We start from the raw sequence: 115343 nt of genomic DNA, 5'->3' as shown, positions 1-115343 counted from the left end.
CGCTTTTTATTGCGTAATCAGGAAATTGCTAAGCAACAAACTGCGGCTACTGTTTAAATTGAAGAGATTGTAAGGAAAGGATTTATGCAATTCACTGAGGAACACGTCCTGAGTCAGGACAAGGCGAAAAGTTTTGCCCAAGAACAGATGAAACCGAATACCAGTGAGTGGGATCGACAAGGTATGTTTTTTGAAGAACAAGTCCTGATTCAGGACATGGCAAAAAGTTTTGCCCAAGAACAAATTAAACCCTATGCCAGTGAGTGGGATCGACAGGGCACTTTCCCTGCGCAAGCTTTACAGCAAATGGGGCAATTAGGTTTTATGGGCATGTTGGTGCCTGAAGAATGGGGTGGTTCAGCAACAGGCAACTTGGCTTATGTACTAGCACTGGAAGAAATTGCCGCTGCGGATGGTGCAACTTCAGCCATTATGAGTGTGCATAATTCAGTGGGCTGCGTGCCGATTTTGAAATTTGGTACTGAGGAGCAAAAGCAGCAATTCCTTGTGCCTTTAGCCAAAGGGGAAATGATTGGCGCTTTTGCACTGACTGAACCACACACAGGTTCCGATGCCGCAGCCATTAAAACCCGCGCCGTGAAAGATGGGGACCATTACATTATCAATGGTGCCAAGCAATTTATTACTTCAGGGCATAACGCAGGCGTGATTATCGTGTTTGCCGTGACTGATCCGAGCGCAGGGAAAAAAGGCATGAGTGCTTTTTTAGTCCCGCGTAATACGCCGGGTTATGAAGTGATTCGGGTCGAAGAAAAGTTGGGTTTACATGCCTCTGACACCTGCCAAATTGCCTTGACCGATGTGCGTGTCCACAAAAGCCTGTTGTTAGGCAAAGAAGGCGAAGGCTTAAAAATTGCCTTGTCTAATTTGGAAGGTGGGCGTATTGGCATTGCCGCTCAGGCTGTTGGATTGGCGCGCGCTGCTTTGGAGGAAGCGACGCGTTATGCCAAGGAGCGCGTAGCTTTTGGGAAGCCTATTTTTGAGCAGCAAGCGGTGTCATTCCGATTGGCCAGTATGGCAACAGAAATTGCCGCGGCACGTCAGTTGGTACATCAGGCGGCGCGTTTAAAAGAAGCGGGTCAACCCTGTTTAACTGAAGCATCGATGGCGAAGCTGTTTGCCTCTGAAATGACCGAGCGCGTTTGTTCCAATGCTCTACAAATCTTTGGGGGTTATGGCTATCTGAAAGATTTTCCAATTGAGCGGATTTATCGTGATGCCCGAATTTGTCAGATTTACGAAGGCACCAGTGATATTCAACGCTTAGTCATTGCTCGTAGTTTATAAACCCAATATCGAAAAAATTGACCCTTGCACATATTAAGGATCACGAGATTTTAAAGGGATATGTGCATTGGTCTATACAGAAAGGATTGCAACATGCAGTGGGAAAAAACCTTCATCGAAGATTTACAGTGGGACACCATTTTAGTAGAAAAGCGCAAAGGCGTCGGGGTGATTACCCTGAACCGTCCTCAAGCATTAAATGCTTTGAATAGTCAACTGATTGCTGAAATTAACCAAGCTTTAGACCAGTTTGAACGAGATGCTGAGATTGGCTGTATGGTGTTGGCGGGTTCTGAAAAAGCCTTTGCCGCAGGTGCTGATATTAAAGAAATGGCCGAGCTAAATTTCCCGAATATCTATTTTGACGATTTTTTCCATTTGGCAGATCGAATTGCGCAGCGTCGTAAACCGTTGATCGCTGCGGTAAGCGGTTATGCACTGGGTGGCGGCTGCGAGTTGGCTCTGATGTGCGATTTTATCTACTGTGCGGATAATGCCAAATTTGGTTTGCCTGAGGTGACACTGGGTGTGATTCCTGGCATTGGGGGAACGCAACGTTTAACTTTGGCATTGGGTAAAGCTAAAGCCATGGAAATGTGTTTAACGGCACGACAAATGGGCGCGGTTGAGGCAGAGCAAAGTGGTTTAGTGGCGCGTGTTCTACCGAAAGAAGAATTATTGGCCTATACCCTAGAGGCTGCGGAAAAAATTGCGGAAAGATCCCTCACTGCAACCATGATGATTAAAGAAAGCATTAATCGTGCCTTTGAAGTGAGTTTGAGTGAGGGATTACGCTTTGAGCGCCGTACTTTCCATTCCATCTTTGCAACAGTTGACCAGAAAGAAGGCATGAAAGCCTTTGTGGAAAAGCGTCCAGCACAGTTTAAAAATCAATAAAGGAGTCTGCGCATGGAAAATAATTTACAGATCAGCCTCCAAGGACATTTGGGTGTCATTACGCTAGATCGCGCGAGTCATCTGAATGCACTATCCTTAAGCATGATTCATGGCATTAGCCAGCAGTTAGAACTGTGGCGCGAGGACGATCAAGTTCAAGCCGTCTTGATTAACTCCAATAGCCCAAAAGCCTTTTGTGCAGGTGGTGATATTCGCTTCCTCTATGATAGCTATCAAAATGGAACTGCCAATTATCAGCGCTATTTTGCAGATGAATATCACATGCTGAAGAGCCTGCGCCAATATGCTAAACCTGTGCTGGTGTTTTTAGATGGCTATGTTTTGGGCGGCGGTTTTGGTTTGGCACAAGCTTGCCAGATTATTGTCAGCAGTGAAAAATCACGTTTTGCCATGCCAGAAACCGCGATTGGCTTTTTCCCAGATGTCGGTGCAACCCATTTCCTGTCTCGTTTAGACGATATCGGTGTGTATATGGCAGTGACGGGTGAACAGATCAGCAGTAGCGATGCTTTATACTTAGACTTAATTGATTATCTGGTGCCGAGTGAACAGTTACAGCAGTTGCAAACTGAGCTAGCGCAAGCGACTCAATTAACCCAACAGTCGATTGAACAGACCATTGCACGTTATATAAAAGAACCTGCGCCTAGTGAATTAAAACAGTATGAAGATGCGATTCGGCAGCATTTTTCTCATGCTGAGTTGGCTCAAATTGAAGACAGCCTAGCCAATACAATAGATAGTGACTATATGGATTGGGCTGAAAAAATCTTAGCAAATTTGCAACAACGTTCCGTGTTGGCCAAGCAAATCAGTCTAAAGCTACAGCATGTGGGACGTGGGCTATCTTTAGAACAGTGCATGCAGTTAGAACGGGACTTACAAGATATCTGGTTTGAGCAAGGCGACATGATTGAAGGCGTCCGTGCCTTGCTGATTGATAAAAACAAGCAACCGAAATGGCAAACTGAGAACCCTGAACTGATGCAGAGGTTCGAAGAACTTTTGCCAGCGTCACGACAGCAACGTCAGGCGAGTGTGCAAGTATAAGTTCGCTTTCAATCAGCACCGAAAATCCTCCAATGCTTTGGAGGATTTTTTATGATGAGAACATTAGTGTGAGAAATGCATCGAACATTGAAGCCTCTTAAACGTTCATCGTGATTACAGCTCTGATGAGATTTACCAGTTTCATTCTGTAATGAAAATAAGCCACTAGAAAAAACTTATCCCTTCACCAAAGAAGCGAAAGAGTACAGTTCAAGTCCGAATAAAGAATCTAAACCGACACGTGAGCTTTCTTTAAAATCGATTAATGACGTTGGATACAGAAATTAAGCGAAGAATCTATCGACTAACTATAAGAAAAACGTGAAGTTTCTTGTTTTATTGATTGGAAAAAATATTTCAAATATATCTTTTGATCTGCGTTGTAGATTGAATTCTGCTTGGTAAAAAATACCAATCACTACCTAACTGAGTATGATTCTTATTATTTAATTAAAATAACAAGAAAAGACAAATACTTAAGTTAATTTAAATAGTATACGCATGTATAAAAATGCTTAAAAGGTATACAAAAAGTAGGGAAATATGTAAGTGAGTTTTACTGAATGGTTTAAAATTTAATGTTTTTTGTCAATAAAATTAAATATAATGTGATCTATTAGGCATTTTATTGTTCTTGGGACTTCTTGATGATACTACAGCAGTACAAAATTGTTTTCGGGGGAACCATGGGGGCAGGAAAATCTGCTGCCATTCAAGCATTGTCTGATATTCCTGTCGTAACGACAGAAGCAGTAAACACTGATACTGAAGCACACCATAAATTTTTGACCACTGTAGGTATTGATTACGGTGAAATTAGCCTTGATGACGGTACACAGATCGGCCTGTACGGTACTCCAGGTCAAGATCGTTTTGATTTTATGTGGTCTATTGTCTGCAAGGGTGCAATGGGAATCGTGATCTTGATTGATCATAGCCAAGCGGATCGTTTAAAGGATTTAGAGTTTTATTTAAAAGCATTCGAGCAGTATGGATCAAATGTGGTGGTTGGCATTACGCATATAGATCAAGAAGATGAGCAGAAGCTCAAAATTTATCGTGATTGGATGCAGATCCATCAAAAATATTTTCCATTGTTTGCCGTCGATGCGCGTGAACAAGATGATGTTTTACTGATGATTGAAACACTAATTACAACAATAGAAACGCAAGCTGAATCTGCAGTTGCATAGGTAGGATAAATGAATAGTTCACGTGAAATTCCACAAGCACTGATTGAATCTGCCCATATCGAGTTACAACGTTTTTTAAATACCGTTACAGGCATCGACTTTGTGATGTTGTGCTCATCGGATGGTTTTGAGCTTGCTTTGGCTTCAAAGAAAAATATCGACAATACAGGAAAAATCGCAGCAGTCAGCAGCTCCATCTTGGCGATGGTGAATGCATTTATTACAGAAATTCAATTGATGGGCTGCCAAACAATTACCCTTGATGCAGACAATGGCAAAGTCTTTTTAACGGCTGTCAACCATCCACTGCATCCTATGGTCATGGTGGCTGTCACTAACACAGATATTTTGATGGGGCAGATGCTGTATTACTACAAAGAGTTAAGTGCGCGATTAAGCAATGCACCGCTCAGCATTGCATCATAAGAAATTCGACATTTATTAATTTTTAATTATATCAATCGGCGTGATGCCGTGATTTGAAGGGTGAGGTTGTTGTGGGTTTGGGCATGAAAAACGTATTAAATATTGCAGTATTTGGTTTAAGTTTAAACTCGTTAGAGCAAATAAAAGAACAAATTTTGCTGTCTTTACCTGAAAATTTAAATGTGAGATGGGTCAATCTTGCCGAGCAAAAAATTGATTTATTGTTGGTCAATGATGTGTTTTTTAATTCACCCGGCATTCAAAAGCTGCTGTCTATTCAAAACATTGCGTATTTGCGACTGGTCAAAAAGGTTGAAAATGCAGGACGCATTGTCGGAGATCAATTGTTCTATCCATTTTCGAACATAGAGCATTTGCATGATTGGTTATCTAGAAAAATACTGTCACAACATAAGCTTACCGTGCCTGTGAAGTTAACGCTTGAAGTCATTCCACCTGTTCAAGCTGTTCTGCCTACAGTGTTGAACCCAGTGATGACCACGGAACAGGTTTTTAGCGAAATTTTTACGCCACGTAATGGCTATATTCAGTTGTTCGATGCCCATGGTTTTCTAGCTTTAGTTGATACGCGGACCGAACGTGTTTGGGTCGAGCCGAATAAAGCGATTCAGTTTAATGAGACCTTGAACCAAACGTATGCAACTGCGCAGTTGGCCCAAGATACGATCAAAGATAAAGGCGTTTATGACTTAAGAGTTTGGCTGTGGAAAGTGGTGAATGCTTCACCTACGATTCAGTTACCGCAGGTCGGCTTAAATCAGAGCTTTAAGCTTGAAATATGGCCTCAGTTTGAAAAAGATTTACAACGTCGTGACTTTTTGAAGATGGCAACCTGCTTCTCACAAGGCGCACAAATTGATCAAGTCAAACAGGCCTTAAATTTAAGTAATGAAAGGGTATTGAATTTTGTAGCATGTGCTGTTCTACTGCAATTAGGTCGGTTTATCGATCAAAATGAAGTGAAGTATCAGGCAGATACACAACAAGTAGAAACAGGGCAAATGAATAAATTACGCGGTTTTATTGGAAAGTTGCGTAAGAAACTAGGTCTTTAAATTTTTTGGGGTAACCCTATAACTAGAGGTAAGAATAAGATGGCACGTGTTAGTTTAGATGCGTTAACAGGGATTGACGGTTTTGTTGCTGCTGCACTGGTAGACAGTGATAGTGGCTTAGCACTAGCGACTCAGGGGAGTGGTGTAGACTTAGAATTAGCAGCAGCAGGTAACACTGAAGTTGTACGTTCTAAGCGTAAAGTTGCGAAAGCATTACAATTAAACGATAACATTGAAGATATTTTGATTACTTTGGGTAAGCAATATCATTTGATTCGTCCACTTGATAGCAATGAAACATTGTTTTTATATTTGGTACTTGACCGTACCAAGTCTAACTTAGCGATGGCGCGTTATGAGTTAAAAGGCTTTGAAAAAGAGCTTGATTTTGCTTAATTAAATAGCCGAGTTATCGATGCCAGTGTATGTCAATATACTGGCATTTTTTATTCTGCATAGTAAGTTTTATAGGCGGTTTGAAACGTTCCCACATGAAGCTTGACCAATTCTGGCAGGGCTTGATAGCCGCCCGCTAAAACAAACATCAAAGGCAGTTGGTGCTTTTTGGCCAAGCGAAACACAATTTCATCGCGTTTTTCAATCAGTTCTGTGCTAAACCATGATGAGCCGCAAGGATCATCTTGATGGCAGTCCATCCCCGCCTGAAAAATAATTAAATCAGCGTTCCAGTCCAAGGCACGTTGAAAGGCTTGATGGATCGCTAAAATGTATTGGCTAAAATTTCCTTGATGTTTATGCACATGATAGGTTTCTGAACGTTCGTAGGTCGGACAGCCAAAGGCCAGCCCATAAATACTATAATTAAAAAAGTTGTCAAAGCGGCGGGTGAATTCTGCCGTACCATTACCGCCATGTTGATCACAGTCCAGCACGAAAATACGTTTATCTGGAAACTGTTGTGCGACCAAAGCCAGCCCGTTAAAGGTACAAAAAGACCCACCATGTTCATAAACTGCATGATGGAAGCCTTGTGCAATATTGGCCGAAATTTGATGTTTCCATGCCAATTCTGCTGCGAGAACTTGCCCCGCATTAATCTGGTACACCGCATCACGCAGTTGAGTATTCCAAGGCTTAAAACCTTGGAAAGTGGCTAACTTTTCAGGGAAACCTGTGTCAAAAGCATCGACATATTTCGGATCATGTAGTTGTTTTAAAATATCTACAGAGAGCTTTTCAGGGCGATGGAACTGCGCGATACCGAGTGGATCTAAAGCATCGGCGACTGCGCTCAGTTTTTCCATACTATTGGTATGGGTCTGAGCATAATAATCTGGTGAGTAGCAAACCTGTAGCATGCGTTTAGTTCCGTATTTGTGCGGTCGCAACATCAACCAATTGCTGTAGGCGTGTGGTTCCCGGACTAAATAAACCATTTTCAACTTGCTGCTGATAATGCGTTGTAAAAGCACGTGCACGATTTTCAGGAGAAATGGCTAAAGTCGTGAGTCTTAAAAACCAAAAGCCGTTGATCTCAAAATAGGGGATGACATAGCCTTTATATTGCTGGTTTTGAGTTTTGTTTTGAATGGCTGTGCGATCATAGTTGACCGAGAACAATGAACCTGCAGGCAAACATACCCCATTCATCAGGATCGGTTTTAGGCTAATACAGGAATGATCATCTCCCATATTGAGTTTTTCCAGCAATAAGGGCTGCTGTTGTTCATCCACAAAAATATTGAGTTCGCCCTGTCTTAAGACGCGGCCATGGGCAATTTTGAGGAAGAAGTTTTCAGCCATGGGGCAAGAACCGACTTTTGGTTTCTCAGCCAAGGCTTCGAGCTCAACCAAACCTGTTTTCGCTGTGCTTTGCGGGAGAACAATATCGGCAATCAGTTGGCACAGAATCTGAGTTTCTTCCAGTTGCGCTTGTGCGGTGATACTGCGTAATTGTTGTTGTAACTGTCGCTGACGTTGCACTTGCTGAGCAAATTCAGAGCTGTTTTCGGTTGCGAGCAGCGGTTGAATTTGTTCATTCAAATCTAAATTATGCCAATCTGAAATCATGTACTGCGATTGCTCAAGCAATACTTTTAAGGTCTTGGTTTCGTATTGGTCAAACAGTTTTAAGTCGGCAAAATCTTGGCTGAGTCTGGGGCTGTTAATATAGTCCGCTAAAACACGTGTCGCCTGCGTATAGCCGCAACCACGACGTTCCGTTTGGTGGGAGAAATGTTCATTTAACATTTCAGTGAGTTTGTTTGAAAGGGGGTGAACGTGTTGTTTAAAAAGTTGAATAATTTCGTGATCAGTTTCGCGCATCCGTGCCCCAAAAAATAAATTTAAAATCTGTTTTATTATACAGTTATATATCAAATTACTATTGATATTGAAATAAAAACCAGCAGGGACTACGACATTTATTTTAGCAGGATGATCATTGTTTTATTTGGTATGAACTCTTTTTAAAGCATCCTTTATTGAGGCTAAAAAGTTCAGCTTATCTTCGGCATGGAATTTAGCCGATACATCTGTGGTGTGGTGCCTAATTCAGCTTTAAATGTTCTACAGAAATTCGCTGCCGTGGAGTAGCCCAGCTCAAAACTAATTTCGGTAATATTTTTATTGGTGTGCATCAGCAGATGCTTCGCGCGGCTCAGAATAACTTGCTTACGAATGGTATTAAAATTGGCATCCTGCTTTTTTAAGTAGCGCTGCAGGGTTTTACTTGAGACATTCAACATTTGTGCACAGTCTTCAAAACTTGGCGGGGGAGATGCTTCGCGGAGCATCATGCTGATCCAGTCAATAATCTCTCCATCTAAACTGATTTGTTTCAGTTGTTCGCGGCACTGTTGTTCCAAAATGTTCAATGAAAATGCATCTGCTTTGAGGAGCTTCGTGTCTAAATTATCCGCTTGAATAAAGATTTTAATGCTAGGACGAATGAGTGTACCAAAGTGAAATTGAGCAGGTTTGAGTTGCTGTAAGGCCTGCACATAAGTCGGTTGAAACACAGATAAATGAATGTCATAGGGTTTAACGTTTTGATTTAGCAATTCAGCAAAACTTCTGCAGAAACCCACGGCAATGGCTTCTAAATGAAAATTCAATGTGAGCGTGCTCATGGCTTGCAGCGGGTGAATGTCCAAAACCACGACGTTTGTTAACTCAGTCACTTTTAGTCGAAAGTTTGGCATGATTAAGCTGAAATATTGCGACATCACGCCTAAGGCTTGCATGACATTTTCACAGCTGAGTAAGGCATAGCCAACCAAATGATGGGCGCTCAATTTTAAGGAGCGACCGAGTTCAAAGGCCAAATCACGGTTTTCTGGAAATTTAAGTAAATAGCTGACCAAGGTTTCAATTTGTGTCAGAGAAAGCTTGGCATCCTCCAGTTGTACATAGCTGCTCAAATCCGTTCCTAACAGCTGAAAAAGCTCAGTTAAATCCATCTGACGTTCCAGCAATAAAGGCAGCAAACGCAAATAATATCGGGCTGGAATAGATGGAATGTGAGGATTCATATTTTTAAAGTGATGTCCTATTTTGAATATATAGTGTCTGAAAATGAATAATGATAACAACTGATTTTACCAATAATAAGCAAGCGTTCTATCTAAAATAAAAAGGAGTTCCGCATGAATGCACTGACCTTGCTTGAGCAGAAGCACAGTGAACATCAGTTTAAGGATAAAAAACGGCATTTATGGTTATTTGGTTTGGCGTACCCGTGTATTGCTATGGGCGCTTTGGCGGGCTATCAGTTTGGCCCCAAAAAACTACGTTCGGTGTTTGCCTCGACAGGCCCGATTTTTATGCACGTGGTCATGCCAGCTTTGGACAAATTGATTGGTGAAGATAGCGAAAACCCACCTGATGCCGCAATCGCAGCCTTAGAGGCCGATCCCTACTATGCTCGTATTGTGAAGTTGTTTATTCCACTGCAATACAGTGCCAACTTTTATGCCTTATACCTCGCTGGTCGCGATAGCACTCCAACGCATGATCGTGTGCTTATTGGCACACTATTGGGCGTACTGAATGGTGTTGCGATTAATACTGCGCATGAACTGAGCCATAAACCGAATAAATTAGAACAAATGTTGTCGCATTTGGCCTTGGCACCGACGGCGTATAATCATTTTCGGATTGAGCATCCTTATGGGCACCATCGTCGTGTGGCCACACCTGAGGACCCCGCTTCTTCGCAAATGGGCGAGTCTTTTTGGCAGTTTTGGCCGAGAACAGTGGTGGGTAGTTTTAAGTCGGCAGTTGAAATTGAAACCCGACGTTTAGAGCGCCAAGGTCTTGGTTTCTGGTCACTCAAGAATGAGTTGTTGCAAGGTTGGGCGATGTCAGGGCTTTATCATGCGGCGATGTTAAAATGTTTTGGGAAAAATATTGCGGTCACCCAAGCCACTCAAGCTTTGTATGGCATTACGTTATTTGAAGTCGTAAATTATATTGAGCATTACGGTTTAAAGCGGGAACAGCTTGAAAATGGCCAATATGCACGCACCCAGCCAGAACATAGTTGGAACAATAACAACTTGGTGACGAATCTGTTCTTATATCAGTTGCAGCGCCACTCTGACCATCACGCTTATCCAACGCGAAGTTTCCAAACCCTGAGAAACTATGAAGACGTACCGCAGCTTCCAGCAGGTTATGGGGCCATGATATTACCGGCACTGATTCCGAAGTGGTGGTTTAAATTGATGGATCAACGGGTGGTGGAGCATTATGCAGGCGATTTCAGCAAAATGAATATTTACCCTAAAGCCAAACATAAAATTCTGCAGAAGTTTGCGGGATTGTTCTCTCAGTCACCTCTTATAGGTGAGGATGTAACATGAAGCGCTATCAATGTTTGGTTTGTGGATGGATTTATGATGAACAGCTCGGATGGCCACAGGAAGGAATTGCGGCGGGTACACCATGGCAAGATGTTTCTGAAAACTGGACCTGTCCTGACTGCGGTGTCTGTAAAGCTGATTTTGATATGGTCGAGATTTAAACAATAGATTTGAACGCATTCTGTAATAGGGTGCTGCTACAGACTGTGGCTGTACCCAAAACCTTTCTATTTGATGATTTATTCTGCTAAACCATTCTTTCGCATGGTTGCTCTGCGCTTTAAGACTGTTAATCTTCTCAAGCAGATTTAATGCTCCGTCTCAGAGTGAAAATCGTAAGTCATGTTTTAAAGAAACCCTCGATTAAGGATGATTGTGGGTTTCTTTAAAATCCAAAGCATATTTCAAAAAGATCGATGTGAAATCGAATGATTGTAACGAGATAGAAAATTCAAAAATAACAGAGATAGAGAAGTCTTGTAGCGGATTACAAGACAACAAAGCTTAAAAGGATGAAGAGCTATGATGAATCAGAAGAACAGAACCGCCGTTATTAATTTTCAAATTCAATTCACACTGAAATGTGTATATCTAAGCATACGTTATTTATCCCTCTCAAATACGCCATAAAAGTTATCAGGTTTTATACGCCTTAATACATGTTTGAGGCCAACAAAAGGGACTAAATCACCCTCGCTTTAATCAAATATAGTGAGTGCTTTTCATAGGAATGGTTGGCATTTGCTGTTTTAAAACGCAACTAAAGGAATAGAAATGAAATCAGAAGTATCTCATTGGAGCGATACTGTCCGTATGTGCAGGCCAGACTTATGCCGCAGCTCTTGAGCGTTCGCGACAACAAATTGATGCTTTATTTGAATCGGGTACCTATGCAGAAGTCGGTTACAGCCATATTTCACCCGATGCGACTGGGACAGATATCAGTGGAAATAAAATTTCTGACACTGCTGAAGACTTTCAGGCGCTGAGTTATGCAATAAAAACAGATTTAAGCCCGAAGTTACGTCTTGCGGTGATTTATGATGAACCTTTTGGTGCCAAAGTAAAGTTTGAGGGTGATAATAATTTCATTGCAACAAACCGTCCAGCAGCAGATGCCAATACGCGTGTAGATGTGAAATCGAAAAATATCACAGCACTTTTAGGCTATAACCTAAATAAAAATGTCATGATTTATGCTGGCCCAGCACTTCAACAGCTTCAAGCCGATGTTCATTTACGTGGTTTAACTTATGGACCAAATAGTGGTTATAACAACCATTTTGATGATATAGCTGTCGGTTGGGTTGCAGGTCTAAGCTATGCTAAACCTGAAATGGGGATTTTGGCCTCATTAACCTATCGCTCTGAAGTAGAGCATAACGCAACGATTAATGAAGATGTGCCTTTAGCAGATATTGTATTTGAAGGGGATTATTCGCACAGCAACTTAGGTACGATCACGACCCCTGAGCCGTTGAATTTAAACTTGCAAACAGGTTTAAATGCAACGACAGCAGTTTATGCAAAAGTTCGCTATGTGCCATGGAGTGATTTTGCTTTTTATCCTCCAGTACTAAAAGCATCTACTACAGCTGCATTGGGCAAAGGTTTACCTTTAGTTGACTATTCAGAAGATCAAACCTCAGTTGAACTGGGTGTTGGTAAACGTTTGACACCAAAGCTAGCGATTTCTGTATCAGGTTTATGGGACTCAGGTGCGGGTGACCCAGCTCCAACGTTAGGACCTGTGAATGGTTACTGGGGTGCAGGCTTGGCAGCGAAATATAACTTCAACCAAAAGTTGGCGTTCAGTCTAGGCGGTCGCTACATGTGGTTTGGTGATGCAAAAGGTGAACTATCTAGCCGTCAAGTTGTTGGCGAGTTTGAGGACAATACAGGCTATATCGTGGGGATGAAACTCTCTTATAAATCTAAATAATTCATCTAGTTTATTTACTCGCTTGAGGTTTTGCCTTCTCTCTGAAATGGTGGGGAGAAGGTTTTTTTTGTAGTATTGAATTATTTGTCTACTGATTTGTACGGTCATCAGATTGACTGCGTTGGCTTCATATTTTTCAGCCTTTTGAATGTAGTCAAACTAGATTAAACCAGTCTTTAAAGGATTCGATTTTCACCATTCAGATGAAACATTGTGACTGTTTATTCAGATGTATTGCAGAGCAACATAGTGTTGAGCTTGTGCAACGGTTATCATAGAGCCAACAAAGCGTTGGAAAACATTATGAAAATCGTGGCAGATGAAAATCTCGCATTTACCGATTATTTTTTTGCCGAATTTGGTGAAGTTGAACACAAAGCAGGGCGTACTTTAACCCATGCCGATGTTGTAGATGCCAAAGCACTGTTGGTGCGTTCTGTAACTCAAGTCAATCCAGCATTAATCAATAACACCACACTTCAATATGTAGGGAGTGCAACCATTGGTACAGACCATTTAGATATTGACGCTATTGAAAAACAGAATATTCAATGGGCGAATGCCGCAGGTTGTAATGCGCAGGCGGTGGCTGAATATGTGATTACGGCTTTGCTCCATCTCAAGCCAGCATTGCTGAACCCTGAGGATGATTTTACTTTGGGGATCATTGGTCTAGGAAATGTCGGTTCTCGCTTAGCTTATATGGCCAAACTATTGGGCTGGAATGTGATCGGCCATGATCCTTTTGTACAGCAAGATGAGATTCAGCAAGTCGATTTTAATACCTTATTAAGTACTGCCGATGCAATTTCATTGCATGTACCTTTAACCAAAACAGGACCACATCCAACCTATCATTTGTTCAATGCCGAAGCTTTGGCTGCGATGAAAGCGACAGCAATATTGATTAATTCTGCACGTGGGCCTGTGATTGAAGAGCAAGCTTTATTAGCCGACATCGAAAGAACACAGCGTAAAGTGGTACTAGATGTCTTTGAGCATGAGCCTGTGATTTCTGAACAAGTGTTGAATGCTGTGAGTCTGGTGACACCACATATCGCAGGTTATAGTTTAGAAGGCAAAGCACGTGGTACACAAATGATCTATGAAGCCTTTTGTAAAACCTTTCAGTTTGAAGCACATAAAAGTTTCGAGTCGCAGTTGCCTGTGTGCGCGCAGTATTTTGAAGGGCCAGATTTGAAATCTGCACTTCAAAAGCATTTAAATGAAATTTACCCGATTGCACGGGATGACCAAGCCTTACGTGCTTGCTTAAAAGAGGGGATGATCGATCAAAAAGCCTTTGATCATTTAAGAAAAACTTATCCATTACGCCGTGAATGGGCTGCACACGGAGGACCGAAGGCATGAGTCAGGACGTGATCCATTATCAGCCAACCTGTGATTTAAAAGCCATGCGTGCTCGCGCGCAAATGTATAGCCAAATTCGCCAGTTTTTTGCTGAACGTGAAGTGCTTGAGGTTGAAACCCCGATTTTATCTCAAGCTGGTGTGACTGATGTGCATTTGGCTTCAGTTCAAGCGCAGCGCCATGTACAAGGCAAACAACAAACGCATTATTTGCAGACCTCACCTGAGTTTGCCATGAAGCGTTTATTGGCCAGTGGTAGTGGGCCGATTTATCAAATCTGTAAAGTTTTCCGTGATGATGAACATGGTCGTAAACACAATAGTGAATTTACCATGCTGGAATGGTATAGACCGAATTTCAGTTTGAAGGATTTGATGTTTGAAGTGACAGATTTATTAAATGTCACATTAAAGCAGCGTTTTGGTGAGGTTCGCCCTACAATTTTGAGCTATAAACATGCGTTTATGGATCGTTTAGATTTGAACCCTCTGCAAGCCAGTTTGAAAGAATTAAAAGGCTGCTGTAACCGCGTGGGCTTAAATTTGGACTTGGGCGATGACCGACTGGGTTATATTGATTTGCTCTTTTCACATTTTGTAGAACCAAGTCTAGGTTTTGATACGCCTGTATTTCTAACCGATTTTCCACCAGAGCTGGCCTCGCTTGCCAAAACTAAAACGGATGAAGACGGTGAATGGGTTGCAGCACGTTTTGAGCTGTATATTGAAGGTTTGGAACTCGCCAATGCTTATGATGAGTTGATCGACGCGGAGGTGTTGCGTTCACGTTTTGAAGCCGATAATACTGAACGTGAAAAGTTAGGCTTACATGTGATGCCAATCGATGAGTTTTTATTGGCTGCTTTGCCTCAAATGACCGCATGTGCAGGTATTGCTTTAGGCGTAGATCGTTTGTTAATGATTGCAACTAAACACATGCAGTTGGAAAAAGTAATTACCTTTCCCGCATCCATTTCTTAAGTGAAATTAAATAAAGCGCCGATTGTGGCGCTTTATTTGAGTTTATGAAGGTTTAGCTGTATTGAGCCTTCAGCTCTCCAATTGCGTGTATTCGACGTTCAATCAGCATTTCACCAATATCCGGACCTTTGATATCCGCAGGTAGGTTTTGTGCTTTGATATTTCGCACCACATCCATCACCTTTAAAATATATGCAGACTGTGGGTATTCTCGATCTTCAAGTCCTAAACGACCACGTGAGTCGCATTCACAGGCCTGCACAAAGGCTTCGACCCGTTCTGGGCGGCGTAGTACATCTAAGCGTTGCAGTAAGCGCCATAAAGTGCCTGGTTTTAAGGTCAGGGCTTGATGACATTTCAAATGTTCTTTACAAACCGTAATAGCGAGCTGTTTCATCTGCGTTGGAACTTTGAGACGCTCACACACTTCAGTCACAGGTTTGACCCCACGTTCTTCATGCATGATATGACGTGGTAGCTCGTCTACAGGTGTTAAAGCTTTGCCTAAGTCATGCACCAAAACAGCAAAACGAACATCCAGCGCGTAGTTGGCACGGCAGGCTTGTTGTAAGGACATCATGGTATGAATACCACAGTCAATTTCTGGGTGATACTCAGGGCGCTGTGGAATACCGTAAAGTGCCTCGATTTCAGGAAAAAGCACTTTTAAAGCACCACAGCGACGTAGCACTTCAAAGTATTCATCGGCATGATCTTCCATCAGAGCACGAGAGGTTTCTTTCCAAACACGTTCAGGAGTCAGTGCTTCCAGTTCACCCGAGTCTGCGAGTTGCTGCATCAGTGCCAACGTTTCGTCGGCCACTGTAAATCCTAGGGTTTTATAACGTGCAGCAAATCGTGCAACACGGAGGACGCGTAGTGGGTCTTCTACAAAAGCATCAGAAACATGCCGTAAAACACGGAGCTCTAAATCGCGTTGGCCGCCATAGGGGTCATACAGTGTGCCTTCATCATCCATGGCGATGGCATTGATGGTGAGGTCACGTCGAATTAAATCTTGTTCTAAGGTAACGGTAGTGTCGGTATAAAACTCAAAGCCATGATATCCCTGTCCTGACTTACGTTCTGTGCGGGCAAGTGCATATTCATCTTTGGTTTCAGGATGTAAAAAAACAGGAAAATCTTTACCTACAGGTTGGAAACCTTGGGTAAGCAGTTGTTCAGGCGTTGCACCGACAACGACATAATCTTTTTCGTGATAGGGGTGACCCAGAAGCTGATCTCGGACCGCACCGCCTACTAAATAAACTTGCATGAAAAAACCTCTATTCTTGCAGTCATCATGCTACAGAATAGAGGTTTTCTCAAGTCACAAGATACGAGTATAACGACAAACAATTATTCGCCGTTTTTCTCCGCTTCTTGAATTTCCGCTACAGTCAGCGCAGTCATATTCACTAAACGACGTGTTGTTGCTGTCGGTGTAAGAATATGAACTGGTTTCGCTGCGCCAAGTAGAATAGGGCCAATGGTGACATTATTACCTGAAGTTGATTTCAACAAGTTAAATGAAATGTTGGCTGCATCCAAGTTTGGCATGATCAATAGGTTCGCAGAACCTTTGAAACGCGAGTTTGAGTATGCAAAGTTACGGATGTTTTCATCCAATGCCGCGTCTGCATGCATTTCACCTTCAACTTCAAGTTCTGGCGCGATTTTCGTCAAAATTTCAAACACTTTTCGCATTTTTTGCGCGCTTGGATCAGTTTGATCTGAACCAAAGCTTGAGTGAGAAAGTAATGCAACACGTGGTGTCATACCAAAACGACGTACTTCTTCAGCGGCTAAAATTGTCATTTCAGCCAGCTGTTCAGCTGTTGGGTTGGTGTTGACATAAGTGTCAGCAATGAACAGGTTACGGTCTTCAAGCATTAAAGCATTCAATGTAAAGAAAGAGTTGTGACCTTCTTTTTTACCAATGATGTTTTTCACGAAGTCTAAGTGAATGTCGTAACTTGAATACGTACCACATAGCATACCGTCTGCTTTACCATGTTTCACCAACATCGATGCGATCAAGGTTGAACGACGACGTGCTTCACGTTGCGCATATTCAGGTGTTACACCTTTACGCTGCATAAGTGTGTAGTAGTCATCTGCAAACAATTCGTAGTCAGGGTTTTTTTCTTGATCCACAATCGTGATATTCACACCATGTTCAAGACGTAAGCCTAACTTTTTAATGTTCGCTTCAATAACCGCAGTACGACCAACTAAGATTGGTTTTGCAAGATCTTCATCGACTGCAATTTGTACTGCACGAAGTACACGTAGGTCTTCACCTTCAGCATAAGCGATACGTTTCGGATCAGATTTTGCTTGTGCAAAAATAGGTTTCATCATCAGTGCTGAGTTATAAACAAACTCAGAAAGACGTTGACGGTATGCAGAGAAGTCTTGAATTGGACGACTTGCAACACCTGAATCCATAGCCGCTTGTGCAACAGCAGGAGCAATTTCTAAAATCAGACGCTGATCAAGTGGGCGTGGAATTAAGTAATCACGACCAAAAGATGCAGATTTTTCACCATAAGATGCTGCATCTGCTTCAATGTGTGCCATACGTGCAATCGCATAGACACATGCAATTTTCATCTCTTCATTGATGGTGGTTGCACCAACGTCCAAAGCACCACGGAAAATGTAAGGGAAGCACAGTGCGTTGTTCACTTGGTTTGGATAATCTGAACGACCTGTTGCCATGATCACGTCATCACGAACTTCGTGTGCATGTTCAGGCAGAATTTCAGGATCTGGGTTGGCAAGTGCGAAGATAATCGGATCTTTCGCCATCAGCTTAACCATTTCTTTGGTTAAGATACCCGCAGCAGATAAACCGAGGAACATGTCTGCGCCTGCAATCACGTCAGCCAGTTGAGTGCCTTCAACATCTTGTACATAACGTTTTTTAGAGTCGTCTAGACCTTCACGTTTTGTTGTAAGTAGACCTCGTGAGTCTGCAACAATAATATTTTCTTTTTTTGCACCAATGGCACAAAGTAAATCTAGGCAAGACAGAGCTGCAGCCCCTGCGCCTGAAGCGACGATTTTAATTTCGTCAATTTTTTTGCCATTCAATTGCAAAGCATTCAGTAAAGCAGATCCAACGATAATGGATGTACCATGCTGATCATCGTGGAACACAGGGATATTCATACGTTCACGAAGTTTTTGTTCAATATAGAAGCATTCTGGTGCCTTGATGTCTTCAAGGTTAATACCACCAAAAGTTGGTTCTAATGCAGCAACAATATCGACAATTTTGTCAGGATCATTTTCTGCAATTTCGATGTCAAATACATCAACACCTGCGAATTTTTTAAATAAAACGCCTTTACCTTCCATGACAGGTTTAGAAGCAAGCGGACCAATATTACCTAGACCCAAAACGGCAGTACCATTTGTGATCACGGCAACAAGGTTCCCTCGTGCAGTATAAAGTGCTGCTTTTGAAGGATCTTTTTCAATTTCAAGACATGGTGCTGCGACACCCGGTGAATACGCCAAGGCTAAATCGTGTTGGTTGACCAGCTGCTTGCTAGGTGTAACGCTAATTTTCCCTGGGGTTGGGAATTCGTGATAATACAAAGCTTGCTGTTTTAATGATTGATCGTCCATCTGAATCTCTTTGTAGCGTGGGTTAGCCAGCGGAGCTGGTAGTTTTTGGTAGACAAGACCGAATATACCATTAGTTGCTGGCATATCCCAGTGATAGCTGGTGCTTTTTAAGGCAAACTTAGAGCTAAAACAGTCTGATTTATATTAAGTATGTATACGAGGGTGTGTCGAGATGATCTCTTAAATATTGGGTAGCATCGAGCTGCGGAAGAGGTTTGGAAAATAAATAACCTTGCGCGATATCACATTCTAAGTTTTGTAGGTAACTCAGTTGTTGTTCGGTCTCAATTCCTTCCGCCACCACGGTCATACCCATGGCTTTCCCCATGGCAATCATGGCACTCACAATGGCTTCTTGTTTGCAGTGCCCAATCTTTGAAATGAAGCTTCGATCAATTTTTAAGGTATCGATAGGGAAGTCAGTTAGATAAGACAGCGATGAATAGCCTGTGCCAAAGTCATCTAAAGAAATATGAATGCCACGCGATTTGATGGTTTCAAGGAGGTTTTTCACTGCTTCTGAGTTTTCAACCAAAGTGGATTCTGTAATTTCTAATTCGAGGCTACTACCACTAATTTTATATCGATCAAGGGCTTCATCTAAGTCCTTTAAAAGCTGTCCACGTTGTAATTGTTGGGCAACCACATTGACCGAAACGCAGATATTATCAAAACCCAATTTATTCCATTCTTTGATTTGCTTAGCGGTTTGTAAAATTACAATGCGGCCAATATCTGAAATTAAGCTGGTTTTTTCTGCCATCGGAATGAATAGACCTGGTGGCACGATGCCTTTGCTCGGATGATTCCAACGTACCAACGCCTCAAAACCATAAATTTTCTGATCGTGAAAGTTGATTTTAGGTTGGTAGTAAACCACCAACTCGTTGTTTTGTATTGCCAGTCTTAAATCGCGTTCTAAATAAATCCCTTCTTCTAATGCAACAGTATTGCTCAGGCTGTAGAACTTGGTGGCATTTCCACCTAAGCGTTTTGCTTCACTCAGTGCTTGTTCTGCACAATTGTTTAAGTAATCCAGTTGACGACCATGTTCAGGGTACTGCGAAATCCCCATTGAAAGCGTAATAATATGCTCTTGACCAAAAATATCAAAAGGCAGACTAAAGGCTTTGTTAATGCGATCAATATGTTCCTGAACAGAGGGGCGAATATGAGAGACCTCATATACAATTGCAAAATCGTCACCATTTAAGTGAGCCACCATCAAGGCTTCAGCATTGGTCAAACGAAGGCGCTGAGCAACTTGGCGCAGCAGTTCATCGCCGCCATTATTGCTTAAGAATTCATTCAGTGGACGGAAACGGTCAATATTGAGTCGAATAATCGCCAGTTGTTTAATACTGTCTTGCTGAGAAACCAAATACTGATGAAGCTGATAGTTATAGTAAAAACGGTTGGGTAAGTCGGTCAGCGTATCGTAGTTTTCTAAATAAGACAGACGCTGTTCTTGCAGTTTGCGCTCGGTTAAATCGGACACGATACCAATATAATGCGTGACACGATCTTGCTCATCGGTAATGGCATTCAGATGCATCCAAATACACAGCTCTTTGCCTGATAGGAACTTTTCATTAAGTTCACCGTCGTATTCGCCTTTTTTTAGGAGCTGTCCAATGATTTGGTTATGTGTGGTGCGTTGATGCGACTTATAGTTCGCAACAATATCAAACAGATGCTTGCCATTAATTTGTGCAGCTTCAAAGCCAGCCAAACGTTCAAAGAACGGATTTACGTCGATATAACGCAGGTCTTCATCTAAGATGAAAATCCCTTGTTCAGCTTGTTCAAGTACACTCGCTGCTAGTCGTAGGCGTTCTTGGTTGCTTTTTTCATGTTGAATATCGCGTCGAATACCGACCATTTGTAACGGTTTTTGACTGATTGGATCGCGAGCAATGACGCGTCCGGTGTCATGTACCCAGTACCATTTCCCGTTATTGTGTTGCACACGATAAGTGGCTTCATAGCGGTCTGAATGACCCCGTAAATGACTTTTCATTGCAGATTTAAACGGGGCAATATCATTTGGATGAATTAGATACTGAAGCTGAAGTTGATGCTCTGTGGAATTTTTAAGTACTTTTTCTTGTCTGTGATTAGTCAGGGAAATGAGCCGATCTTTAATATTCCAATCCCAAGGGCGAATACCTGAAATTTCATGGGCAAGCGATAGATTTTCTTGTTTGTTCTTTAAATCTTTATTGATTTGATTTACGTCAAAGGTCCGCTCACGTACTTTTTGCTCAAGCAATTGATTGTTCAGTTGTAACTGTTGTTCAATTTCTTTGGATTTATTCACTTCGTTTTGTAGCTGTTTGCATAAATCATCGGTCCACGCGACTTGTTTTTCAGCTTCTTTTTTCAGCTCTCGATTTTTAATTGAGAGACGGGATAAATGCTGATTAATACGGTTGGTGGCATTGGCACAGAGCAAAATCACAATCAGAATAAAGTTTACAGCAAGGTGAAAAAGAGCGTGATTGGCATCGAAGTTGATAAATTGCGAGAGGACATAAGGGGTGATGGATGGAATAAAAACCAAACAAAAATAACTGATGCGCTGCGTTAAATAGGTGAGGCAAACGGTCTGTGTGACAATCACTAAGAGTGCAGATAAGAGTAAGGCATTTGTATAGTTAAAATTGCCAGATAGGCTGGGTAAGTAGTAGTAAATACAGACGACGCCTGCTGCAACCAAAAGACCAATACTTAAACAGATACCTTGAATCCAGCGGTGCGCATGTTTGGCAGAGCGATTTCGCGGGTTGAAATACACGGTGTTCACGAGCCAAAAAATGCTGAGGATAAACTCAGAAACAAAAAACCACAGGTTAAAATAAAAGGAATCTTGAGAAAAATTATAGTGATATGCACAGAAAATATAAAAATTAAGAATCAGTAAACTACTGATGAGGAAACGAAGATGGCTAATGGAATGCGATATTTGCGCAGTCTGCAAGTGCCGATCAAGATTTTCTGTAGAAATATCTGGCATGAATCGCGAAACCTTATTTTTTTTATGACCCAATGGCGTTGTGTTGTGTCTTTTTCAAATTTAAATACATTGTGTAAAACACAATCAATTTATGTTTTGATATAAGTCAAGGGTAATATTGTTGTACATAATAATCAATATATTAACAGAACAAAAGGGTGACTCGGCTGTTTATGTGATTTAAATCACTAAATTGTAGTTGAGGATCGACAAAGCGACGACCGGTGCTGTCTCAGTACGTAATACACGTTCACCAATACACCAACTGATAAAACCGTGCTCATTGGCTGTTGTAATTTCAGCCTCACTTAAACCGCCTTCAGGCCCAATAAGGAGTGCAATGTTTGGTGTTGCATTCGCCAATACATCGAGTTTTTCTTTATTCGGGGCAAGTACAAGTCGCGTCGCAGGTAATTCAGATGCGAGCCATTTGTCTAAGCTGACTGGAGCATGGATAGTGGGAACAATGTTCATGCCACATTGTTCGCAGGCAGCAATCGCAATGCCTTGCCAATGATCAATCTTCTTTTGGTCGCGGTCATATTTCAAACGCATTTCACAACGTTCAGACGTTAATAGTTGAATTTCGGAAACGCCTAATTCAACTGCCTTTTGAATGACATAGTCCATACGATCACCTTTACTCATCACTTGACCGAGTAAAGTTTTAAACGCAGGCGTACGATTGGTTGGGTTAAAAGCAGTGACCTGAACTGATGCTGACTTTTTAGCAACGTCACTTAAGGTCACTTCATATTCGCCGCCTTGTCCATTAAACAAGGTAGCCGTTTCACCGACTTGAGCGCGCAAAACTTTTACCCAGTGGTGAAACACAGTTTCAGTCAATTCGACAGTGTGATCAACGTTGAGTTCTGCTTCCATAAAAAAACGAGGCATTCGGTTTTACTCTCAAATAGGGTGAATCTAGTTTAAATGCTTATGCTAAACCGAGGTCTAGTACAAGCTGACGGGTGGGATCAGTCGTATTCATGGTGTAGAAGTGCAAACTCGGTGCACCACCTGCAATCAGGCGTTCGCAAAGTTTCACAATCACTTCATGACCAAAAGCTTTGATGCTGGCAGTGTCATCACCATAGGTTGCCAGTTGCTTACGAATCCAACGTGGAATCTCAGCGCCTGTACCATCTGCAAAGCGAATCAAGTTGCTGGCATTGGTAATCGGCATAATGCCTGGTGCAACTGGAATGTTCACGCCTTCTTTTTGAATGCTATCGACAAAGTAGAAGTAGGCATCTGGATTAAAGAAGAACTGAGTCAGTGCAGCATTCGCACCTGCATTGGCTTTGTCGCAAAAACGTTGAATGTCTAAGTCAAAGCTTTCTGCTTGAGGGTGCATTTCTGGATATGCAGCAACTTCAATATGAAAATGATCACCAGAATGTTCACGAATAAAGCGAACCAAATCCGTTGCATAAGGTAATTCGCCTAGGCCGACTTGACCTGAAGGTAAGTCTCCACGCAGCGCCACAATACGGTCAATGCCTTGATCTTTATAAATGTCGAGTAACTCAGCAATACGTGCTTTGTCATCACCAATACAAGACAGGTGAGGGGCAACAGGTGTGCCTTTACCATTAAATTCTGCAATCGCTGCTAAGGTACGTTCACGGGTTGAACCGCCTGCACCATAGGTAATTGAGAAAAACTCTGGGTTTAGCAGCTGTAATTCTTGGTGTACGACTTTTAGCTTTTCTGCGCCCGCATCCGTTTTGGTCGGGAAAAACTCAAAAGAAATAGGAATGTGTTTCGACATGTTCAAATCCTTTTTTATAAATGCTTTTTATTTAGACCTCTTCCTAGCCCCTCACTTGCGCGTAGCTTTAAAGCAGTGCTTAAAACCCGCTTTACAGGAGAGGGGACTTTTCACTATAAATTGCATTAATAATGAAAAGTCACTTCTCCCACTAGGAGAAGGCTAGGATGAGGGGAAATATAAAACTTAGTATTTATAAGCATCTGACTTGAATGGGCCTTCAACTTGAACACCTAAGTAATCTGCTTGTACTTGAGTCAAAGTTGTTAACACACCGCCAAAACCAGCAACCATTGCCGCAGCCACTTCTTCATCTAATTTCTTAGGAAGTAGTTCTACGCGAATAGCCGCTTGTTTTTGATCTTCAGCAAGATCCGCAAATTTTTCAGCGAATAAGTGCATTTGACCTAAGACTTGGTTAGCAAAAGAACCATCCATAACACGTGATGGGTGACCTGTTGCATTACCCAAGTTCACTAGGCGGCCTTCAGAAAGAAGGATTAAGTAGTCGCTGTCATTTTCAGAACGATACACTTGGTGTACTTGTGGCTTCACTTCAACCCACTTGTAACCACGTAAGTAGTTCGTGTCGATTTCAGTGTCAAAGTGACCAATGTTACACACCACTGCACCTGCTTTTAATGTATCTAACATTGCAGCGTCACATACGTGGTAGTTACCCGTTGTAGTTACGATCAAGTCCGTGTTTTGAAGAAGGTCAAGGTTAATGTCTTCTTTTTTACCTGTTTGAACGCCGTTTTTGTACGGAGCAACAACTTCGTAACCGTCCATACATGCTTGCATGGCACAGATTGGGTCAACTTCGGTTACACGTACAATCATGCCTTCTTGACGAAGAGATTGAGCAGAACCTTTACCTACGTCACCGTAACCGATTACAAGTGCACGACGGCCAGATAAAAGCATATCTGTACCACGTTTAATCGCATCGTTTAGTGAATGGCGGCAACCGTATTTGTTGTCATTTTTAGATTTAGTTACTGAATCGTTTACGTTGATAGCAGGCACTTTAAGAGAACCGTCTTTCCACATTTCAAGTAGACGTTGAACACCTGTGGTGGTTTCTTCAGTAATACCGTGAATTTTAGCCAATACCGCAGGATATTTTTCATGAACAAGAGCAGTTAAGTCACCGCCATCATCCAAAATCATGTTGGCATCCCAAGGCGTACCATTCACATTGATTTGTTGCTCTAAACACCATACATACTCTTCTTCTGTTTCGCCTTTCCAAGCAAATACAGGTACACCAGAAGCCGCAATTGCCGCAGCAGCATGGTCTTGAGTAGAGAAGATGTTACAAGATGTCCAACGAACTTCTGCGCCTAATTCAACTAGGGTTTCAATAAGAACCGCAGTTTGAATGGTCATGTGGATACAACCAAGGATTTTTGCACCAGCAAGTGGTTTTGCAGTAGCATAACGCTTACGTAGGCCCATAAGTGCTGGCATTTCTGCTTCAGCAAGTTTGATTTCTTTACGGCCGTAGTCAGCGAGTGAAATATCAGCAACTTTGTAATCTGTAAATGAAGCAGTAACCGCGTTCATCACGATCTCCTAATATAAAAAATTGATCATTCAGTTCGCGGATGCCGTTGTTGATTCAAAAGGGATTTGAACCGGATCGTCGAGCCTAGCGATTTCACATTTATGTACCTGTGAAAAAGTCGCAGCATCCCTCGACTAGCGAAGTATTGTACTTGGAAATTGATTTAGTTCCAACGATGTTTTGTTTATTATCAACACAATCATTTTTTTTGAATTGTGTTATGGCCGTGAATATCCCTGAATCCTTAATGAACCTTGAAGCCAATGGCGGTATCTATGCAGTATGGATGATGCTGCAACATTTGGGTATAGATGCGGATATTGAACAGTTGATAGAGGTTTGTGGTTATGATGCAGAAAACGGAACCACAACCATTGGCTTGGCAGTCGGATTAAAGAAATTTGGCTTTGATGTTCAATTTTATACTGATGAAGACCCAGAGCTTCAAGAACAAGAAAAATTGAGTTATGCAGAAGCTGAGCAACTAAAACTGCCAGTTTTAGCGGCCATCAATTACCAACAAATGCAACAGGAATTTGAGCAAAATAAATTTGTCATTGTCTATTACGATACTTTAGACGGCATAGGGAATCATTCGCTCGTATATGATGTGAATGAAACGGAAATCTGTTTCTTTGACAGTTTTGATGCGATGCCTGCATCTGTATTTGAACAACAGCAAAAAGCCGAAGGCATTTGTCGTCAGGTGATCATTATTGATAATGCAAACTTTGAGACTCATGCAGAACATTAAACATTGAAGAAGAATATTAAAATGAAAAAGATCCTCGGGCTATGCGTGTTCATTTCTATGCAGATCAGTGCTAATGACAGCACGGGGTTTGTGGCAACAGGCGGTGTGCAATATCTGAAAAATCCAAAAATCAGTATGCAAAGTGAAGATTTGTTTATCAGTAAAAACATCATTCGGGTGAATTACCAATTTAAAAATCTTACAGCTCAAGATATTACGGAAACTGTTTTGTTTCCTTTGCCGCGTGTGGGTAGTTCGCGTGAAAGTGATTTTGCGCATACCGAACAATTGATTGAAAGCTTTAAAGTACAAGCCAATGCACAAAAGATTCAGCCAGAAACCCATGTGCGCGCATTTCTACCCGCTTTAACAGCTGGTGGTGACTTCAATGCCAATGGCGAAGTCGTCGATGTGACTGCAGGTTTGAAAAAATGTGGTTTTTCAGATCGAGATTTGATGTATCCGTGGTTATTGCAACAAGACTCTACGCTTAATCAGCGTTTGTATCGTTGTCAGGACAAAACGGTGCAGCAGCTTTTAAAACCTTATCAGGCGGATGATGAAATTTATTGGGAATCGCAAATCATTTATAGTTGGCAGCAGAAGTTTAAGGCCAATGCGTTGACCCATGTACAACATGAATACATGCCATTGGTCGGTGGTTCGGTCTCTTTATATCCTGAAGAGGATGAAAAAACCTATTGTATGGATCAAAACTTCAAAGCGGGTTTGAAAAAGGCCAAGTCGCAATATGCACCTTATCAAGCTTTGGGCTATATCTTAAAAACGGGTGCAAATTGGGCGAAACCTATTCAAAGTTTTAAACTAACCATTGAGCGTGATCCGAATGAGTTGGTTTCATTTTGTTGGAAGGGTCAGGTGAAAAAGATCAGTTCGACACAATTTCAAATGACAGAAAAGAATTTTGTGCCGAAGCAGGATTTAGATATTATTTTTGTGCATAAGTTTTAAGTAGTAAAAAGCCCATCAAAGGATGGGCTTTTGCTTATTCTTGCTCTGCGGCATCTGCCTTGTCGTGCCAGTATTTGGCTTTTGCTTCATCTGCATCGATACCTAATGCATTTTCATAAATGAATGCCAAATCACGCATGGCTTGAGCCTCACCCAGTTCCGCTGCTTGTTGTACCAGTTCAATTGACTTAGCGACATCTTTTTCAACCACATCACCACGACGGTAAAAACCAGCCAACTCTAATATTGCACTAGGGTGTTTCAGCTCAGCGGCCTGTTTTAACCAGTGATGTGCATGTCCAAAGTAGGTTTCAGCTTCATTTGGATCTTCTTCACGAAGTTCTTTGGCATAAAAAGCATAACCTTCACCCAGCCAATACATGGCTTCCACATGACCCAATGCTGCTGCTTTGAGCGCCCATTCTTCTGCAAGCGTAATGTCATCTTCATTTTCACTTTGCATATACAGTTCAGCAAGTTCAAATTGAGCGTCACTATTACCCGTTGTTGCGAGGTTGACCAATTCAGCAGGAATTTTAGGAGATTTAGGCATACAAATAACCAAAGATTTAAACTGTGGATAGCCTAATGCTTTCAAGTGAAAAAGCCAATCCGAAGATTGGCTTTTAGGTTCAGATCAGGTGCAAAGTTAGACTGAATATAAATAAGAGTAAAACTGAAACAGCGATATTCTTAATTTTTTGCTCAAAATAACTTAAGCAAAGTCCAACAAACAGTGCCGCGAAGCTAATCACGCCGACCCAATAACTGATTTCGGTACTCCAATGTCCTTGTGTTAAGCAAATGAACAAAGAAACAATTAGGAGTAACCAACCCACAGTGGTTGCTAAGCGTGTTTGCTGAAGCGTCAGTTCTTTAGCAAAGATTTGCTTTTGGTGCTTAGACATACTGCTAGCAAGTGCAAAAAAACCTAAGGTCGCTAAAGTCCAAATGATCAGAAACCAAATCATGCTTCGGCCTCCTGAACAAGTGTTTTCACTTTTTTATTCGGCAAACCTTGATGTTTTTTAACTTTGTCATAAGCGAAATAGAAAATCACTGCCATTACCCACATGGCTAAATCAACCGATGCAATCATCCATTGGCCTTGCGGAATGCTGTTCCACAAAGCTTGACCGCCTGTCATCAAGTTGACCACTGGCAGCAGGCCGAAAGCGAGTGTTGCCAATAAAAGTAAGTCTAACCATGCTTGGCGGTGGGTACGGAAAATGGCATAAATCAGCGTGAGTAACCATACGGTAAAGAAGCTACGAATTTCCCAGTTCAGGCGCATTTCTACATCTGCTGGAATGAAACGGTTGGCATAAAAATATGCCGCGCAGGCCAAAGGCAAACCAATAATGGCTGCAATATTCAGGACTTCAACCAGTCGGAAACCAAAAGATTTATAGCCTTGTTTCTGCTGTTGGGGTGCACGTTTTACACACCAAAGGATCAGGCCTGTCGCCACCATGAGCGTGCCTAAAATACCCGAGCAGAATAATAACCAACGCAGTGCTAAGTCGAGGCCACGCGCTTCGTGTAAGACAGTGGCCACGTTATAAATGCCACTTGGAATCGATGGATTTTTGATTCGTATATTTTTATCCGTTTCGTCTTGACCCGTGACCCCATTATAGTTGAGTGTTGCATACACATTGCGATGCGCGACACTTTCAGCACGTAAAGCACGCAACTCAATTTTGGCTTGGTCTGTATTGGGTGAAATAATGTTAATTGAAGAAATTGGATTGTCTTTCCACTGTTGTTGTACCGCTGCCATAATTGGCGCTAAGTCTGTCAGTGGGGCAGGGCGGAGTTCGGGTTTTGGACGTTCCTCACCACGACCTTGAGCATGTTCACCGCGTTGCTGTCCCCGTTCTCCACGAGCCGCTGTTTCGCCTTCGCGTTGACCTCGACCTTCGCGCTGCACATCTTCAGCTTTTTGGGGCTGCTCAATCATGCTGGCCTGTTGGTCACGTAAAAACTGTTGTCGATTTTCATATGCTTGGTTAATACCCCAAGGCATGAACATAAACATGAGTAGTAGTAAGCCACTAAAGGTAATCATTAGATGAAAAGGCAATGCAAAAACAGCGGTTGCGTTGTGTGCATCTAGCCATGAACGCTGACCTTTACCAGAGCGAAAGGTAAAGAAATCTTTAAAGATTTTTTTATGGGTAATGATGCCGCTAACAATTGCGACCAACATGAACATGGTGGCAATCCCGACCAACCAACGCGTCCATAGGCGGGGTAAACCGTACAATTCAAAATGGAAACGGTATAGGAAACCACCACCACGCGTATCCCGTGGTTCAATTACTTCACCAGTCGCACTGTCTAAGGTGATGCGTGTTCCACCACGACGTGCTTTCGGGTCTTCACCAACGGCACGAATAGTCACTTCAGTTGTGGTTTGGCGTGAGTTGGGTAGTTGAATATTCCAACTGCCTGCATCAGGGTGGTTTTTCTGTAAATAGTTGAGCACGACCTGCATTTGTTGCACTTGAGACTGTGCGGGGACAGATTGATGTGTTTCTGGTTTCATCCAAGTAGAAATTTCATTTTGGAAAAAACTGAGTGTTCCAGTCACAAAAATTGCATACAGCAGCCACCCTAAAATGAGACTGGCCCATGTATGCAACCATGACATGGATTGGCGCGGTCCTTCCGCTTTTTTATCAACACGCATTGAAAAACTATCCTAAAAATTTGAGTAGGGCATACAGTGCAATACATGGCACAGCAATGCCGAGCGTTGCTTTTAAGGTTTTTTGAACCATAAAGACCCAAATAAAGGCAGCACAGTTAAGACAAAATGCAATGAGTGTGGCGCTCATGGCCGCATTCACAGGATTTGCAATAAAGAGTTTGGCAATGGTTAATGCAGAGAGTGCAGCAAGGAGATAACCTCCAAGCAAGGCAAGTGCAAATCGATACAACACCATCAGACGGTAGCTAAGTGGTGTGTCGACTTTCTTCTTTTTGGCAGGCTTCGGACGGACTTTTTCCGAATGAACCAAGGCATCAATTTGAGTGGTGCTATTCATGGAAGAGAGTTGGTGCATTAGTAAACAATGTTGTAAATGATAACAATTATTATTTAAATAAAATAGATGGTAACTTTATTTATTTTTTCTGTAACGGTAAGTGAGTTTGGTGAATAGAAAAATTTGGATTGTAGTCGCTGCCATTTTAAATCGATTTGATTCTTATTGTTATTTCTCTAAGGAATGGCTACACAGTGTTACCAAATCACGTTATACACTGTTTTGATCTGCGTTAGTTTCATAGTCAATACTTGGGCGAATTTGGAGGAAAAGATGGCTGCTTTTATTAATGCCGAACAGGCAAAAATTATGTCCAACCAAGCGTATTTAGATATTGAAATCTATAAATTACGTTTAGCATCACTAATAGAGGAGAGTGCGAAACAGGGAAATACTGCGGTATTTACCGTATTGCCAAAACATTTACCCTTAGAAGATATTCGTCATCTTTCAGCAGAACTTACCCAACTGGGATATCAAGTCCGTTTGGAAGTTGAAGAGTTCTATTACCGTTTAAACGTGTATTGGATTTAAAACTTCGCTTCGATGCCATGGTTTATAGTGTGTGGATAAAATAAAAGCCCGTGAATGGACTTTTATCTTTTAGGTATTTCAAAAAACTATGAGGTGCCTATGCTTGAATATCGGAAGCCTTTTTATGGTAGGGATTCTTTAAATCTAGTGTCTGTTCAAGCTTATGGTCGAAAATGTCGGTGAGCATACTATCGAAGCGTTGAGCATTGTAATGAATCAACTGATCCACTTCCTCAGGGCTGATGAATCCTGTTTCAAGTGCATGTTGAATATGTGATTCAAAATCTAAGCCTTCAAATTGTCCTTTAGACTCCGCTTTTTTAAACTTCGTCCACAGCGGATCAATCTTTAATGCTGCTTGGAACGCATTTTCCATACGCCCAAAGACGTCATCTGGATCGGTATTGTAAAAAACATGCTGCTTCAGTTGTTCACGGAAAGGATTATTTTCCATGATCGAAAGTCCTAATTGCGTTTTTAGCTGATCACTTGGTTGCTGGGCAACACGACCAAAAGGGAAACAGATGAACTTGACTACACAAGCTGCCGCTCGCATAGGAAAGTTTGCAAATAGCCCATCAAATGCATCCTGAATTTGGACAAATGCTTTTTCTAAAGCCAGTTGAGCATGTTGTTGTTCCACCTCACTACGTTGTCCTTTTTCATAAAACTTCAAAATAGCGGTCGCGATAAATAGATGGGCATGAATGTCGGCTAAACGCCCTGAAAGCATTTCTTTGCGTTTAATATCGCCTGCAAGTAAGCCTAAACACAGGTCTGCGGTTAAGGCGAAGTTGGCACTGAAACGGTTAATGGTTTTGTAAAAAGGACGTGAGAAAGCATCTGTCTGTGCGGAAGCATCTGAAGGGCCACCGAATATGCCATAACTGAATGAACGAGCTGTTCGGTTAAAGGTATAAGCCAAATGTTTAAAAAGTAGCGTATCGAAAGGCGCTAAAGCTGCCTTTGTATCTTCTGCTTGAAGGAGTTGAAGTTCTTCATATAAATAAGGATGACAGCGCATTGAGCCTTGACCAAAGATCATTAAAGAACGGCTTAAAATATTGGCCCCTTCAACGGTAATCGAAATAGGGATGGCTTGATAATTCAGTGCTAAAAAATTGCGCGGCCCCATTTGTACCGCCCGTCCACCAACGACATCCATCCCATGATTGACAATTTTACGCATGGTTTCGGTGGCATAGTATTTGGCCATAGCTGTCATCACAGCAGGTTTTCCACCTTCATTTAAACCACAGGTCACCATATAGCGAAAAGCTTCTAACATATAGGCACCGCTGGCAATATCACTGGTGGCTTCTTGCACGCCTTCAAAATGTCCTATAGAAATTTTAAATTGTTGGCGGACTTTGGCAAAAGCACCGACGCTTAAATAGGCCATTTCAGCTGAGGCCGTGGAGAGTGCTGGCAGGGAAATCCCACGACCTACGGCTAAGCATTCCATCAGCATGCGCCAACCTTTACCTGCATTTTCCACCCCACCAATAATCCAATCGAGTGGGATAAAAACATCTTGTCCATCGACCGTGCCATTCATAAAGGGTGAACCAGGATTATGTCGTGCACCGACTTGGACGCCGTCATGACTGGCCGGTAATAAGGCACAGGTAATGCCATATTCAGTTTTGCTTGCATCGCCTAATAGTCCATCAGGATCATAGAGTTTAAAAGCAAGACCAATCACAGTCGCAATAGGCGCGAGTGTAATCCAGCGTTTTGAAAAATTCATACGTAAACCGAGTACTTCTTGGCCTTTAAACACACCATAGCAGACCACGCCTGTATCAGGGATTGCACCCGCATCTGAACCCGCCTCAGGACTGGTTAAACCAAAGCAGGGGATTTCTTCACCCTTAGCGAGTCCTGGTAGGTAGCGCTGTTTTTGTTCCTCAGTTCCATAATGTAAAAGCAATTCACCTGGGCCTAGAGAGTTGGGCACCATACAACTGACCGCAGTGGTCAGTGAACGTGAAGAAATTTTGCTCATGATTCGGCTTTGTGCAAAGGAGCTAAACGCACGACCGCCGTATTCTTTGGGAATAATTAAACCTAAAAAGCCTTGTTCTTTGATGTATTGCCATGCTTCAACAGGAAGATCTTTTAAGTGATGATGAATTTCCCATTCATTGAGTAAACCACAAAGGTGTTCAACTTCATGATCTAAGAAGGATTGCTCTTCAGCAGACAATGTTGGGTAGACATAACCATCAAATTTTTTCCAGTCAGGCACACCCATAAATAATTCTTTTTCCCACCAACTGGTGCCTGCATCCAATGCTTCGCGCTCAGTATTGCTCATACTCGGCATGGCTTTGGCTAAAGCTTTATAGGCAGGTTGAGTGATTAAGGACTTTCGTAATGGATCAATAACTACAATCAGGCTGAGAATAATTAAGGGAAGACCTAGAAGTAATGACCACGGACTGATAAAAATAGCAGCGAAGAGGGATGCAAAAATAATTATTACAGTCGCCATTAAGCGACTAAGTTCAAAATAAAAAATAGCCCAGAGGATACAGATTAAAAACAGAATGGCGAAAATGAAACCCATTGAAACCTCCCGCTGTTTACACCGTGAGGTCAGTCATACGTTTTATAGAATTCCACGGAAAATAAGGCAAAACGTAGACTAAAAAGGTGTAATAAAATGAATTTGATGTGATGTGTAGCATCACGATTATTTTAGACTTTGAATTAGATTAGGGTGTTTATTGAACAATGACTGTGTTAGAAATGTATGAATACGTAATTGAAAAATATAAAGAACGAAGATCGTAATAAAAAAAGCCCTCATATGAGAGCTTTTAATTTTTGCATTTTAACTGTTTAACACCACAGCAAATTAAGCTTCAATCGTTTGAACCGCAATCTTTTTCGCAGGATCTGCTTTGCGACGTACTGCTGGTACAGGTTCGCCATAGTATTGACGGTCAGCGAAGTAGCTTGAACGAACCATCGGCGCTGCCCAAATATTTCTAAAGCCCAGCTTTTGACCATGTGCAGTGTAGCGTTCAAATTCTTCTGGTGTAACGAAGCGGTCAATCGGCGCATGCTCTTTTGAAGGCTGTAAATACTGGCCAATTGTTACATAGTCAACGCCGTGTGCATGCAAATCATCTAAAAGTGAAATGACTTCTTCTTCAGTTTCACCAATACCGACCATCAAACCACATTTGGTTGGAACGTCAGGGCAATATTCTTTAAACATTTTCAACAGATTTAAAGAGTGTTGGTAGTCTGAACCTGGACGCATCGCTTTGTATAAACGCGGCACAGTTTCAATGTTATGGTTAAACACATCAGGTGGACACTCAGTCATAATGCGAAGAGCAATGTCCATACGACCACGGAAGTCAGGTACTAAAATCTCAAGTAAAGTATTCGGGCTTAATGCACGTGCTTCTTTAATACAGTCAACAAAGTGTTGTGCGCCACCGTCAAGTAAGTCATCACGGTCTACGGACGTGATTACGGCATATTTTAAACCTAAGTTTGAAATCGTTTCGGCCATGTGACGTGGTTCGTCTGCGTCAAGTGCATTTGGACGGCCATGTGCCACGTCGCAGAAAGGACAACGACGTGTACAAATGTCACCCATAATCATAAAGGTTGCAGTACCGCCACCAAAACATTCAGGTAGGTTTGGACACGCAGCTTCTTCACAAACGGTATGTAGTTTTTGTTCACGTAGGGTTGATTTAATGCGTTGCACTTCTTCGGGTGCTGCCATTTTCACGCGAATCCAATCCGGCTTGCGTGGCGTTTCAACCGTAGGAATAACTTTTACAGGTATACGCGCGACCTTTTCTGCGCCACGAAGTTTGATACCCTGCTCAGGTTTACGGTTTTCAGACATATTCAACTATTCCACTGTTTTTGACGGGGGAGATGCTAAAAATAGCAGTATTAGTATAGCGGAAATGCGAATTGATAGGGCGGAAATACTATTCATTTACTAAATGTGGTTATCACTTAATATATGTAAGCTAAATACAGCAAATTGCCTGCAATTACGTCATAATATGCCCAAGATAAGTAATAAGTTTTTGAAGAAGGAGCGTTGAATGCCACGTAAAAAAGAGGTCGTTGGTGGAACTTTCGTTAAGTACGATGCGGTCGTTCTAGGTTCAGGCCCTGCGGGTGAAGGCGCGGCAATGAAACTTGCCAAATCTGGAAAGCGTGTTGCGATTGTGGATGTACGTGAGCAGCTCGGTGGTAACTGTACCCATGTGGGGACTATTCCAAGTAAAGCTTTACGTCAAACGGTATCGAGTATTATCCGTTATCGCCGTGACCCAATGTTTAAAAAAATGGGTGACTGGCGTCAGTTTACAATGAAGCAAGTACTTCAAAATGCACATAAAGTGATTCAACAACAGGTTGATACACACTCACGTTTTTATGACCGCAATAAAATTGATATTTACCATGGTCGTGCTTATGTTCAAGACCAAAATACGGTTTTAGTCTTTAGCCCTGAAGGCATCAAAGAAACGATCATGTGCAAACAAATCGTGATCGCAACGGGTAGCCGTCCATATCGTCCTGCGGCGCTTGATTTTAATCATCCACGTGTATTCGATTCAGACAAAATTTTAGACCTTGATTATTCGATCCAAAAAATCATCATTTATGGTGCGGGTGTCATTGGCTGTGAATACGCGTCTATTTTTATTGGACTAGATCATAAAGTTGACCTGATTAATACACAGCATAAATTGCTAAGCTATCTAGACGATGAAATTTCTGATGCTTTGTCTTATCACTTACGTCAACAAGGTGTCTTGATTCGCCATAATGAGCAAATTGATCATCTTGAAACGTATGATGATCACGTGGTGTTGCATTTACAAAGTGGTAAGAAAATTAAAGCAGATGCTATTTTGTGGTGTAACGGTCGCTCTGGAAATACGGATGGCTTAGGCTTAGAAAATGTGGGCATTACGCCAAACAGCCGTGGTCAAATTACAGTCAATGATCAATACCAAACCGAAGTGGAAAACATTTACGCTGCAGGTGATGTGATTGGTTGGCCTTCACTGGCTTCTGCTGCATATGACCAAGGTCGTTGCGCAGGTGCAAACATGAGCGGTGAAGTGGGTGTAGAACCTGTGGTTGATATTCCGACAGGCATTTATACCATTCCAGAAATTTCTTCGATTGGTAAGACAGAACAAGAGTTAACCGAAGAAAAAATTCCGTATGAAGTCGGTCAGGCTTCTTTCCGTCATTTGGCGCGTGCGCAAATTACAGGTGACACAGTGGGGGAATTGAAAATTTTATTCCACCGCGAGACTTTGGAAGTGCTGGGTGTGCATTGCTTCGGTAATAACGCTTCGGAAATTATTCATATTGGTCAAGCGGTGATGAATAGTCCAAACAATACCATCAATTATTTCGTAGAAACGACATTTAACTATCCTACGATGGCTGAAGCGTACCGTGTAGCGACCTTAAATGGTATGAACCGTTTGTTCTAATTTTTATAGTATTTTCAGAGACCTGTAAGTTTAGACTTGCAGGTTTTTTTATATCTAAAATTGCTATTTTTTATTGTAGGTATGTCTCAATGTCTAAAACTTTTCACCAATTTGTGCGGTGGTAGGTGAGTGCGACGAGTAAGGGGGAGGGAGCAATTTTGCTTATGAGATGCAAGTAATTTTGTGGGTGTCATGTGTTTTAGCGTAGAACATGGAAAGAATGATCCAGTGATACGGCGTAGCAGATATTTTTAGACATAAAAAAACCAACAAAGTTGGCTTTTTTGAATTGGGCTGCGACGTGAAATCAGTTACAGGATGAACTGATGTAAGAAGTAGGCAGAAATCATCATGCCTAACACAAAAAACATGCATGAATAGGCGTCAAGCTGATAACGCTTTTCTAATTGATGCTCTACATGCTGTATATTTTCTTCTTGCATAATTTTCATGGAAGTTTTTATTCCGATTTAATTATCGTTAAAATCCTATTGCATGTTTCTATTTTTAACATAAAAAAATGCTTAAATAAAGTACTAATTAAAAATAATCAGATCACCACTATACTTAATCACTTAAATATTCAAGTTTATGCTGAATTAACCTAGAAGCCAGCAACTACCAATAACTAACTATCTGAAAGTCATAGAACTTAGGATTTTATTATTCATCGTTAAAATAAGATAATTGAATTTAAAACTGTGGGTAAATGTACTTTTAAATGAATTTAAAATACCAAGAGATAATAAAATATGTGGATAAGTTTTATACAAATGAATTCAAATTAAAATAAAACGTATTGATATAAATAAAGAAGCCAACGCAAACTATACATCGATCTTGCATAGTTTACGTTGGCTTGTTTTTATAAATTATTGATTTAATGCATAAATATTGGCTTGAATCCAAATATTGCCGCGAATGTATTGTCCAATATTAAAGTTGGTGTACTCTGGATTTTTAGTGGCAATACGAATCAGTGTTGCAGCTTGGTTGTCTTCATGAATCAAGGCAACATCAAGCAGAGTGTAGTCTTGTTCCATAAATTGCATGCTGGTTTTGCCAACAATATTCCCTTGGAACCATGCTTCATCTTCCTGACCGATCTTTTCACCATACAAATAAGCAACCATTTTTGAAAAATCGACAGTCACAGGTTCTTTGTCATCATCCGACTTTGGTTCCCATGCATCAATCTGTTCTTGTAGGTTTGCAGGAGCAATGCCATTGTTTGCTGCCAAAATATCGTTCAAGGCACGATGATGTTTAATCGATGCCGGGTCATCAACCACCAGTTGTTCGTGCTCTGCGACTGCTTCTAGTTCATATGCCCATGCATTGAGATGTGCGATATAGGTTTGGTCTTTTTGGTATTGAGCATGATTCACGCTATACAGGCTGTCATAAGCATACACGATACTGTTATTGCCTAGGTTCAAGCGTAAAACGGCTTGCGTGTTGGATTGACCGCGAATGATGCGTTCAACCACAGCAGACACTTTATAAGGACTATTAAAACTTGGAAATGCCGTTTTAACGGCCTTAGGTTTATTGTCTTCAACCGCGATGACTTGAGTCAGCTGAACAGCTGCTTGACTTGGGCCTTGAATGAGCCAGCAACCCGCATCCATATCTTGTTCAGTTTGGCATAAACCCATCGGCATGATTGGTGCATTTAAAGCTAAACCTAACCATTTAGGGACATCTTGTGCAGGGTTATCTGTGAGTAAATTCCAATGCTCGACGTGGCTACCAAAGTTTTGGTCATCAATGGTGATTATTTCTGGACTATTTTGATTGTTCATATGCACGATTGAATGAGGTTATATATCCCTATTAAATCGAGGGTTATTTCTATATTTCAAGTGCTATATTTTATTTTTACTGGAAAATCATCAAAAAAGAGTAAAGCCTTACTTTATTTGACAGATAAAAGAGCAAAGTATTTTCACATGATACTTAAAAAGTATGAAGCAAGCTTTGTATAAGTGATTTTGAGCGGTTTTATCTATTATGCTAAAGCACTGAGTTTGTTAGACTAAGGTAGTTTCTTTTGTTTATGGATGTGCAGTGCTGCCATTTAAACTCTGGGTCGATGCAGATGCATTGCCTAAAATTTTACGTGAAGTGATTTTACGTGCTTCTGATCGTTATCAGCTTGAAGTGACCTTTGTGGCCAATCAAAATGTCGGGATTACGCCTTCCGTTCGAATAAATTCGATTCAAGTAATGAGTGGGGCGGATGCCGCGGATAAAGAAATCATCGAACGCATGAAAGAGAATGATATTGTGATGACACAAGACATTCCGCTGGCGGCACAGGTGATTGAAAAGGGTGGAATCGCAATTCACCCACGTGGTGAAATCTATACTACCGCTAATGTCAAAGCCCGCCTACATTTACGTGATTTTATGGATTCATTACGTGGAGCAGGTGTAAACACGGGTGGGCCACCACCTATTTCTGAGCGTGATAAACGCGAATTTTCTAGTTCTTTAGACCAAACCATTCAAAAGCAAAAACGCAAAACTGCCATTTAGCATCGAGCTGATTATGTCTTCTAAAGCCAATCTGATGGCAACCTATGGATTATTGGTTTTTATTTGGTCCACAACGCCTTTAGCGATTGTGTGGAGTGTGACCGATTTACATATGCTGTGGGCGTTGGTATTACGTTTTTTCATCGCGTTGCCTTTGGCTATTTGTTTGTTATTGGTCTTAAAGCGACAATTCCCCACCGATAAAGTCGCTTGGCATAGTTATTTGGCTGGTTCTTTTAGCTTGATTGGTTCCCAGTTTTTTACCTATGTTGCCACTAACTATATTAGTTCAGGCATGATTGCATTGATGTTTGGCTTAGCACCGATTATGGCAGGGCTGATCGGACGTTTTTACTTTAAGACCTATTTGAGTGCGATGCAGTGGCTTGGAATGTGTATTGCACTGCTGGGACTTGCGATAATTTGCCTTGCAGGTACAGCACAGCATGTCCATCCGTTTGGGATTGGGCTGATGTTACTGAGTGTATTTTCTTATGCAGCCTCTATTTTCTGGGTGAAAAAAGTCAATGCGAATATTGAACCCGTTGCACAAGCGACAGGTTCAATTTTGGTGTCGACATTGGCGGCTATATGTATTGTGCCATTTATTTGGCAGCATGCACCGCAGCAAATGCCTGATTTAAAAACTTGCTTGGCTCTGCTATATACGGTCATCATGGCGTCATTGATTGCGATGTTCTGTTATTTTAAATTGGTGCAGAAAATTCAACCCACGACTTTATCGCTGACTACCGTCATGACGCCGATGATTGCTCTATTTATAGGTGCTGTACTGAATCAGGAAAAACTTTCGATGATGGTGATTTTGGGTGCAGTGGTTTTATTGTCAGGTTTGTTCGTTTACTTTTATAAAGATCTTCAGGCAAGTCGTAAACTTGCCCAAAAGTTAAAAAGCCAAAACTAGTCCAAGGTTCTGGCTTTAATGATCTTCGACTGTCAAAGAAATACAGTCGGCCAATTTGACACGATCTTGCGGATGCAAGGTAATAAAGTATGCTCCCGTACGGCACTTGCCATTTTCCTCTTCATTGCTGTACACCACTTGTGCAATCGCTGCAATATGGAAGAAGTTTTCAGGGTGGCTCAAGGTTAAGTGGATATAGGTACCATCTTGAATTTGCTTTTCGCTATAGAAACTCAAACCACTTTCAGAAAAATTCACATGTTCAGGCGTAGGTAACATGGTTTGTACAATTGTGTCGTACAAAGACCCCGTGATCAGGTTTAATTTCTGGTTAAATAGGGATAAGATTCGAGCAATTTGTTGATCTTTTTCAGATAATTGTTCTAATTCGTAGTTTAGTGCATGATCAAATTGATCTAATTCTGCGAGTAGTAGAAAATAGCGCGGTAAAACAAAATTAGGATCGTAAGGGTCATTCAGGGCAACATCATCAGAAATGATCTGATAGTTAATTCTCAAGGCCGCATCGATTCGTGACATCACACGACGTTCTGTTTGAACGTTTTGATGCTGTAAATTTTCCATAATTATGACCTCGGACTAGATGGTATGTTTAAACCAATCTCGCTGTATATAGGGTTGAGATATACTCGCGCACGGCGTAGCAACCACTTTATTTCTTTTATTGCACTGGTTTCGATGATCGGTCTAACACTGGGTGTGGCTGTACTTATTACAGTCTTATCTGTAATGAATGGTTTCGACCGAGAGCTGAAAACACGTGTACTTGGAATGATACCTCAAGCCACTGTTTCTTCAACACAAATTTTAACAGATTGGCCTGAACTTGCAAAAAAAATTGAGACAAAGGAACACGTCACAGGCGTAGCACCGTTTACTCAATTGCAGGGGATGCTTACGGCACAAGGCCAAGTGGCTGGAATTATGGTCACGGGGATCGAACCTCAATATGAAAAAAAGGTTTCGATTATCCAAGACCACATGGTTGAAGGCGGTATTGATAACTTAAAAAAAGGTGAGTTTGGTATTGTTCTAGGCAAACAAATGACCGATGCCTTAGGTTTAGGTTTAAATGATAGTGTGACTTTGGTTTTACCAGAGGCAACACCTTCACCTGCGGGTGTAGTGCCGCGTTTTAAACGATTCAAAATTGTGGGCATTTTCAGCATTGGTGCTGAGGTCGATTCGATGATGGGCTATATTGCCTTGAATGATGCATCAACGTTGTTACGCCTACCTGATGGCGCGCAAGGCATTCGCTTGAAATTGGATGATATTTTTGCAGCACCTAAAGTGGCTGATGAAATTGTGATGGATTTGCCAAGCGGTTTTTATGCCTCGAATTGGACCTATACTCACGGCAATTTGTTTAGTGCGATCCAAATGGAAAAAGCCATGGTGAGCTTATTGCTTTTCCTGATTGTATTAGTGGCTGCATTTAATATTGTGTCCTCCTTGGTGATGGTCGTGACCGATAAAAAATCGGATATTGCCATATTACGTACCCTTGGCGCCTCACCTGCAACTATTACCCGTATTTTTATGGTTCAGGGCACGATTATTGGTGTGATTGGTACGGTATCGGGTGCGATTCTCGGCATTGTTTTCGCCTCTGGAATTAGTGGTTTTGTGGGTTGGTTAAACAATGTGATGGGACTTCATCTGTTTGATGCCTACTTTATCAATTACTTACCATCGTATTTAAGATGGCAAGATGTATTAACCATTGTGTCCCTGTCTTTAATTTTAAGTTTTCTTGCAACAATTTATCCTGCAATGCGTGCTGCAAAAATCCAACCTGCGGAGGCATTACGTTATGAGTAAAATTGTTTTAGAAGCGCAAAATATTGAAAAGCATTTTACCGATGGTAAGTCGACTGTTGAGGTGATTAAAGGTCTCTCTCTACAAGTTAAAGCAGGTGAATTTGTCTCGATTGTGGGGTCGAGTGGTTCGGGTAAAAGTACTTTATTGCATGTCTTGGGGGGGTTAGACCGTCCGAGTTCAGGCCAAGTGTTTTTGCAGGGTAGTCGTTTTGACAGTTTGAATGAAGCTGAGCGTGGTTATTTACGTAACCAACACTTAGGTTTTGTTTACCAGTTCCATCATCTATTGCCTGAGTTTACGGCTTTGGAAAATGTGGCAATGCCACTGATGTTACGTCAAGGCACCAACTTTAAAGATGTACAAAAGCAAGCCGAATATTTACTAGAACGTGTAGGATTGACGCATCGTTTAACCCATAAACCTGGTGAGCTTTCAGGTGGGGAACGGCAACGTGTTGCATTAGCGCGTGCATTGGTGGCCAAGCCAGCATTAATGATGGCCGATGAACCGACAGGCAACTTAGATCGGAAAACAGCAAGCAAAATTTTTGAGCTGCTGATGGATTTACGTCAGGAATTCAATATGGCGATGTTGATCGTGACGCATGATGAACAACTGGCTCAGTCCGCCGATTCGATTTTGCATATGCAAGATGGTCTTTGGGTCAATGACTAGGCTGAGTGCCGATAAAAATATGAGATAAAGCCACTATCTATTGAAGCCCACTTCGGTGGGCTTTATTATGGCGCCAATAAAAAAAATAACTGAATAGAATAATGAAGCTTTTATATGCTACTGCTTGGATTGTTGGAATTGCATTGATGGGGCAGACCGTCTCCATTCTAAATCACCTTTTTTATCCAGCGCTGATTTTAGTCATCGTACTTTTGCCGTTACAGCTTTTTCTCTTTAAGCACAAACACGCCCTTATTTTGCAGTTTTTATGTGGACTGATTTATTGCATGTTGTTTTTAACTGCGGGATATCATTATGCACAATCAGCTTTGCAACAGAGTCTAGCCTATAAAGAAACAAAAGTTGAAGATGCTGAAGTCATTGTTTATATCGCAAAAATTAACCAACTGGGTGCTGAGAGCATTCAGCAAGAAATACAGGTCTTGAACCGACATGTGCAACCAGTGCAGTGGTTGGGTTTTCAAAAACGAATATCGGATGAGCAAGCGGTCTTGGAACTTGGGAAATACTACCGACTGACAGGGGAAATTCGTCCTGCACATAGTTATGCCGTGCAAGGTGTATTCGATGTTGAGCAGTGGTATCTGCAACGTAATCTCATGTCTGGTTTTAAACTCAAGCACATACACCCCTTGTCTGAGTCAGAAATTTCTGCATTAGGCTATACCAATTATTTAAGAAAACAGCAGGGCGTACTCAATAAAATTCAACTGGGTATAGAACAGCAGCGATTAAACATTCGTTATTTTATTTATAACCAGCCCTTAAGCCATAAGGGCCTAATTCTAGCGCTCCTGACAGGGGATGAAAGTTTCTTAGATAAGGAGACGACAGCCTTTTTTCAACGCTTTGGCATTAGCCATTTATTAGCGATTTCTGGGCCACATGTGCTTATCTTTGCCGTGATGCTGTGTTGGCTGTTTCAAAAGGCGCTAAATCGTTATTGGCCACAGATTTTTCTAAAAATCCCACGACCTTATGCATTGTTACTGCCATTTTGTTGCTGCGTATTGCTGTATTGTGCCTTTGTTGGTTTTGAAATTCCTGCGCTTCGTACTTTACTCAGTTGTTTCTGTTTAAGTGTGTTGATTTGGTTCAGACAGAAAATTTCAGCTTTGACGTTACTCTTATTGAGTGCATCACTCCTTTTACTGTTTGATCCTTTTTCAATTCTATCAGCTGCCTTTTGGTTGTCCTATGGTGCGTGCTTTGTGCTTTTACGCATTTATCAAACCACGATTCGGCTTGATTTGACTCGCCCGCAGTCTTGGCAGAAAAAACTCGTTTTTAGCCTAAAACTTTTGGTTGAGTCGCAGTGGAAAATATTTGTGGCTTTGATGCCTTTGGTGATTATTTTCTTTAAGCGAGTCTCATGGGTGAGCCCGATCAGTAACCTTGTTGCTATTCCACTGATCAGTTTACTGGTTGTACCACTGGAGGTTTTGGCAGCATTTACTTTTTATCTTTTTGAACCGCTGAGCAGCCTTTTGTTTCAGTTGGCAGATTGGGTGCTGGTATTTTTATTGGGTATACTCAATGTGCTGGATGCGCTACTACCGATTAAGTTGTACCCGATTGCGCTCAATACTTGGCAAGTCATTTTACTGATTGTGCTTTTAATCATTGTTTTTATGCCCAAACCCAGTCTCCCTAAATCATGGCTGGTGCTAGGTTTGATTCCTTTGTTGGGTTTCAATAGCCAAAACCGTCCTTTTGAATTGGTCGTATTGGATGTCGGTCAGGGACAAGCCGTGTATATGCAGCATGGTCAACAGCATGCCATGATTGATGTTGGTGGCTCTTATGATGAATCGAAGTTTAGCGTTGCTAAGCAGATTATTCAGCCATTTTTATCGAAGCAAGGTGTGAGCCAATTAGATCAGCTGATACTTACACATTTGGATCAAGATCATAGTGGAAGTTATGCCACATTAAAAAATGAGTTGTCGATCAATCAAATCTTTTCCAATCAGCAATTGGATGTGGCAAATACGTCAAACTTTAACTATTGTCAACAAGGTCAGATCTGGCACTGGTCTGAACAAGTGGAAATCAAAATTTTGTCACCGAAAGCCAATCAATTGGCACAAGTGCCCTATCAGCAAAATGAGTTATCTTGTGTGGTCTATATACAGGTGAAGGATGTACAGCCTTATCAGTATTTTCTGATTATGGGCGATGCTGGCTGGCAAACCGAGTTTCAATTATTACAGGATTATCCGGACTTAAAAGTTGATGTATTGGTCTTGGGTCATCATGGCAGTCGACATAGTTCAGCCTATGCATTTTTAAAACACTATCAACCGAAATTAGCAATTGCCTCAGTAGGCTTCCATAACCGTTATGGACATCCAAGTACATTAACGCAAGCCCGTTTGAAATCTTTAAACATCCCACTCTTAACAACAGCAGAGCAAGGCAGTATCGGTTTTATTGCGCAGCCGACACAACGTCAGACTCGACAGTGGTTGCAGTCGACTGAATCTGTTGTTCCATACGCAGTTGCTCTAAACGCGTCACAGCCTCATTAAAAGGGAGGTTATACAGCGTTCGAAGCTCAGGATTGGCTTTAAAGCGCTTATAGGTCCAATGATAATGCTCTGGGTGACGATGAATCAGGTCCTCAATGGCTTGGTGAATGACGAAGGTGCCATCGTTGGCTGTACCGTGATAAATACTTTCACTGATTTCTTCAATGTATATGTCAAAGCCATCGTCATTACGAATAGCATAGAGCAGTAAAGCCTTGGCTTTGGTTTTTTGAATGAGTTTGGCGCTCAGGTTGCTTGAAGCCAAAGGAAAGCCAAAATAAGGAATCATTTCCCCACCTTGTTTTGGGGTGTGATCGGGTAAAATTACGGTTGTCCCCCCTTGTTTGAGCGCCTTAAAAATCTGGCGTACCCCAGATTCATCGGTAGGGACAAGATGAGCACCTTCACGGCTGCGCGCCTCTCGAACAAATAAGTCAGCACCAGGGTCTTTGACCGGTTTGTACATAATGGTCATTTCAGTAAATTGGGCGATATAACTATTCATAATTTCCCAAGTTCCAAAATGCGGCACGATTAAGACCAAGCCTTTCTGACCGGCAAGTGCCTCATGTAGTAAATGTTCACCATGTACTTTTTGGACGCGTTCAATGTTTTTCTGATTACTTGAACCCCAAATACTAAAAAACTCAAAATAGGTGGTTAGTTCATTACGCACTGCTTGCTTCGCAATTACTTCACGTCGCTCGTCACTCAGCTCAGGCAGTGCAATTTTTAAGTTGAGTCTGAGGGCATCATTGTTTTTACTGATTTTTAAAAGATTGACTAAACCTGCTAACCCCTTAGCAAAAAAACGTGCAAGTTTAATAGGTTGTTTGCTTACAAAACGCAGTAAACGATAGGTCGAGTTTTGCTCATGTGCTTTAGTCATTCTTTAGAGTCAATGGTACATGTGGATAAAAACATAAAATATTATAGGCCAAAATAAACTGTTTCGACAGTTTTCTATAAATCAGTGTATATAATGAGGGCAATTTTATTCAAGTTTGGATTGTTATATGTCCGATTGGCCACCAAAACCAGAAAATGAAACGCCGAAACAACAGCCTGTACATGAACAACCGACAGGAAACGAATGGAAACTTTTAGAAAAAGCAGTTTTAGCTTCCGTTGAAGAACAACGTCGTGCACGTCGCTGGGGCATCTTTTTCAAATGTCTAACTTTTGCCTATCTCTTGTTTATTCTATTTGCCATGACCAAGAGTTGTTCGACTAGTGGTACGGAAGCAAACGCATCTAAGCATATAGCTGTGGTTGATATTGTTGGTACCATTGCCGCTGATGAGCAAAGCGTGAACAGTGATGATACGATTAAGTCATTAAAGAAAGCTTTTGAAAATAAACAAAGCCAAGCGGTGGTGCTCAATATTAATTCACCGGGTGGTTCACCGGTTCAGTCGGATGAAATCTGGCAAGAAATTCAATATTTGAAAAAAGCGCATAGCGATAAAAAATTGTATGCAGTGATTGGTGATACAGGTGCATCAGGCGCTTACTATATCGCATCTGCTGCGGACGAAATCTTGGTGAACCCATCAAGTTTAGTCGGTTCAATCGGTGTGATAATGCCGAACTATGGTGTGAATGGCCTCATGCAAAAACTAGGTGTTGAAGACCGCACTATGACCTCTGGTCAAAACAAAGCTTTATTGTCAATGACACAACCCGTTAACCCTGCGCAACGCGCACACGTTCAAGGTGTACTTGATAATGTGCATGAGCATTTTATTAATGCTGTGAAACAAGGTCGTGGCAAAAAGTTAAAGTCGAACGATCCTGCACTTTTCTCAGGTCTTTTCTGGACAGGGGATCAGGCGGTTAAATTGGGTATTGCTGATCGTATTGGTAATTTACATACTTTAAAACGTGAACTAAATACCGATAAAGCGATGGATTATACTGTAGTACATAGCCCACTGGATGCTGTATTAGGCCGTTTAGGTGCATCGATGGGAGCTGGTTTCGCATCTTCACTTTCAAATCAAATGCAAACTGAACAGACCACGAAACTGCAATGAAACCTTTAATTCATTTTGCGCACGCCAATGGCGTGCCTTCTAAAGTCTATCAGAAATTATTTGATTTATTGTCAGATCAGTATGATGTGATCTATGTACCTTTATTAGGGCCAGATAGAAGCTACCCGATTGATAACCATTGGAAAAGCTTAACTCAGCAAGTGATAGACAGTATTGTCCGTCAGGCGCAGGGTCGTAAAGTGATTGGTTTGGGACATTCATTAGGCTCAGTGTTGACGTTTCAGGCGGCATTACAGCGTCCTGAGCTATTTCAACAAGTTATCATGATGGACCCGCCTTTGATTATGGGCAAAGCCTCGTTTGCATTACACTTCGCGAAGATGCTGAAGTTAAAAATGGTCGATACTATGTCTCCAGCAGCGCTATCTTTACGGCGTCGTGACCATTGGGAAAGCCGTGAGCAAGCAGCTGAACTTTTACGTCCAAAAGGCTTTTATAAGGACTTTGATCCAGACTGCTTTCAAGCTTATATTGACTATGCTTTAACGGAAGATCGCGTCCGTGGTGGTGTTGAACTTACGATTGCAAAAATGGATGAAGTTCATATTTTTAGGACTAATCCTTCTTTATGGTGGCTACCTCAGGGCAAACCACAAGTGCCGATGCATTTGCTGATTGCTGAAAAGGGTCCTTTTATTGGTCCAGGGTTTCCACAAATAGTGAAAAAGAAATTTGGCATTCCTTATCAAATCGTTGAGGGAAGCCATATGTTTCCTTTAGAGCGACCAGAAAAAACGGTTACTCTGATTAAGACACTGATTCAAGAAAATGTTTAATAGTACTTTTTAGCAGCCATAAAAAAACGCCTCCTTGGAGGCGTTTTTTTATTTTTAAAATTTGCAAAACTGAATCGGCTCGTGCATCAGGGTATCTCGGTAGAGAACGCCTTGGTCTGTATGCTGAATCGTTTGTGTGCAAATCCATTCTACCACTTGCGGGTAGATGATATGCTCAAGCGTATGTACACGCTGGGCCAAACTGTTCACACCATCATGTGAACCAACTTTCAGTACACCTTGCGCCAAAGCTTGACCTGCATCCAGTTCAGCCGTCACATAGTGCACGGTACAGCCATGCAGTTGATCGCCAGTATTCAAGACGCGCTGATGAGTATGCATACCTTTGTAATGCGGTAGAAGAGAAGGGTGAATGTTGATCATTTTTCCTTCCCAAGCACTGACAAATTTCTCACTTAAAATACGCATAAAGCCAGCAAGAACCACCAAATCCACATCCCAATCGAGTAATTGCTGATGCATGACATCATCAAAAGCTTCACGATGAGGATACTGTTTGTGTTCAATGACTGCTGTTGCAATACCTGAATTTTCAGCACGCTGTAGCGCATAGGCTTCAGGTTTGTTGGAAATCACACCCACAATTTGCCCTGACAGATTGGCATCAATCAAGGCTTGAAGGTTTGATCCACTTCCTGAAACCAGAACAGCAATTTTAATCATATGACTTAAGCGAATACCACACGGATTTTTTCGTCTGCGCCTTCAACTGACTCAGCATTGTCTACGATATGCCCCATAGTGAAAGCTTTTTCACCTAGGGTATTGAGTCGTTCAACTGTTTTGTCAGCATCAGCAGCATCGACAACTAAGACCATGCCTATGCCACAGTTGAATGTGCGATACATTTCGAACTGTTCAACACCACCTTCACGTTGAAGAAGTTTAAACAATTCTGGCCATTCCCAAGAAGACTCATTCACAACAGCCTGAGCACCATTCGGCAATACGCGTGGTAAGTTACCTGGTAAACCACCACCAGTAATGTGCGCCATTGCGTGTACATCAACTTCTTTTAAAAGTTGAAGAATCGGCTTCACATAAATACGTGTTGGTTCCATTGCAACATCAGCAAGTGGACGACCATCAACGATTTGCGTCAAGTCAACGTTTTTTACGTCTAAAATTTTACGAAGTAGAGAGTAACCGTTTGAGTGAGCACCACTTGATGCAACACCAATTAAAACGTCACCCGCTTTGACTTTAGAGCCATCAATAATTTTGCTTTGCTCAACTACGCCTACACAGAAACCTGCCAAGTCGTAATCTTCGCCTTCATACATGCCAGGCATTTCGGCAGTTTCACCACCAACCAATGCACAACCAGCAAGTTCACAGCCTGTACCAATACCAGTAACTACGTTTGCAGCCACATCTACATTAAGATGGCCAGTTGCATAGTAGTCAAGGAAGAATAATGGCTCAGCGCCACATACAAGAAGATCGTTTACACACATTGCAACCAAGTCTTGACCAATCGTGTCATGACGGTTCAAATTCAATGCTAAACGTAATTTTGTACCAACACCGTCTGTGCCAGATACGAGAACAGGTTCTTCATAACCTTTAGGGATTTTACAAAGTGCACCGAAGCCACCTAATCCGCCCATTACTTCAGGACGAGTAGTACGCTTCGCGACAGATTTGATACGATCGACTAACGCGTCGCCCGCTTCAATGTCGACACCTGCATCTTTGTAGCTTAAACCAGTGTTTGGGGTAGAAGTTGAGTTGCTCATAATGAAGTCTCCGCATTCGCGGGGCGATTATACCTGAATATACGAAACACATATGTTATTTCTGCGCTAAAATGTTATCTTTACTAAAATATTTTTCTCAATAACGATTAAATCTGACAAAGGCGAGATTGCATGCAAGATCGTACACTTAAACGTATTTTTATTTTGGCAGGAATCGCGCTCATATTCTGGGTGTTGTATCTACTCAAGCCTGTTGTTTTACCTTTTATTGGTGCATTTTTAGTCGCGTATCTATTTAGTCCACTGGTCGATAAACTGCATAAAATTGGCTTACCACGTTGGTTATCTATTAGTGCTGTTTTTATCGGTATTGGCGTTGTCATTACATTAGCATTTTGGTATTTGGTTCCACTGGTGTGGGAACAGCTGATGTATGCGAAGAACAGTATTCCTTCAGGTATACATTGGGCGAATTATAAATTTCTGCCTTGGTTATCTGACAGTTTTAATCTGGTCCCAATGGAATTGGATGTTGACCAGATTTCAGCCGCGATTATGGAATATGTACAGACCAACTATAGTGCTGACAGTATTCAGGCCATGATTGCTAAATTGGCTCAATCTGGACTGAACTTTATTCAGATTGGTGGAACGGTTGTGCTGATCCCAATTATTGCATTCTATTTTTTATTAGATTGGGATCGCATGCTGGACAGTTTCCGTCGTCTTATTCCACGGAGATATGAAGAACAGACCTTAGTCATTGTTAAAGAATGTCATAGTGTACTTGGTGCTTTTGTCAAAGGTCAGTTCTTGGTCATGGTGCTCTTGGGCGTGGTCTATGCAATGGGCTTACAGTTGATTGGACTTGAAGTAGGTTTGATTATTGGAATGGTAGCCGGGCTGTGCAGTATCATTCCGTACTTAGGTTTTGCTGTCGGGATTATTGCTGCAGTGATTGCAAGTTTGTTCCAGTTTGGGATTGATTGGATGCAATTACTTTTGGTTGGAGTGGTCTTTATGATTGGTCAGGCAGTGGAAGGCTATATCTTACAACCGTTCTTGTTGGGCGATAAAATTGGCTTATCTCCAGTTGCTGTGGTATTTGCGGTACTCGCTGGTGCGCAATTGGGCGGCATTTTAGGGATGTTAATTGCATTGCCTGTGGCTGCCGTGATTGTGGTCTTATTAAGACATGCACGTGAGTTCTATGAAAATAGCCCAATGTACAGCACACCTACTTTTGTTGTGCAAGATTCATCCGCGGGCTCAATTACGATTGAAACCGATCAAGTTGATGTTGATATTGAACTAAAAAATCAAGCGGTAAAAGCTCAGCAAGCATCTGAAAATTCAAGTAAGATTGATCAGATAGACCATAAAGAACTTTAGGATACACAAACCAGCATGCGTCAATTGCAACTAGATATTGAACCCCAACTCGATGCTCGAATCAGTGATTTTTCTGGGCCGGGATGGGGGCCTGTTATCGATGCGATTCGTCAGTTACATGCAGGTTTAATGAATCGTTTTTATGTGTATGGTGGTGCGGGTTCTGGGAAAAGTCATTTACTTTCAGCAATTTGTGATTCTTATTTGGATGTGGGGAAAACAGCGATTCAAGTTTCTCTACTTGAGTTGTTGGATGCGCCAACAGAAGCAATTACTTCTTTAGAGCGTTTTGACCTTGTCGCTTTAGATGACATTGAAGCCATCAGCGGTGTGCCGCATTGGCAGAAAGCTGTTTTTCACCTGATCAACTACAACAATGAAGAAGGCGGGCAGTTGGTGTTCTCTTCTCGTGTTGCGCCGATTGAATTAAAACTTGAACTACCCGATTTACAATCTCGCCTGACGCAAGCTGTAAGTGTGAAAGTACCAAGCGGAAGTTTGTATGCTGATCGTTCTACATTGGTGATGTCGGTTTTATCTCGCCGTGGGATTCATATCGATCAACAGATTATTGATTATTTACTCGCGCATGGGCCACATCAAACCTCGGTGTTATTGCAAAGTTTAGAACAACTGATTCAACTGTTAAAAGGTGAGAAAACCAAACTGAGTAACGCAAACCTCAGACAAATTTATGCGTTAATTGACGAATATCGGTAAATCATAATATTACTTGAGAAATTGTCCGAGCTGTGACAGAGTACGAAAAATTGTTAGATATTGCAGGGATTTTGCAATCTAAGAATAAAAAGAAAAGATAAAATAAAAGCAAGGAGATCGTTATGCTCAAGAAGAGCATAGGTGTAGCTACGCTATTAGTGGCGAGTCATGCCTATTCGGACAATATTAAAGTGACTATCACTGATGATATTGTCAAAAATGACACGGAATGTTCACTTCGCGAAGCTATCGACTACATTAATCAAGGTATGCCTGAGGCGGGTTATTATGGCTGTGGGGGAAAAGATGCGATTGCCACAGTCATGCTTGAGAAAAATAAAACCTATTTGCTGAATACTCATCTTGCGATTAAAAAAGATTTAACACTCAGAACAAGCTATGACAGTTCTGTGGGGGAAGAAACGGTTCAGGGTTTAAGTAATGCCATCTTAAAAATGAATGGTTCTGACAACTTATTAAGGGTTGATAATGCTGAGAATGCTTTAATTCGTGTGTTAGTAAAAGAGGTTACTCTACAGGGCTGTGCGAAAGACTGCGGTGTGAATCAAGGTGGTTTAATTTATAACAATGAATATTTAGGTCTTGAGTACGTCAAATTAACAGGTGGATTTGCAGGGCAAGGGGGGGCGATTTATAATGTCGCAACCTTGCTCGAAGATGGTACTAGTCGTAGTCTAGTCGAAATTCGCTCTACTCTGGTTGAACAAAACCAAGCACTACAAGGGGCAATATTGTATGGGGACGCCCCTTCTTTTCGGATTTATAATTCAGTTTTCAAAGAAAATAAAACGACAGATGCAAGCAGTGCCAATATTTACTCTGTCAATAATGCAGTGGTTAAAGAAGACACGACCTTATCGAGTTTAGCATCACGTCTGGTCAGTAGTACCTTTGTGAAAAATACAGGTTATGTCGTCAATGTTCGAGATGGCATGGCTTTGAATAACTTAACGGTGGTGGGGAACAGTAAAGGGATTTATTTCAATCCATCTACGAACTTGGCTTATCTAGCTAATAGTATTGTTTTAGGGAATGCTGAAAATACCATCATACAAAACTGTGCTGGGGATTTAAGTAAAGCAGTTCTTCAGAACAACTTAGTCACACAAAGTGACTGTGGCAGTGGTGCAAGCTATTATCCGAATGAGTTTTGGTCTGGCGCCTTGATTGCAGGCAGCGATGTGGTGGGTGAGTGTAAAACCATGTCTGCAGATGCTGACAGTTTATTGTGTCCTTATATTGTTCCCAACCAAAAATTTTTAGGCTATATCCGTCCACGCATTTTAATGAGTCAGACACATTGGTTGGATTCTCCAATTGTGAACAAGGGTAAAGTGGTTGTAAACACAACGGATTCTTTAATTGGCTGTGAAAATTCAGATCAACGTGGTGTGAATCGAAATACGAATAATACCTTTTGTGACCGTGGTGCTATCGAGATTGAAGTTCCAACGACCATTAGCTTAATTGGTGAAGATCTGATAGCGGGGCAAGTAGCTAAACTTTCTGTTGCAGATCTGCTTGGAGATAGTGATCTACTGTCCAAAAATGAATGTGCAAGCTTGTTCAAATCGGCTAAAGCGCCAAATGGTGAAGAATGGCAACCCGGTTGCATGCGGGTGCAGCAGACTCAAACGGTATCCAAAGGTAAAGTAGTGATTGATGAGCTAGGAAATATTACTTACACGCCAAATGGAGCATGGCATGGTGCTGATATTTTCAGGTTACAGCTGGTCACAACCACGACACGTTTTGATGAACATATTCCGTTCGTTGAAGTGAATGTACAAATTGTACAAGAACCACAAAATCATATGGAAAGTGACAAAATTAAAACCTCTGGAGGAAGCACAGGTATTCTGAGCTTACTGGGGTTATTTGCTTTAATTTTGCTGCGTCGAAAATAAAAAGAAAAGGGCAAACATGAAACACTTTAAAAAAGGACTATTGGGTGTCATGGTGGTAGCTGCTATGACATTAATGGCTGCAGAAGATAGAACAATTCATGTCAACACATTTGAGGATGAAGATAATGTAAACATGAATCAATGTTCACTCCGTGAGGCAATCAAAACAGCCAGCTTAAATAAGGCTTATGGTGGTTGTAGTGCGGGGAATACGGGTTCAGGTCAAACCGATTATATTCAGTTAGCAGCGGGGACGTATAAACTGAGTAAGGAAATTGTTCCCGAGTCTAAAGTGGTGGTTTTTGGGAAAAGCCCTTATTTAGATCGTGAGAAAAATCCCATCACTTTTAAGTATCCAGCCCTAGGTGAGTTGACTTCACGGATTGATGCAGGTGGAAAGTCACGTTTATTCAATACCATTACCAAGACCAGTTTGACGCTAGAGAATGTCATTTTAGAAAATGGTTATTCGGCAGATGAAGGCGGTGCTTTATTGGTCGGTGGAGCATTAACCTTAAATAATGCACAAATTCTAAACTCAAAGTCAGACAAAAAAGGTGGAGCACTCTATCTTGTTGGTCCTGGTGAGCATCAGGTGACTGTAAATAACAGTGTATTACAAGGCAACCAAGCGACTGTGGGTAGTATTCTTGCAATGCAATGTTATGCAGGGCTGTTGGATGTAAAAACCAATATAGAATTTAGAGCGAATAGTATTATTTCAAATGGGCAGATATCGAATCTGAATACATTCGATTTTTGTGGTAACCCAAAAGTTGCTATGGCGAATAATACCATCGCAAAAAATACGGTAAATGCAACAAATGGAAGCATTATTTATGCCGTCAATACCCGAGAGCATAATCTAAGTCTTGAGAGTAGTTTCTTATTTTCAAACAACACTATTGTAGAAAACAGTGCAGCAACTGTTTTAGATTATGACGATTTCGGTATGAAGTCGTTGTATTACAATGTGCTTGCATATAATGGAAACACATCATGCCGCTATGTCGGTTCTCAGACACTATCCGATAAATATGATGCAGGTGTGACGGCAGGTTACAATGCGTTTGATACGGAGACCAGTCAGTGTGAACTGGCAGCAAGTGCACGAATACTCGATGGTACGACAGATACGAATATTGATGTGAAAAATGTGGCTATAGGAAGTTTACTCAGTTCTTTAACTTCGCCATCGAAATATAATTTATTCCGCCCAATGTATTTCCCGAAAGTGAATAGTGGTGGAGTTGATTTACTCGATACCAACAGTAAGTTGAGCTGTAATGATAGTGATCAGCGTGGTCTAGACCGTATCGTCGATGGAACATTGATGTTAGCACCTGCGGAAGCCAACAGTTGCGATATTGGGTCGGTTGAGTTACGTCGTTTAGCTGCAGCGGATATTGCTGATTTGAAAAATACTTCGCAGGCAGAGCGTTTACAAGTGTATGAAAATAGCATTAAGGAATTAGAGGAATTAATTGCCAATAAAAATACCAATCCAGACTTTTTGGTCGAGTTTAATGAAGAGTTAAAGCATTATAAAGAGCTTTTAGCGGCAACCAAACTACATCAAAAATATCGGGCGATTTATGTCGATCCCTTCCAGTTTGTCTTGCAAGATGAGGCTGTGGTCAACACTGCTGATGGAACGTCGGCTTTAAAAGAAATGAACACTGATAATTATACCATTACGGAAACTCAGGTATTGGGTATAGGTGTGCTCAGCGCCAAAGATGGTGTGCTAGATACCTCAAAACTCAGAGCGGATCCAACTTTACGCTGTGAGTGGAAGGATGATTTAAAACAAATCATGATTTATCGCACCGATGGCAAGCCTACAACCAGTACGGAATATGTGTATTGCCAATATAGTGTGAAGAGTAAGGCTACGCAGGCAATCTCTTCGGGGATTTTAAAAGCTGAGTTTAGCAATATACAACCAATTGCTAAAACGGATGAATACACGCTGAATTATGGTGGCACTTTAAAACTCAATGTAAATCCACTTGCAAATGATAGTGATGATGGCGATGGTCCGATTAGTACAGTCGCGGCAGAACATCAGCGCCCAGCATTTCACCGTGATGCGAATGGAAAGGATCTTGCTATTCGTATCGTACGTCAGGATGCAGGCATTAATATTAAGCCAGAACGTACAGGTTCTTGTCCGGGAGAATATGAAAAATATGTATGTTATGGCGGGAATATTGAAGTCGAAGTCCGCAATAATTTCAGTCCATTCCCTTATGAAATTGAATATGTGATCTATGATGCAGAGGCTGAAGAGTCTAAATCTGCGATGATGTATTTTACGAACACCGCTAAAAATACCAATACGGAAGCGAGTGGCGGTGGTGGTGGCTCAATGGGTGGCCTTGGGCTGCTTGGATTGTTGTCATTAGCGTGGTTTAGACAACGGCGAAAAATATAAATGTAAGCATAAAAAATGCCTCACATGAGGCATTTTTTTATGGATGTTTCTAAGGTATTTATATTTAACTAGGCATCTTAATGTGTAGCAGTGTTGCTATGGATGTATTTATTGATATATTCATTTCGAATATTCACACGTTCATCTGCATCTGCTTTTTGCATGCGTACACGTAAATCACGTCGTTCTTGGGTGCTCATCTGTTGCCAAGTGTCACGCATTTTTTGCTTTTCTTGCTCAGGTAACTGAGTAAACCAGTCCATACGTTGTTGCAGGGCTGCACTTTGCGCATCGGGCAGTTCTTTTAGTGACTGGTAACGTTGAATCAACGCACGCTGTTCTTCTTCAGACAACGATTCCCATGTTTCAGATACTTGGGTATCTGCATCTTTGGAAAAAATCCAAAAACGGTCAAAACCTGCAAAACTGGTTTGTAAAAAACCTAGCGTGCAAAGTGCAAAAGCGACACGTTTAGCTGCCATGTGGAACAGTGTCCTCACCTAAAACCAATAACATTTCTAAATCTTCAACCATTTGAGGTGAAAGTTTAGGAGTAGAAACCACTTGGTTATGTGGCTTTTCATCAAGGGTTACAGAGTTTGGAAGTACGACAAAGCCAGCAATAGCAGCAGCTAAAGCAAAACCAGACATTTTCCAAAGGCCATAACGTGAGGACTTTTGATCTTGAATGTCATCAAGAACGTGTTGCATCACCACGGGTTTGTTTTTGTGGTGTTGCGCGAGCCCATCAAGTTTGGAGGTTACTTGCTTTAAGAAATCATCTTTCATTCGGATGATCCTCCTAGATGTGGATTCAAATGTGCGAGAGCATTGCGTAAGCCTTGAATCGCACGGTGGTAATGAGTTTTAACGCTGCCTTCAGAACAATTCATGATTTGCGCAGTGGTTGCAGTATCAAAACCTTCCCATGCACGTAACATAAATGCTTGTTGTTGACGAACTGGAAGACCAGCAATGGCTTCTTGAATTTCATCCGCAGTGACAGCTTGACTTAAAAAGTCAGAAGGATTCAGCGCTCTTTCATCGACCACCTCATTCACTTCAAAATCGTCATTATCAAGACTGACTTTTTTGAAGAAAGAAAAGGGTTGTGCTCGACGTGCTTCTTTACGACGCCAATCCTGTAATTTATTGGTTAAAATGGTATAGAACAGGGGATACCATTCTTCCGTAGATCGATCAGAATAAGATTTATGTAATGAAATAAAGGCTTCTTGCACCAAATCCATGGCGATGCCCTGCTGGTTTTGTGTGGCACTTTCCATCATCACTAAAGCACGACCAGTCACTTCCTGCATGAAGTTTTTTAGGCGAGACTCGGCTGTACTCTTAAGAGTACTTGAATCCTGCATTTTAGACTGTTTGGGTACTAAATCCATAGAGATGGAAAATCCTGTCATCGGATACCCACCATTATTTCCTTGATCATGTGCCTATAACGTTGGAAATAATGGTTTGGTTGACAACACAAGTAATTATTTTTCTAGTGTAATCTATTTTTTCTGCTGAACCGACTTTAGTTAATATAACTTAACGATTTTAAAGTCGTTGTCGTACCATTTCAAAAAAGCAGATTGAACCCGCAATAGCGACATTGAGAGATTCTTGGCCACCGGGTTGTGGAATGCTCAATGCTTGCGCATGTGCCAAAGCAAAGTCAGAAACCCCTTGGCCTTCATTACCTAAGATCCAGACACAAGCTAGTGTTAAATCTTTTTGATATAAACTTTCGGCCTGATGCGAGCTGGTCACATACACTGGGATTTCAAAACGTTCGAGTACATCTTCAATGGCAACGTTTTCATAGGTGTTGACTGAGAAGTGTGCACCCATGCCAGCACGTAATACACGTGGTGACCAGAGTGCTGCAGAACCTTTGGTACAAATAACTTGCTTGATACCAGCTGCCGCAGCAGAGCGGAGTAATGTGCCTACATTGCCTGGATCTTGAATGTTTTCCAAAATCAAGGTATCTAAGCTAAAGTCTACACTTTGGCTTGAACTTGGTAAGTCTACAACTGCCAAGAAGGGCAAAGTGGTTCCTAATGTGCTTAAGTCCCGATATAGGCTTTCAGCAATGACAAAAACAGCACCTTCATATTCATCTAAAATATCGCAAATATCGGGGTGTTCGAGTGCATTTTCAGTAGTGAAAATAGAATTGAGCTTCTTCTTTTTTTCAACCCAAGCTAAGCCTAAGTGTGTTCCTTCAAGCACGGTTTGACCTTGCTTTTTACGGTAGCTACTTTGCTCTATTAAACCGCGGAGATGTTTAATCTTTGGGTTGTCTTTTGATTCAAGGAAAATAATCGACATGGAGGAGACTCATGCGCATAACGCGTCAGATGGTTATACGCATTTTAAAAAATTAGTTATGGTAGCCAGTCACTAAATCGACTTCGTTTTTAGAACCAATAATCACCGGGACACGTTGGTGTAGGTCAGTTGGTTGGATGTCTAAAATACGAACGCGACCCGTTGTAGATGCACCGCCAGCTTGTTCAATTAGCATACTCATAGGGTTTGCTTCATACATTAAACGCAGGCGACCTGCTTTTTTGGGATCTTTGAGGTCGTATGGATACATGAAAATCCCGCTACGGCAAAGAATACGGTGAATGTCGCCCACCATACATGCAACCCAACGCATATTGAAGTCTTTCTCACGTGGACCTGTTTTACCTGCGAGAAGTTCTTCAATATAACGTTTTACTGGGTTTTCCCAGTGGCGTTGGTTTGAAGAGTTAATGGCATATTCTTTGGTATCTGCTGCCACTTGAATATTTTCAGAAGTGAGCAAGAATTGTTGAGTTTCTGGGTCGAAGGTAAAGAATACTGTGCCTGCACCGACTGTTAATGCCAACATGGTTGATGGGCCATAAAGCACATAACCCGCAGCAACTTGCTGGTTGCCTGCTTGCATAAAGTCTTCAGCTTGTGTCACTGCATTTTTTGCAGGTAAGATTGAGAAAATAGTACCCACACACATATTGATGTCGATGTTGCTTGAACCATCAAGAGGGTCAAATAAAACCAAATATTTGCCATTTTCTTGAGCTGGTGTGAATTCATCCAATTCTTCAGACGCTAAACCACCAACTTGTGGGTGGATTTTTAGAGCATCAATCAAATAATCATTTGAAATCACATCCAGTTTTTTCTGTTCTTCACCTTGCACGTTTTCATGCTGCGCGCTACCTAAAACACCAGCTAAAGCACCTTTTTGTAAAGCTTGATCGATGGTTTGGCAAGTAGCAGCAATGGTGCTAATCACTTGTGCCAATTCAGGCGTAAGATTTCCCGTTTGTTGTTCTAAAAATTGGGACAGATTGAGATATGACATAAGGGGGAGGACTCCACTAAAACTTGAATACGTAACAAAATCAACATTGCGCTATATTTTAGTCGAGAACGAGACAAAAGAACAATTAAACTCGACTATTTGCTGCGATTTTACCCTTGCAAGTCTTGTGGAAAGTGCTATGTTGATGGAAGGAATATCAGGTAAAAATAGGAGTACAACAATGACAACGCAAAAATTTGATGCGACTCCAACGCCGAGCGAAGGGATTAACTTAGATGATATTTCAGACGATAGCGTGAAAAAAGCGTGGCAAGACTACGAAGCAAAAGCTGAGTATAAAAAGTTCAATAAACATGACATGATTGAATCTATGCAACATGCTGAAGAATCTGATGAAAATCCCAAGCCTGAACAAGTTTAAGTCATAAAAAAGCGCTCCTCGAAAGGAGCGCTTTTTTTATTTCAGTTGTGATACCAGCATTATTTTAAAAGTGGTGGTACTGCTTCGTAGTTAATTTCTACGCGACGGTTTTCTTTCCATGCATTTTCGTCATGGCCTGCATTGATTGGCATTTCTTTACCATAACTAACTGCTTCAAGTTGGTTCGGACTCACACCTGTGGTGATTAAGAAACTTTCAACCGCTTTGGCACGACGTTCACCCAATGCCATATTGTATTCACGTGTACCGCGCTCATCGGTATGACCTGTTAACGCCACACGCGAATTTGCATTTGCCATTAAGAACTGCGCATGTGCTTGTAGCGTTTGGTAATCATCATTGCTGAGGTCGCTACTGTCATAGTCAAAATGAACAACGCGTTTTGCTAAAAATGCTTTGTTGGCTTCAGTCACGCCTTTTGCCGATGCACCTGCAAGATTTTGTGCATTTAAAGCAGCATCTTCACTTAGACCTTGAGTATTGACTGTGGTTGAACCATTTGGGTTTTGACCCGCTTCAATTGTTGCAGCAGGTTTACGGCTCGCACATCCTGTAACCGCAAGAGCAGTCGCTAAGATTGGAAGGGCTAAAAGTTTGATCGATTTCATTCTTCATCTCCATGAAAATTGATGATTATTAAATGACTAGTCATTAAAAAGTTATTTGGGTGCCCAAGCAGGTTCACGGACTTCACCTTGTTCACTTGGTAAATTCATACGGAAACGGCCATCCAGTGACATGATCGACAACAAACCACGTGAACCTTCACGCGTTGCATAGACCACCATCTGCCCATTTGGGGAAAAACTTGGTGATTCATCCAAACTGGTTGGCGTTAAAATATTGGTGACACTTGAGTTTAAATCTTGAATAGCGACTTTATAGTTACTGCCGCTTGGACGGTGAACCAGGGCCAGCTTTTTGCCATCGGCACTCAGCGTACCACGTGCATTGAATGCGCCACGGAAGGTCAGACGGTTATAGCTGCTATTTGCCAAGTCATAACGGTAAATTTGTGCAGAACCACCACGGTCAGAAGTAAAGATAAATGACTTACCATCTGGTGCATAACGCGCTTCAGTATCAATGGCACTGTCGTTGGTCATACGTTGCAGCTGACGGGTTTCCAAGTTCATTTGGTAAATTTCTGGGTTGCCATGCATAGAAGCCGTGAACAACATACTTTTCCCATCTGGAGAAAAGCTTGGTGCGCCATTTAGACCGCGGAAGCTAGCAAGCTTTTCCCGCGCACCTGTGGAAAGGTCTTGGACATAAATTGCAGGGCGTTTGGTTTCAAATGAAACATAAGCGATTTTCTTAGCATCTGGTGTCCAAGCAGGCGATAAAATTGGGTCGCGTGACGTTAAAATTGTACGTGGCTGCTCACCATCAGTATCCGCGATTTGTAGTGTATAGCGTTGCTCTGGTGTAGCAGGATTACGTAGCACATAAGCAATACGACCGCTGAAGTCCCCAGGAATACCAGTTAATGCTTGATAAATAGCATCACTAATCATGTGTGCAGCAGAACGAACGCGTGATGCTGGAACAGTTAATAATTCATTTAAAAGATATTGTTGTTTTTGGACATCATAAAGTTGGTAATGAACTTCGTAACTGCCATTTTCAGTGGTTTTTACTGTTCCTGTAACGACATATGGAACACCTGCGGCCTGCCAGTTGGCTGCGTTCGGATTATTCATGCTGGCGGTTGCAGGTAAATTTTTTGAAGCGCTGGTAAATTTCCCTGAGCGGTTTAAATCCGTTTCAATAATGGGATAGAGGCTACTGTCATTGCTAAAAGGTACGATTGCAATTTTAGGCGCTTCTTCAGGTGCTTTTGCAATTTCTAAATGAAGCTGAGCATGCGCTTGGGTCACTAAGACTGGGCTGAAAGCAGTTAAAATGGCTAGGCTAAGAAGGTGTTTACGCGTCATTTCCATCATTCGTTATTTACTCAAACAAACGGCTTTTATTGTGGGTTTAATTGTTCTACATAATGGCATGATTTTCTAATATTAAAAGCATGAAATTATGACTGATCTGTTATAACACTGTGAAAAATGAGTAAGAATTAAGTCGTTTAAGCGTAAGTGCAAAAACGCATAGGTAGATATGTGTGATAAGGGGGAGTGGCGATTTACTTGTATTGAGTGAAATATCGACTGAAATTAAAGATATTGCACGGATTGTTATTGAAAGCTAAAACAGATTAAACGTATTTAAAATAAGTTATTTGAGTACTTAAAAATACTGTGAATATGGTTGGAAAAATCCCCCTGACTGTTCAGAGGGATTTGGATTATTTCGCAGTAAAGGATGAGGTAAAGCTTTGTGCTTGCCGGCGTGCTTCTGGATCTGAAGGCATTGGATAGGGTGCCGCAGAACGAACAGCTGCTTCAACGCTGGCTTTCATGTCAGGGTCACTGGAGCTCACGATCACAGAGCGTACAGCGCCACTATCTGAAAGCGTGACACGTGCAGTCGCGGTTTTACCCGTTGAACCTGCTGGGGTATCCCATGCACGCTTAATTTTATTTTCAAAGTCGCGCTTAGCTGTTGAAGCAATTTGCTTTGCTTCAGCTTTCTTTTGCGCGGCTTCTTCGGCAGCTTGTTTTGCAGATGAAGCACGTGCTTCTTCAGCTGCACGTTCTTTTGCTTCAGCATCGGCTTTACGTTTTGCATCAGCAGTAGTCTTGGCTTTTTCTGCATCGGCTTTGGCTTTTGCATCAGCATTTGCCTTAGCTTTATCCGCATCAGCCTTACGTTTCGCATCAGCGTCAGCTTTGGTCTTCGCTGCATCTGCTTTAGCTTTAGCATCGGCATTTGCCTTGGCTTTATCGGCGTCTGCTTTGGCTTTTGCATCAGCGTCTGCTTTGGCTTTTGCATCAGCGGCGGCTTTTGCTTTGTCCGCATCGGCTTTACGTTTTGCATCAGCGGCAGCCTTGACTTTATCTGCATCGGCTTTGGCATCAGCCGCAACTTTAGCTTTATTGGCATCAGTAATTTGTTGCTGCTTTTTAGCGAGATCGGCTTTCTTTTGTGCGTCAAGCTTCGCTTTTTGCACTGCCTCTGCTTTTTTCAATGCTTCTAAGTTTGCTCGGCGTTTGGCGTCTGCTTCGGCTTTCGCCGCTGCATCTGCTTTGGCTTTCTCAGCATTTTTAGCTTGCTCCGCTGCACGGGCAGTAGCACGTTCTTGCTGAGCTTGTAGTTTTTCAGCTTCAGCCTTTGCACGTGCCTGAATCTGCTGCTGTAGTTCAGTTTTACGCGCTGCCGCTTCAGCAGCTCTGGCATCCGCTACTGCTTTTTGAGCGTCGACCTTTGGTACAACGGGTGTTATAGGTGGCGTGGTTGGGATAACAGGTGCAGGCTCTACAGCGGGCGTAGCAGTTTGTGTGATTTCTTTGGCTACATTTTCATGTGCTGTTTCAGTAAACTCTGTTTCTTCAAGCGTAACAGGCTTTAAGTCCTCAGGCTTGATGAGCACAGTTCTAATTTGCTTCGGTGGCTCTGGTGGTTTACTCATACCAAGATAAAGTAAGCCAACAACAGCAATCACATGGACACCAAAGGTAAATCCAAGCGCGATGGCTTTTTGTTTAAAAGGTGGCTTTTTAAAATCTTTCATAAATTACTTTAATGGCTCTGTGAGTAATCCAACTTGGCTGAGACCCGCTTCTTGTAGGCTGTTCATGAGCGACATGACTTCGCCATAAGAGCGTGACTGTTCACCTTCCACAACAACGGTTAAAGTTTTATTTTCAGCCTGAGCTTGTTGCTGTGCTTCACTTAAAATAGACGTCAATTCAGATAAAGCCAAAGGTTCAGCTGAACTATGCGTTTTATATTTAAGGAAATAGCGACCCTCTTTATCTAAGCTGACCATTGCAGGTGCATCTTTTGATTCAATGGGATTGCCATTGGCTTGAGGAAGATCGACATTGATGCCGCTCGTAATCATGGGTGCGGTGACCATAAAAATCACTAATAATACGAGCATCACGTCAATATATGGGACGACGTTCATCTCACTTTTTAGTGGTTTCTTAATGCGCTCGAAGCGTCCTGAACGTTGAATTGCCATTAGTCATGTTCCTTAGTTTCACCCAAAGACTGACGTTGTAATAACGCAACCATTTCTTCTGCAAATAAAGCACGGTCGGAGTAAACCGTTTCGCCTTTTCCGGTGTAATGGTTAAATGCCAATACTGCAGGAATCGCTGCAAATAAACCAATCGCTGTAGCGATGAGGGCTTCAGCAATACCAGGTGCAACAGTTGCAAGGGTGACTTGATCTACGTCTGCTAAACCGATGAATGCATTCATGATGCCCCAAACAGTACCAAATAAGCCAACATACGGGGCAACAGAACCAATGCTGGCCAAAGCACCTAAGCCTTGTTCAAGTTGGCTTTGGTCACGACTTAGACCGACGCGTAAAATACGTTCTGTACCTTCAATCGTTTGTGCTGGAGCAGCATTGCGTTTTTTTAGTTTTAAAAATTCGCCTAAACCTTGATAAAAAATATCCTCAAGGCCGACACGTTTGGAATTAAGTTGCGCATTGTTATACAGCGTATTCAGTTCAGCACCCGACCAAAAGATTTTTTGAAAATGGTCATCGTCTGCCTGTGCTTTTTTATAACTCATGTGTAACTTGGCAATCAGATACCAGCTAAACAGCGAGGCCAAAAGTAAAGCCAGCATTACCAGTTGTACGACTGGGCTTGCTTGTAATATTAGATCTGAAACTTGAAGAGATGATTCGAGTTGAGTTGCCATAGTTACTACATGTGCCAATAATTTTTTTAGTCTTGTCCTAATTCTTTTAGAATCAGTTCGCGGATTTCATCGGGAAGTCGACGTGGTTTCATTTCTGAACTGATACATGCCAATTCGACCTCACCTGATGCAAGCATGATTTCACCACGATAAATATTTTGTTGCAACACAAATGACGTAGCCTTACACGAAACAACACTTGCTGTAACAGTAATTAAATCATCCATTAAAATTGGACGTGAATATTTCACATTAATTTTGTGTACAACGAAGTTATAGTCTTTTTGATGCCAGTAATGATCTACACCAGAAGCTCGTAACCACTCGGTACGGGTACGCTCCATAAAGCGAATATGATTGGCATGGTACACAATGCCACCTGCATCAGTATCTTCAATATAGACACGAATGTTGAATTCAAATTTATTCGCCATGAGAGTATTCCGTTTTTCCAGTTTTACGAGTCGATTTAGATTGACTTGGCGCTTTTATATTTAAGGACATGGTCTTAAAATTGGTGCACGTCAAAGTACTAATGCGTCGCAGTTTAGCATTATGAGATTTCACTCCAATGGCACAAGATGTCAAATATTCTGCTTCGTGACCGCTCGAGTTACATGTGGTGAAAATCTGGATTGGGTGTGATAATTTGATCCATGCTGTGCTCAGCTGTATTTCGTTTTTTTAAATAGTCCAAAATTTTACGTGTTTATAGATTTTATGAGCCATAATCATCAAGCTACACCTTCGCAACTCATGTCTGTGATTCAGACGCAAACAGCCATCGCAAAGCTCGGTTTGGATCTGAATGCAGTCATGACCTTGGTCGCTGAACAAGCGCAGCAAATTACCAATGCGAAAGGTGCTGTGGTCGAACTCGATGAAGATGGGGATATGGTTTATCGTGCTGTATCTGGCGGAGCTGCACATTTACTGGGGCTGCGACTTTCCAAATTAAATAGTTTGTCAGGTTTATGTGTAGAGCAAAATACCACGTTATATTGTACCGATAGTGAAAATGACCCTCGAGTAGACCGTGAAGCATGTCGTCGCGTTGGGTTAAGATCGATGGCCGTTGTACCCTTGACACATTGCGGCGAAGCAGTGGGTGTACTTAAAATTTATTCTGAGGAGGTAGAAGCCTTTAAAGAAGGTGATTTACAGCTTTTAAGTCTGATGTCAGAGTTAATTGCAGCAGCCATGTATCACGCCACCAAGTTTGGCGCACAGGAGTTATATAAACTTGCAACCCAAGATCACCTGACCGGTTTATCTAATCGTGCATTATTTCTAGATTATTTAAGACAAGGAGTCATGCAGGCTCAGAAATATGGGAAGCAGATTGGTGTTTTAATGATTGATATGGATGGCCTAAAAAGTATCAATGATCAATTTGGGCACCGCATGGGAGATGTTGCACTAAAGGAAATTGCGCATCGCATTAAAAATAATACACGACAAGAAGACTTGGTTGCGCGGTTGGGTGGTGATGAGTTTGCGGTGATCTTAAGTAGTGTTGCAAACCGAGACTTAGCAACATCGGCCATGAATCGAATTGCAGAAGCGTGTGGTCTCCCTTTTCGGTTTGAGCAGTTAGACCTAAAAATAGGGGCGAGTATTGGACTTGCCATCTACCCTGAGGATGCTTTGGGGATAGAGCCTTTAATTGAATTTGCAGATCAACAAATGTATTCACAGAAAAGACAACGTAAGACCGTACAATGAAATCATATCTATGATTAATCAAAACCATCAGACTGAGTGTCAACCTGATGGGATGAACTGAGATCTTACAATTACTGTTGGCTTTGAAGGTTGAGTTTTTGCTCAGATTTTTTGAACAGTGCCAGATGCTCAAATTGCCATAATGAAACCTTAAATATCATGGCAAAAGAACCTTGATCAGTTTTAAGGTTCCATTTTGATCACATTATTCTACTTTTATTTGTCCTTCGGTTCAGGCGGTGTCATGCCAAACTGTAAATACGCCATATTGGTGGCAATACGGCCACGGGCTGTCCGCATGACATAACCTTGTTGAATCAAATACGGTTCAATCACGTCCTCTAATGTACCTGAGTCTTCAGCCATCGCTGCTGCCAAAGCTTCTACACCACCAGGGCCGCCATCAAAACGTTCAAGTAACATACTCAAATAACGACGGTCTAAAGTATCTAAACCATCTTTATCGACATTGAGCATATCGAGTGCACGCTGAGCCATATCTTGTGTCACTTCACCTGTACCTTTGACTTGCGCATAGTCACGGACTCGACGCAATAAACGGTTGGCAATACGTGGTGTGCCGCGCGAACGACGAGCAATTTCTCCTGACCCTTCACGCGTAATAGGTACATCCATCAAATTGGCAGAACGAGTCACAATATGCGTCAAGTCAGTGACTGAGTAGAATTCAAGGCGTTGTACGATGCCAAAACGGTCACGTAAAGGCGAAGTGAGCAGGCCAGCACGTGTGGTTGCGGCAACTAGAGTAAAAGGGGGTAAGTCGAGCTTAATTGAACGCGCCGCAGGACCTTCACCAATCATAATATCGAGTTGGTAGTCTTCCATGGCTGGATAAAGAATTTCTTCAATCACTGGTGAAAGGCGGTGGATTTCGTCGATGAACAGCACATCACCTTCTTCAAGGTTGGTCAGCATGGCTGCCAAATCCCCAGCACGTTCTAGTACAGGGCCAGAAGTCGATTTTAAATTTCCACCCATTTCACGGGCAATAATGTTTGCAAGTGTGGTTTTACCCAGTCCCGGTGGACCAAAAATTAAGGTGTGATCAAGGGCTTCACCACGACCACGTGCTGCGCCAATAAAGATTTCCATTTGTTCACGAACCACGGGCTGACCGATGTAGTCATCGAGTGAGGTCGGGCGGATAGCGCGGTCGATATGATCTTCAGGTTTTTCGGAACCACCGATGAGACGGTCTTGCATATATTATTTAAACTTTAAGTGAATATGCTTCTTAGCAAAATGTCAGAAAAGAAAGTATGTACCTTAACGGAGTCTTCCCAGTTTCAAGCGAAACTCAGGATAACCTGCGGTTCGCCTTACTTTTGTTTTGGCAAAAGTAAGCAAAACCATCGTCATTCGCAAAACTCATTGAATGAAAGTTCGTATCGACTATATCGCAGAAACATTGATGTGCAAATGTCTCCTGATTCGAACAGTTGCGAATGACACTTACGTGTATCAAAGGTCGTCTTGATTGAAGTGCTTTATTTATTCATTGACTTGAGTGCAGCACGGATGATGTCGCTCGCTTCAGTAAAATCACCTTTTGCAGCATTGACCAATTTCTGTGCTTCCAAAGGTTTGTAACCTAAGGATTGTAATGCAGCTTCTGCTTCTGCAACGGCAGAGTTCCCTGTGAACTGAATTTGTTCAACAGTTGAATTGCTTGGCACTGTGCCTGAAGACATCGCTTTAAAGCGATCACGTAATTCGATCATGAGCCGTTCAGCAGTTTTCTTACCCACCCCCGGTACTTTGACCAGTGTATTGATATCTTCATGTTCGACAGTATGAATCAGCATGTCGACACTGAGTGTGGATAAAATGCCTAAAGCCATTTTAGGGCCGACACCGTTGACTTTTAGTAGGGTGCGAAAAATGATTTTTTCTTGTTGATGCAAAAAGCCATAAAGCAGTTGAGCATCTTCACGTACGGCAAGGTGCGTCCATAAGGTAATTTTCTGGCCTTTTTGTAGTTGGCAAAATGTGGTGAGTGGTGTATCAATTTCATAACCGACACCATTTACATTTAAAAGTACGGTGGGTGCTTCTAGTGCGAAGACTTCACCAATAAGACATCCGATCATGTTGTGTGATTCACTTTTTTATCAATGGTTGTATAGTAGTGAGCATTGCGCAGAAAGGCAAAAGACTCACGGAAAATTGAGTTCGGATTGATGGCTTTATCATCAAACTGGATGTTGATGACACGTTTAAATCAATCCTGCCTTATTACCTTGTAACTCTTGAGACAAGTTATACGCTTGGTGATCTGAAAACTTAGAAATAATGTCTAAGACCTGCATGATGTTTTCATAATGGTTGCTACCAAAGTGCGCACCAGAACGACATAAAATAGCCATTAAGCGTTGTTCTTTAAAGCTCAATGTTTTATGCGGTGTTGTCAGCGGAATAAAGGCATCTAAAATATTTTGCAAACTTTGATGGGCAATAATTTCCAAACCAGCTTTTTGTGGGTGTTCAAATATTTTATCACGTGCTAAATCCTTCGCACGGTTAATGCCTAACTCAATATCAGCAGCACAGTATTGCAGTAAGCTGCCAGCCAGTTGTCCGCTTAAAATTTCAAAATGATGCTTAGCAAAAGCCGATGTGACTTCTTCAACCAGACGCTTCATCACTCGTCCGCGTAAGGCTGCAATTTTTTGCTGCCAAGTGGTATCTGGCATCGACAGTTCAGTTGGTGCGCTATATTCACCAAGCAAGCTTAAAAAAATCGGTTCAACTTCTTCATAAGACAACATGTTTAAAATGATGCCATCTTCAAGATCAATCAGGGCGTAGCAAATATCATCTGCTGCTTCAAGTAAATAAGTCAGCGGATGACGACAATAGTGATATTCACCCAGTTGAATCAGTCCGAGTTGCTCTGCGATTTGTTGCAGGATTTCTTTTTCTGCCTGATAGCAGCCAAATTTGGCACGTTTACTGGCAGGAGTATTGCCTTGTGATTCGATGGTTTTCGATAGCCACGGATATTTTAAATAAGCGCCCAACGTTGCATAGGTCAGACGCATGCCACCATCATTAGGGTGATAGTCAATTTTAGTCAGTAAGCGTAGACCTTGGGCATTTCCTTCAAACTGACGCACATCGGCTTGTTCTTCTGCGGAAAGCTTCTCTAAAAAGTTTCCATGTGATGCATCGTCGAACCATTCACGAATGGCATATTCACCTGCATGACCAAACGGTGGGTTCCCAATATCATGTGCTAAACAAGCCGCTTGAATAATGGCTCCAACATCGGCAGGGGAAATCCACATTGGTAGTTCATCTTTGATTTTTTCCGCTGCGAGCATGCCAAGAGAGCGTCCAATACAGGAGACTTCGAGCGAATGCGTTAAACGGGTGTGAATGCCATCGTGTTGAGTCAGTGGATGGACTTGGGTTTTTCGGTTCAGTTGGCGAAAACTTTGGGAAAAAATAATTCGATCATAATCTTTGTGAAATGGGCTACGTGCCAATTCGGTATTTTGTTTTTTACTTCCAATACGAACTGTTGAGAGCAGTTCCAACCAACGCATTTGCATCATTTATCATTATTCAGTGAGTTATTGGCTTCATCATGCCAAAAAAGTGTGACGAGCTCTAGAGGGCTGCGACATAAGTTGTCTTTTAATTTTTGCAGCATTAAATTTTCATCAATAGAACATCTTAATACAGTTATGTTAGTTCTCAAGGAGGCTATAAACTTCTTTATTCGTAGCTTGAATATCAATTAACAATGGTTTTTAGAACCGAATCAAAGCCTAAAAGTCGGGCATCTTTGAAATTTATCCCTTAAAACATTTGTTACTAATCATGTTTGATTTTTAAAGTCAAAGTAAATTGATCTTTTAAAACAAAGAAATCTCACTTTTTTAAGTCGTAGACGACTAGCTGATTTTGGCAATACACAGTAGAATATGCGCTCTCTTCAAGTCACATTGAGGTAGGTTGCCTAGACCTGCCCGTGGAGCCAAAAACAGCATGTTTATCGTTGCCGGTGCACCTGCACACTCTTCTTTTAAGCAAACACAACTTTTAACACGTCTATCGTCTATTAGTTCTGTTCAATCAATAGAAAGCCAATGGGTTTACCTTTTCGACCAAGCGCTCGACGAGCAACAACAGCAATCTGCTTTGCAGCTATTAAATGATGGCGCAACCTTCCAAGTTTGCAAAGCGACAAGTGATGAAGTTCAAGTCCTTGTGACGCCACGTGTAGGTACAATCTCGCCGTGGTCATCAAAGGCAACGGATATTTTTGCTAACTGTAATACCCCGATACACCGCTTAGAACGCGGTGTTTTGTTTACTTTAAAAGGTATTTCTGAAGTATCAGATGCAGTAAAACAAGTTTTACATGACCGTATGACTGAAAGTGTGTTCAATCAAATTGAAGACGCGGCTGCATTGTTCTCTGAAACTGCACCAAAGCCTTTAAATGCAATTGACATATTAGGTCAGGGTAAAGACGCTTTAGTGAAGGCGAACTCTGAGTTTGGTTTTGCACTCTCCGATGAAGAAATTGATTATTTAGTTGCTGCTTTTAACAAGCTCGGTCGTAATCCGCACGATATTGAACTAATGATGTTTGCTCAGGCAAACTCAGAACACTGTCGTCATAAAATCTTTGGTTCTGAATGGACAATTGATGGTGAAAAACAACCATTGTCATTATTCCAAATGATTAAAAACACTTATAAAGAATCACCGACAGACGTATTGTCAGCATATAAAGACAATGCTTCGGTGATTGTTGGTTTTGACACACAACGTTTCTATCCAAAGAAAGATGAAGCGACGGGTCACCACGTTTATAAATACAAGAGCCAAGCCGCTCACATCCTCATGAAAGTGGAAACACATAACCACCCAACTGCAATTGCTCCATTTGCTGGTGCTGCGACTGGTTCGGGCGGTGAAATCCGTGATGAAGGCGCAACAGGTCGTGGTGGTAAACCAAAAGCAGGTTTAACAGGCTTTACCGTATCTAACTTGAACATTCCGGGCTTTGAACAGCCTTGGGAAGAAAACTACGGCAAGCCATCTCGTATGGCATCTCCGCTTCAAATCATGATTGAAGGTCCATTGGGTGGTGCTGCGTTTAACAACGAGTTTGGTCGTCCTGCGTTAAATGGTTACTTCCGTACATTTGAACAAAATGTAAATGGCGATGTGAAAGGCTTCCATAAGCCCATTATGATTGCGGGTGGTTACGGTAACATCCGTCCAGACCACGTGGAAAAAGATGCGATTCAACCAGGCGATTTGCTGATTGTTCTTGGTGGCCCTGCAATGCTAATCGGTCTTGGTGGCGGTGCAGCATCTTCTGTAGACAGCGGTAAACTCGGTGAAAACCTAGATTTCGCTTCTGTACAACGTGAAAACCCTGAAATGGAACGTCGTTGCCAAGAAGTGATTGATGCATGCTGGCGTATGGAAGACTTCAACCCAATCGTGTCTGTGCATGACGTGGGTGCAGGTGGTGTTTCGAACGCAATGCCTGAACTGGTGAATGACCACGAACTGGGTGCGATTCTTGATTTACGTAAGATTCCATCACTTGAGCCGGGTATGTCTCCAATGGAGATCTGGTCAAATGAAGCGCAAGAACGTTATGTGTTGGCGATTCGTCCAAGTTCTTTAGAACTATTTGAATCATTATGTGCGCGTGAACGTTGTCCTTTTGCCGTTTTAGGTGAAGCAACAGAAGCGCGTCAATTGACGGTGAATGATCCATTGTTTAACAACAAAGCCGTGGATATGCCAATGCAAGTCATGCTAGGTGGCACACCTCGTATGAGCCGTTCGTATGAAACGATTGAACGTCAAGGCGATGACTTTGATGCATCTAAAGTTACAGATTTGAAAGATGCGATTTACCGTGTGCTTAAAAACCCAACGGTTGCATCGAAATCATTCCTGATCACCATTGGTGATCGTTCAATTACAGGTATGGTTGCACGTGATCAGTTTGTAGGCCGTTGGCAAGTTCCTGTTGCAGATGCAGCAGTAACCACAACAAGCTTACAAGGTTATACAGGTGAAGCAATGGCGATGGGTGAACGTCCACCTGTTGCCTTGTTAAATCCTGCGGCATCTGCGCGTTTATCAGTTGCAGAGTCGATCTCGAATATTATGTCTGCAAAAATCGACCAGATCAGTGATATTAAATTGTCTGCAAACTGGATGGCGGCAGCAGGGCAAAAAGGTGAAGACCAAGCTTTATTCGAAGGTGTAAAAGCCATCGGTATGGAAATGTGTCCTGCACTGGGTATTGCAATCCCAGTGGGTAAAGACTCATTGTCAATGCGTACTACTTGGAATGATGAAGGCGAAGACAAATCGGTGACTTCACCGATGTCAGGTGTAATCACAGCCTTTGCTCCTGTGACTGATGTACGTAAAACCTTAACGCCTGAATTGAAAAATGAAGAATCAGTACTTGTCCGTATTGATCTTTCTAAAGGTCAGTTCCGTTTAGGTGGCTCAATCCTTGCTCAGGTCTATAAAGCGATTGGTTCAGTGACACCAGATGTAGATAGTTTTGATGACTTCAAAGCATTCTTTGCCTTGGTTCAAGACTGGAACAACCGCGGCTTAATTAAGGCTTACCACGACATCGGTGATGGTGGTTTACTTGCAACTGTTGCGGAAATGATGTTTGCAGCACGTCTCGGTGTGGCTTTAGAAGATCAATCAACTGCAAGTTTATTTGCAGAAGAAATTGGTGCAGTGCTTCAAATCAGCGCGTCTGATTGGGCAACACTTGCAGACGAAGTTGCGGCATCTACATTACGCGATGCAATTGCGGTTATTGGTACGGTAAACAATACAGATCAATTGACTGTAAATGGCTTAGTACTTGAACGTGCAGATTTGCAAGTGGCGTGGACTGAAGTATCGCATCAGATCCAACGTTTACGTGACAACGTAGAAACAGCGGATCAAGAATTTGCATTGATCACGGACAAATCACATGCAGGTATTATTGCAAAACCTACATTTGATTTGAATGAGCCAATTGAAGCGCCGTACATCAACGAACGTCGTCCAAACATGGTGATCTTACGTGAACAAGGCGTAAACGGTCATGTTGAAATGGCTGCGGCATTCGACAAAGTTGGTTTCAACACTGTAGATGTGCACATGAGCGACTTACTCGCAGGTCGTATCAGCCTAGATGACTTTGAAGGTCTTGTGGCATGTGGTGGTTTCTCTTACGGTGACGTCATGGGTGCTGGTGGTGGCTGGGCGAAATCAGTTTTGTTCAACCCAAAACTTCGTGACCAATTTGAAAAATTCTTCAACCGTGACGAAACGTTCTCTCTTGGTATTTGTAACGGCTGTCAAATGCTGTCGCAATTGGCTCCACTGATTCCGGGTGCTGAAGCTTGGCCGCGTTTCCACCGTAATACTTCTGAGATGTTTGAAGCGCGTGTAGTTAACGTTCGTGTTGAAAAATCGAACTCTGTATTGTTAGAAGGTATGGACGGTTCAATCCTGCCGATCGCAGTTGCACATGGTGAAGGTCGTGTAGTGACCAGTGCGGATAACTTGGCTGCATTAAATGCAGGTAATCAAGTGATCTTGCGTTATGTCGATAGCCAAGGGAACCCAACTCAACACTATCCAATGAACCCGAATGGCTCGCCAGAAGCGATTTCAGGTGTAACATCGAAAGATGGTCGCGCAACGATTATGATGCCGCACCCTGAACGTAACTTCCGTGCTGTACAGCATTCTTGGAAGCCTGAAGAGTGGACAGAAGACGGTGCTTGGTTACGTATGTTCCGCAATGCACGTAAGTTCATTGGTTAATTTGAAGTCTGTGTTTTGAAAAGCCACCTTCGGGTGGCTTTTTTATTGAATCGTATTTTTAATTTTTTATTTCTCCCGTTGAAGTTGGTTTAGATTTTGCTTTTATATTTATGTGAAAGTGATATTGTGTAATAAATGCACAAATATCATGCACAATAGAAGAAAGATAGATTACTAAACAATTTCAGTATCAACACTCATGTATGAGGTGATGACATGATTAAAACAGTTACATACGAAGCAGTGGATAAGTCTGCATTGCGTAAAAAAGGATGGAAGTTGTTTGCTGTGATTTTAAGCTTGCAATTGATCTTTTTGATTTTGGGTTATGCATTGCAGATGTGATTTTTGAGAATGAAGAAACTGCCGTGAGGTAGTTTCTTATGTATTATTTGTTGAAAAAATAGTTCAAAATTATATAAATGAAAATAATAGCTGGAAGAATATAAAGTGGTTGAGATGTTCGATTTTTAATAAAAGTAGGAGAGTCACTAATTAATTTAGATTGTTCTAATGTGCTAACTTTTTCTTCAGCATTTAATTCAAAAACATCTAGAAGTTCAAATTCATCTAGTAGCCTATTAGATAATTCATTCTCTAAATTATTATTAATTTTTCTTTTGTGATAATTTGATGATGTTCTGATTGGGGTGCTTGCATCAATTTCAGATTGTAATGAAAATAGAAAATTGCGACCTAGGGATCTATAGTTTTGAATTTCTACAGCCGTTAAAATTATTGAAAAGTCACTATAAATATATGGTCTGGAACTTTGGATGCAAAAATAAAACTCTTTATTTTTTTCTAAAAGTGCCCAATTTTCTGAATAATCTATCAGTTTCATAGTATTTGGATCATCAGTTGAAATTTTATCAATGTGATACAAAAATTTTAAACAAGTAATGTATTCACTTAAATAAAATTCCTGACTAATAATTTCACCTCTTTCATATGTATTTAGTTCCCATTTTTCATCTGATATATTTTTAATAGAAATGGCTAGATCAGATGAGTACCCAAAATAGAAATAGTCTTTTCTTACAGTTTGTAAGCATTTTGACATGGGATATAGAATACGTTGGAGGTCAATAATGTTCATGTTTTTATGGGTGTTTTTTAGCCCAATAGGTGATGTGAAATTATTCTACTATATAACTTAGAATTTGATAGGTTATTTATAAAATGCTCAAACTGATCTACTATGTCCCTGAATCTCACCTTGAGGCTACGAAACTTGCGATTTTTGAAGCAGGGGCTGGTGGCATAGGAAACTATGAACACTGTGCTTGGCAAGTTTTAGGCACAGGCCAGTTTAGACCTGTAAAAGGAGCAAATCCGTTTATAGGTGAGTTGGATGCTTTGGAGCAAGTCCTAGAGTGGCGGGTAGAAACCATTGTTCCAGAGAAGAAAGCTGTCGCTGTGGCAAAGGCTTTAAAATTAAGTCATCCATATGAAGAACCCGCTTTTGAGTTTATACAGATTTTAGATATTGAATAGTTTGTACAATCTCAAATGAAGATAACAACTGTAATTTTCATTGTGAAGATAGTTTTTTACTTTTCATAGGCGAAAAGTAACAAAAGCCCTTTGTTAGATTGATGGCACGTCCATGTGCCACAATCTAACGGGCGACATCCATGTCGCCTATCGCGTATCAAGTGAAGGGGGGGATTTAACGATATAAAAGTGCTTAAACCTTCTGAATAAATAACTCGCGATCAAAACGATACTGCGGAAAAAACACACCGTCTTCTGCACGCTCACCTGCACCAATCACCATCACAGGGTATTGCTGATCATTCAGATTTAACAGTTTACGCACCAAAGGCTCATCAAAACCTTCCATCATACAACTATCGAAACCATAGGCACGTAAAGCTAGCACTAGGTTCTCGCAAGCTAAAGCTGTGGTTTTACTTGCCCAAAGTTTTGCATCGGCTTGATTAAATGCTGTTACAGGCAGTTGTTTATCTAAGCTACGTGCGATTTTGAAAGCAACTTTCTTAAAGTTACCCAGTGCATTTAAGTAACCTGTCTTATAGTTATAAGGAATGAATTTATAATATTTTTGCACAGCCGCAGGTGCTTCAGGGAAAGGGAACTCTGTGATGTTGCGTTTTGCCATTTCATCATTACGGTCTGTACGCGCGACACACACGATCAGTTCTGACGCCGTTTTTGCCGCAAGCTGATTTAGGCAAGCTTTAACCAGCTGTTTTTTCTTAGTGGGATTCTGCACCACATAAAAAGTCCAGGGTTGCAAGTTAGATGAGTTAGGCGCAAGTAGGGCCAAATCTAAACAGTCATCAAGTACTTCAGCTGGAATTTCTTTCTTGGTAAATTTACGAACCGAACGGCGGCTTTGGATGACTTTTTTAAAATTTTCGACATCGATGTCTTGTGGAGCAGGCTCAAAGTAACGCTTTTTTTCTGTAGTATTTGACATAAGAAGTTTTCCGAATAGGTTCTTAAATATGTTGGGACGGAAAATAAAAAAACCACTGTGTAATAGGAAACACAGTGGTTTTTAGTCATTCAATAATCAAGGATTAGTTGAACTGGGTGAAATCAGGTTTACGTTTTTGCATAAATGCTGATACGGCTTCCATCATTTCTGGAGAGCCGACACGATCCATGAAAATTTCAGCTTCATGATCAATCCAAGCCACAATTTCATTTACATTGTGCTTCATCAATGCCTTAGACTGCACTAAAGAGGCTAACGGTAAAGCAGACAATTGTGCCGCTTTTTTTGCAGCTGCTGCATACACATCATCTTCAATACTATTCACAATGTTTGCAGCAACTGCAGTTGCACTGTCAAACTTCTGAGCGGTTAGCAGTAATTCAGCTGCTTTGTGATAACCCGCTTGTTCTACCAATAATTTGCTTGACGCACCTTCTGGAGATAAACCAAGGCTGACAAATGGAATTTGGAATAGGGCAGTGTTGTCGCTATAAACCAAGTCACAATGTAACAGGATCGTTACCCCAATACCAATCGCCACACCACGTACAGCAGCAATCAACGGTTTAGAAAATTTTGCGGCAGATTTAAGTAAAATAAATGGAGGGCCTTCAGCCGCAGGTGCTTGACCTTTTTGCGCTGCAGATTTCATAAAATCTTGCATGTCGTTGCCTGCGGTAAAGTCCGCGTCTTCACCACGTAGAATGACAGCACGAACGCTATTGTCTAGATCTGCTTCATCTAAAGCTTTTGCGATCCATAAATAAAGTTCGCCATACAACGCATTCTTTGCTTCAGGACGGTGAATGGCTAATGTCAGTACGCCATCGTCTAATTTTGCATTCAAATGTTGATGAGGTTGTTGAATACAGCTCAGTGTCATCGTACTATCCTTGCTAGAAAGTTTGGTTTAATTTTATGGGCTCATTATGTCGCATAATTTTATGATCGACACAACTGACCAGTTCATAAAAAAGTAAAAGATTTATGCCATATACATTTGATTATCTCGTATTCATTGGTCGCTTCCAGCCATTTCACTTGGCACATATGCAAACCATCAAGATTGCTTTAGAACAAAGTCAAAATGTCATTTTGGCTCTAGGCTCTGCGCAAAATGAACGAAATACGAAAAATCCATTTTTAGCATCTGAACGTGAAGAAATGATTTTATCGAACTTTTCAGAAGCACATCAAAAACGGATTCACTTTGTACATGTAATTGATGTTTATAATGATGTTAAATGGGTGCAATTGGTAAAAAAATTAGTGAATCATGTAGTCACACCTGAGGCGAAGGTTGGACTGATTGGCCATTTTAAAGATGATTCCTCGTATTATTTACAGCTTTTTCCTGAGTGGCAAATGGTTGAGCTCGATAGTCTACAAGACGCGATGTCTGCAACACCTGTTCGAGAAGCTTATTATCGTGGCGACATTCTAGAGCAGGCGTTTCCATTGGGAACCAGTGAGTTTTTACATAAATTCCAACAAAGTGAAATATATAAACAGTTACAACACAAATTTTTAACTCAGGACCCATCCAATTTAGACTAAGGTTCTCAGTCGAATAAAAATATTTCGACGAGGATCGAGTTCAATGGATAGAAAACAACAGACGAAACAGATTGCACGTCATGCGGTCATTAAAAATGCTTTGATGATAGCAGGTGTTACATTTGCATTTAGCACTCAAGTGCAAGCTCAGTCATGGACATTGACACCTCAGAGTAATGTAGGTTTTGAAATTAAATCCTTGGGTGTAACCGTTGTAAGAGCTAAGTTCAATCGGGTGCAATCCAGTATGCAGTTTGATGCCAAAGCACCACAGCATGCTTCAACGAACTTTGTCATGGATGTAAATAGCTTAAGCTTGAGCAAGCCTTCACTGAAAAATATGATTTTGGGTGAAGATTTGTTTTATGCATCCAAGTACAAAAGCGCTAACTTTAAAAGTACCAGTTTTAAAGATTTGGGTGGTGGTCAATATAATATTGTCGGAAACTTAACACTTCGCGGCATTACCAAGCCTGTTAGCTTTAGCACGACCTTAAAACCAAGTGCCAATAATGCTAATCTGCTGGATGTTCACTCATCAGCCGCGATTAACCGAAGTGACTTTGGCATGAAAAAAGCCATTGGCGGTGTAGGCGAAAAAGTGAATATTCAACTGTCAGGGCAGTGGAAAGTGCAATAGAGGCTTCATATCTTAAAGACCTATATTCAGGGCTTTATTAATTCATCGCTGCGTGAGCCTGTTCAATCAAGAGATCTGTCAGCACATTTAATTGTACCGACTGTTGTTTCCAATGGTGCCAATACAAAGGCAAATCGATATTGAGTTGAGGATCTACCTCAACCAATGAGCCATCCTCCAAACGTGGTTTGGCTTGATAATAGGGCAACCAACCGTAGCCGAGTCCCATCGTAACCGCATCAAAAAATGCACTGGAAGATGGAATAAAGTGATGCGGATATTGAGTTGGATTGAGTCCGAATTTTTGTTGGATATACGCGGTGTGGAGTTGATCTTTTGCATTAAAGATCAGGGCAGGGGCTGCACGTAGAGACTCTCGGTTGACGCCTTGTCTAAACCATTGCTGCGCAAAAGTTGGCGTGGCGACAAAACGATAGTTCATATCGCCAATGTATTCCGCTACGCAACCTTTCATCGCTTGTGATTCATCTGTCACGCAGGCATTCACCAAACCGGCTTCAAGTAAGTGATGGGTTTGTGATTGATCATCGACCTGAAAATGCACCACGATCTTTTGTTCAATTAATGTTGACTGTAGCAACGGCAACAACCATGTCGCTAAGGAGTCAGCATTGGTTGCAATGTTGATTTGATAAAAAGCTGAAGTGTTCATATGACCTGTGAGGTTTTGAATGAAACTTTGCTCTAACAGTCGGCTATGTTGTAAATAATGCAGCAGTGATTGTCCTGCTTGTGTCGGGCGGCAAGGTCTTTCCCGCACAATTAATAAATGCCCCAAACTTTTTTCTAGGCTTTGTACGCGTAAAGTGACGGCAGAAGCAGTAATGCATAGCTGTTCAGCAGCAAGGTCAAAACTTCCTGTTTCTGCCACAGCTAAAAATGCGTCGCACTGTTTATGATTCAGCATATCAAGACTCACTTTAAACTAAAAATATTTTAGTTATATTGATATTTTCTAAATAATACTTAATTTAACTAAAAATGAAAGATAATCCTGACATCATCAATTAAGTTGAAAAGTCAAAATGTTAAGTACATATGTACAAGGGTTTGCAGTCGGGATGAGCCTCATTATTGCCATTGGGGCTCAAAATGCATTCGTGCTAAAACAGGGGCTCAAAAAGCAGTTTGTTTTTTGGGTATGTTTTGTCTGTGCATTGTCGGATTCGATTTTAATTGTCTTGGGTGTTGCGGGTTTTTCAAAAGTGCTTCAGCACTATCCTGAAATTATTCAGTTTTCCAAATGGGCGGGGGCACTTTTCCTGTTTTGTTATGGATTACAACATGCACTGCGGGCATTCAAATCACAGCAGGGCTTGGAGGCAAGTCCCATTGAAAAGCATCATCTAGTGAATATTGTTTTGCTGTGTTTGGCGCTGACTTGGCTTAATCCGCATGTATATTTAGATACGGTTATTTTACTGGGTTCAATTTCAACACAGTTTGAGCAACCTGCGTACTTTGCTCTAGGGGCAGTGTGTGCATCTTGGTTGTTTTTCTTTGCTTTGGGCTATGGTGCTCGTGTGCTTATCCCCATTTTTGCAAATCCGAAAGCGTGGAATGTACTGGATGGGATCATCGCGCTGGTGATGTGGGGGATCGCCATTTCACTGCTTGTGAAATAAAAGCGTGTGCAAAGAAACTATAAATTAAAAAATCACAAAAAACAAAGCCCGCATCTGCGGGCTTATATGCATTAAGCTTGTAATGCTTTTAAGTCTTCTAAAACTTGTTCAGCATGTCCCGCAGCTTTTACTTTACGATACTCTTTTACCAGCTTACCGTTATGGAAAATAAACGTTGAGCGCTCAATGCCCATCACTTTTTTACCATACATATTTTTTTCTTTAATCACATCAAAGTGTTTACACAGTACTTCTTCTTTGTCGCTAATTAAATTAATGGTTAAGGCCTGCTTTTCCGTAAAATTTTGGTGCGCTTTAATCGAGTCACGTGAAACACCAATGATTGTGGTTTGTAGGGCATCAAACTGGTCTTTTAAACATGAAAAACCAACGGCTTGAGTTGTGCATCCAGGAGTTGAATCTTTCGGGTAAAAATACACAATCAGCCACTCAGTCGGCACTTCAGTTAAGTTCACTTCACCAGTTGTGGTTGGAAAGTTCTGATTTGGAAGTTGGATGGTATCAGTCATGTTCTATCCTTAAATGTCGCGTTGTTCTAATTCAAGTGGTAAAAAGGCATAATTTTCGTGATACAGAATATCACCTTTAACAACTGAAAGTGGATGTTTGAAAATTGGGCCATCAATCACCGTAGTGTGGAATTCACCTGCTTCACCACAAGGGTCAATGCCTCTTGCAACAAGTTGATCGACATATTCCAGGCTGAGCACTTGACCTAAGTCTTCAACCTTCATGCCTAAGTTTAAGTTGACAGTAACGATGATGCTTTGAAATCCAAGTTGAATAAACTCATGCACAATGTCTAAACGTGGACGTTGCCACAGGGGCATACATAAACTGAGCTTACTTTTATCACACACGGATTGATTCCATTCGGCATGTGCCATTAAATCAATATCACCTGTAACTAATGTTTCTGCTCCAAGAGCTTGAGCTTTTTGTAACAGTTGAATGAACTGGTTTTCATAGTCTTGCCACGTTGCGGAGGCACTGTAGATGGGAAGCCCAATTGCTTTGGCCTGTCCATGAATAATATCGAGAGACATTCCATGTGAGCGTGATTTCAGACCTTGCTCTTCTAACATGACAATTAATGCAACAGGTTCACCCATTTGTATCGCTTGGTATAAAGCAAGGCTGCTGTCTTTTCCACCACTATATGACGCAACAAATTTGCGATTTTGGGCGCGTGTATTCCATTCGGTGAGCATATTTTCAGGTTCTATCTATTTTGAACATATAAAAAAGCCTGCATAGAGCAGGCTTCATTCACATTCAGTGAATTATTTTTTCGGAGCAGCTTTCATTGCTTCTTCAGTTAAAGATTTTAATTTACCTGTTAACTGTGGACCGAAACATGTTTGTAGGTCGTTATTTTGCTTTTGTACAAAAGCTAAAGTAGACGGGCTTTTCTTTTGGTTGATCGCACTTTGGATTTCCCATTTTTGTGCATTGGTCAACTTACCATCAGCTTCAACTGCACAAGTACAGTATTTGCTTACTTCCGCTGCGCTAAGCTTTTTGCTTTTTGCAGTTTCTTCTTTACAAACATTAATTAATGCCGATTTTACATTGCTGCTTTTATACGCTTCTTGTAATTTGTTCGATTCAGCAGCATTTGAAGCTGTAGCGAACAATGCAGCTGCAGACACCAATGTAGAAAGCAAAATGTTTGATTTTAAATTTTTCATAAACTGTACCTTGTCGTTACGGTATATAACGCGTTGGGTCTGTTACGCCAGCATCTGCAAAACCTTCTTTACGAAGACGGCAGCTGTCGCATTTCCCACAAGCACGTCCTTGGTCATCTGCTTGGTAGCAAGACACCGTTTGACTATAGTCTACGCCATGTTCTATACCTAAGCGAATAATATTTGCTTTGGATAAATGTAACAGAGGTGTTTCAAATTTAAGAGGTTTTCCTTCAACGCCAACCTTGGTTGCAAGGCGAGCCATGTTGGCAAATGCCTCAATAAATTCAGGACGACAGTCAGGATATCCTGAATAATCAACAGCATTAATACCAATCACAATGGCTTCGGCATCTAAAACTTCTGCTGCTGCTAGGGCATAAGACAAGAAAATTGTGTTACGTGCTGGAACATAAGTTACAGGAATACCAACTTGTTCATGATCTGGAACATCAATGCTATGGTCTGTTAACGCAGAACCGCCCAAATTACCTAAATCGATATTAATGACACGATGTTCTACGCCTGCTTTTTTTGTCAGTTCACGTGCGGCATCGAGCTCAGTGGTTGAGCGTTGACCATACATAAAGCTGAGCGCTGTACAGTCATACTGTGCTTGCGCCCATGCTAAACAAGTTGTTGAGTCTAAACCGCCAGATAACAAAACTATGGCACGAGGGCGCATAAAAATTTCTCCAAATATAAATTAAAGATGAATAGGCAATATATTAGCGACCAGTTTCGTCATTCCAAAGCAACTTATGGAGTTGGAGTTGGAAGCAAACAGGGAGATGGTCTTCTAATATCCATTGCGCTAAGTCACGCGCAAGTTGAGGTAAACGAGCAGCACCTTTCTCAACCGCAAAAGCAGGAGAGAACCATACTGTGCTGACTTTTTCATTGAGTTTATAGTCTTCAACTTGCTGTTTTGACCATTCATAATCTTCACGGTTACAAATGACAAACTTGATTTGGTCGTGCTGGGTTAAATGGTCGAGATTCGAAAGCAAATTTCGTGCAACTTCACCTGAAGTTGGAGTCTTCAAATCTAATACTTTTGAAACACGTGGGTCAACCTTAGACACATCTAAAGCACCACTGGTTTCTAAAGAGACTTCACAGCCGAGGTCAGCAAGACGTTGCATTAGAGGCAATGCATTGGGCTGTGCAAGGGGTTCACCACCTGTCACGCAGACATAAGGTGTTTTAAAATCAAGCGTGGTTTGAATAATCTGATCTAAAGATTGGCGTTCGCCACCTTCAAACGAGTAGGTCGTATCGCAGTAGGTACAACGCAGTGGACAACCCGTTAAACGAATGAAAACTGTTGGTAGTCCAGAGGTGTTGGCTTCTCCTTGCAAAGAATAAAAGATCTCCGTAATACGTAAACCCGCAGACGGATCAGAAACAGGGATAGTAGAAGATCGAAGCGTATTCATAGCAAAATTAAACCACAGGTTAGAAAAACAAAAATCTCTACGGCTAGTATTAACCGTAGAGATGAGGAACTTCAGTTCCGCACGACAACTAAAAATTATTCGTCGCGTAGTAAATCGTTCAAGCTCGTTTTAGAACGTGTTTGTGCATCTACTTTTTTCACGATGATTGCAGCATACAGGCTATAAGTACCGCATTTAGAAGGTAAGCTACCTGCAACTACAACAGAACCTGCTGGTACACGGCCGTAGTGAATTTCGCCAGTTGCACGGTCAAAAATCTTAGTCGATTGACCAATGAACACGCCCATAGAAATTACAGAACCTTCTTCTACGATCACGCCTTCTACGATTTCAGAACGTGCACCGATGAAGCAGTTATCTTCAATAATCGTTGGGTTTGCTTGAAGTGGCTCAAGAACACCACCAATCCCTACACCACCAGATAAGTGAACGTTTTTACCAATTTGAGCACATGAACCAACAGTTGCCCATGTGTCAACCATGGTACCTTCGTCAACATATGCACCAATGTTCACATAAGAAGGCATTAACACCACATTTTTCGCTTGGAAAGAACCTTTACGTGCAACCGCTGGAGGAACAACACGTACGCCAGCCGCTTTAAACTGTTCTTCAGTCCAACCTGTAAATTTAGTATCTACTTTGTCGTAGAATTGAAGGTCACATGACTCAATTGGTTTGTTGTCATTTAGTTTGAATGATAAAAGCACAGCTTTTTTCACCCATTGATGAACAACCCACTCACCATCAATTTTTTCAGCAACACGTAATGTCCCGTTATCTAAACCAGCAATGACTTCTTCAACTGCTGCACGAACTTCAGCAGGACAGTCCGCTGCTGTAAAATTCGCACGGTCTTCAAACGCTTGTTCAATAATTGTTGAAAGCTGAGACATGATCTTCCTTCCAGAAAAAAAATTTTCCTGATTTTACACTAAATTGTGCAGAGAATAGATGAAAAAACAGCATAGGATCGGAAATAATAATGAATGATTGGAAATACGACTTTTAGTGCTGTTCGAGTAGAGGAATTAAGTAAAGAATTGCGATTTACAACAACAAGAAAGTATAAAATGTATCAAAAAATAACAAAAACAACCCAAATCTAGAATAAAAAACAGTCAAGGGGTGTTTTAAGATGGGCTCATCAAAAAATTGTAAATGATGTAAAAATATCTTTGCTTGGAGGAGAAAAAACATGAAATCATTACGTTTAGTTGCAATTGCAGCAGCAATGTCAGCAGTCGCAGGTACAGCTTTTGCTGATGATGCAGTCGTAAAAGATGGTTATGCTTTTGACCAAAATAAATTAATTCCTACGGGTGTTCGTGCTGAAGTTGGTACAACAGGTTATGGTGGTGCTTTGTTGTGGACAGCTAACCCATATGTTGGTTTAGCTTTAGGTTACAACGGTGGTGACATTTCATGGTCTGATGATTTGTCTATCGATGGCACCAAATACGACATGGATATGGACAACAGCCTTGCTTATTTAAATGCTGAGATTCGTCCATGGGGTACAAGTACAAATCGATGGGCTCAAGGTTTATACGTTGCAGCTGGTGTAGGTTACATTGATAACGATTATGCATTGAGCAAACGTTTGAATAACTCAAATGACACAATCAAAATTGATGGTAAGAACTTCAATGCTCCATCAGGTAGTGGTTCTATCGATGGTTCTTTAGCCTATAAAAATGATATTGCTCCATATGTAGGTTTTGGTTTAGCGCCTAAGATTAATCAAAATTGGGGTGTATTTGGTGAAGTGGGTGCTTACTACACAGGTAACCCTTCTGTAAATTTAACAGCGACAGGATTACAAGAAGTCGGTGGTTCAACTTCAGGTCAAACTGCTGCTGATAATGAAGCGCATAAAATTGCGAATGACGATAAATATGAGTGGATGCCAGTTGCAAAATTGGGTGTAAGTTACCACTGGTAATCAACGCATAAAAAAACGAGCTTCGGCTCGTTTTTTTATGTCTGACTTTAGCTAAATTCTTTAAAAATGATGTGCAAATTTGAGTCCAAAGATCCATGCATCATTGTCATTCAGCGCTGAAAGTCCTGTGATATTTGCCATTGGATTTGAGTCGGAAGATGTTTTGGGCTTCTTAAAATGCAAATAATATAGACCAGCCGCAATATCAAACTCAGTGTTGTATGTGTACATGCTGCCTAGACCAATGCCTTGACAACCATCACTTGGATTAAGCGTAGATGCAGGATTATTAATCCCCGAGTCCCAGAGCAGCTCCATAGTACTCAGCCACTTTTTATTCCATACGTGTGCTATGCCAAGTTTTGCAGACCATTGATCCTCATTGTACTGAATGAGTTTGACGTCTTTGGCTTCAGGATAAAATATCGCAACATAATCGATCACAGCTTTAAATTTGGGTGGTTGAATGACAAAGTTTTGCCAATTCACCCAGCGTAGCGTCCCGTACAAGATATTTTGATAGGGAAGTCCTGTCATGAAATCAAGATTTACCGATTGTGGTGTTTTCACCTCCATTACATTGGGTGTGTCTACGCCGACCTCGATAGATTCTGTTGTGGTGATTTCATGTTTAATCGCTGATCGATAAGTCAAAGATGTTCTAAAATAATATTCAGGGATTTGATAACTAATCCCTGCTAACCAGCCCAAGCTTTCATCTTGTTTAAACTCGGCATCATAGCCATCAAACACAGAATAGGCCTGACCTTTCGCTTTTAAAGAACCTACAAAGCTTTGATAGCTTAAACCGCCATAGATTTCCCATTGTGGGTTGAATTGGTAGCCTAAAAGCGAGCTGAGATTGTGACTTTCAAAGTCGATATCGGCAGATTCAACCTCATAACTTTCGCCATAAATCTGTGGTCGATAGCGATAATCGATGTCTACAGCAAAAGGCTGGTCATAAATGACAGCAAATTTGAATTGAGGGTTAAGTTGTAGTTTTAGTGCAGCTCCCAGCATTACTTGTTCATTGCTTAAATTGCCTGTTGAAAAGTCAGTGATGCCAAACTGTTGCAGTGTCTCTGTATGTTGAACTTGACCAGAAATATCTGGATCAATATAAGCCAGAGAAATTTCTGCATAATTTCCATGTTCAAAAAAGGGTTGTATCGTTTGACCTGAACGTTCAAAAGCAGCAGCAAAGCATGATCCCGACGAATATAAACATAAACAAAGTAATAGAGAGCCCAACAGATTTATATTCACTGTCATTGCTCATTAATATTTTTATCAATTGATCAAATAATACACCTAATCCATTTAAAGTATATGGTTTTAAAAATAAAAAAAGAGACTCTGAGGTCTCTTTTTAGAATAAAAGTATTTTAGTCTTCAGGATAAGCTACTCTTTTCAGTGCTTTGATGTCTGCATCTGGTGAGCACAACGAGATAAATTCATAGCCATAACCACGCAGGAGGTGACCTTTACGCACTGCAATCCATGTGGTATTGAGACCAAAAATATCAGTTGGAATTTGTTTTAAACGATAGTCACGTTCAACGTCATACGCCACATTGTTGACAATACCAACACCCATATTAAGCTCAACATAGGTTTTAATCACATCGGCATCTAAAGCAGACATTACGATGTCGACATCCACACCTGCATCTTCAAAGGCTTTGTCAATTTTTGAACGTCCTGTGAAACCGCCGTGATAGGTAATCAGTGGATATTCCGCCAAGTCCGCAATACTAATATTTTGCTTGCTCGCCAGTGGGTGGCTTTGCGGGGTAAGAATACTGTGTTGCCAATTATAGAACGGCACGCTAGCCAGATTGTCTTCAGTGGTCAGTGACTCAGTTGCGATACCAATATCAGCTTCACCTTGTAGAAGCATTTCGGTAATTTCAACAGGGCTGGCTTGTTGCAAAATAAGATGAACCTTTGGAAACTCTTTTTTGAATTGATTGACAATTGGTGGTAGCACATAACGCGCTTGCGTATGTGTAGTCGCAATCGTCAAGGTGCCTTCATCGACACGGTTAAAATCATCTGCAAGACGCTTAATATTGTCTGCGTCGACCAACATGCGTTCAACAATGCCCAGTAGTGCTTGGCCTGGTTCAGTTAAACCCAGTAAGCGTTTCCCTTTACGAATAAAAAGCTGTACGCCCAATTCATCTTCTAGGTCTTTAATGTGTTTACTGACGCCTGACTGAGAGGTATACAGTGCAGCAGAGGCTTCGGTGAGGTTGAAGTTTTGTCTCACCGTTTCTCGAATAATTCTGAGTTGTTGAAAGTTCATAGTTTTGGATCTCTTTTATGATGAATGAGGCGTTCAACATGCCCCATTCAATTGGTCTTAAGCCGCAGGTTTTGCAAATAAATGCAAATTTGATGGGCTTAACCATACCGTTTGATTAGGTCTAAATTGGTGTAATTTTGCTTCTTCAGAAGTCAGGGATATTTCAATCAGTTTGCCTTGGCGATCATGGAGCTCTGCAACCACTTTGCCCGCGATCCATAATTCTCGAACGAACGTTGCTTGGATGGCATTGTCTTGCGGCTGTGCATGGATACGTAGTTCATCTGGACGAGCAAAAGCAATCACGTCACCCGGAGGTGCATTGCGTAAAGAGTCTAATTGAATACGGTCTTCACCAATTTGGATTGTCCCTGCGTTATTTTGACCTTCGAAACGGTTTGCTTGACCTAAGAAGTCAAACACAAACGGCGTTGCAGGCTTTTCATAAACTTCTCGGGGTGATCCAATTTGCTCAACATTCCCTTTATTCATCACAATGATTTGATCTGCGACTTCTAACGCTTCTTCTTGGTCATGCGTTACAAAGATTGAGGTGATGTGCAGTTCATCATGCAAAGTACGTAACCAACGACGGAGCTCTTTACGTACCTTTGCATCCAAAGCACCAAAAGGTTCATCTAGCAACAGCACGCGTGGTTCAACCGCCAAAGCGCGTGCCAGTGCAATACGTTGACGTTGACCGCCAGAAAGTTGTGCTGGGTAACGGTCTGCCAAGAACCCCAATTGGACTAAGTCCAGTAAACGCGTGACACGTTTTTTAATTTCAGCTTCAGATGGGCGTGTTGCACGTGGGCGAACGCGGAGACCAAAGGCGATATTGTCAAATACGGTCATATGGCGAAACAAGGCATAGTGCTGAAATACAAAACCAACTTCGCGTTCACGTACGTGTACATTGGTTGCATCTTCACCTTCTAAGATAACTTGACCGCCATCTGCGGACTCAAGTCCTGCAATAATACGAAGTAGGGTGGTTTTACCACAGCCTGATGGCCCAAGTAATGCAACCAATTGACCATCAGGAAAATCGAGAGAAATGTTGTTCAGCGCATGGAATGCACCAAAGTGTTTTTCAATATTTTTAACTTGAATACTCATGAGGTCATTCCTTTAAACTGTTGAATCATTATGTTTGTTTTGCTTTTCTTGGCGAATCTCAACCCATGTTTTTAAAACAAGAGTCACAATCGCTAAAAGCGCCAAGAGTGAAGAGACAGCAAAAGCCGCACTAAAGGTATATTCGTTATAGAGAATTTCGACATGCAGAGGCAAGGTATTGGTTTCACCACGAATATGACCTGAAACGACCGATACCGCACCAAATTCACCCATTGCACGTGCATTACACAGAATGACTCCGTAAATTAAACCCCATTTGATGTTGGGTAGGGTTACTTTCCAGAAGGTTTGCCAGCCTGATGCACCGAGTACAATCGCAGCTTCTTCTTCTTCAGTTCCTTGGGCTTCCATGAGAGGAATAAGTTCACGTGCAACAAAAGGAACGGTGATAAAGATTGTTGCTAATACAATGGCAGGAACGGCATACAGAATTTTGATGTCGTTATCCATAAGCCAACTACCGAACCAACCTTGCGTACCAAAAATCAGTACCAGCATTAAGCCCGCGATAACAGGGGATACTGAAAATGGCATATCAATAATCGTGGTTAAGATAGATTTACCACGGAAGTTAAATTTGGCTACGCACCAAGCTGCTGCAACACCAAACACGACATTCAGAGGAACTGCAATCACTGCGGTTAATAAAGTGAGTTTGACTGCGGAGAGCGTGTCTGGATGAACCAAGGCTTGTGCATAGACACCGACCCCTTGTTTAAAGGCCTCAACGAACACCAAAATCAGCGGTAAGATCAGACAGCTCAGAAAGAACAGCAGAGCAATCGTAATCAGGGTGTAGCGAACCCAAGTTGGCTCACGTGTTGCATCACGCGATTGTAGCTTTTCAGCAAGCGCATTACTGTTGATATTCATCGTGCTGTTCTCCCTGTACGACGGCTTGCCCATGCTTGTAACAAGTTAATCAGGAATAAAATCGCAAAAGACAGCACCAACATGACGACTGCAATCGTGGTTGCACCTGCATAGTCATATTCTTCTAAGCGCGAAATAATCATGAGTGGCGCAATTTCTGTTTTAAACGGCTGGTTTCCAGCAATAAAGATCACTGAACCGTATTCACCGACGCCACGTGCAAAGGCAAGTGCAAAACCAGTAATGAGTGCTGGAAATAAAATCGGCAAAATCACTTTGGTCACAATCTGTAGACGATTAGCACCTAATGCTGATGCTGCTTCTTCTAACTCTGTTTCCAAGTCGCTGAGGACAGGTTGCACAGTCCGCACTACAAAAGGAATGCCAATAAAAATCAGTGCCAAGGTAATCCCAATTGGGGTATAGGCCACTTGAATCCCTAAAGGTTCAAGATATTGACCAATCCAACCTGTAGGCGCATAAAGCGAGGTGAGTGCAATACCTGCAACAGCGGTGGGTAAGGCAAACGGTAAGTCGACCAAAGCATCTACAATGCGTTTACCTGGAAAACGGTAACGAACTAAACACCATGCCAGAAGTAGACCAAAAACCACATTAATAAACGCGGCGATCAGCGCTGTACTAAAACTGAGCTGCAAAGATTTTAAAATACGTTCTGAACTTAAAATTTCCCATAAACCATCCCAACCAATGCCTAAAGATTTAATGAAAACAGCGGACAACGGAATGAGAACGATTAATGACAAATATGCTAGGGTAAAGCCTAGAGAAAGACCAAATCCTGGCAGCACTCGGGATCGCTGCGACATGATTACTCCTCAAAGAGAGAAAGCTGACCTAAAAAGAGTCAGCTCAAATAAAACTGAATTTCGGCACAAGTATCATTTACAGCGTTTAAATTGCAAATTTAAATAAATACTTGCTTTCATTGTAAAAACTAATGTTTTTTAGCACATTTTCTGAAATCAAAAAATCATAAATTTCAGGGAATGGCCCAAAACCTGCCGCAACATTAATATGTCCGACTTGTCCCAAGTTCTTAGGCCTAATTTTCCATGCTTTTGCCAGTTGCAGCGCATCTTGAAAATTAAGCCAAGGATCATTTTCACTGATGATCATTTGGGTGGGAACTTGCAGCTTGAGTTGGTGGAAATACTGTTGATAGTCATTTTGACTATCACGAGCAAAACCAGCATCACCAAAGCGAGCAGGATTGGCTGGTGCAACCAGAACTAAATTTTTGATTTTTTGATTTAGTTCAGGATGCTGTGCTAAAGCAGCGACTGTCGTTAAACAGCCAAAGCTGTGCGCCACAATTTGAATCGGTTCCTGAATGGCTTGAACCGTTTTGACAAATTGTTCAATCCACTCATGGAGTACGGGTTTATTCCAATCCTGCTGCTGTACACGAGAGCATGACTTGAGCTGACGTTGTAACCACGATTGCCAGTGGTCATGTTCACTTCCACCCACGCCCGGTACAATTACAGTATGAATCATGTCGACACTCCCTTACAGCTATTTACTGGACTCGATTTTATTTCGTGGTATTGGCTTTCACAATTTGGTCAAATACACCACCATTTTCAAAGTGCTGTTTTTGTACCTTGGTCCAACCGCCAAATTCTTTATCAATGGTTACCAACTTTAACGGTTTGAATGTGGTTGCATATTTTTTCAAGACAGTTGCATTACGTGGGCGATAGAAGTTTTTCGCCGCAATTTCCTGTCCAGCAGGTGAATACAAATAGTTGAGATACGCTTTCGCCAGATTCAGATTGCCGTCTTTTTCCGCATTCTTTTCAACAATGGCAACAGGTGGTTCTGCCAAAATAGATAATGAAGGCGTTACGATCTCAAACTTACCCGGTTGTTCACGAATTGCTAAGTGTGCTTCGTTTTCCCATGCTAAGAGAACATCACCGATACCGCGTTCAGCAAAGGTTGTAGTTGCGCCACGTGCCCCTGAATCTAGCACTTTGGTGTTTTTATAAATTTTACGCACGAATTCTTGTGCTTTGGCATCGTTACCCGCAGGTTGATGTTTCGCCCAAGCCCAAGCTGCTAAGTAGTTCCAGCGTGCACCACCTGATGTTTTGGGATTTGGTGTAATAATGCCAACACCCGGCTTAATGAGGTCGCCCCAGTCTTTAATACCTTGAGGGTTACCTTTACGGACGAGGAACACGATAGTCGAAGTGTATGGTGTCGAGTTATTGGGTAATTTCTTTTGCCAGTTTGTCGGTAAAAGTTTTGCTTTTTCAGCAATCACATCGATATCTGCTGCAAGTGCAAGTGTCACGACATCCGCACCTAAACCATCAATCACTGAACGGGCTTGTTTACCCGACCCGCCGTGAGACTGTTTGAAGTTGATGTCTTGTCCAGTGCGTTGTTTCCAATAAGCGCCAAACTGTTTGTTGACGTCCTCATAGAGTTCGCGTGTTGGATCATACGACACGTTAAGGAAATCTTTTGCTGCAACACCAAAAGATGTGACTGAAACTAGCGCTGCTAGTACCCCAATTTTTAACTTAGATAAGCTCATGTGAGACCTCAAATTTTAAACGTTTTTAAACATGAGGCAAGAATACTGCGAGTCTTATTGCTAAAAAAATAATAAAAAATGAATTTTATATGAATAAAAAAGAAAAAGAGTTCTGCTCAGAATTCATTAAACTAAAGCAGAAGATTGTTTCAGGGTAGATTGGCATGCATTGCTATAAAAATGCACAAGAAATCAAACAAATAGAATTATTAGATCGTGCATTTCACTATGGAGATGGTTGTTTTAGTACAGCGCGTATCCGTGAGGGTGTGATTGAGCTAGAGTCTCTACATCTAGCACGCTTGAAATTGGCCTGTGAAAGACTGTTGTTGTCAGCAGATTTAGCCTTTATTCAGCGCAGCATCGTGCAATTAAAACAAACCTATGCCCACTTAAACGGCACTCTGAAAATTATTATTAGTCGGGGTGAAGGGCAGCGCGGTTATAGTTTGCCCACACATCCTGCTGACGTTTGGGTGTTTTTCTATCCGCAAGCATCAGAGGCTTTGACATACAGCGAAATTGATTCAGGGGTGTTGCAACATGCAATTGGGTTGAATATGCCACAAATGGTGGGTGTGAAAAGTTTAAACCGTTTAGAACAAGTCCTACTCAAGCATGAAGCAGAACAACACGGTTGGTTGGAAGCTTTGGTCACAGATGTGCAAGGTTCTGTCGTTGAAGGTGTGAGCAGTAATTGTTTCATTCTGCTAAATGATCGATGGATTAGTCCTGAACTTCGTTATAATGGCGTGCATGGTGTCATGCGTGCCGAAATATTGGCACGGATGCAGCAACAAGGCATGAGCTGTGAGCTGAGAATGATTGATATGGAAGAAATTCCACGCTTTCAAAGTTTATTTTTCTGCAATGCCTTGAGTCCTATGAAAATAGCCAAAAGTTTGAATCATCAGCATTTAGATGTTCAGCCGTGTATAGATTTGTTTCATCGTCTTCAACTTAATCAGATGCAGTAGTATGTCCGCAGCCAAAACCAAATCGAAAAAGAAAACGCAACCACCCCAACGCAAAATGAAAGGGTTGTTATTGATTGCTGTGAGCATCATTGTTTTATTGATGATTGTACTGTGGTCGAGTTTATTTAAATCCTATCCTGTCGAGGGTAAAAAACAGTTATTGGCAATTAACTCTGGTGATACCTATTCCGGTTTTATTGACCGCTTAGCCAAAGAAGACATGGCTAGTTTTCCTATTATTTTAAAGCTTTACCAAAAAATATTTATTCATGACACCTTGAAAGCGGGTGTTTATGAAGTGCGTGAAGGTATGAGTATTCGACAAGTTTTGGATATGATTTCCAATGTCGATAATGCCGAGATGAACCGTATCTTGGTGATTGAGGGTACGACCTTTAAACAGCTGATCGAGGCGTTGAAAAAGGATGCGCTGGTTAAAAAGGAAGTCTCCAATTTACCCATGGATCAGCTTTTAAAAGCATTAGAGATTCCGTATACGCATGCTGAAGGACTTTTTGCCCCCGATACTTACTTCTTCGCCAAAGGGGAGTCAGACAAAAAAATCTTAACGGATTTATACAAACGCCAAATGAAAGCTTTGGATGAAGCGTGGGCAAACCGTGCGGCAAATTTGCCGTATAAAGACAAATACGAAGCCTTGATCATGGCCTCTATTATTGAAAAAGAAACCAATGTTGACCGTGAACTGGAGCAAGTTTCGGGTGTGTTTGCGCGTCGTCTTCAACTCGGCATGCGTTTGCAAACGGACCCAACGGTGATCTATGGCATGGGTGATAAATACACAGGCAACATTACCCGTCAAGACTTGCGGACCCCAACAGCCTATAATACTTATACCATCAATGGCTTACCTCCTACGCCAATTGCTTTACCAAGTAAAAAAGCCATTGAAGCTACCATGCACCCAGATAACAGTAAAAACATCTACTTTGTTGCAACTGGCAATGGTGGGCACACATTTAGTGAGACTTTAGAGCAGCACAACCAAGCTGTAAAAGAATATCTCAGCGTTTTAAAAACCAAGAAGGATGAATAGATGTTTATTAGTTTTGAGGGCACAGAAGGTGTCGGTAAAACCACACTGATTCGCAAAATTTATGAGCATCTGGAACAACAAGGTCAGAGTGTTGTTTTAACGCGTGAGCCAGGTGGTACACCGATGGCTGAGCAAATTCGCTCACTATTATTATCAGTCAATCATGAAGAGTCGATGTCGAATGATACTGAACTGCTGCTGATGTACGCGGCTCGTGCACAGCACTTACAACAAGTGATCATGCCTGCTTTAACGGAACATAAAACCGTATTGTGTGACCGTTTTACCGATGCCAGCTTTGCTTACCAATGTGCAGGACGTGGTTTAAGCCAGTCGAAGTTGCAACTACTGAATGAGAACTTTGTCAGCCATATGCCTGATATTACATTTTGGCTCGATGCCCCGATTGAAACAGGCATGTCTCGTGCGCTGGAACGGGGGGCTTTGGACCGTTTTGAACAAGAAAAAGTCACGTTCTTTGAAAAAGTCAGAGCAGGTTATCAGCAGTTATGGGAACAATATCCTGAGCGGGTCAAACGCTTGGATGCGACCCAGTCACCAGAGCAGGTTTTTGCGCAAGCGCTGCAATATTTAAACTAAAAATAAGCCTGAAATGTTATTTCAGACTGTAGTGAAATGCATTTTTCTTTTATAGTCAGTGACAAAGGACTGTATGTTGAAGGAAAAATGAAAAGTAATTTAACTGAGATTGTGGCTTTTTTAGAAAAGGAATTTCCGCAAAGTTTAGAAAAATGTCGTATCGAATCTGTCACTGAGCGCGCAGCAACAGTCGTGTATCAGGTAGATGAGCGCGATTTGAGACCGGGTGGGACGGTTTCAGGCCCAACCATGATGACTCTTGCAGACTATGCATTGTATATCGCTATTTTAGGGGAGATTGGGCTGGTCGGTTTAACCGTGACCACCAGTTTATCGGTCAATTTTCTAAGTAAACCCGCAGCCTCTACAAATATCCGCGGTGAATGTAAGTTAATGAAAGTTGGCAAAGCATTGGTGGTTGGAGATGTGTGGTTGTATTCAGTGGGTAAGGATGAACCCATTGCACATGTGGTGGGAACCTATTCTATTCCACCTAAATCCTAAAAAATGTCTGAATAAAAAAGCCTGACGAATCAGGCTTTTTTTAAATTAGTTATTCACTAAAGGGGTTTCAACTTTAAAATTTAAAGGGGTGAGTACGGTTTTACGCAGTTCATTCGACAGTTCAGGGTAATCTAAAGTGTAGTGTAGGCCGCGCGATTCTTTACGCTCCATAGCACAACGCACGATCATTTCAGAGACTAAAACCAAATTACGCAGTTCAATCAGATTTTTGCTGACTTGGTAATCTTGGTAATACTCGGTAATTTCCCGCTTCAACATTTCAATGCGGTGTAGCGCACGTTCAAGACGTTTCGTGGTACGCACAATGCCGACGTAGTTCCACATGGTTTGACGGAGTTCATCCCAGTTTTGCAAAATCACCACATCTTCATCAGGATTCATCACTTGTGAGTCATCCCAAGACGGAGCAGTTGGGGATTGGTAATTTGAATCAAAACTTTTTTCGATGTGTTCTGCTGCACTCATGCCATACACAAAACACTCTAACAGTGAGTTACTGGCCATACGGTTGGCGCCATGCAAGCCAGTATATGAGGTTTCCCCAATTGCATAGAGACCTGCAATGTCAGTTTGACTATGTTCATCAACCACCACACCGCCACAGGTATAGTGCGCAGCAGGAACAACAGGAATCATTTCCTTGGTAATGTCGATGCCGAGTTCGAGTAAGCGTGCGTACAAGGTTGGGAAATGTTCTTTAATAAAACTTTCGGGCTTATGGCTAATGTCGAGCCAAACGTGACGAATACCTAAACGTTTAATTTCATAGTCAATCGCTCGCGCTACAATGTCACGTGGAGCAAGTTCTGCACGCTCATCAAAGCGCAACATAAAGCGTTCGCCATCGGGTAAGCGTAAATAAGCACCTTCACCACGCATTGCTTCAGTAATGAGGAAAGAGCGCGCTTGTGGGTGGTATAAACAGGTTGGGTGAAATTGGTTAAATTCCATATTGGCCACGCGGCAACCCGCACGAAACGCCATGGCAATACCATCGCCCGTTGCAATGTCGGGGTTTGAGGTATACAGATAGGCTTTCATGGCACCGCCACACGCCAGCGCGGTGAAAGGCGCTAAAAAGGTATGTACTTTTTCAGTCTTTTCATCGAGTGCATAGAGTCCTAATGCACGATTTTGTTCTTCTAAACCCAGTTTTTGAGAGGTAATTAAATCGATGGCGATATAATTTTCAAAAATGGTGATGTTGTCTTTTTCAATCGCACGTTCAACTAAGGTAGTTGAAATGGCGCGACCTGTAGCATCTGCGGCATGAATAATACGGCGTTGAGAATGTCCACCTTCACGTGTTAGATGCAACTGTTCTTGATCGTCAAGGGTAAACTGCACGCCGTGTTTCAGTAGAAAATCAACAGAAGGTTTACCGCCTTCAACGGTTTGCTTTACGGCTTCGGTCTCACACAAGTGAGCGCCCGCAATCATGGTGTCATCAATGTGCTGTTCGATGGAATCCGTTTCATCTAAAACAGCGGCTACGCCACCTTGTGCATAGAAGGTACTTGCATCGGTCAGGTTTGATTTTGCAAGAACAGCAATATTGAAATGTTGAGGCAACGATAAGGCTAAGCTCAGGCCTGCACCGCCACTTCCCACAATAATCACATCAAAATGATGTGTTGTGTTTAAATTAGACATGTCCATCAGCTAATTTGGAAAAAGTTCGCTAATGACAGCGCTTTTTTCACGAAAAGGCAAGGGTAAAATCTCTACAATTGATGGGAAATATAAATAAAGAACGTATTTTTTAAGCAAATTTTAAGCTCTTGTTTATACAAACATAATAGAACATATTATTACCCAAGATAGACAAAGATTATGCTAAAAACGCTAATACATAAATTGATAACAAACATATAGGTCAATACTTGATATGAAAAGTCGCGCGATACAAACTGGTTTTTTTGCTGTTGCATGTACAATGGCTGCGGTACAAACACAAGCAGCACCTGTTGATTTCTCAAACTTGGTTGAGCAAGTCAGCCCTGCTGTAGTTAGTGTCAATGTGGTTAAAAAGATGACTCAAGAAGAGTTACTGCAGCAGCAAATACCTGAGATTTTGAAGCGTTTTTTTGGTAATCAAGTCATTATCCCGCAGCAGCAAGCGCCGCAAGAAAAAACGGCTTATGGCAGCGCATTTTTTATTAGTAAAGATGGTTATTTACTGACAAATCACCACGTCGTAGAAGATGCATCGAAAGTCACGATTATGTTTAATGACCGTCGTGAACTGGATGCAACCGTGGTGGGGAGTGATGAACGAACTGATGTGGCCTTGCTTAAGGTAAATGGTACAAATTTTCCATCACTCCGTGCGGGTAATGTTGATCAACTGCGTGTAGGCGAACCTGTGCTTGCGATCGGTTCACCGTTTGGTTTCGATTACTCGGCTTCAGCGGGAATCGTGAGTGCGAAAATGCGTAATATGATGGGGGAGACATCAGTACCCTTTATTCAAACCGATGTGGCTCTCAACCCAGGAAACTCTGGTGGTCCGCTATTCAACCAACAGGGTGAAGTGGTTGGAGTAAACTCGCGTATCTTCAGTGGGACAGGTGGCTATATGGGGCTGTCTTTCTCGATTCCAATTGATGTCGCAATGGATATTGCTGACCAACTTAAGAAAACTGGCAAAGTTACGCGCTCATATTTAGGGTTTAATCTACAAGATTTAGACCGTAATTTGGCAGAGTCTTATAATTTGCCAAAACCTGAAGGTTCATTGATTACCAATGTTCAGCCAAATTCACCTGCGCAGAAAGCAGGGCTAAAAGCAGGCGATATTATTTTAAAATTCAATGGAACGCCGATTTCACGGACCTCTGATTTATTGAACTATTTAAATCGTACTATGCCAAATCAAACGGTACAGCTTGAAGTACTGCGTGATGATAAGAAGCGGAATATATCGGCAACATTAACCACTGCACCGGATGATACACCAGCAAAATCAGATGTAGTTACACAAAGTAAAGGGCCTGTGTTGGGCATTGCTATCCGAAATTTAGCACCTGCTGAATTGTCACAGCTCAATGTGAAAGGTGGTGTGTTAATTCAAGAAGTGAAACGTGGCGGCGCAGCAGCACAGTCAGGCATGGCGGCTGGTGATGTGGTCACTCACATTAATAATAAAGTAGTAAAAGACACCAATGATTTTGTCCAAGCGGCATCTGAATTGAAAAAAGGTCAAGTTGCCCGCGTTGGAATCATCCGACAAGGCACACCGGCCATTTTAGGGATGCGCATCCAATAAGCGAAAAATAGCCACTCTTCGGAGTGGTTTTTTATTTTTTGCAATTTGATGATGTCTGTTATTTGCGTACACTGCCATCTTCATAAGGATATTTAGATTAAATAGAGTGTTTATGAGTAGTATTTTTGACTTAAGACTTCAGGTGCAAGCAGAACATATTGACCAGTTAGGCCATGTGAATAACGTCGTTTATATGCATTGGATGCAGGATGTCGCAACAGCACATATTGATGCATTGGGCTTAGGCTTAAAAGAATATATCGAGTTAAAACATGCCATGGTTGCAGTTGAGCATCATGTGCAGTACAGAAAAGCGGCATTTGAAGAGGATGAAATAATTTTACGTACATGGTTTGACGATATAAACGCATTATATTCATCACGCCAATATGTGTTTTATAGACCCAAAGACAATAGCATTTTATTTGTTGCTCAAACTAAGTGGGCTTGCGTAGAGATTGAAACCGGGCGTGCAAAACGTATGTCACCTAGTTTTACTCAAGCTTACCAACCGCTTGCAAAAGATGTGAATGCCCTAGATTTTTCAATGGATTATTCAAAAAGCCCAGTGAAAAGCGAAAACACGTAAAAAAGCGTCAGAGTTGTGAAAAGGAAGCGTATTAATATGGATACTTTAAAAAAACCATCTGTTATAATCCTTCGCAATTTCTATTCGGCTTTTGTTGTGCATCGAAATTTGTCTGCATAACGCTTCATTTTGTTCAAGGTAGCCCATGGCGCAAGCTAAAAAATCTGTTGATATTAAAAATATCCGTAATTTCAGTATTATTGCTCACATTGACCACGGGAAGTCAACGCTCGCTGACCGCTTTATTCAAACCTGTGGTGGTTTGCAAGATCGTGAAATGCAAGCACAAGTACTTGATTCCATGGAACTTGAGCGTGAGCGTGGTATTACCATTAAAGCTGCGTCGGTTACTTTGTATTACACCCATCCAAATGGTCAAGAGTATCAATTAAACTTTATTGATACACCAGGGCACGTCGACTTTTCATATGAAGTGTCACGTTCATTGGCTGCCTGTGAAGGTGCATTGTTGGTTGTAGATGCGGCGCAGGGCGTGGAAGCACAGTCAGTTGCGAACTGCTATACCGCAATTGAGCAAGGTCTTGAAGTCCTTCCTGTACTGAACAAAATTGATTTACCACAAGCTGAACCTGAACGTGTGATTCAAGAAATTGAAGACATCATCGGTATTGAAGCAACTGAAGCACCGACCTGTTCGGCAAAAACAGGTCTTGGGATTGATAGCGTTTTAGAAACCCTTGTCAATGTCATTCCTGCACCTACTGGTGATCGTAACGCGCCATTACAAGCTTTAATTATCGACTCTTGGTTTGATAACTACCTAGGCGTGGTTTCTTTGGTGCGCGTGAAAGAAGGTCGTGTGCGTAAGGGCGACAAGATGTTGATGAAATCAACAGGCCAAACACACATCATTACTTCTGTAGGTATTTTCAATCCTAAGCACACAGAAACAGACATCCTTGAAGCGGGTGAAGTTGGTTTCGTAATTGCAGGGATTAAAGACATTTTTGGTGCGCCAGTGGGTGATACGATTACCCTTGCCAACACACCAGATGTAAAAACCTTACCGGGCTTTAAAAAAGTGAAGCCGCAGGTTTATGCAGGTTTGTTCCCAATTGATTCCAGTGAATTTGAACCATTCCGTGAAGCTTTACATAAACTTCAGATCAATGATTCTGCATTATTTTTTGAACCTGAAAGCTCAGATGCTTTAGGTTTTGGTTTCCGTTGTGGCTTCTTAGGCATGCTACACATGGAAATCGTGCAAGAGCGTTTAGAGCGTGAGTATGATTTAGACCTCATTTCATCTGCGCCGACCGTGATTTATGAAGCGGTGATGAAGAATGGTGAAACGATTTATATCGATAGCCCATCTAAAATGCCAGATGGTTCAACGGTCGAAGACTTGCGTGAGCCGATTGCTGAGTGCCATATCCTTGTACCGCAAGAGTATTTGGGCAATGTCATGACTTTATGTGTAGAGCGCCGCGGTGTTCAAAAAGACATGAAATTTATGGCGAACCAAGTTTCGATCACCTTTGAAATTCCAATGGCGGAAGTAGTGATGGACTTCTTTGATAAATTGAAGTCGTGTTCACGAGGTTTTGCGTCGCTTGATTATAACTTTGTACGCTTTGAGAGTTCATCATTGGTAAAAGTCGATGTTCTAATCAATGGCGATAAAGTCGATGCCTTGGCAATGATTTGTCACCGTCAAGATGCCCGTCACCGAGGTATTGCATTGGTTGAAAAAATGAAAGATTTGATTCCACGTCAAATGTTTGATGTGGCAATTCAAGCAGCCATTGGCGCGCAAATTATTGCTCGTTCAACTGTAAAGGCAATGCGTAAAAACGTATTGGCGAAATGTTATGGTGGTGACGTTTCTCGTAAGAAGAAACTGCTATCGAAGCAAAAAGAAGGTAAGAAACGCATGAAGCAAGTGGGAAGTGTAGAAATCCCACAAGAAGCGTTCTTGGCTGTGTTGAAAGTAGAAAGATAAAAAGGTAGGAATATAAGCTCATGGATTTTGATTTTAATTTGATACTTGTTCCTGTCACACTGATTTTCTTTTTGGTGTGGTTGCTCGATAAGTTTGTATTTAAACAACGAGCGACAAAAGGCAAGGGAAATGAAAATTTTGTCATTACTTGGGCTTATGATTTCTGGCCAGTCCTTGCAATTGTTCTATGCTTACGTTCATTTTTTTATGAACCTTTTAATATTCCTTCGGACTCGATGGTCCCGACTTTAGAAACAGGTGACTTCATCTTGGTTAACAAGTTTGACTATGGTGTGCGCCTGCCGATTGTGAATAAAAAGGTAATTGATGTGGGTGAGCCTGAGCGTGGTGATGTGATTGTCTTCCGTTATCCACCGCAACCGACGATCAGCTATATCAAACGTGTGGTTGGTATTCCTGGCGATCACATTGTTTTTGATCATGGCCAATTAACTATTAATGGTCAAAAAATTGCTAAAGTTCCTGTTGAATTTAGCCGTGAAAAAGACCGTTTAGATACGCCTACTTCGATATATCATAAAGAAACCATTGGTAAGCATACCTTTACCATGCGTGAGTTAGAAGGTGTTAATGTGGCACGCCAAGCACCCTATATTAACTTTGTAGAAAATGGTAAATACTCTGCTGAAAATGGTTTATATTGGGAAGTGAAAGTAAAAGAAGGTGAGTACTTTGCGATGGGGGATAATCGCGACCAAAGTGCTGACAGTCGCTTTTGGGGAATGGTTCCTGAACAGAACCTAACAGGTCGTGCATTTTATATTTGGATGCATAAAGAGCCTGGCTTTAAGTTGCCGTCATTTAACCGTAACGGTAGCATTGACTAATATCGATTCGGAAAATAAAAAATGCGCAAGAATCAACAAGGGGCATCTTATATCGCCATTTTAATTGCAATCATGGGGTTTGCATTTATGGCGAAAGTGGCAATTGCAGTTTGGGCCCCCTATTTTGATGATCGGATGATCAATAGCCAAATTGAGGAAGTAATTCAAAGTAGCCCGAAAAATATTCAGCCCGCGGAGTTTGAAAAGCAACTTTCAAAACGTCTGGAAATGAATAGTATTCGCGATGTGAAGATTAAAGAAATTATGCAAGTCACCAATACCGAAGGGTTACAGGTGAAAAAGGAGTATGAGGTAAGAAAACCATTCTTGCTGAATATAGATTTAGTATTAAAGTTCGAGAAAAGTTTTGATCAAAGCTCAGTCCAAGCTAAGTGAAGCCCGCTTAGCGAGCCGTATCGGTTATCAGTTTAAACAACCTGAATTACTTCAGCTTGCACTGACCCACCGATCGGTGAGCCACAAATACAACTATGAGCGCCTAGAGTTTCTAGGCGATTCTTTGTTAGGGATGATTATTGCACATTATCTCTATAAAGCTTATCCAACTGAAAACGAAGGTCGCTTGACGCGTATGCGTGCAACCTTGGTTCGTCAGGAAGCTTTAGGTAAAATTGCAAATGATTTAAAACTGAGCCAGTCACTCATTTTAAGTACAGGCGAGTTAAAATCAGGTGGACATCATCGTGAGTCCATCCTCGCGGATACGGTTGAATCGATTATTGGTGCAATCTATGTGGATTGTAGTGATTTAACGGTGTTGGAGCCGATTGTGTTAAAATGGTACGGGCCATATTTGGATCATATCGAGCCAACCGACCAACTTAAAGATCCTAAATCTCGTTTACAAGAATATCTTCAGGCACGAAAAAAAGCTCTCCCAGTTTATGATGTGGTCGATATTCAAGGTGATGCACCCAATCAGCATTTCAAAGTGGAATGTAAAGTTGATGGATTGTCTGTTGTAAATGGTGAGGGCACCAGTCGCCGTTTTGCTGAACAAGCTGCGGCGGCGGATATTTTAAAACTTTTGGAGCAGTAATCTGCCATGTCAAATTCTTCCGATCACATCGATGCTGATCACGAGTCGCAAAGCGACAGTAATGATTTAATTAGCCAATTTTTTAGCGAACAAGGCACAGAAATCCCAACGGATTTTCGTAGTGGCTTTGTGGCAATTGTGGGTCGTCCAAACGTAGGCAAGTCTACGTTGATGAACCATTTGTTGGGTCAAAAATTATCGATTACTTCACGTAAACCACAAACCACCCGTCATAAAATTGTGGGAATTGATTCACGTGCAAAATCTCAAGCGGTATTTGTTGATACACCAGGGATGCATAAAAAAGAAGTACGCGCCATCAACAAAATGATGAACCGTGCTGCATCTTCTGCATTGCGTGATGTTAACTTGGTATTGTTTGTTCTAGATGCAGACAAGTGGACTCAAAACGATGAGCTCGTTTTGGAAAAACTCAAAAATGCTGAGATGCCGGTGATTCTTGTGATCAATAAAATTGATACACTTGAAAATAAAAACCATGCATTACCCTTGATTCAAGAACGTGCAAAATTAATGAATTTTGCTGAGATTGTTCCTGTTTCTGCACTACGTGGTGCAAACTTAGACCATCTGCGCGATACCATTGAAAAATATTTACCTTTCCAGCCACCGATGTATTCATTGGATCAACTGACAGATCGTTCGGAACGTTTCTTGGCATCAGAAATTATCCGTGAAAAAATCATGCGTCAGTTGGGCGAAGAACTACCTTATGATTTAACTGTGCAAATTGAGTCGTTTAAGACTGAAGAAGCAACGGTAAATGAAAAAACAGGTCGTCCAAAACCAGCATGTACGTATATTGATGCAACGATTTTTGTAGACCGTCCAGGCCAAAAAGCGATTGTGATTGGTGAAAAAGGCGCTAAGCTTAAGAAAATCGGTATGGATGCTCGTATCGATATGGAAAAAATGTTTGAACAAAAGATCATGCTGACACTTTGGGTTAAAGTGAAAGGCGGCTGGTCTGATGATGAACGTGCATTGAAAAGCTTAGGTTATAGCGATATCTAAGTTTTAAGAAAACAAATTTTTATAGGGATGGTGTTATGGTCAAAGTGTTCGCAGTAATGGCTTGTATGTTGTTTTTGCAAGGTTGTATACACAAGATCGTCACCGTACCTGTAAAGATTGCGTATAAAACCACAAAAGGTGTGGTGAAAGGAACCGCAGCGGTGGTTGGTGCTGTTATCCCAGATGGGGATGATGAAGACAGCGAACAGAATGATAAAGATAAAAAAGATTAGTTAACTCCTCATGCGCAATGAAGTACTGCATGGTTATTTAATTCACCATAGAAAATACCGTGAACGTAGCCATATTGTGCATTTATTTACCCAAGAGCATGGGCGAGTTGATGGTATTTTAAGACAAACTCCGCCGCCACAATATCAGCCGATCTGTTTACAAGCTTCGGGTAAATCTGAACTCAAAAATTTTACAAAACTTGAAATTGTCAATCAGCCGATTTTTTTCTTTGGAGATGCCTTTTTTTCAGGTTTCTATCTCAATGAGATTCTACTCAGACTATGTCCACTCGAAGTACAAATGGAGCAAAGTTTTGCTCAATATGCGCATACGCTAACGCAATTACAACAACTTGCACAGCAAGCAGATCCTAATCAATTTTTAAAACAAATTCTAAGACAGTTTGAGCACGAACTGCTGGAAGATTTGGGCTATGCCTTAGATTTTTCAACTGATGCCAATCAACTTGAAATTCAGGCATCACTCAACTATATATTCCAGCTGAATGAAGGCTTTATTCCTACTGCACAAGCCTCGCGAGCGACCTTAAACGGACAGCAAATTTTAAGCATGTGCCAATATGAAAAGGGTAGGGATTTTGGTTTGGAACAGTTACAATTACTGACCAAGTTGTATCGACAAATGATCAGTTCATTGTTGGGCGATCGCCCCTTAAAAAGTCGTCAGTTGTGGATTCAGAACACTCAAACTCAATCGTAATTAGGAAATGAATATGGCTGCATTACTTGGTGTAAATATTGACCACGTGGCAACTTTACGACAAGCGCGTGGAACGTCTTATCCTGATCCAGTCAATGCAGCACTGATCTGTGAGCAAGCAGGGGCGGAAGGGATTACCTTGCATTTACGTGAAGACCGTCGTCATATTCAGGACGATGATGTACGTCGTATGCGTCCAGCGCTTAAAACACGTATGAATTTAGAACTTGCAGTTACAGATGAAATGATTGCATTTGCCAAAGAAATTAAACCGCATCATGTGTGTTTTGTTCCTGAAAAGCGCCAAGAAGTGACGACTGAAGGTGGTTTGGATGTGATTGGACATTTTGACGATGTCAAAGCGGCAACTCAAGCCTTGTCTGAGATTGGCTGTGATGTGTCCTTGTTTATTGATGCTGACTTTGCACAAATTGATGCAGCAGTTGCTTGTGGTGCACCAACCATTGAAATTCATACAGGGGCTTATGCTGATGCAGAAACTCCTGAAGCGCAGCAACATGAGCTTGAACGCATTGTCCAAGGTGCCGAATATGCAGCGTCGAAAGGTTTAGTGGTGAATGCTGGGCATGGACTCAACCTTGAAAATGTAACGCCAATTGCGCAGATTCCACAGATTCATGAATTAAACATCGGACATTCGCTAATTGCCGATGCTATTTTTGTGGGCTTGGAACAAGCTGTACGCGAAATGAAAGCAGTGATTAAAGCTGCACGTTAATTTTAAAGTTTTTAAGATTTGAATATGTCGAATATCAATTATGATGAACTCATGAAGCCCGTCATGGATTTCTTGGGTTGTGAAACACCAAAAGCTTGGTTACTTGAAGCACTGAATAATCTTGATGTGCTGATGCAAGACCATGCGAATTGTGAGAAGAAAGCTGCAGGTACAGCGATGAACCTGATGTTTCGCTATAGTTTTTTTACCGATTTGCAAGTCAAGCTTGCACAACTGGTTCGTGAAGAAATGCTGCATTATGAGCAAGTGCTTGAATTTATGAAAAAGCGCGGGCTAGAGTGGAGCAATCTGAGTGCTGGGCGTTATGCGGGTGGTTTACGTAAAGAAGTGCGGACTTATGAGCCTGAGGCTTTAATTGATATTTTAATCATTGGTGCCTTTGTCGAAGCACGTTCATGTGAGCGTTTCTACGCGTTAGCACCTTTGGTGGATGATGAATTAGGTCGTTACTATCGCTACCTGCTGAAGTCTGAATCACGCCATTTTGAAGATTATTTGGCTCTGGCTTTAGAGGTTGCACAAACGGGTAAATTGAAGAATCCGAAAGAAGATATTCAAGCCCGTATTGAACATATCCGTAACGTCGAAAAAGAACTAATTAGTACACCTGATGATGTGTTCCGTTTCCATAGTGGTGTGCCTGCGGAAGCGGCTTAGGGCGGTGTACGAACGGTACAGTCTTTACGCTGTTCGACGTTGCAGATTCTCAGTGTAGATAGCCCTGACTCATTAAAAAGCCCAATTTTATCGATTGGGCTTTTTAATTAAAGAATGATGGATTGAGGGCTTGAATTTTTTTCAATCTTCATCGTGAATTGCAGCAATCCCGAGTTGCTGTTGATTGAATTGTTCACCGATAATTTGCCCCTCCCATTTTTTATTTCAATTGCTGTGATCGGGACGTGATCTGAACGAACATCCATATGTGTTTTGAATGTGCTCATGATTTTTCTTGTGAATCACGTTTGGGTATTTTTAAGGTAATTTATTTTTTCGAGAGTGGTCTAGTTCTGGCTTTCTGTTGAGCTTAGCTGGAAGATTCGCATCTTAAGCAGCGAAACTTTTAAGACGTAGAAAAGAAGAAAGCCCACGACTCATAGTGTGGGCTTTCTTGAATTTGGCTCTCCAACCTGGGCTCGAACCAGGGACCTGCGGATTAACAGTCCGTCGCTCTACCGACTGAGCTATTGGAGAATCTGCATGCGATTATAAGGACATTTCATAGTGGGTCAAGTCTAAAATGTCATGTTGCTGTCATTTTTATATTGGATGCTTTTTATTTGAACAAAAAAATCATTTTCAAAAAAAAACGTATTGAAGTGCTTGCAATATTGAAAAGTCGTTGATAGTCTGATTTTAACAACAGAGCGTTTAAGTGAAAGCTTAAACAGTGTGGATTTATAACCAACTTGCCAGCACTAAAATGGCTAAACAGGAGAAAGCGAATGAATACGCTTACCATTTCCGATATTTTTGCAAACCTATCTCATTATCAAGATCAGTATCTCTCTATTATTTCAAACCCAGAACAATACTATACCCCTGTAGAGTCAGCCTATATTGATATTTGGCCAGTTGGTTGTACAGACTTGTATTTGGGTGATTTATTACAACTTTGGTTTAGTGAGCGTTGGCTGGTCAACAGTCCTTGTCAGCTCCTTTCTGAACAGTCAACGAGTCCTCTTAAAAAGACTGTGAAGCGAGAGCATGATCTGTATTTGTATCAGTTGTCAGGCAGTGCTTTATCAGGCAATAATCGTTCAAAAGTCTGGTCTGCTGCTGAAGGTAAAAGTTTAGACGTAAGTTTAGACAGCGCGTTTAAATACTATTGTATTTATAAAGGAGTTGAGCGTCCTGATGCCTCAAAATTGCAGACGCTGAAGACGTTTAAAACCGCAATTTGATCTGTCATGCTGAAGTAAAGTTTACTTTGGTGTGAAAAAGGCACTGAATATTATCAGTGCCTTTCGTTTTTAGGGACGAATAATCATACAGGTGGCTGTGGCATGGGCGTAGAGTTTACCGTCTTCATCTACAATTTTACCTTCAGAAATACCTAAATTTTTACTGATGTTGATCACGCTACCGACGGCGAGTAGTTCTTTGTCTTTTGGAATCGGTCGGCACATTTTAATATTCAGATCAATGGTGCCATAGCCAACACCAGCTTCAAGCATAGTATGTACGGCACAACCCGTCACTGAGTCGAGTACTGTTGCTGCAAAGCCACCATGCACGCCACCAAGCGGGTTTAAATGGCGATGATCTGCTTTTGCTTTAAAGCTAATTTTTCCTTCATAAACTTCAAAAGGCTGCATGGGAATGGTTTCACTGATACTTGCAGGTGGAATTTTTCCTATACACATGGCTTCTAAGAGTTGTAGTCCTGTCATTTCTTTGGGATTCATCTTGTTCATTCCTATATTTAGCTGTTAGTTCCTTTTTGGAACTTGCTGTCCAATTAAACAAAATTCAGTCTTTTCGTCAATATTCAGCTTTGGATTGATCAGTACAAAATCAACGAAATCGTAATCACGGACTGAGCTCATGCTGTGAACATATTGTAGGAAAAAGATTTAGGATTATTCATTTTGATAATTTGAGTGTTGATAGAACGGAGCAGCCTAGACGTGATCATTGTTTTAATGTGGTGCACAAAATTTATACACTCTTTTGTTTTTTATTTATATATAAGATAAACAAGGTTTTAGTAATTTTATACAGTCTTCACATGAAGAAGGAACTCACAATGAACGTGTCCTGTTTATGCGGTAAAACTAAGTTCCAAGCCGCACTCAAAAATCATGATGTGCATGCTTGTCATTGTTCTATGTGTCGCCAGCAGTCGAGCGGGGTACTCATGAGTATTGATGTCGAACCCAGTAGTTTAAAGTTTGACAATCAAGAATATTTAAAATTATTCAAGTCGTCGGATTGGGGGGAGCGTGGTTTTTGTAGCGAATGTGGCACGTCACTTTTTTGGCGAACTCAGGACGGCAGCTATTGCAATATCAATGTATTTGCGATGGAAGAACAGCCAAAAGATTTAAAGCTTACAACAGAAATTTATATTGATAATAAGCCTGATTTTTACCAATTTAAGTATTCTACAGAGCAGCTCACAGAAGCGGATGTGATTGCTTTATTTTCACCAGATGATGCTAAATAATAAGGTATTCAGGTTGAATCATCTGAGTTACACATTGATATTTCTGATAAATTTCATGAGAAAAACTCTCTAGATTTAATAAGATATATTCGATATATCTAAAGCAGGCTGTTGAATAAGGACGCTCAAACATGCTGCTTAAAATTTCCATTGCAATGTTGGCCTTTGCAGCCAATTCGGTGCTATGTCGTTTAGCGTTGGCTGAGCAGCAGATTGATCCGATGAGTTTTAGCTTGCTTCGGGTCTGTAGCGGTGCAATGGTGTTATTTCTACTGTATATGCTCTCTACTCATAAGGCCAAAATAGAGTGGAGTATAAAAAACGGATTTTTTCTTGCCTTATATATTGTGGCTTTTTCACTGGCCTATTTGCATATCGATGCGGGTGTAGGTGCATTACTACTGTTTGGGACAGTGCAGTTAAGTATGGTCAGTTATGGCCTGTGTCATGGTGAAAAAATCAATTTGCGACGCGGGTTGGGGCTGTCGATTGCTATTTTAGGTCTTTTGATTTTATTACTGCCAGGGGCTTCGGCACCTCCTTTGGGTTATGCTGCATTGATGGTGCTTTCAGGCATAGGTTGGGCAATGTATAGCATTGCAGGTAAAAAGATGCATAACCCACTGGCCAGTAGCTTGGCAAATTTTGTAGTGGCGATTCCTTTTGTTGTCTTGGTCTATTTATTTTTTTACAGACAGAGTTTTATCCAGTCAAAAGGTATGCTGTTGGCGCTCTTATCTGGTGGTTTGGCATCGAGTGGGGCATATGTACTTTGGTATGCAATAGTGAAGAAAATTGATCGGGTCACGGCCAGTAGCGTGCAATTGTCCGTGCCATGTTTGGCGATTCTGGGTGGGGCATTGTTTATTGGGGAAGCATTGAGCTTCCGAATCATTATTTCTGCGACGATTATTCTGGCAGGCATTGCCTTGGTGATTTCGGCGTCATCTAGCAATAAAGACGTAGATACCATAGATTCTGCTGGTACTAGACGTTTCTAAAATTATTTAAACGGGCTTAAGAGCAAATTTTTTAGATTTTGTTTAAAATAAAAAAACCCGCGAGCTTCGCGGGTTTTTTTAATCTAACTTTAAAAGGTTAAATTATTTTTCAGCAGCAATTGAAGCAATCGCAGCGTCTACGCCTTCGATTGAATCAGCTGCTTTCTTGATACGTGCAAGCGCATCTACAAGTACTTCATCAGCAGTTGCATAAGAAATACGCATGAAACCGCCTAAGCCGAATGCATCACCAGGAACTACGGCTACGCCAGTTTCTTCCAATAACCATTCAGAGAATTCTGTGCAAGATTTTAAGCCTTTCGCACGAATTAACGGTTTGATATTAGCGTAAGCATAGAACGCACCATCAGCAGGTAGGCAAGAAATACCGTTGATGTCGTTTAAGCCTTTAACCACTAAGTCATGACGACGTTTGAATGCTTCAATCATTGGTTCAAGAACTTCTTGAGGACCATTCAATGCAGCTTCAGCAGCAACTTGTGAAATAGACGTTGGGTTTGAAGTTGATTGCGATTGGATTTTTTTCATTGCGCCAATAAGCTTAGCAGGGCCCGCTGCATAGCCAATACGCCAGCCAGTCATTGCATACGCTTTAGACACACCGTTTAACACTATTGTGCGGTCATAAAGGTCTGGTGCAACTGTTGCGATATTGTAGAATTCGTCATCCCAACGGATTGGTTCGTACATATCGTCAGAAGCGATATAAACTTCTGGGTATTTACGAAGAACATCAGCCAAAGCTTCTAATTCAGCTTTAGTGTAGATCATACCTGTTGGGTTTGATGGACTGTTTAAAACCACTAAACGCGTTTTGTCTGTGATCGCTGCTTCAAGTTGAGCAGGTGTGATTTTGAAACGCTGTTCTTCACCACATTTTACAATAACAGGAACACCTTCAGCGATAATCACCATATCTGGGTAGCTTACCCAAAATGGTGCAGGGATGATCACTTCATCACCTTTGTTTAACAAAGCTAATGCTAAGTTAAAGAATGACTGCTTGCCGCCACAAGAAACCAAAATTTGGTTTGCAGCATAATCAAGGTTATTGTCACGCTTGAATTTTGCAATAATCGCTTTTTTAAGGCCAGGCGTACCATCTACAGCGGTGTACTTTGTGAAACCGTTGTTAATCGCTGCAATTGCTGCATCTTTGATGTGTTGTGGGGTGTCGAAGTCAGGTTCACCTGCGCCCAAGCCAATAACGTTCTTGCCAGCCGCTTTTAATTCAGCAGCTTTGTTGGTAACAGCAAGAGTTGGGGACGGTTTGATGGCATTCACACGATCAGAGAGACGTACGTCCACGGCAGTATTCCTTCTTATAGGGTTTAAAAAATAAAAAGCACACTATCTTAGCTTAAAAAACTCAAGCAAGGCGTTTAAAAACACAGATTTTCTGCAAAAAACATAAAAAAAATTCAATTTTGAATTAATGATTTCAAAAATGTACAGAATTAGGAAGTTTCTCGCATCTTTATGAAAAAAACTTTAAAATAAGCGCAATTTGATGAGAGTGATGGTCATGAGTAAGCAACAGCCTACTTCAAAAAAACCTTTGGTGAATCTCCCATTCCCAATGCCAAATGCAGAACAAAGTGCTGACGATGTTGCACATAATCAGGTTCGTCCAAAACCTGAACAATATGCAGATCGTACTTGGATGCCACCACGTGGCACCCGTCGTTCAATGGGTAAACGTTGATTCGCCATTGAAATAAAAAAGCGCCCTGGTTAGGGCGCTTTTTTATTGATCATTCGCTGGGTTGTAATTGGTAACCCGTCGATCATTTTCTGCATAGTAGGTTTTTTTGTGTTCATACATCGCAGTGTCGGCACGTTTAAGCATATCTTCAACCCGCTCATTTGGCTGGCTGGTGGCAGTTCCAACCGACACACTAATAGGTTGATGATTGTTAAATTGGTTATCGACCATTAAAAGCTCATGCAAACTTTCAATACAGTGGTTCAATGCGGCTTCATCGGCGGCAGGTAATAACACCACGAACTCATCACCACCGATCCTTGAAGCTGAGTATTGCGTGTTTTCAATTAACTGATTCAGGGTATTACCCATACGGCGTAATAAGCTATCACCTTGATCATGACCAAGGTTGTCATTGATGGCTTTTAAGCCATTCATATCTAGGAAAATACAAGACACAGGGCGGAGGTTATTGCGTTCAAGTCGGTTGATTTCGGTACTGTAGAAAGAGCGGTTATAAAGTTTGGTTAAGACATCATGTTTGCCCAAGTACTCAAGATAATTTTCGGCTTTTTTGCGCGCGGTAATATCGGTGAGTGCCAGTTGTACCATACCCCAATCGTCTTCGAAGCCTGGAAACACGGCAAAATGTAACAGCACATGGCGAATACTTCCATCGAGCGCGTAGTTGACCGCTTCGCAGTTATGTTGAATATTGCTATCCCATAGTTCGAGCAACTGATGTCGAAAGGTCTGTTGGGTTTCATTTTGAAAGACTTTATGCAAATTTTTAAGTAAATGGTCTTTGTCACGTGCAGCAAACAAATCGAGTGTGGCTTGGTTGACATCGGTAACCATGATGTCTCTGAGGCATTCATTAATAAAGTCATTGTGGACATCAAGGAAAGTTTTAAAGTCACTGATTCCCAAACGACGTAAATGATCTAAACGTGCTTTGACTCGGCTAAAGTCCTCAACCCAAAGCGAAGTAGGCGAGTATTGAAAACGTGCCTCAGCAATTAAACGACTTTTTTCTTCTAAACGTTGTGCATTGGCATAAGGCGTGATGTCTTCCGTGGTGATCAAAACCAATGAAAGATCGTGTTCATGACCAGGAAGTACTGTTCCGCGCAGTCGAATGTCAAGGCGATGACCTGTAAGCGTATAGTTTACAGCAGTATTTTCAAATAAGGTCTCACCATTCCAAAGTGCGACCAGCTCATTTAAATGAGTGCTTGACATATCTGCTTTAAAAATTTGCGCAAGGTTTGTGGTTAAGTCTTCAAAACTTTGGGCTTCAAATTGTTTTAAGGTTTGCGGGTTGACATGCAGGACTTTAATTTTATGCGCACAACTTAAAATACGTGATTTGTCTTCCAACAGAAAAGACGCAATATCTTCAACACCTTCACTCCGCCAAAGATCGAATTGTTTTTGTACTTCGCTAAAGTCTTCTAACCACATGGCAATGGGAGATAATTCAAAAATAGGAGAGTCCAATAATTGCATTTATATCTCGTTTTTATGTTGGAATTTAAAGCAGTATAAGCGCTAAAAAAACTTTTTAAAATAATGTGATAAAAAAAGTTATTTTTAAAATTTATGTGAGTTTATGGGGTGCTTTATTCAAAAAATGCATATTTATTGCTCATAGAAAGTGCATAAGCTCCAATGGTTTTGGAGTTTAAAGAGCGTATATGCTGATATTGATAAGCGCTAAATGCTTTGAGGTTGGTAGCGAAAAGTTTGTGATTGCTGATATTGATGGTCGTGCCAAAATAAATTGATTACCAATAGGTTTGGAATCAATACCATGAAGAATAAATAAATCAAAAAATTCTTTCGTTGTTGTTGGTAGATCTGCATGAAGTCTTGGCTGCTGATGGTTGTGTTGTCCGCTGTGACCGATAACACCAAAACTTCTGGGTAGATAAACTGACGGCTGTCTGTGTAATAACGGATACTGACTTTTTGTTGTTGAAAGTCTTCTAAGTGTGGGCAGCTCTTAAAGCGATCCATAAAATTACAGATCAGTCTTAGTGGTTGCTGCTGAGAAGGCTCATTTAACACAACATCTTCATAATGTGATTTATTACGCCCAGAGCCCACAGTGTAGCTGTTTAAGAGAATTTGTCTCTCGATGTGTTGCGGGTTGGGTATATGTTTTGCGATACGCACAGCCGAATAGTCAGTAAATTTACTGAGACTGGAAAGTGCAAGAATATTAATGATGAAGAAGGGCGCCATCATGAATAAAATATTTAAGAGGAGGTTGCTCTTTTTCGGTTATTCGTTCTTTGTCTTTTTGAGGAAGGATAAGCATACAATGAAGACAAAGTAGACTGGGGATAGATTTATAAAATTAAAATCCTGAATCTGCGGCAGTTGATAAAATGCAATCAGCATGACAACGGCAATAGCCATACTGAAAAGTGCATGCTTGTTTCTTTTGGATTTTAAGGATTCGAGCTGTCTATTTGTTCTCATGATTTATTTAAGTTTTTGAAAAGTATGATTATGATCCAGAGTGTAAGTGAACTTTTACAGGTCTAAAAGAGAAAAGCGGAAACAGTACCGTCACATTTGTTTTTGTAGTAGTTGGCAATTGGGCATATGGAAAGTGTTCAACAGCCCTTTTATTTGTAACTAAAGAGCCAATCTGATTGATTGGCTTTTTGAAAAGATTGGACTTAACGTGAGGCTTTCCGCGCACGATGTTCGGGTTTCGGTGGTGCGATTTCTCGTGTGCCTTGCCAAACCTCAATGAAGTCTTGTTCATTGATATTATAAAGTTCCAGCAGCGCTAGAATGGCACCACCAAAAAGCATGCGCCCCTCAGCGTTGGTCTCAAAATCAAATATTTTCCCAGATAGTGCATGTAAAATATCTTCAATTTCAAACACACGATCGCGACCATTACTGTCGGTTGGATACATGCGCGTGTTGAGGATAATTTTGGCTAAGCTTTTTTCATTATCGGTTAAGGCCAAATGCTGAATCAGCATGTCATCATTTTGGGTACTGAAAATCACGGCATCATTAAAAATAGTATGCAAAAACTTTTTACTCAGACGTGGCAGTGTTCTTTCCACAAATGGACGAAAAGATGCAGGGAAAATAACATTATGAGAAATGCCTTTAAACATCGGGGCAATCTCTTCGACTTTATAACCCGCAATACCGCAGCCGATAGAGGTTAGAAAGTAAGTCACTTTAGGGTGATTTTTGGTATAGATTTTAAAGTCATCAATATAGTGTTGAATTTGCGAGAGCGGCATTTGTTGTAAATGTTCGTTCATGGTGGGAATGGCATAACTTTGCCCTGACCAGCCACGTCCGACGCCTTTGATTGCGCCAAAGTGCTCAAGTGCAGTTCGGGCAGCGCCATCCGCATGTTGACCTGCCATGTTGCTACCAAACACAAATACGGTATGTTCATCTAGGTTTTTGACGATGCTTTCATCATGATATTGGTAAGTCATAGGCTCTGATTTTTCGCTCTTCTTCACTTCATGTTGCCCTTGAAATACGGGGGGGTCAAGTGAAAAATCTTTGTAATATTTTCAGTAAATTACATTAAAAATCTAAAAGCAAGAATTGCTCGGGATTGAATCTGTTAAAATAGTCGGTTGAAGAAGCAAATCTTGGGATATGTCTGTGAGTGAGAAACAACCTTTTGATTTAGTCACCAATTACCAACCCGCAGGTGATCAGCCGCAAGCCATCGAAAAGCTTGTTGCTGGAATAGAAAAGGGCTATCACGACCAGTTGTTACTTGGGGTTACGGGTTCAGGTAAAACCTATACCATGGCCAACGTGATTGCGCGGACGCAACGTCCGACCATTGTCATGGCACATAATAAAACCTTAGCCGCACAGCTTTATGGTGAAT

The 115343-nt window shown here is 41.5% G+C and carries 115 protein-coding genes and 1 tRNA gene (2 of these 116 cut by a window edge); 57 read left to right on the top strand and 59 right to left on the bottom strand.

Translation table 11 applies throughout. The annotated features are described in order from the left end of the window. The 8 genes from RR876_RS01520 to RR876_RS01485 form a co-directional block, all read left to right on the top strand. Nucleotides 1-57 carry the final stretch of an AMP-binding protein gene (locus RR876_RS01520; protein WP_332476952.1) on the top strand. It extends 1599 nt beyond the left edge of the window, so the window shows 57 of its 1656 coding nt (coding positions 1600-1656); its start codon lies off the left edge, out of view; its stop codon occupies nucleotides 55-57. A 126-nt stretch (nucleotides 58-183) separates the two neighbouring features. Beyond that, on the top strand, nucleotides 184-1308 hold the full coding sequence (locus RR876_RS01515) for an acyl-CoA dehydrogenase family protein (protein WP_035326884.1): 1125 nt from the start codon (nucleotides 184-186) through the stop codon (nucleotides 1306-1308). Between the two features lie 93 nt (nucleotides 1309-1401). Next, nucleotides 1402-2205 (top strand): enoyl-CoA hydratase, encoded by an 804-nt coding sequence (locus RR876_RS01510; RefSeq protein WP_332476953.1) that lies wholly within the window; start codon nucleotides 1402-1404, stop codon nucleotides 2203-2205. Between the two features lie 6 nt (nucleotides 2206-2211). Further along, nucleotides 2212-3276: an enoyl-CoA hydratase/isomerase family protein gene (locus RR876_RS01505; protein WP_332477154.1), complete on the top strand. Its 1065-nt coding sequence runs from the start codon at nucleotides 2212-2214 to the stop codon at nucleotides 3274-3276. A gap of 647 nt (nucleotides 3277-3923) precedes the next feature. Then, nucleotides 3924-4469 carry an ATP/GTP-binding protein gene (locus RR876_RS01500; protein WP_332476954.1) on the top strand — a complete coding sequence of 182 codons (546 nt, stop codon included), beginning with the start codon at nucleotides 3924-3926 and terminating at the stop codon, nucleotides 4467-4469. Between the two features lie 9 nt (nucleotides 4470-4478). After that, complete coding sequence (locus tag RR876_RS01495; protein WP_332476955.1) at nucleotides 4479-4895, top strand: roadblock/LC7 domain-containing protein; 417 nt, start codon at nucleotides 4479-4481, stop codon at nucleotides 4893-4895. 83 nt (nucleotides 4896-4978) lie between these two features. Continuing rightward, entirely contained in the window at nucleotides 4979-5971 is a 993-nt protein-coding gene (locus tag RR876_RS01490) for a hypothetical protein (protein WP_332476956.1), read from the top strand. A gap of 39 nt (nucleotides 5972-6010) precedes the next feature. Next, nucleotides 6011-6367, top strand: coding sequence for a roadblock/LC7 domain-containing protein (locus tag RR876_RS01485; RefSeq protein ID WP_259233493.1), 357 nt, complete (start codon nucleotides 6011-6013; stop codon nucleotides 6365-6367). 50 nt (nucleotides 6368-6417) lie between these two features. On the opposite strand, the gene RR876_RS01480 is transcribed toward RR876_RS01485, so the two are convergent. The 3 genes from RR876_RS01480 to RR876_RS01470 form a co-directional block, all read right to left on the bottom strand. After that, nucleotides 6418-7290 (bottom strand): histone deacetylase, encoded by an 873-nt coding sequence (locus tag RR876_RS01480; RefSeq protein WP_332476957.1) that lies wholly within the window; start codon nucleotides 7288-7290, stop codon nucleotides 6418-6420. A 4-nt stretch (nucleotides 7291-7294) separates the two neighbouring features. Next, nucleotides 7295-8257, bottom strand: coding sequence for a hypothetical protein (locus tag RR876_RS01475; protein ID WP_332476958.1), 963 nt, complete (start codon nucleotides 8255-8257; stop codon nucleotides 7295-7297). Between the two features lie 173 nt (nucleotides 8258-8430). Further along, on the bottom strand, nucleotides 8431-9465 hold the full coding sequence (locus tag RR876_RS01470) for a helix-turn-helix domain-containing protein (RefSeq protein WP_332476959.1): 1035 nt from the start codon (nucleotides 9463-9465) through the stop codon (nucleotides 8431-8433). Between the two features lie 114 nt (nucleotides 9466-9579). On the opposite strand from RR876_RS01470, the gene RR876_RS01465 reads away from it, so the two are divergent. The 5 genes from RR876_RS01465 (at nucleotide 9580) to epmA (ending at nucleotide 15090) form a co-directional block, all read left to right on the top strand. Further along, nucleotides 9580-10797: an alkane 1-monooxygenase gene (locus RR876_RS01465; protein WP_332476960.1), complete on the top strand. Its 1218-nt coding sequence runs from the start codon at nucleotides 9580-9582 to the stop codon at nucleotides 10795-10797. Further along, nucleotides 10794-10958, top strand: coding sequence for a rubredoxin (locus RR876_RS01460; RefSeq protein ID WP_332476961.1), 165 nt, complete (start codon nucleotides 10794-10796; stop codon nucleotides 10956-10958). Before RR876_RS01465 ends, RR876_RS01460 begins: the two co-directional genes overlap by 4 nt. Nucleotides 10959-11590: 632 nt before the next feature. Beyond that, on the top strand, nucleotides 11591-12739 hold the full coding sequence (locus tag RR876_RS01455; RefSeq protein ID WP_332481838.1) for an outer membrane protein transport protein: 1149 nt from the start codon (nucleotides 11591-11593) through the stop codon (nucleotides 12737-12739). Between the two features lie 303 nt (nucleotides 12740-13042). Then, on the top strand, nucleotides 13043-14110 hold the full coding sequence (locus tag RR876_RS01450; RefSeq protein WP_332476962.1) for a 4-phosphoerythronate dehydrogenase: 1068 nt from the start codon (nucleotides 13043-13045) through the stop codon (nucleotides 14108-14110). Then, complete coding sequence (gene epmA, locus RR876_RS01445) at nucleotides 14107-15090, top strand: EF-P lysine aminoacylase EpmA (RefSeq protein ID WP_332476963.1); 984 nt, start codon at nucleotides 14107-14109, stop codon at nucleotides 15088-15090. Before RR876_RS01450 ends, epmA begins: the two co-directional genes overlap by 4 nt. A 52-nt stretch (nucleotides 15091-15142) precedes the next feature. On the opposite strand, the gene RR876_RS01440 is transcribed toward epmA, so the two are convergent. From RR876_RS01440 to ahcY, 6 genes are all read right to left on the bottom strand, one after another. Next, nucleotides 15143-16366, bottom strand: coding sequence for a multifunctional CCA addition/repair protein (locus tag RR876_RS01440; RefSeq protein WP_332476964.1), 1224 nt, complete (start codon nucleotides 16364-16366; stop codon nucleotides 15143-15145). A gap of 83 nt (nucleotides 16367-16449) precedes the next feature. Then, on the bottom strand, nucleotides 16450-18729 hold the full coding sequence (locus RR876_RS01435; protein ID WP_332476965.1) for an NADP-dependent malic enzyme: 2280 nt from the start codon (nucleotides 18727-18729) through the stop codon (nucleotides 16450-16452). Nucleotides 18730-18868: 139 nt separating this feature from the next. After that, nucleotides 18869-21745: an EAL domain-containing protein gene (locus tag RR876_RS01430; protein WP_332476966.1), complete on the bottom strand. Its 2877-nt coding sequence runs from the start codon at nucleotides 21743-21745 to the stop codon at nucleotides 18869-18871. 180 nt (nucleotides 21746-21925) lie between these two features. Next, nucleotides 21926-22642, bottom strand: coding sequence for a 16S rRNA (uracil(1498)-N(3))-methyltransferase (locus RR876_RS01425; protein ID WP_332476967.1), 717 nt, complete (start codon nucleotides 22640-22642; stop codon nucleotides 21926-21928). 40 nt (nucleotides 22643-22682) lie between these two features. Beyond that, a complete protein-coding gene (gene metF / locus RR876_RS01420) occupies nucleotides 22683-23519 on the bottom strand; it encodes a methylenetetrahydrofolate reductase [NAD(P)H] (protein ID WP_332476968.1) in 837 nt (278 codons plus the stop codon). 186 nt (nucleotides 23520-23705) lie between these two features. Next, nucleotides 23706-25088 carry an adenosylhomocysteinase gene (gene ahcY, locus RR876_RS01415; RefSeq protein ID WP_332476969.1) on the bottom strand — a complete coding sequence of 461 codons (1383 nt, stop codon included), beginning with the start codon at nucleotides 25086-25088 and terminating at the stop codon, nucleotides 23706-23708. A 221-nt stretch (nucleotides 25089-25309) separates the two neighbouring features. Between ahcY and RR876_RS01410 the strand changes: the two genes are divergently transcribed. After that, entirely contained in the window at nucleotides 25310-25843 is a 534-nt protein-coding gene (locus RR876_RS01410) for a cysteine peptidase family C39 domain-containing protein (RefSeq protein ID WP_332476970.1), read from the top strand. Nucleotides 25844-25864: 21 nt separating this feature from the next. Next, nucleotides 25865-26815: a DUF4424 family protein gene (locus RR876_RS01405; protein ID WP_332476971.1), complete on the top strand. Its 951-nt coding sequence runs from the start codon at nucleotides 25865-25867 to the stop codon at nucleotides 26813-26815. 34 nt (nucleotides 26816-26849) lie between these two features. Here RR876_RS01405 and RR876_RS01400 read toward each other — a convergent pair whose 3' ends face one another. From RR876_RS01400 to RR876_RS01385, 4 genes are all read right to left on the bottom strand, one after another. Next, the gene (locus RR876_RS01400; protein ID WP_332476972.1) at nucleotides 26850-27368 is read right to left on the bottom strand and encodes a tetratricopeptide repeat protein; all 519 of its coding nucleotides are present in this window, start codon (nucleotides 27366-27368) and stop codon (nucleotides 26850-26852) included. Between the two features lie 79 nt (nucleotides 27369-27447). Next, nucleotides 27448-27786, bottom strand: coding sequence for a DUF3325 domain-containing protein (locus RR876_RS01395; protein ID WP_332476973.1), 339 nt, complete (start codon nucleotides 27784-27786; stop codon nucleotides 27448-27450). After that, the gene (locus RR876_RS01390; protein WP_332476974.1) at nucleotides 27783-29510 is read right to left on the bottom strand and encodes a PepSY-associated TM helix domain-containing protein; all 1728 of its coding nucleotides are present in this window, start codon (nucleotides 29508-29510) and stop codon (nucleotides 27783-27785) included. Before RR876_RS01390 ends, RR876_RS01395 begins: the two co-directional genes overlap by 4 nt. A 7-nt stretch (nucleotides 29511-29517) precedes the next feature. After that, nucleotides 29518-29868: a hypothetical protein gene (locus RR876_RS01385; RefSeq protein ID WP_078425965.1), complete on the bottom strand. Its 351-nt coding sequence runs from the start codon at nucleotides 29866-29868 to the stop codon at nucleotides 29518-29520. A gap of 273 nt (nucleotides 29869-30141) precedes the next feature. Between RR876_RS01385 and RR876_RS01380 the strand changes: the two genes are divergently transcribed. Beyond that, nucleotides 30142-30402: a hypothetical protein gene (locus tag RR876_RS01380; RefSeq protein WP_004693932.1), complete on the top strand. Its 261-nt coding sequence runs from the start codon at nucleotides 30142-30144 to the stop codon at nucleotides 30400-30402. Nucleotides 30403-30499: 97 nt separating this feature from the next. On the opposite strand, the gene RR876_RS01375 is transcribed toward RR876_RS01380, so the two are convergent. Continuing rightward, nucleotides 30500-32974, bottom strand: coding sequence for an acyl-CoA dehydrogenase (locus RR876_RS01375; RefSeq protein ID WP_332476975.1), 2475 nt, complete (start codon nucleotides 32972-32974; stop codon nucleotides 30500-30502). A 291-nt stretch (nucleotides 32975-33265) separates the two neighbouring features. Then, entirely contained in the window at nucleotides 33266-34279 is a 1014-nt protein-coding gene (gene lipA, locus RR876_RS01370) for a lipoyl synthase (protein ID WP_004693928.1), read from the bottom strand. Between the two features lie 208 nt (nucleotides 34280-34487). On the opposite strand from lipA, the gene sthA reads away from it, so the two are divergent. Next, nucleotides 34488-35903 carry a Si-specific NAD(P)(+) transhydrogenase gene (gene sthA / locus RR876_RS01365; RefSeq protein WP_004693926.1) on the top strand — a complete coding sequence of 472 codons (1416 nt, stop codon included), beginning with the start codon at nucleotides 34488-34490 and terminating at the stop codon, nucleotides 35901-35903. Between the two features lie 311 nt (nucleotides 35904-36214). Here the strand turns inward: sthA and RR876_RS01360 are convergent, their stop codons facing one another. Both RR876_RS01360 and RR876_RS01355 read right to left on the bottom strand, forming a co-directional pair. Then, a complete protein-coding gene (locus RR876_RS01360) occupies nucleotides 36215-36355 on the bottom strand; it encodes a hypothetical protein (protein ID WP_004693924.1) in 141 nt (46 codons plus the stop codon). Between the two features lie 420 nt (nucleotides 36356-36775). Continuing rightward, a complete protein-coding gene (locus RR876_RS01355; RefSeq protein WP_332476976.1) occupies nucleotides 36776-37708 on the bottom strand; it encodes a hypothetical protein in 933 nt (310 codons plus the stop codon). Nucleotides 37709-37973: 265 nt separating this feature from the next. On the opposite strand from RR876_RS01355, the gene RR876_RS01350 reads away from it, so the two are divergent. Both RR876_RS01350 and RR876_RS01345 read left to right on the top strand, forming a co-directional pair. Then, nucleotides 37974-38444 (top strand): YaiI/YqxD family protein, encoded by a 471-nt coding sequence (locus tag RR876_RS01350; RefSeq protein WP_004693920.1) that lies wholly within the window; start codon nucleotides 37974-37976, stop codon nucleotides 38442-38444. 13 nt (nucleotides 38445-38457) lie between these two features. Continuing rightward, nucleotides 38458-39369 (top strand): EamA family transporter, encoded by a 912-nt coding sequence (locus RR876_RS01345; RefSeq protein ID WP_332476977.1) that lies wholly within the window; start codon nucleotides 38458-38460, stop codon nucleotides 39367-39369. A gap of 15 nt (nucleotides 39370-39384) precedes the next feature. Here the strand turns inward: RR876_RS01345 and RR876_RS01340 are convergent, their stop codons facing one another. Then, nucleotides 39385-39954: a PilZ domain-containing protein gene (locus RR876_RS01340; RefSeq protein ID WP_004693916.1), complete on the bottom strand. Its 570-nt coding sequence runs from the start codon at nucleotides 39952-39954 to the stop codon at nucleotides 39385-39387. A 24-nt stretch (nucleotides 39955-39978) separates the two neighbouring features. On the opposite strand from RR876_RS01340, the gene RR876_RS01335 reads away from it, so the two are divergent. From RR876_RS01335 to RR876_RS01325, 3 genes are all read left to right on the top strand, one after another. Next, nucleotides 39979-41214 (top strand): lipoprotein-releasing ABC transporter permease subunit, encoded by a 1236-nt coding sequence (locus RR876_RS01335; RefSeq protein WP_004693914.1) that lies wholly within the window; start codon nucleotides 39979-39981, stop codon nucleotides 41212-41214. After that, nucleotides 41207-41890: a lipoprotein-releasing ABC transporter ATP-binding protein LolD gene (lolD, locus tag RR876_RS01330; protein ID WP_004693913.1), complete on the top strand. Its 684-nt coding sequence runs from the start codon at nucleotides 41207-41209 to the stop codon at nucleotides 41888-41890. The genes RR876_RS01335 and lolD overlap by 8 nt, the downstream gene beginning before the upstream one ends. 101 nt (nucleotides 41891-41991) lie before the next feature. After that, nucleotides 41992-44442, top strand: a complete 2451-nt coding sequence (locus RR876_RS01325) for a DNA internalization-related competence protein ComEC/Rec2 (protein WP_332476978.1) — start codon at nucleotides 41992-41994, stop codon at nucleotides 44440-44442. Here RR876_RS01325 and RR876_RS01320 read toward each other — a convergent pair. Continuing rightward, entirely contained in the window at nucleotides 44342-45331 is a 990-nt protein-coding gene (locus RR876_RS01320; RefSeq protein ID WP_332476979.1) for a lysophospholipid acyltransferase family protein, read from the bottom strand. The genes RR876_RS01325 and RR876_RS01320 overlap by 101 nt on opposite strands. Nucleotides 45332-45458: 127 nt before the next feature. Between RR876_RS01320 and sppA the strand changes: the two genes are divergently transcribed. Further along, nucleotides 45459-46478 carry a signal peptide peptidase SppA gene (sppA, locus tag RR876_RS01315; RefSeq protein ID WP_332476980.1) on the top strand — a complete coding sequence of 340 codons (1020 nt, stop codon included), beginning with the start codon at nucleotides 45459-45461 and terminating at the stop codon, nucleotides 46476-46478. Then, entirely contained in the window at nucleotides 46475-47275 is an 801-nt protein-coding gene (locus RR876_RS01310) for an alpha/beta hydrolase (RefSeq protein WP_332476981.1), read from the top strand. The genes sppA and RR876_RS01310 overlap by 4 nt, the downstream gene beginning before the upstream one ends. A 54-nt stretch (nucleotides 47276-47329) precedes the next feature. On the opposite strand, the gene purN is transcribed toward RR876_RS01310, so the two are convergent. Both purN and purM read right to left on the bottom strand, forming a co-directional pair. Further along, complete coding sequence (gene purN / locus RR876_RS01305) at nucleotides 47330-47959, bottom strand: phosphoribosylglycinamide formyltransferase (RefSeq protein WP_332476982.1); 630 nt, start codon at nucleotides 47957-47959, stop codon at nucleotides 47330-47332. Nucleotides 47960-47964: 5 nt separating this feature from the next. Then, nucleotides 47965-49035, bottom strand: a complete 1071-nt coding sequence (purM, locus tag RR876_RS01300; RefSeq protein ID WP_332476983.1) for a phosphoribosylformylglycinamidine cyclo-ligase — start codon at nucleotides 49033-49035, stop codon at nucleotides 47965-47967. Between the two features lie 132 nt (nucleotides 49036-49167). Between purM and RR876_RS01295 the strand changes: the two genes are divergently transcribed. The 4 genes from RR876_RS01295 (at nucleotide 49168) to RR876_RS01280 (ending at nucleotide 55473) form a co-directional block, all read left to right on the top strand. Continuing rightward, nucleotides 49168-50388, top strand: coding sequence for an AI-2E family transporter (locus RR876_RS01295; protein WP_332476984.1), 1221 nt, complete (start codon nucleotides 49168-49170; stop codon nucleotides 50386-50388). Nucleotides 50389-50403: 15 nt separating this feature from the next. Next, a complete protein-coding gene (hda, locus tag RR876_RS01290) occupies nucleotides 50404-51108 on the top strand; it encodes a DnaA regulatory inactivator Hda (RefSeq protein ID WP_332476985.1) in 705 nt (234 codons plus the stop codon). A gap of 122 nt (nucleotides 51109-51230) precedes the next feature. Continuing rightward, complete coding sequence (gene rbtA / locus RR876_RS01285) at nucleotides 51231-53036, top strand: rhombotarget A (protein ID WP_332476986.1); 1806 nt, start codon at nucleotides 51231-51233, stop codon at nucleotides 53034-53036. A gap of 16 nt (nucleotides 53037-53052) precedes the next feature. Next, a complete protein-coding gene (locus RR876_RS01280; protein ID WP_332476987.1) occupies nucleotides 53053-55473 on the top strand; it encodes a CSLREA domain-containing protein in 2421 nt (806 codons plus the stop codon). A gap of 77 nt (nucleotides 55474-55550) precedes the next feature. Here RR876_RS01280 and RR876_RS01275 read toward each other — a convergent pair whose 3' ends face one another. The 5 genes from RR876_RS01275 to RR876_RS01255 all read right to left on the bottom strand — a co-directional run bounded on the left by RR876_RS01275 (nucleotide 55551) and on the right by RR876_RS01255 (nucleotide 58837). Continuing rightward, nucleotides 55551-55955: a DUF3106 domain-containing protein gene (locus tag RR876_RS01275; RefSeq protein WP_010326404.1), complete on the bottom strand. Its 405-nt coding sequence runs from the start codon at nucleotides 55953-55955 to the stop codon at nucleotides 55551-55553. Continuing rightward, nucleotides 55945-56262 (bottom strand): hypothetical protein, encoded by a 318-nt coding sequence (locus RR876_RS01270; RefSeq protein WP_004693889.1) that lies wholly within the window; start codon nucleotides 56260-56262, stop codon nucleotides 55945-55947. Before RR876_RS01270 ends, RR876_RS01275 begins: the two co-directional genes overlap by 11 nt. Further along, a complete protein-coding gene (locus tag RR876_RS01265; protein WP_332476988.1) occupies nucleotides 56259-56873 on the bottom strand; it encodes an RNA polymerase sigma factor in 615 nt (204 codons plus the stop codon). Before RR876_RS01265 ends, RR876_RS01270 begins: the two co-directional genes overlap by 4 nt. 160 nt (nucleotides 56874-57033) lie before the next feature. After that, nucleotides 57034-57810, bottom strand: coding sequence for an RNA methyltransferase (locus tag RR876_RS01260; RefSeq protein WP_332476989.1), 777 nt, complete (start codon nucleotides 57808-57810; stop codon nucleotides 57034-57036). A gap of 52 nt (nucleotides 57811-57862) precedes the next feature. Next, complete coding sequence (locus RR876_RS01255) at nucleotides 57863-58837, bottom strand: class 1 fructose-bisphosphatase (RefSeq protein WP_259233518.1); 975 nt, start codon at nucleotides 58835-58837, stop codon at nucleotides 57863-57865. A 181-nt stretch (nucleotides 58838-59018) separates the two neighbouring features. Between RR876_RS01255 and RR876_RS01250 the strand changes: the two genes are divergently transcribed. Further along, nucleotides 59019-59219, top strand: coding sequence for an NF038105 family protein (locus tag RR876_RS01250; RefSeq protein WP_004980614.1), 201 nt, complete (start codon nucleotides 59019-59021; stop codon nucleotides 59217-59219). A 59-nt stretch (nucleotides 59220-59278) separates the two neighbouring features. Here the strand turns inward: RR876_RS01250 and pal are convergent, their stop codons facing one another. From pal to ybgC, 6 genes are all read right to left on the bottom strand, one after another. Further along, a complete protein-coding gene (gene pal / locus RR876_RS01245) occupies nucleotides 59279-59848 on the bottom strand; it encodes a peptidoglycan-associated lipoprotein Pal (RefSeq protein ID WP_332476990.1) in 570 nt (189 codons plus the stop codon). Nucleotides 59849-59899: 51 nt separating this feature from the next. After that, complete coding sequence (tolB, locus tag RR876_RS01240; RefSeq protein ID WP_005399723.1) at nucleotides 59900-61183, bottom strand: Tol-Pal system beta propeller repeat protein TolB; 1284 nt, start codon at nucleotides 61181-61183, stop codon at nucleotides 59900-59902. A gap of 359 nt (nucleotides 61184-61542) precedes the next feature. Continuing rightward, nucleotides 61543-62868, bottom strand: coding sequence for a cell envelope integrity protein TolA (gene tolA / locus RR876_RS01235; protein WP_332476991.1), 1326 nt, complete (start codon nucleotides 62866-62868; stop codon nucleotides 61543-61545). A gap of 3 nt (nucleotides 62869-62871) precedes the next feature. Continuing rightward, a complete protein-coding gene (tolR, locus tag RR876_RS01230; protein ID WP_004693872.1) occupies nucleotides 62872-63324 on the bottom strand; it encodes a protein TolR in 453 nt (150 codons plus the stop codon). Further along, nucleotides 63324-64022 (bottom strand): protein TolQ, encoded by a 699-nt coding sequence (gene tolQ, locus RR876_RS01225; RefSeq protein ID WP_004693871.1) that lies wholly within the window; start codon nucleotides 64020-64022, stop codon nucleotides 63324-63326. Before tolQ ends, tolR begins: the two co-directional genes overlap by 1 nt. Nucleotides 64023-64048: 26 nt before the next feature. Beyond that, nucleotides 64049-64456 (bottom strand): tol-pal system-associated acyl-CoA thioesterase, encoded by a 408-nt coding sequence (ybgC, locus tag RR876_RS01220; protein WP_004693869.1) that lies wholly within the window; start codon nucleotides 64454-64456, stop codon nucleotides 64049-64051. 286 nt (nucleotides 64457-64742) lie between these two features. On the opposite strand from ybgC, the gene RR876_RS01215 reads away from it, so the two are divergent. Beyond that, entirely contained in the window at nucleotides 64743-65747 is a 1005-nt protein-coding gene (locus tag RR876_RS01215; RefSeq protein ID WP_332476992.1) for a sensor domain-containing diguanylate cyclase, read from the top strand. 216 nt (nucleotides 65748-65963) lie between these two features. Here RR876_RS01215 and ruvB read toward each other — a convergent pair whose 3' ends face one another. The 3 genes from ruvB to RR876_RS01200 form a co-directional block, all read right to left on the bottom strand. Continuing rightward, nucleotides 65964-66971: a Holliday junction branch migration DNA helicase RuvB gene (ruvB, locus tag RR876_RS01210; RefSeq protein WP_004980602.1), complete on the bottom strand. Its 1008-nt coding sequence runs from the start codon at nucleotides 66969-66971 to the stop codon at nucleotides 65964-65966. A gap of 284 nt (nucleotides 66972-67255) precedes the next feature. Further along, complete coding sequence (ruvA, locus tag RR876_RS01205; RefSeq protein WP_125280477.1) at nucleotides 67256-67858, bottom strand: Holliday junction branch migration protein RuvA; 603 nt, start codon at nucleotides 67856-67858, stop codon at nucleotides 67256-67258. Between the two features lie 126 nt (nucleotides 67859-67984). Continuing rightward, nucleotides 67985-69325, bottom strand: a complete 1341-nt coding sequence (locus tag RR876_RS01200) for a deoxyguanosinetriphosphate triphosphohydrolase (protein WP_004980599.1) — start codon at nucleotides 69323-69325, stop codon at nucleotides 67985-67987. Nucleotides 69326-69761: 436 nt separating this feature from the next. On the opposite strand from RR876_RS01200, the gene purL reads away from it, so the two are divergent. Together purL and RR876_RS01190 are read left to right on the top strand one after the other, a co-directional pair. Continuing rightward, entirely contained in the window at nucleotides 69762-73598 is a 3837-nt protein-coding gene (purL, locus tag RR876_RS01195; protein ID WP_332476993.1) for a phosphoribosylformylglycinamidine synthase, read from the top strand. Nucleotides 73599-73814: 216 nt separating this feature from the next. Beyond that, a complete protein-coding gene (locus RR876_RS01190; protein ID WP_004693854.1) occupies nucleotides 73815-73943 on the top strand; it encodes a KGW motif small protein in 129 nt (42 codons plus the stop codon). Nucleotides 73944-73986: 43 nt separating this feature from the next. On the opposite strand, the gene RR876_RS01185 is transcribed toward RR876_RS01190, so the two are convergent. After that, the gene (locus tag RR876_RS01185; protein WP_332637060.1) at nucleotides 73987-74661 is read right to left on the bottom strand and encodes a hypothetical protein; all 675 of its coding nucleotides are present in this window, start codon (nucleotides 74659-74661) and stop codon (nucleotides 73987-73989) included. A gap of 119 nt (nucleotides 74662-74780) precedes the next feature. Here RR876_RS01185 and RR876_RS01180 point away from each other — a divergent pair, with 119 nt between their 5' ends. Further along, entirely contained in the window at nucleotides 74781-75095 is a 315-nt protein-coding gene (locus tag RR876_RS01180; protein WP_332476995.1) for an NGG1p interacting factor NIF3, read from the top strand. A 193-nt stretch (nucleotides 75096-75288) separates the two neighbouring features. Here the strand turns inward: RR876_RS01180 and RR876_RS01175 are convergent, their stop codons facing one another. Next, nucleotides 75289-76044: a nitroreductase family protein gene (locus RR876_RS01175; RefSeq protein ID WP_332476996.1), complete on the bottom strand. Its 756-nt coding sequence runs from the start codon at nucleotides 76042-76044 to the stop codon at nucleotides 75289-75291. 103 nt (nucleotides 76045-76147) lie between these two features. Next, nucleotides 76148-76948, bottom strand: a complete 801-nt coding sequence (locus tag RR876_RS01170; RefSeq protein WP_332476997.1) for an enoyl-CoA hydratase-related protein — start codon at nucleotides 76946-76948, stop codon at nucleotides 76148-76150. 104 nt (nucleotides 76949-77052) lie between these two features. On the opposite strand from RR876_RS01170, the gene RR876_RS01165 reads away from it, so the two are divergent. Both RR876_RS01165 and RR876_RS01160 read left to right on the top strand, forming a co-directional pair. Next, the gene (locus RR876_RS01165) at nucleotides 77053-77622 is read left to right on the top strand and encodes a nicotinate-nicotinamide nucleotide adenylyltransferase (protein ID WP_010326421.1); all 570 of its coding nucleotides are present in this window, start codon (nucleotides 77053-77055) and stop codon (nucleotides 77620-77622) included. 43 nt (nucleotides 77623-77665) lie between these two features. Then, nucleotides 77666-78262, top strand: coding sequence for a YceI family protein (locus tag RR876_RS01160; RefSeq protein WP_332476998.1), 597 nt, complete (start codon nucleotides 77666-77668; stop codon nucleotides 78260-78262). Between the two features lie 37 nt (nucleotides 78263-78299). Here the strand turns inward: RR876_RS01160 and RR876_RS01155 are convergent, their stop codons facing one another. Next, nucleotides 78300-79190: a LysR family transcriptional regulator ArgP gene (locus RR876_RS01155; protein WP_332476999.1), complete on the bottom strand. Its 891-nt coding sequence runs from the start codon at nucleotides 79188-79190 to the stop codon at nucleotides 78300-78302. A 118-nt stretch (nucleotides 79191-79308) separates the two neighbouring features. Between RR876_RS01155 and RR876_RS01150 the strand changes: the two genes are divergently transcribed. Further along, nucleotides 79309-79908 carry a LysE/ArgO family amino acid transporter gene (locus tag RR876_RS01150; protein WP_332477000.1) on the top strand — a complete coding sequence of 200 codons (600 nt, stop codon included), beginning with the start codon at nucleotides 79309-79311 and terminating at the stop codon, nucleotides 79906-79908. A 71-nt stretch (nucleotides 79909-79979) separates the two neighbouring features. Here RR876_RS01150 and RR876_RS01145 read toward each other — a convergent pair whose 3' ends face one another. From RR876_RS01145 to dapD, 6 genes are all read right to left on the bottom strand, one after another. Beyond that, complete coding sequence (locus RR876_RS01145) at nucleotides 79980-80438, bottom strand: peroxiredoxin (protein ID WP_332477001.1); 459 nt, start codon at nucleotides 80436-80438, stop codon at nucleotides 79980-79982. Between the two features lie 9 nt (nucleotides 80439-80447). Beyond that, nucleotides 80448-81140, bottom strand: a complete 693-nt coding sequence (locus tag RR876_RS01140) for a diphthine--ammonia ligase (RefSeq protein ID WP_332477002.1) — start codon at nucleotides 81138-81140, stop codon at nucleotides 80448-80450. A 72-nt stretch (nucleotides 81141-81212) separates the two neighbouring features. Continuing rightward, nucleotides 81213-81620, bottom strand: coding sequence for a hypothetical protein (locus RR876_RS01135; protein ID WP_004980581.1), 408 nt, complete (start codon nucleotides 81618-81620; stop codon nucleotides 81213-81215). Nucleotides 81621-81636: 16 nt separating this feature from the next. Beyond that, entirely contained in the window at nucleotides 81637-82305 is a 669-nt protein-coding gene (queC, locus tag RR876_RS01130; RefSeq protein ID WP_004693831.1) for a 7-cyano-7-deazaguanine synthase QueC, read from the bottom strand. Between the two features lie 43 nt (nucleotides 82306-82348). After that, nucleotides 82349-83059 (bottom strand): 7-carboxy-7-deazaguanine synthase QueE, encoded by a 711-nt coding sequence (queE, locus tag RR876_RS01125; protein ID WP_234962741.1) that lies wholly within the window; start codon nucleotides 83057-83059, stop codon nucleotides 82349-82351. Between the two features lie 95 nt (nucleotides 83060-83154). Continuing rightward, the gene (gene dapD / locus RR876_RS01120) at nucleotides 83155-83976 is read right to left on the bottom strand and encodes a 2,3,4,5-tetrahydropyridine-2,6-dicarboxylate N-succinyltransferase (RefSeq protein WP_004693827.1); all 822 of its coding nucleotides are present in this window, start codon (nucleotides 83974-83976) and stop codon (nucleotides 83155-83157) included. A 302-nt stretch (nucleotides 83977-84278) separates the two neighbouring features. Here dapD and carO point away from each other — a divergent pair, with 302 nt between their 5' ends. Beyond that, the gene (carO, locus tag RR876_RS01115) at nucleotides 84279-85025 is read left to right on the top strand and encodes an ornithine uptake porin CarO (protein WP_332477003.1); all 747 of its coding nucleotides are present in this window, start codon (nucleotides 84279-84281) and stop codon (nucleotides 85023-85025) included. Nucleotides 85026-85085: 60 nt separating this feature from the next. On the opposite strand, the gene RR876_RS01110 is transcribed toward carO, so the two are convergent. The 7 genes from RR876_RS01110 to RR876_RS01080 form a co-directional block, all read right to left on the bottom strand. Then, nucleotides 85086-86294 (bottom strand): outer membrane protein transport protein, encoded by a 1209-nt coding sequence (locus RR876_RS01110; RefSeq protein WP_332477004.1) that lies wholly within the window; start codon nucleotides 86292-86294, stop codon nucleotides 85086-85088. Nucleotides 86295-86413: 119 nt separating this feature from the next. Beyond that, nucleotides 86414-87337, bottom strand: a complete 924-nt coding sequence (locus RR876_RS01105; RefSeq protein ID WP_332477005.1) for a CysB family HTH-type transcriptional regulator — start codon at nucleotides 87335-87337, stop codon at nucleotides 86414-86416. A gap of 57 nt (nucleotides 87338-87394) precedes the next feature. Further along, nucleotides 87395-88456, bottom strand: a complete 1062-nt coding sequence (locus tag RR876_RS01100) for a sulfate ABC transporter ATP-binding protein (RefSeq protein WP_332477006.1) — start codon at nucleotides 88454-88456, stop codon at nucleotides 87395-87397. Nucleotides 88457-88468: 12 nt separating this feature from the next. After that, on the bottom strand, nucleotides 88469-89350 hold the full coding sequence (cysW, locus tag RR876_RS01095) for a sulfate ABC transporter permease subunit CysW (RefSeq protein ID WP_004693818.1): 882 nt from the start codon (nucleotides 89348-89350) through the stop codon (nucleotides 88469-88471). Continuing rightward, nucleotides 89347-90180, bottom strand: coding sequence for a sulfate ABC transporter permease subunit CysT (gene cysT, locus RR876_RS01090; protein ID WP_004693816.1), 834 nt, complete (start codon nucleotides 90178-90180; stop codon nucleotides 89347-89349). The genes cysW and cysT overlap by 4 nt, the downstream gene beginning before the upstream one ends. 85 nt (nucleotides 90181-90265) lie before the next feature. Further along, on the bottom strand, nucleotides 90266-90871 hold the full coding sequence (locus tag RR876_RS01085; protein ID WP_332477007.1) for an alpha/beta hydrolase: 606 nt from the start codon (nucleotides 90869-90871) through the stop codon (nucleotides 90266-90268). Nucleotides 90872-90908: 37 nt separating this feature from the next. Continuing rightward, on the bottom strand, nucleotides 90909-91919 hold the full coding sequence (locus RR876_RS01080; RefSeq protein ID WP_279701599.1) for a sulfate ABC transporter substrate-binding protein: 1011 nt from the start codon (nucleotides 91917-91919) through the stop codon (nucleotides 90909-90911). 164 nt (nucleotides 91920-92083) lie between these two features. Between RR876_RS01080 and pabC the strand changes: the two genes are divergently transcribed. The 4 genes from pabC to RR876_RS01060 all read left to right on the top strand — a co-directional run bounded on the left by pabC (nucleotide 92084) and on the right by RR876_RS01060 (nucleotide 95057). Continuing rightward, nucleotides 92084-92896, top strand: a complete 813-nt coding sequence (gene pabC, locus RR876_RS01075) for an aminodeoxychorismate lyase (RefSeq protein WP_332477008.1) — start codon at nucleotides 92084-92086, stop codon at nucleotides 92894-92896. 1 nt (nucleotide 92897) lies between these two features. Beyond that, a complete protein-coding gene (gene mltG / locus RR876_RS01070) occupies nucleotides 92898-93953 on the top strand; it encodes an endolytic transglycosylase MltG (RefSeq protein WP_332477009.1) in 1056 nt (351 codons plus the stop codon). After that, a complete protein-coding gene (gene tmk / locus RR876_RS01065; protein ID WP_332477010.1) occupies nucleotides 93954-94553 on the top strand; it encodes a dTMP kinase in 600 nt (199 codons plus the stop codon). A gap of 87 nt (nucleotides 94554-94640) precedes the next feature. Then, a complete protein-coding gene (locus RR876_RS01060) occupies nucleotides 94641-95057 on the top strand; it encodes a PaaI family thioesterase (RefSeq protein WP_332477011.1) in 417 nt (138 codons plus the stop codon). A 45-nt stretch (nucleotides 95058-95102) separates the two neighbouring features. On the opposite strand, the gene nadB is transcribed toward RR876_RS01060, so the two are convergent. Beyond that, entirely contained in the window at nucleotides 95103-96737 is a 1635-nt protein-coding gene (gene nadB / locus RR876_RS01055; RefSeq protein WP_125273086.1) for an L-aspartate oxidase, read from the bottom strand. 229 nt (nucleotides 96738-96966) lie between these two features. Here nadB and RR876_RS01050 point away from each other — a divergent pair, with 229 nt between their 5' ends. The 11 genes from RR876_RS01050 to RR876_RS01000 all read left to right on the top strand — a co-directional run bounded on the left by RR876_RS01050 (nucleotide 96967) and on the right by RR876_RS01000 (nucleotide 106212). Beyond that, nucleotides 96967-98346 (top strand): Do family serine endopeptidase, encoded by a 1380-nt coding sequence (locus RR876_RS01050; RefSeq protein WP_332477012.1) that lies wholly within the window; start codon nucleotides 96967-96969, stop codon nucleotides 98344-98346. Nucleotides 98347-98458: 112 nt separating this feature from the next. Further along, nucleotides 98459-98935 (top strand): thioesterase family protein, encoded by a 477-nt coding sequence (locus RR876_RS01045; RefSeq protein WP_004980545.1) that lies wholly within the window; start codon nucleotides 98459-98461, stop codon nucleotides 98933-98935. A gap of 145 nt (nucleotides 98936-99080) precedes the next feature. Further along, nucleotides 99081-100898 (top strand): translation elongation factor 4, encoded by a 1818-nt coding sequence (gene lepA / locus RR876_RS01040; RefSeq protein WP_332477013.1) that lies wholly within the window; start codon nucleotides 99081-99083, stop codon nucleotides 100896-100898. Between the two features lie 20 nt (nucleotides 100899-100918). Next, complete coding sequence (lepB, locus tag RR876_RS01035) at nucleotides 100919-101746, top strand: signal peptidase I (RefSeq protein WP_010326441.1); 828 nt, start codon at nucleotides 100919-100921, stop codon at nucleotides 101744-101746. Nucleotides 101747-101767: 21 nt separating this feature from the next. Continuing rightward, nucleotides 101768-102142 (top strand): DUF4845 domain-containing protein, encoded by a 375-nt coding sequence (locus RR876_RS01030; protein WP_332477014.1) that lies wholly within the window; start codon nucleotides 101768-101770, stop codon nucleotides 102140-102142. Continuing rightward, a complete protein-coding gene (rnc, locus tag RR876_RS01025) occupies nucleotides 102114-102806 on the top strand; it encodes a ribonuclease III (RefSeq protein ID WP_332477015.1) in 693 nt (230 codons plus the stop codon). Before RR876_RS01030 ends, rnc begins: the two co-directional genes overlap by 29 nt. Nucleotides 102807-102812: 6 nt before the next feature. After that, nucleotides 102813-103841, top strand: coding sequence for a GTPase Era (gene era / locus RR876_RS01020; RefSeq protein WP_004693663.1), 1029 nt, complete (start codon nucleotides 102813-102815; stop codon nucleotides 103839-103841). A 35-nt stretch (nucleotides 103842-103876) separates the two neighbouring features. Then, nucleotides 103877-104074: an NF038104 family lipoprotein gene (locus tag RR876_RS01015; RefSeq protein WP_004693662.1), complete on the top strand. Its 198-nt coding sequence runs from the start codon at nucleotides 103877-103879 to the stop codon at nucleotides 104072-104074. Between the two features lie 10 nt (nucleotides 104075-104084). Then, nucleotides 104085-104795 carry a DNA repair protein RecO gene (gene recO, locus RR876_RS01010; protein ID WP_004980401.1) on the top strand — a complete coding sequence of 237 codons (711 nt, stop codon included), beginning with the start codon at nucleotides 104085-104087 and terminating at the stop codon, nucleotides 104793-104795. A 13-nt stretch (nucleotides 104796-104808) separates the two neighbouring features. Beyond that, the gene (gene pdxJ / locus RR876_RS01005; protein ID WP_332477016.1) at nucleotides 104809-105534 is read left to right on the top strand and encodes a pyridoxine 5'-phosphate synthase; all 726 of its coding nucleotides are present in this window, start codon (nucleotides 104809-104811) and stop codon (nucleotides 105532-105534) included. Nucleotides 105535-105558: 24 nt separating this feature from the next. Beyond that, the gene (locus tag RR876_RS01000; protein ID WP_332477017.1) at nucleotides 105559-106212 is read left to right on the top strand and encodes a tRNA-(ms[2]io[6]A)-hydroxylase; all 654 of its coding nucleotides are present in this window, start codon (nucleotides 105559-105561) and stop codon (nucleotides 106210-106212) included. Nucleotides 106213-106673: 461 nt separating this feature from the next. On the opposite strand, the gene RR876_RS00995 is transcribed toward RR876_RS01000, so the two are convergent. Next, a tRNA-Asn gene (locus RR876_RS00995) sits at nucleotides 106674-106749 on the bottom strand. Between the two features lie 251 nt (nucleotides 106750-107000). Here RR876_RS00995 and RR876_RS00990 point away from each other — a divergent pair. Beyond that, nucleotides 107001-107459 carry a hypothetical protein gene (locus RR876_RS00990; RefSeq protein WP_332477018.1) on the top strand — a complete coding sequence of 153 codons (459 nt, stop codon included), beginning with the start codon at nucleotides 107001-107003 and terminating at the stop codon, nucleotides 107457-107459. Nucleotides 107460-107528: 69 nt separating this feature from the next. Here RR876_RS00990 and RR876_RS00985 read toward each other — a convergent pair whose 3' ends face one another. Continuing rightward, on the bottom strand, nucleotides 107529-107963 hold the full coding sequence (locus RR876_RS00985) for a PaaI family thioesterase (protein ID WP_332477019.1): 435 nt from the start codon (nucleotides 107961-107963) through the stop codon (nucleotides 107529-107531). A 341-nt stretch (nucleotides 107964-108304) separates the two neighbouring features. Between RR876_RS00985 and RR876_RS00980 the strand changes: the two genes are divergently transcribed. Both RR876_RS00980 and RR876_RS00975 read left to right on the top strand, forming a co-directional pair. Continuing rightward, the gene (locus tag RR876_RS00980) at nucleotides 108305-108724 is read left to right on the top strand and encodes a GFA family protein (protein WP_148826274.1); all 420 of its coding nucleotides are present in this window, start codon (nucleotides 108305-108307) and stop codon (nucleotides 108722-108724) included. A gap of 131 nt (nucleotides 108725-108855) precedes the next feature. Continuing rightward, complete coding sequence (locus RR876_RS00975; protein ID WP_332477020.1) at nucleotides 108856-109725, top strand: DMT family transporter; 870 nt, start codon at nucleotides 108856-108858, stop codon at nucleotides 109723-109725. Between the two features lie 102 nt (nucleotides 109726-109827). On the opposite strand, the gene RR876_RS00970 is transcribed toward RR876_RS00975, so the two are convergent. Then, nucleotides 109828-111054, bottom strand: coding sequence for a pyridoxal phosphate-dependent aminotransferase (locus RR876_RS00970; RefSeq protein ID WP_332477021.1), 1227 nt, complete (start codon nucleotides 111052-111054; stop codon nucleotides 109828-109830). A 217-nt stretch (nucleotides 111055-111271) separates the two neighbouring features. Here RR876_RS00970 and RR876_RS00965 point away from each other — a divergent pair, with 217 nt between their 5' ends. Then, nucleotides 111272-111451, top strand: coding sequence for a hypothetical protein (locus tag RR876_RS00965; RefSeq protein WP_004693646.1), 180 nt, complete (start codon nucleotides 111272-111274; stop codon nucleotides 111449-111451). A gap of 42 nt (nucleotides 111452-111493) precedes the next feature. Here the strand turns inward: RR876_RS00965 and RR876_RS00960 are convergent, their stop codons facing one another. From RR876_RS00960 to RR876_RS00950, 3 genes are all read right to left on the bottom strand, one after another. After that, nucleotides 111494-112960 (bottom strand): sensor domain-containing diguanylate cyclase, encoded by a 1467-nt coding sequence (locus RR876_RS00960; protein WP_332477022.1) that lies wholly within the window; start codon nucleotides 112958-112960, stop codon nucleotides 111494-111496. 207 nt (nucleotides 112961-113167) lie between these two features. After that, on the bottom strand, nucleotides 113168-113701 hold the full coding sequence (locus RR876_RS00955) for a hypothetical protein (protein ID WP_332477023.1): 534 nt from the start codon (nucleotides 113699-113701) through the stop codon (nucleotides 113168-113170). A gap of 440 nt (nucleotides 113702-114141) precedes the next feature. After that, a complete protein-coding gene (locus tag RR876_RS00950; protein WP_332477024.1) occupies nucleotides 114142-114933 on the bottom strand; it encodes a hypothetical protein in 792 nt (263 codons plus the stop codon). A 175-nt stretch (nucleotides 114934-115108) separates the two neighbouring features. Here RR876_RS00950 and uvrB point away from each other — a divergent pair, with 175 nt between their 5' ends. After that, nucleotides 115109-115343 carry the beginning of an excinuclease ABC subunit UvrB gene (uvrB, locus tag RR876_RS00945; RefSeq protein WP_332477025.1) on the top strand. The gene runs 1787 nt beyond the window's last position, so 235 of the gene's 2022 nt are visible here — the first part of the coding sequence; its start codon is at nucleotides 115109-115111; the stop codon falls past the right edge of the window.

The organism is Acinetobacter sp. (assembly GCF_036666595.1).
Taxonomy (GTDB): Bacteria; Pseudomonadota; Gammaproteobacteria; order Pseudomonadales; family Moraxellaceae; genus Acinetobacter.
The sequence above is the reverse complement of the archived record's forward strand: the minus strand, read 5'-3'. Positions and strand labels throughout refer to the sequence as shown.

Bases quoted from the DNA above. Each gene is read 5' to 3' on its own strand.
- tmk (WP_332477010.1), top strand. From the start codon at position 93,954: ATGTTTATTAGTTTTGAGGGCACAGAAGGTGTCGGTAAAACCACACTG.
- RR876_RS01495 (WP_332476955.1), top strand. From the start codon at position 4,479: ATGAATAGTTCACGTGAAATTCCACAAGCACTGATTGAATCTGCCCAT.
- RR876_RS01295 (WP_332476984.1), top strand. From the start codon at position 49,168: ATGCAAGATCGTACACTTAAACGTATTTTTATTTTGGCAGGAATCGCG.
- purM (WP_332476983.1), bottom strand. From the start codon at position 49,035: ATGAGCAACTCAACTTCTACCCCAAACACTGGTTTAAGCTACAAAGAT.
- RR876_RS01405 (WP_332476971.1), top strand. From the start codon at position 25,865: ATGAAAAAGATCCTCGGGCTATGCGTGTTCATTTCTATGCAGATCAGT.
- RR876_RS01200 (WP_004980599.1), bottom strand. From the start codon at position 69,325: ATGATGCAAATGCGTTGGTTGGAACTGCTCTCAACAGTTCGTATTGGA.
- RR876_RS01140 (WP_332477002.1), bottom strand. From the start codon at position 81,140: ATGCTCACCGAATGGAATACACGCGCCCAAAATCGCAAATTTGTTGCG.
- RR876_RS01485 (WP_259233493.1), top strand. From the start codon at position 6,011: ATGGCACGTGTTAGTTTAGATGCGTTAACAGGGATTGACGGTTTTGTT.
- pdxJ (WP_332477016.1), top strand. From the start codon at position 104,809: ATGGCTGCATTACTTGGTGTAAATATTGACCACGTGGCAACTTTACGA.
- RR876_RS01335 (WP_004693914.1), top strand. From the start codon at position 39,979: ATGTTTAAACCAATCTCGCTGTATATAGGGTTGAGATATACTCGCGCA.
- purL (WP_332476993.1), top strand. From the start codon at position 69,762: ATGTTTATCGTTGCCGGTGCACCTGCACACTCTTCTTTTAAGCAAACA.
- cysT (WP_004693816.1), bottom strand. From the start codon at position 90,180: ATGTCGCAGCGATCCCGAGTGCTGCCAGGATTTGGTCTTTCTCTAGGC.
- RR876_RS00980 (WP_148826274.1), top strand. From the start codon at position 108,305: ATGAACGTGTCCTGTTTATGCGGTAAAACTAAGTTCCAAGCCGCACTC.
- RR876_RS01145 (WP_332477001.1), bottom strand. From the start codon at position 80,438: ATGACTGATACCATCCAACTTCCAAATCAGAACTTTCCAACCACAACT.
- lepB (WP_010326441.1), top strand. From the start codon at position 100,919: ATGGATTTTGATTTTAATTTGATACTTGTTCCTGTCACACTGATTTTC.
- RR876_RS01255 (WP_259233518.1), bottom strand. From the start codon at position 58,837: ATGTCATATCTCAATCTGTCCCAATTTTTAGAACAACAAACGGGAAAT.
- rbtA (WP_332476986.1), top strand. From the start codon at position 51,231: ATGCTCAAGAAGAGCATAGGTGTAGCTACGCTATTAGTGGCGAGTCAT.
- tolB (WP_005399723.1), bottom strand. From the start codon at position 61,183: ATGGAAATGACGCGTAAACACCTTCTTAGCCTAGCCATTTTAACTGCT.
- RR876_RS00965 (WP_004693646.1), top strand. From the start codon at position 111,272: ATGAGTAAGCAACAGCCTACTTCAAAAAAACCTTTGGTGAATCTCCCA.
- ruvB (WP_004980602.1), bottom strand. From the start codon at position 66,971: ATGCAAGACCGTCTCATCGGTGGTTCCGAAAAACCTGAAGATCATATC.
- RR876_RS01215 (WP_332476992.1), top strand. From the start codon at position 64,743: ATGAGCCATAATCATCAAGCTACACCTTCGCAACTCATGTCTGTGATT.
- RR876_RS00985 (WP_332477019.1), bottom strand. From the start codon at position 107,963: ATGAATCCCAAAGAAATGACAGGACTACAACTCTTAGAAGCCATGTGT.
- RR876_RS01380 (WP_004693932.1), top strand. From the start codon at position 30,142: ATGGCTGCTTTTATTAATGCCGAACAGGCAAAAATTATGTCCAACCAA.
- RR876_RS01045 (WP_004980545.1), top strand. From the start codon at position 98,459: ATGAGTAGTATTTTTGACTTAAGACTTCAGGTGCAAGCAGAACATATT.
- ybgC (WP_004693869.1), bottom strand. From the start codon at position 64,456: ATGGCGAATAAATTTGAATTCAACATTCGTGTCTATATTGAAGATACT.
- lepA (WP_332477013.1), top strand. From the start codon at position 99,081: ATGGCGCAAGCTAAAAAATCTGTTGATATTAAAAATATCCGTAATTTC.
- ahcY (WP_332476969.1), bottom strand. From the start codon at position 25,088: ATGAACGCGGTTACTGCTTCATTTACAGATTACAAAGTTGCTGATATT.
- RR876_RS01270 (WP_004693889.1), bottom strand. From the start codon at position 56,262: ATGAAAGATGATTTCTTAAAGCAAGTAACCTCCAAACTTGATGGGCTC.
- carO (WP_332477003.1), top strand. From the start codon at position 84,279: ATGAAATCATTACGTTTAGTTGCAATTGCAGCAGCAATGTCAGCAGTC.
- RR876_RS01510 (WP_332476953.1), top strand. From the start codon at position 1,402: ATGCAGTGGGAAAAAACCTTCATCGAAGATTTACAGTGGGACACCATT.
- era (WP_004693663.1), top strand. From the start codon at position 102,813: ATGTCAAATTCTTCCGATCACATCGATGCTGATCACGAGTCGCAAAGC.
- RR876_RS01460 (WP_332476961.1), top strand. From the start codon at position 10,794: ATGAAGCGCTATCAATGTTTGGTTTGTGGATGGATTTATGATGAACAG.
- RR876_RS01410 (WP_332476970.1), top strand. From the start codon at position 25,310: ATGGCCGTGAATATCCCTGAATCCTTAATGAACCTTGAAGCCAATGGC.
- RR876_RS01435 (WP_332476965.1), bottom strand. From the start codon at position 18,729: ATGGACGATCAATCATTAAAACAGCAAGCTTTGTATTATCACGAATTC.
- RR876_RS01320 (WP_332476979.1), bottom strand. From the start codon at position 45,331: ATGACTAAAGCACATGAGCAAAACTCGACCTATCGTTTACTGCGTTTT.
- RR876_RS01500 (WP_332476954.1), top strand. From the start codon at position 3,924: ATGATACTACAGCAGTACAAAATTGTTTTCGGGGGAACCATGGGGGCA.
- RR876_RS01480 (WP_332476957.1), bottom strand. From the start codon at position 7,290: ATGCTACAGGTTTGCTACTCACCAGATTATTATGCTCAGACCCATACC.
- pabC (WP_332477008.1), top strand. From the start codon at position 92,084: ATGCATTGCTATAAAAATGCACAAGAAATCAAACAAATAGAATTATTA.
- RR876_RS01310 (WP_332476981.1), top strand. From the start codon at position 46,475: ATGAAACCTTTAATTCATTTTGCGCACGCCAATGGCGTGCCTTCTAAA.
- RR876_RS01185 (WP_332637060.1), bottom strand. From the start codon at position 74,661: ATGTCAAAATGCTTACAAACTGTAAGAAAAGACTATTTCTATTTTGGG.
- RR876_RS01475 (WP_332476958.1), bottom strand. From the start codon at position 8,257: ATGCGCGAAACTGATCACGAAATTATTCAACTTTTTAAACAACACGTT.
- RR876_RS01360 (WP_004693924.1), bottom strand. From the start codon at position 36,355: ATGAAAATTATGCAAGAAGAAAATATACAGCATGTAGAGCATCAATTA.
- sppA (WP_332476980.1), top strand. From the start codon at position 45,459: ATGTCCGATTGGCCACCAAAACCAGAAAATGAAACGCCGAAACAACAG.
- RR876_RS01030 (WP_332477014.1), top strand. From the start codon at position 101,768: ATGCGCAAGAATCAACAAGGGGCATCTTATATCGCCATTTTAATTGCA.
- RR876_RS01135 (WP_004980581.1), bottom strand. From the start codon at position 81,620: ATGAAAAATTTAAAATCAAACATTTTGCTTTCTACATTGGTGTCTGCA.
- lolD (WP_004693913.1), top strand. From the start codon at position 41,207: ATGAGTAAAATTGTTTTAGAAGCGCAAAATATTGAAAAGCATTTTACC.
- tolA (WP_332476991.1), bottom strand. From the start codon at position 62,868: ATGAAAGATTTTAAAAAGCCACCTTTTAAACAAAAAGCCATCGCGCTT.
- RR876_RS01015 (WP_004693662.1), top strand. From the start codon at position 103,877: ATGGTCAAAGTGTTCGCAGTAATGGCTTGTATGTTGTTTTTGCAAGGT.
- dapD (WP_004693827.1), bottom strand. From the start codon at position 83,976: ATGTCTCAGCTTTCAACAATTATTGAACAAGCGTTTGAAGACCGTGCG.
- RR876_RS01250 (WP_004980614.1), top strand. From the start codon at position 59,019: ATGACAACGCAAAAATTTGATGCGACTCCAACGCCGAGCGAAGGGATT.
- RR876_RS00960 (WP_332477022.1), bottom strand. From the start codon at position 112,960: ATGCAATTATTGGACTCTCCTATTTTTGAATTATCTCCCATTGCCATG.
- queE (WP_234962741.1), bottom strand. From the start codon at position 83,059: ATGAATACGCTTCGATCTTCTACTATCCCTGTTTCTGATCCGTCTGCG.
- RR876_RS01345 (WP_332476977.1), top strand. From the start codon at position 38,458: ATGTCTTCTAAAGCCAATCTGATGGCAACCTATGGATTATTGGTTTTT.
- RR876_RS01260 (WP_332476989.1), bottom strand. From the start codon at position 57,810: ATGTCGATTATTTTCCTTGAATCAAAAGACAACCCAAAGATTAAACAT.
- RR876_RS01080 (WP_279701599.1), bottom strand. From the start codon at position 91,919: ATGAGCTTATCTAAGTTAAAAATTGGGGTACTAGCAGCGCTAGTTTCA.
- RR876_RS01395 (WP_332476973.1), bottom strand. From the start codon at position 27,786: ATGATTTGGTTTCTGATCATTTGGACTTTAGCGACCTTAGGTTTTTTT.
- RR876_RS01470 (WP_332476959.1), bottom strand. From the start codon at position 9,465: ATGAATCCTCACATTCCATCTATTCCAGCCCGATATTATTTGCGTTTG.
- RR876_RS00955 (WP_332477023.1), bottom strand. From the start codon at position 113,701: ATGATGGCGCCCTTCTTCATCATTAATATTCTTGCACTTTCCAGTCTC.
- RR876_RS01425 (WP_332476967.1), bottom strand. From the start codon at position 22,642: ATGCCTCGTTTTTTTATGGAAGCAGAACTCAACGTTGATCACACTGTC.
- tolR (WP_004693872.1), bottom strand. From the start codon at position 63,324: ATGGCAATTCAACGTTCAGGACGCTTCGAGCGCATTAAGAAACCACTA.
- RR876_RS01375 (WP_332476975.1), bottom strand. From the start codon at position 32,974: ATGGGTTTCATTTTCGCCATTCTGTTTTTAATCTGTATCCTCTGGGCT.
- mltG (WP_332477009.1), top strand. From the start codon at position 92,898: ATGTCCGCAGCCAAAACCAAATCGAAAAAGAAAACGCAACCACCCCAA.
- RR876_RS01440 (WP_332476964.1), bottom strand. From the start codon at position 16,366: ATGCAAGTTTATTTAGTAGGCGGTGCGGTCCGAGATCAGCTTCTGGGT.
- RR876_RS01000 (WP_332477017.1), top strand. From the start codon at position 105,559: ATGTCGAATATCAATTATGATGAACTCATGAAGCCCGTCATGGATTTC.
- RR876_RS01340 (WP_004693916.1), bottom strand. From the start codon at position 39,954: ATGGAAAATTTACAGCATCAAAACGTTCAAACAGAACGTCGTGTGATG.
- nadB (WP_125273086.1), bottom strand. From the start codon at position 96,737: ATGGACATGTCTAATTTAAACACAACACATCATTTTGATGTGATTATT.
- cysW (WP_004693818.1), bottom strand. From the start codon at position 89,350: ATGAATATCAACAGTAATGCGCTTGCTGAAAAGCTACAATCGCGTGAT.
- RR876_RS01190 (WP_004693854.1), top strand. From the start codon at position 73,815: ATGATTAAAACAGTTACATACGAAGCAGTGGATAAGTCTGCATTGCGT.
- hda (WP_332476985.1), top strand. From the start codon at position 50,404: ATGCGTCAATTGCAACTAGATATTGAACCCCAACTCGATGCTCGAATC.
- RR876_RS01085 (WP_332477007.1), bottom strand. From the start codon at position 90,871: ATGATTCATACTGTAATTGTACCGGGCGTGGGTGGAAGTGAACATGAC.
- RR876_RS00950 (WP_332477024.1), bottom strand. From the start codon at position 114,933: ATGACTTACCAATATCATGATGAAAGCATCGTCAAAAACCTAGATGAA.
- queC (WP_004693831.1), bottom strand. From the start codon at position 82,305: ATGCGCCCTCGTGCCATAGTTTTGTTATCTGGCGGTTTAGACTCAACA.
- RR876_RS01170 (WP_332476997.1), bottom strand. From the start codon at position 76,948: ATGACACTGAGCTGTATTCAACAACCTCATCAACATTTGAATGCAAAA.
- RR876_RS01325 (WP_332476978.1), top strand. From the start codon at position 41,992: ATGAAGCTTTTATATGCTACTGCTTGGATTGTTGGAATTGCATTGATG.
- RR876_RS01275 (WP_010326404.1), bottom strand. From the start codon at position 55,955: ATGGCAGCTAAACGTGTCGCTTTTGCACTTTGCACGCTAGGTTTTTTA.
- sthA (WP_004693926.1), top strand. From the start codon at position 34,488: ATGCCACGTAAAAAAGAGGTCGTTGGTGGAACTTTCGTTAAGTACGAT.
- metF (WP_332476968.1), bottom strand. From the start codon at position 23,519: ATGTCGAAACACATTCCTATTTCTTTTGAGTTTTTCCCGACCAAAACG.
- RR876_RS01515 (WP_035326884.1), top strand. From the start codon at position 184: ATGTTTTTTGAAGAACAAGTCCTGATTCAGGACATGGCAAAAAGTTTT.
- epmA (WP_332476963.1), top strand. From the start codon at position 14,107: ATGAGTCAGGACGTGATCCATTATCAGCCAACCTGTGATTTAAAAGCC.
- RR876_RS01150 (WP_332477000.1), top strand. From the start codon at position 79,309: ATGTTAAGTACATATGTACAAGGGTTTGCAGTCGGGATGAGCCTCATT.
- RR876_RS01450 (WP_332476962.1), top strand. From the start codon at position 13,043: ATGAAAATCGTGGCAGATGAAAATCTCGCATTTACCGATTATTTTTTT.
- RR876_RS01180 (WP_332476995.1), top strand. From the start codon at position 74,781: ATGCTCAAACTGATCTACTATGTCCCTGAATCTCACCTTGAGGCTACG.
- RR876_RS01105 (WP_332477005.1), bottom strand. From the start codon at position 87,337: ATGAACTTTCAACAACTCAGAATTATTCGAGAAACGGTGAGACAAAAC.
- RR876_RS01430 (WP_332476966.1), bottom strand. From the start codon at position 21,745: ATGCCAGATATTTCTACAGAAAATCTTGATCGGCACTTGCAGACTGCG.
- pal (WP_332476990.1), bottom strand. From the start codon at position 59,848: ATGAAATCGATCAAACTTTTAGCCCTTCCAATCTTAGCGACTGCTCTT.
- tolQ (WP_004693871.1), bottom strand. From the start codon at position 64,022: ATGGCAACTCAACTCGAATCATCTCTTCAAGTTTCAGATCTAATATTA.
- RR876_RS01100 (WP_332477006.1), bottom strand. From the start codon at position 88,456: ATGAGTATTCAAGTTAAAAATATTGAAAAACACTTTGGTGCATTCCAT.
- lipA (WP_004693928.1), bottom strand. From the start codon at position 34,279: ATGTCTGAAAACCGTAAACCTGAGCAGGGTATCAAACTTCGTGGCGCA.
- RR876_RS01355 (WP_332476976.1), bottom strand. From the start codon at position 37,708: ATGAACAATCAAAATAGTCCAGAAATAATCACCATTGATGACCAAAAC.
- RR876_RS01465 (WP_332476960.1), top strand. From the start codon at position 9,580: ATGAATGCACTGACCTTGCTTGAGCAGAAGCACAGTGAACATCAGTTT.
- RR876_RS01385 (WP_078425965.1), bottom strand. From the start codon at position 29,868: ATGAATAGCACCACTCAAATTGATGCCTTGGTTCATTCGGAAAAAGTC.
- RR876_RS00975 (WP_332477020.1), top strand. From the start codon at position 108,856: ATGCTGCTTAAAATTTCCATTGCAATGTTGGCCTTTGCAGCCAATTCG.
- RR876_RS01050 (WP_332477012.1), top strand. From the start codon at position 96,967: ATGAAAAGTCGCGCGATACAAACTGGTTTTTTTGCTGTTGCATGTACA.
- ruvA (WP_125280477.1), bottom strand. From the start codon at position 67,858: ATGATCGGATGTCTTATTGGTGAAGTCTTCGCACTAGAAGCACCCACC.
- recO (WP_004980401.1), top strand. From the start codon at position 104,085: ATGCGCAATGAAGTACTGCATGGTTATTTAATTCACCATAGAAAATAC.
- RR876_RS01060 (WP_332477011.1), top strand. From the start codon at position 94,641: ATGAAAAGTAATTTAACTGAGATTGTGGCTTTTTTAGAAAAGGAATTT.
- RR876_RS01280 (WP_332476987.1), top strand. From the start codon at position 53,053: ATGAAACACTTTAAAAAAGGACTATTGGGTGTCATGGTGGTAGCTGCT.
- RR876_RS01155 (WP_332476999.1), bottom strand. From the start codon at position 79,190: ATGCTGAATCATAAACAGTGCGACGCATTTTTAGCTGTGGCAGAAACA.
- RR876_RS01165 (WP_010326421.1), top strand. From the start codon at position 77,053: ATGCCATATACATTTGATTATCTCGTATTCATTGGTCGCTTCCAGCCA.
- RR876_RS01490 (WP_332476956.1), top strand. From the start codon at position 4,979: ATGAAAAACGTATTAAATATTGCAGTATTTGGTTTAAGTTTAAACTCG.
- RR876_RS00990 (WP_332477018.1), top strand. From the start codon at position 107,001: ATGAATACGCTTACCATTTCCGATATTTTTGCAAACCTATCTCATTAT.
- purN (WP_332476982.1), bottom strand. From the start codon at position 47,959: ATGATTAAAATTGCTGTTCTGGTTTCAGGAAGTGGATCAAACCTTCAA.
- RR876_RS01400 (WP_332476972.1), bottom strand. From the start codon at position 27,368: ATGCCTAAATCTCCTAAAATTCCTGCTGAATTGGTCAACCTCGCAACA.
- RR876_RS01175 (WP_332476996.1), bottom strand. From the start codon at position 76,044: ATGTCAAATACTACAGAAAAAAAGCGTTACTTTGAGCCTGCTCCACAA.
- RR876_RS01160 (WP_332476998.1), top strand. From the start codon at position 77,666: ATGGATAGAAAACAACAGACGAAACAGATTGCACGTCATGCGGTCATT.
- RR876_RS01390 (WP_332476974.1), bottom strand. From the start codon at position 29,510: ATGCGTGTTGATAAAAAAGCGGAAGGACCGCGCCAATCCATGTCATGG.
- RR876_RS01265 (WP_332476988.1), bottom strand. From the start codon at position 56,873: ATGGATTTAGTACCCAAACAGTCTAAAATGCAGGATTCAAGTACTCTT.